Genomic DNA, 113222 nt, shown 5'->3' with positions numbered 1-113222 from the left:
CCATGGGGCGCGGCCGGGCAAAGGCCAAGCAGACGAAGGTCGCCCGCCAGCTGAAGTACAGCAGCGGCGGGACTGACCTGTCGCGTCTGGCCAATGAGCTGGGCGCATCGACGTCGAATCCAGTATCGAATCAGCCGCCGAACGGCGAGCCTTTCGATGACGACGACGAGGAAGACGACCCGTACGCCCGCTATGCGGATATGTACGACGACGGCGAGGACGACGACTCCGACGAGTCGGGTCCGTCGTCGCAGCGCCGCGGCGCTTGACCTCGTAGCACTTCCAGCACGTAACTGATTTCTACTGCCTGATTTCTGCTTACTGCTGCACTTCACCCGGTCCGGGGTGGTCACCACGCCGGACCGGGTTTTGTGCTGCCTTGCAGGGACTACTTGGCGTAGTCGCCCGTGAGCTCGGCGCCCGTCGCGTGGTCGCCGCGGTCGGTGATCTCGCCGGCCACCCAGGAGTCCACGCCACGGTCGGCGAGGGTCGCGAGGGCGACGTCCACCGAGTCCTGCGGGACGATCGCCATCATGCCGACGCCCATGTTCAGCGTCTTCTCGAGCTCCAGGCGCTCGACCTGACCCGCCTTGCCGACGAGGTCGAAGATCGGGTCCGGGGTCCACGTGCCGCGGTCCACGGTGGCGTGCAGGCCGTCCGGGATGACCCGCGCCAGGTTCGCCGCGAGGCCGCCGCCGGTGATGTGGCTGTAGGCGTGGACCGGGGTGGTGCTGGTGAGCGAGAGGCAGTCCAGGGAGTAGATCTTCGTCGGCTCCAGGAGCTCCTCGCCCAGCGTGCGGCCGAGCTCGTCGACCTGCTGGTCGAGCGTCATGCCCGCGCGGTCGAAGAGGACGTGACGCACCAGCGAGTACCCGTTCGAGTGAAGACCGGAGGACGCCATGGCGATCACCGCGTCACCCGTACGGATACGGTCCGGGCCCAGGAGGTTGTCGTACTCCACGACGCCCGTGCCGGCACCCGCGACGTCGAAGTCGTCCGGACCGAGCAGGCCCGGGTGCTCCGCCGTCTCGCCGCCGACGAGGGCGCAGCCGGCGAGGACGCAGCCCTCGGCGATGCCCTTCACGATGGCGGCGACGCGCTCCGGGTGGACCTTGCCCACGCAGATGTAGTCGGTCATGAACAGCGGCTCGGCACCGCACACGACGATGTCGTCCATGACCATCGCGACGAGGTCGTGGCCGATGGTGTCGTAGACGCCCAGCTGGCGGGCGATGTCCACCTTCGTGCCGACGCCGTCGGTGGCGGAGGCGAGCAGCGGGCGCTCGTACTTCTTGAGGGCGGAGGCGTCGAAGAGGCCGGCGAAGCCGCCGAGGCCGCCGAGGACCTCGGGGCGCTGCGTCTTCTTCACCCACTCCTTCATCAGCTCGACGGCGCGGTCACCGGCTTCGATGTCGACGCCGGCGGACGCGTAGGAGGCACCACTGGTGGTCTCAGACATTGCCTGGGATCTTTCGGGTTGGTGAATACGAGAACTAGGACGCCTACGGGCGACGGATCGCGTCGGACGCAGCCGTGGACGCAGGACCTGCGGCCAGTTCCGTCTCAAGGAGCTGCTTGCCGAGGAGCTCCGGGTCGGGGAGGTCCATCGGGTACTCGCCGTCGAAGCAGGCGCGGCACAGGTTCGGCTTGTCGATGGTGGTGGCCTCGATCATGCCGTCGATGGAGATGTAGGAGAGGGAGTCCGCTCCCAGCGAGGTGCCGATCTCCTCGACCGTCATGCCGTTGGCGATGAGCTCGGCGCGGGTCGCGAAGTCGATGCCGAAGAAGCAGGGCCACTTCACGGGCGGGGACGAGATCCGGATGTGGATCTCGGCGGCGCCGGCCTCGCGGAGCATGCGGACCAGGGCCCGCTGGGTGTTGCCGCGCACGATCGAGTCGTCGACGACGACCAGGCGCTTGCCCTTGATGACTTCCTTGAGGGGGTTCAGCTTCAGACGGATGCCGAGCTGGCGGATCGTCTGGGAGGGCTGGATGAAGGTGCGGCCCACATAGGCGTTCTTCACCAGGCCGTTGCCGAACGGGATGCCGGAGGCCTCCGCGTAACCGATCGCGGCGGGCGTGCCGGACTCCGGCGTCGCTATGACCAGATCGGCCTCGACAGGGGCTTCCTTGGCGAGGCGGCGACCCATTTCCACGCGGGAGAGGTACACGTTCCGGCCGGCGATGTCGGTGTCCGGGCGGGCCAGGTACACGTACTCGAAGACACAGCCCTTGGGCTTTGCTTCGGCGAAGCGGGAGGTTCGCAGGCCGTTCTCGTCGATGGCGACGAACTCGCCCGGCTCGATCTCGCGCACGAAGCTGGCGCCGCAGATGTCGAGCGCGGCGGACTCGGAGGCGACGACCCAGCCGCGCTCCAGGCGGCCGAGGACCAGCGGGCGGATGCCCTGCGGGTCACGGGCGGCGTAGAGGGTCCCCTCGTCCATGAAGACGAGGGAGAACGCGCCCTGGACCTGAGGCAGCACCTTGGCGGCCGCCTCTTCTATGGTCAGCGGCTTGCCGTCGTCGTCGACCTGGCCCGCGAGAAGCGCGGTGACGAGGTCGGTGTCGTTCGTGGCGGCGACCTGCGTCGACCGCCCGTTCTCCTTCGGGAGGGCGGCGACCATCTCGGCGAGCTGCGCCGTGTTGACCAGGTTGCCGTTGTGACCGAGCGCGATCGAGCCGTGCGCGGTGGCACGGAACGTCGGCTGGGCGTTCTCCCACACGGAGGCCCCGGTGGTCGAGTAGCGGGCGTGACCGACCGCGATATGACCTTGCAGGGAGCCCAGGGAAGTCTCGTCGAAGACCTGGGACACGAGGCCCATGTCCTTGAAGACGAGGATCTGAGAGCCATTGCTGACCGCGATTCCCGCGGATTCCTGGCCTCGGTGTTGGAGGGCGTAGAGCCCGAAGTAAGTGAGCTTGGCGACCTCTTCACCGGGAGCCCAGACACCGAAGACGCCGCAAGCGTCCTGGGGGCCTTTCTCGCCGGGGAGCAGATCATGATTGAGTCGACCGTCACCACGTGGCACGGCACCGAGTGTAGACGGGATCGACCACTGGTCCGAATTGGGGATACGGGGTCTTTGCGTTGACGGGCTCCGGCCGCCCCGCGGCGGGACGGCCGGACGCGCGTCACATCGGGGTGTGCACGGGGGTCACTTCAGGCCCAGCAGGCCGTTGAGAATGACGCCCAGGTCGAGGCTGGTGCTCGCGTTGACGTTGGCGTTCAGGCCCAGCGCCAGGTCCAGGTTCACGTCGTTGACCAGGGACAACTGGCTGTCGACGGCGAGCAGCGGGTTGCCCGCGACGAACAGGTCCACGCCGAGGTCGGCGTTGAGCTTCGCGGCGAGGGCGGCGTCCAGTTCGACGGCCGCGTCGAGTGTGACGGAATTCGCTGCCGCGTCGACCGTCTTCTTGTCGAGGGCGGGCCGCTTGAAGCTGCCGAGCTTGACCTCGGACAGGCCCTTCTCGTCCTGCAGGGTGCCGACGATGGCGCCGGTCGACAGGTCCGCGGAGAGGTTCTTGATGACGACCCCGGACTCGGCCTTCACGTTGACCAGGCCGAGGCAGGTGGCGGCGAGCTCGACCTTGCCGGAGAGCCGGGCGTCGACGGCGGCGATGTCGCCGGCCTTCACACCGAGGCTGAGCGAGGCGACCGGCGGCAGGTAGGGCTTGCCCTTGGCGTCCTTGGGGACCTTGCAGTCGGTGGTGAGCTGGGCCAGGGCGATGCCCTTCGCCTTGAGGCGGGCGAGGAGCTGGGCGTCGAGGGTGAGCTTCACGAAGCCGCCGTCGACGGGGACGGGCTTGGTGGTCACCGGGGCGGGGGGCGTGGTGGGCGGAGTCGGATCGGCCCAGGCCGTGCCGGCCACGACCGGGACGGCGAGGGCGGCGGCGGTCAGGGTGGCGGCTATGCGCTTGTGCTGCATGGTGGGGCTCGCTCCTGTGCGGGAGTAGGGGGTGTCGTCTCTCCAGCCAAGGCCACGTGCGGTGACCGCGCGATTTCGGAGCGTGCGTACGGAGTACGTGGGTGCGGAGTACGTGGGTGCGGAGTACGTGGGTGCGGAGTACGTGGGTGCGGATGGGTCGGCTCGAGGGGCCGAGGCGCGCGCGTCCGGCGTCCGGGGTGCGCGTCCGGGGTGCGCTCCTCGAGTGCGTGTCCGGAGTACGTGTCCCGCAGTGCGCGTCCCGGAGTGCGCGTCCCGGAGTGCGGACCGCCGTTGACAGAGGCATGCCGTGATCGGCATCGTCCTGGTCCATGCAGCCCGTCAGTGACCGTGCGGTCACCTTGGTGGAGCGCCGCCACGTCGACCTGGTCCGTGTCGCGAGCGCGATCTGTTGCTGCGTGTGAATCCACTGGCCGTGTTGATCGGCTGAGGGCTGTTTCGGCGGGTTCGCGTCTGTCTGACCCCGTTTCGCTGCGGGCTGCGGGCCGTCGTCCTCGGTTGCTCCTGACGGCTGCCCGTCTGCCGGGCTGATCCTTCGTCGCCGACCAGCGTCCGTCTCTGGTTGCCCGCGCAGTTCCCCGCGCCCCTGAAGGGGCGCTCTTTCCTCCCTCCCGGAGTTCCCATGCCCTCGCATGCCTCGAACCTGTCCCGTCGTGCTGCCCTCGGCGGGGCCGCCGTCGCCGCCACCCTGGGCGTCACGGCCGCGCCCGCTCAGGCGGCCGCGCCCCGCGAGACCGCCTTCCGCGCCGCCTCGCACCGCAGGTCCCGGCGGCCCAACATCCTGTTCGTCCTGGGCGACGACCTGGGCTGGGCCGACCTGTCGTCGTACGGCGCACCGCACATCAAGACCCCGAACCTGGACCGGCTCGCACGGCAGGGCGTGCGGTTCACGGACGCGTACAGCGGGTCGGCGACCTGCTCGCCGACCCGGTTCAGCCTCTACACGGGCCGTTATCCGGGGCGTACGAAGGGCGGGCTCGCGGAGCCGATCGCCGACCGGAGCGTCGGGCTCGACCCGGACCACCCCACGCTCGCCTCGCTGCTGCGCGACGCGGGGTACGCGACCGCGCTGATCGGCAAGTGGCACTGCGGCTACCTGCCGGACTACTCGCCGACGAAGTCCGGCTGGGACGAGTTCTTCGGGAACTTCGGCGGGGCCCTGGAGTACTACTCGAAGCTGGGGCTCGGCGGTGAGTACGACCTGTACGAGGGCGACGTACGGGAGGGCGACGCCGCGTACAAGGACCTGCGGTACTACACGCGGATCCTCACCGAGCGGGCGAGCGAGTACGTGCGACGGGACCACGGGGACCGGCCGTGGCTGCTCAACCTCAACTTCACCACCCCGCACTGGCCGTGGATCGCCGACGGGGACGAGGAGGAGAGCGCGGAGGTCGTACGGCGGATCAAGGCCGGGGACGGGCGGGCGCTCTTCCACAACGACGGCGGGTCTGTGGAGAAGTACACGCAGATGGTCGAGGACCTGGACCGGTCCGTCGGAAAGGTGCTGACGGCGCTGCGCGAGTCGGGACAGGAAAAGGACACGCTCGTCTTCTTCGCCTCGGACAACGGCGGGGAGCGCTTCTCCTACAACTGGCCGCTGTCCGGGAACAAGGCGTCCCTGCAGGAGGGCGGCATCCGTGTCCCTACGATCGTGCGCTGGCCCGCGCGGCTCGACGGCGGGCAGGTCAGCCACGAGCCCGTCTTCACGCCCGACTGGACGGCGACCCTGCTGGAGATCGGCGGCGCCCGGCCGTCCCCCGCGTATCCGCTCGACGGGACGTCGCTCGCCGGATATCTGCTGCGTGGCGAGGAACTCCCCGCCGAGCGCGCGCTGTTCTGGCGGGTGCGCGGGGAGCGGGCCGTGCGGCGCGGTGACTGGAAGTACTACCGCGGCAAGGGCGGCACCGACCAGCTCTTCAACCTGGCCGCCGACCGCCGCGAGCAGGCGGACCGGGCCGCCGACGAGCCCGCGCTCCTCGCCGAGCTGAGGGCGGTGTGGGAGAAGACGGACAAGTCGCTTCTCCCGTACGCCTCTTGAGTCACCGTCACTTCGTGCCGGTCGCCGCCATTTCGTTCTCGGACGCCGCTGCTTCGTTCTCGGACGCCGCTGTTTCGTTCTCGGTCGCCGTCATTTCGCGTCGGTCGCCGTCAGGCCGATGCCGGCGCCGTCCGCTGTCTTGAGGGTGAGGCCGTCACCCTGGATGTCGTAGCTCGTCCTGCCTTCGAGGACGGTGCGCATCGCCTTCTCCACGTCCGCGGCCGGGCCGACGCAGCCCATCTTGGTGCTGGTCAGCGGGCCGAAGGTGATGTGCCCCTCCTTGACGGTGGCCGTGGCGCTGCCGCTGTTGCAGCCGAGGCGGGCGGTGACCCGGCCGTCCTTGCCGAAGACGAGGCGGGCCCGGTGCTGCGCCGCCTTCGGCAGGGACTGGGCGGTCTCGCCCGCGTAGAGGGTCGTGAGCTCCCACTTCGTGCCGGCGAGCGGGGTGTCGCGCAGTTTGGTGAGGGCGATCGTGTCGCCGTTGGCGCCGGTGAGGGTGAGGCGGTCGCCGCCGTGGGCCTTGATGGTGTTCTTGTCGGCGAGGGCGCGGGCGAGCGTGGCGTCGAAGGCGCGCTGCGCCTTGTCGGCGCAGTACTCGTCGGTGACCGCGGACTGCCCCAAGTCGACCGTGCCGTCGGTGACTTGGGCGTCGGCGTCGAAGCTGTGGCAGCCGTAGTTGCCGCGGACGCGCTCGTCCGAGACGAACTCCAGGTACGCGCCGCCCGGCGCCTTCGTCGTCTTCCCCTGCACCGTCACGCTCTGCACGGTCCAGTGGGCGCCGGTGAGCGGGGCGCCGCCGGCCTTCACCGTGCCGGGCGCCTTCTCGTTCCCGCAGGCCGCGACGGTGGTGAGTGCGGCCAGCGGCAGAGCGGCGGCGGTGAGCAGGGCGCGGGTGCTGCGTTGCGTGAACATGGCGATGGGACGGGGCGGACCCCCTGCCCGGTTCCGTCCCACCGCGCATTTCACGCCATGATCGGCAACAGCCCTGCCAGATCGGCCCGTTCACCGCTGGCGCTGACGAGCGCGTCGTCGAGCGCGGCCGCCCAGCTCGTACGCCCTGTCGCCAGGCGGAGCCAGGTGAGCGGGTCCGTCTCCACGACGTTCGGCGGGGTGCCGCGGGTGTGGCGGGGGCCTTCGACGCACTGCACCACGGCGAACGGCGGGATGCGCACCTCGGTCGAGCCGCCCGGCGCCCTGGCCGCGAGCGCATCGGCGAGGAACCTGGTCGCCGCGGCCAGCAACTGCCGCTCCACGGGCAGCTCGAGCCCGGGCACCGCGTCGTTCAAGTCGTCGGTGTGGACGGCCAGTTCGACGGCGCGGGTGACGAGGACATCGGTGAGGGTCAGCACCCCGATCCGGTGGGCGACGGGCCGCGCGCCGTCGAGCCCGGCAGGCAGATACCGGTCGAGCCCTTCGGTGACCTTCGCGTACAGCTCGCTCAACGGTGCGCTGTCCGCCAGCTCCTTCACCCCGACGGCAACGGCGGGGGCGGCGGGCGCGGTCAGGTACGGGTAGTCGAGGAGCGCCAGGTCCGCGCGGGGCGGCGCGGGCTCGGCCAGCCCCCGCGGCAACATGCCCACGGCCATGGTGAAGTGCGCCGCGAGATCCCGCACGGTCCAGTCACCGAGCCGGGTCGGCGCGGCCAGCTGCTCGGGCGTGAGAGCCTCGACGGCCCCCCGCACGGCAGCGAACTGGGCCAGCACCGCGATCCTGAGCTTCTCGTGATCGTACGAACGCAGCCGCTTCTTGGGCGGCTTGGAGGTACCGGGGGTACCGGGGGAACTGGGGGAACTGGGGGAACTGGGGGAACTGGGCGGGGCCATGTCCGTGACCCTACGCCCGGACCGCGAAGCCGCTCAGGCCCTTTTCGACCAGCGCGAAGGCCCGCTCGGCACGCTCGGGGGCGTCCGCCGCGACATCGGCCACGGCCTCACCCGCGAGCACCCGCCGATGGTGCTCGCTCATCAGCGCACTGACCACCCCGGACAACTGAGCCGCGGCCACCGAGGCGAGCAGCGCGTCACCTGTCTCCTCGGTGAGCGCCTCGGCGGCCAGCCGCTCGGCGCGGATCGACCACACCAGCGCCCGACGGGCCAACACCGGCGTGTTGTTGACCAGTTGGATCAGCGCCAGCTCGTTGCCCGTCTCGCTGAGCCCGATCGACGGATCCCGCTCGGCGACCTTGCGCAGGAACATCTCCCGGGTCGCGTCCACCGCGGACTGCCCCGCCTCCCGCTCCCGCAGGGCCCGCGCCAGGTCCCCTACGTGCTCCTCCATGGGGCCCATGAGGAGGTCTTCCTTGGTCTTGAAGTAGTTGAAGACCGTCATCTTCGAGACCTCGGCGGCCTCGGCGATCTGCGCGACGGAGACCTGGTCGTAGCCGTGCTCCAGGAACAGGTCCACAGCCGTGCGCCACACCTTGATCGCCGTCTGCTTCTTCTTGCGCTCGCGCAGCCCGAGTCCGGTTCCCTCATCAGCCATGACATGACTGTACCAAGCCGATATTTAAGCCAGGATCAAAGTTAATCCGAGCCGAAAGATTGACCCAGTACATTTTCTTCGGGCATGGTGAGTCCCATGCCTCCTCTCATGAGCAAGCCCCAGCGCACGATCGGGATGTTCGTCTGCCTCTTCACGATCATCCTGGCCGTGCTCGATCTGCAGATCGTCTCTGCGGCGACCGTGCCGATAGTCCGCGACCTCGACCCGCTCCACGGCATCGACCAATTCCCTTGGCTGGTCAGCGCGTTCGCCCTCGCCTCGGCCGCGATGCTCCCGCTGTACGGCAAGCTCTGCGACACCCTCGGCGCCAAGCGCGTCTTCCTCGGCGCCCTCACCACCTTTCTGCTCGGCTCCGCCCTGTGCGGCCTCGCCCAGTCGATGCCCCAGCTGATCGCGGCCCGCGCCGTACAGGGCCTGGGCGGCGGCGGCCTGATGAGCATCACGATGGTGGTGATGGCCCATCTGAAGGACCCGGACGAGGAAGGCGAGGAAGGCAAGGAAGGAGAGGAAGACGAGGAAGACGAGGAAGACGAGAAGGGCGGCAAGGACAGCAAAGGGAGCAGGAGCAGCAAGGACAGCAAGGCGAACAACGGGAGCAAGGGGAGCAAGGGCGGTGGGTTGGGTGGCATCGTCGCCGGTGGCGGTATGGCCCTCGGCCCCTGGCTCGGCGGCTTCCTCACCGACCACGCGAGCTGGCGCTGGATCTTCTATGTCAATCTGCCGATCGGCCTCGCCGTGCTCGCCACGGCCGCGGTCGTCCTCAAGCTCCCCGACCACCCGGTGCGCCGGCCCCTCGACTGGGCGGGCGCGGGCCTGGCCGCCGTCTTCTCCACGACGCTGCTGCTGGCCACCGACTGGGGCGGCAAGAAGTACGCCTGGTCGTCGCCGGAGATCATCGGCCTGCTGTGCATGACCGTCCTCGCCCTCGGCCTCTTCCTGTGGCGGCAGACGCGGGCCGCCGAACCGGTCCTCCCTCTCTCGCTCTTCCGCATCCCCGAACTGCGCTGGGGTTTCGTCGTCCAGGGCATCACCGGCGCCGCGATGATGTGCGCGATCTACTACGTCCTCGTCTACCTCCAGGTCGCCCGCGGCCTGTCCAGCTCCGCCGCCGGGCTCTATCTGCTGCCGATGGCCGTCGGCATGACGGGCGTCGGGCTGGTCGCGGGACGGCTGCCCTGGTCGGCCCGGACCTTCACGATCAGCGGCACGATGACGATGGCGGCGGCCTTCGTCCTCTTCGCGACGACCATCGGCCCCGACACGCCCCTGTGGACGCTGCGCGCCGAACTCTTCCTCGCGGGCCTCGGCTTCGGTCAACTCATCGGCCAGCTCATCCAGTTGGTCCAGGACGCAGCGCCCCGCCCACTGCTCGGCGTGGCCACGACGAGCATCCGCTTCTTCCAGACCCTCGGCAACGCGCTGGGGGCCGCCCTGTTCGGCACGATCCTCTTCCGCTTCTTCGACGGCGACGTCAACGCGATCCCGACGCTGCACGGCATCCAACACACCGCCGCTGTAAGGGACTTCGTCCACGCCACCGACGTCGTCTTCTGGTGCGGGGCCGCCGTGATGCTCCTCGGAGCCGCACTGGCGACTCGGCTGCCGCGCAGAACTGGGGCTGTGGTCGAGATCGAGGTCGGCGTAGGGGCCCCGGTAACGGACCCGGTCCCGGTCAGCCGGCCGATGAAGGATCAGCCGGTATTCGATCGACCGTGAACTTCTCGCAGCCCTTGGGCACCCCTGCCCCGCGCCAGCTGAAGGGGATGCCCCGGGCGGTGTCCAGGTCCGGGCCGTCCATCAGCTGGAAGTGCAGATGCGGCTCGGTCGAGTTCCCCGAATTGCCGCAGCGGGCGATGAGTTGGCCCGGGCGCACCCGGTCGCCCGCTCGGACGGTGAGGCTGCCCCGCTGCACGTGGGCGTACACCGCGTGGACCCCGTCGCCGAGGTCGAGGACGACATGGTTGCCGACGACTCTGCGGGCTCCGGCCAGGCCCCGCGACTCCCCCTCGACGAGCATCAGATAGGCCAGTCCCAGCAGCGAGTTCCGGCTGAGGTGGTCGCGCTGGCCGTCCTCCGCGTGCACCACCGTGGCCTCGGCGACCGCGAACAGCGGGGCACCGAAAGCGGGGAAGCGGCGCGGGGCGCGGGCTACCGGCCACAGGGGAGCGAAGCCGGGGCGCTCCGCACCCTCGGGCTCGGCCACGATGTCGATGGCGTAGGTCTGGCCGTACACGTGGGTGCCGTGGCTCGGCGTGCGGTCGGCCGGGCTGTTCACCGCGGACCAGCGCCCTTCGACCGGCGGCTCCACCTCGACGGGAGCCCGGTCGACCGCGCTGATGTGCCGGGCCGAAAGCCGGCCCATGGTGATCGAGACCGCCCAGGCGAGCGGGAGCGGCAGGAAGACCTGCCAGAGCGCGAGCGCGGAGTCCTTGACGAGGTCGAAGGCGACCAGGGCCAGGAAGGCGAGTATGAGCAGCCGCTGGAGCAGCGGCAGCAACGTGCGTACAGACATGGTGAATCCCCCAATTCGTAAACGTCAGCAAGCCTCAGGTGTGTCAGGCGGGTCAGACAGGTCGGGCCGCGGTCAGCGCCACCAGGAGTGGCACGACCCGTCCCGCCGGTACCTCGTAGCGCCCCCGTCCCGCGGAGCGCAGCCACCCGGCGGCGGTCAACTGCCGCAGGTGGTGGTAGATCTGGCCGCTGGTGCCCACGTCGTCGAGCTCGGCGAGCTCGGTGGCCGAGGTGCGGCCGCCGATGATCTCCCTCAGGAGCCGCAGTCGCAGCCCGTGCCCGAGCGCGGCGAACGCGTCGGCCACATCGGTCCAGTCGGACGCGAGCAACTCATCGGTGACGGCGCCGTACTGCCACTCGTACTCCCTCTCGTCCGGCAGGCGCACCGCGCCGGTGAACAGCACACCGCCGCCCGCCACTTCGGCGAGCTGCTGCTTCAGCCCCTCGAGCGCCCAGAAGTTCCCCACGGCGTCGGTCGGCACCGAGGGTCTGCTCTCCAGGGCGTCGAGACGCCGCTCCAGCTCGGCGACCCGCTGCTCCAGATCCGTCATGCATCGAGATTACGTAATTACGTAGAACTAAATCAATCCCTCGTTCGAGCTAACCGAACATGCCGGACCCCGTCGGACCCCGTCGGACCCCGTCGGACCACGCCCGGACCACGCCCGGACACGACGAAGCCCCTTGCCCGGTCCGGGCAAGGGGCTTCGAAAGACGTCGGAAGGACGCCGGAAAGACGTCGGGAGGACGTCGGGAGGACGACGAGACTCAGGCCAGCAGCGCCGGGATCGTGTTCTCGTGCGCCTCGCGCAGCTCCGCCAGCGACAGTGCGAACTCGCCCTGCACGTCCACCGAGGCGTCCTCGCCGGCGCCGTCCACGACACCGATGCGGGTCACGGGAAGCCCACGGGCCCCGCACATGTCGTTGAAGCGCAGCTCCTCGCTCCGCGGGACGGCCACGACCGCACGGCCCGCCGACTCCGAGAACAGGAACGTGAACGCGTCGAGCCCGTCCGGAACGACCAGGCGCGCACCCTTGCCGCCGAGCAGCGCCGACTCGACCACGGCCTGGATCAGACCGCCGTCGGACAGGTCGTGCGCGGCGTCGATCATGCCGTCGCGGGACGCCGAGATGAGGATCTCGCCGAGCAGCCGCTCGCGCTCCAGGTCCACGGCCGGCGGAAGACCGCCGAGGTGGTCGTGCACGACCTGCGACCAGGCCGAACCGCCGAACTCCTCGCGCGTGTCACCGAGGAGGTACAGCAGCTGCCCCTCCTCCGCGAACGCGACCGGCGTGCGCCGGGCCACGTCGTCGATGACGCCGAGGACGGCCACGACCGGCGTCGGGTGGATCGCCGCCTCGCCCGTCTGGTTGTAGAGCGAGACGTTGCCACCGGTGACCGGCGTGCCCAACTGCAGGCAGCCGTCCGCGAGTCCACGGATCGCCTCGGCGAACTGCCACATGACGGCCGGGTCCTCGGGCGAACCGAAGTTCAGGCAGTCGGAGACCGCGAGGGGCTTGGCGCCGGTGGTGGCGACGTTGCGGTACGCCTCCGCGAGCGCCAGCTGCGCGCCCGTGTACGGGTCGAGCTTCGCGTACCGGCCGTTGCCGTCGGTCGCGATGGCGACACCGAGGCCGGTCTCCTCGTCGATGCGGATCATGCCGCTGTCCTCGGGCTGCGCAAGCACCGTGTTGCCCTGGACGAAGTGGTCGTACTGCGAGGTGATCCACTTCTTCGACGCCTGGTTGGGCGACGAGACCAGGGCGAGGACCTGCTGCTTCAGCTCGTCCGAAGTCGTCGGCCTGGGCAGCTTGTTCGCGTCGTCGGCCTGCAGCGCGTCCTGCCACTCGGGGCGCGCGTAGGGGCGCTCGTAGACGGGGCCGTCGTGGGCCACCGTCCGCGGGTCGACGTCGACGATCTTCTCGCCGTGCCAGAAGATCTCGAGGCGGTCGCCGTCGGTCACCTCACCGATGACGGTGGCGATGACGTCCCACTTCTCGCAGATCTCCAGGAAGCGCTCGACCTTCGCAGGCTCCACGACCGCGCACATGCGCTCCTGCGACTCGCTCATGAGGATCTCCTCAGGAGAGAGCGTGGAGTCGCGCAGCGGTACGTCGTCGAGCTCGACGCGCATGCCGCCCGAGCCGTTCGACGCCAGCTCGCTGGTGGCGCAGGAGATGCCGGCGGCGCCGAGGTCCTGGATGCCGACGACGAGCTTCTCGGCGAAGGCCTCCAGGGTGCACTCGATGAGGAGCTTCTCCTGGAAGGGGTCGCCCACCTGGACGGCCGGGCGCTTCGAGGGCTTGGCGTCGTCGAAGGTCTCGGAGGCCAGGATCGAGGCGCCGCCGATGCCGTCGCCGCCCGTGCGGGCGCCGTACATGATGACCTTGTTGCCCGCGCCGGACGCCTTCGCGAGGTGGATGTCCTCGTGCCGCATGACGCCGATCGCACCGGCGTTGACCAGCGGGTTGCCCTGGTAGCAGGCGTCGAAGACGACCTCGCCGCCGATGTTCGGCAGGCCCAGGCAGTTGCCGTAGCCGCCGATGCCGGCGACGACGCCGGGCAGCACGCGCTTGGTGTCGGGGTGGTCGGCGGCGCCGAAGCGCAGCGGGTCCACGACCGCGACCGGGCGCGCACCCATGGCGATGATGTCGCGCACGATGCCGCCCACTCCGGTAGCCGCACCCTGATAGGGCTCTACGTAGGAGGGGTGGTTGTGGGACTCCACCTTGAAGGTGACGGCATAACCCTGGCCGACGTCCACCACACCGGCGTTCTCACCGATGCCGACGAGCATGGCGTCGGACTGCGGTGCCTTCTCGCCGAACTGGCGCAGGTGCACCTTGGACGACTTGTAGGAGCAGTGCTCGGACCACATGACCGAGTACATGGCGAGCTCGGCGCCGGTGGGGCGGCGGCCGAGAATCTCGACCACGCGCGCGTACTCGTCCTTCTTCAGGCCGAGTTCGGCCCAGGGGAGCTCGACGTCGGGGGTCTTGCTTGCGTTCTCTACGGTGTCGAGGCTCATGAGGCGGCGACCAGCTTCTTGAGGATCGAGGTGAAGAAGGGGAGGCCGTCGGTGCGGCCGGACCCGATGAGGGGCTCCACGGCGTGCTCCGGGTGCGGCATCAGACCGACGACGTTGCCCGCCTCGTTCGTGATGCCGGCGATGTCACGCAGCGAGCCGTTCGGGTTCATGTCGAGGTAGCGGAAGACGACGCGGCCCTCCGCCTCCAGCATGTCGAGCGTGTGCTCGTCCGCGACGTAGCGCCCGTCCATGTTCTTCAGCGGGATGTGGATCTCCTGGCCCGCCTCGTAGTCGGACGTCCAGGCCGTGCCCGCGTTCTCCACGCGCAGCTTCTGGTCGCGGCAGATGAAGTGCAGGTGGTCGTTGCCGAGCATCGCGCCGGGGAGCAGGTGGGCCTCGGTGAGGACCTGGAACCCGTTGCAGATCCCCAGGACCGGCAGGCCCGCCTTCGCCTGGTCGATCAGGGTCTCCATGACCGGCGAGAAGCGCGAAATGGCGCCCGCCCGAAGGTAATCGCCGTAGGAGAAACCGCCGGGCAAGACGACCGCGTCGACCTGCTTCAGATCCTTGTCCTTGTGCCACAGGGCCACCGGTTCGGCGCCGGCGAGACGGATCGCGCGCTGGGTGTCCCGGTCGTCGAGGGAACCCGGAAAGGTGACGACGCCAATACGAGCGGTCACTTTTCGGCCCCCACCGCGGGCTCCGCAGCTTCTTCGACCTTCACGGTGAAGTTCTCGATCACGGTGTTGGCGAGGAAGCTTTCCGCAAGATCGCGGATACGGGCGAGGGCGGCGTCATCCACCGGCCCGTCCACTTCGAGCTCGAATCGCTTTCCCTGACGAACGTCGGAGATGCCGTCGAAACCGAGGCGCGGCAGCGCACGCTGCACCGCCTGGCCCTGGGGGTCGAGGATCTCCGGCTTGAGCATGACGTCGACTACGACGCGTGCCACTGGCACTCCCGGTGTGTGGTGCTGAGCAGGTCCGTTCAGCGTACCTGCCCAAATCTTCTACTCGCGTAGACGGTAGGAAGCTACAAGAGCCGGATCACGTTACGGCAACGACATGAGATGCGCACGAAAAATTAAGGGAAAACCCGGGAGCGGTGCACCGATAACCGTGACACCGGACACGCGGAGGTTGATAAATAGCCTTCCCAGCGCAATGCCCGTCAGGGTAAAAAGGAATTACGAACTGCAGGGCAACTGCAGGGACAACTGCTGGACAACTGCTGGACTGTCGACATCACCGCACGTCAAAGCGGGGGTGCCGGACGAAGGGACCGATATTCGTGGCGCAGCGTGTCGTGGTCACCCTCTTTGACGACATCGACGGCAAAGAAGCGGCGGAAACGGTCGCCTTCGGTCTCGACGGCAGGTCGTACGAGATCGACCTCACTCAGGCCAATGCCAAGAAACTCCGCAAGGCCCTGGCGCCGTACCTGCAGGCAGGACGCAAGCAGTCCAGCCGGACCGGCAAGGTGTTCAAGCACACGGCAGTGAGCCCGGACCCGGCCGCGGTCCGCGCCTGGGCCCGGTCGAACGACTTCGACGTCCCGCCGCGCGGCCGGATCCCGAAGCGCGTCTACGAGGCGTTCGCCGAGGCCAACTGAGCCCGGCGCCCCCGGAGGTCAGGAGCCCCTCGGCACAACCGACTTGCGCTGCACCCCCGCCGGTCAGCTAGAGTCTGGAGCACGCCGAGGGGCAAGGCCGAAAGGCCGCACCTCACGGAGTACATGCGGGTGTAGTTCAGTAGCAGAACATCCCCCTTCCAGGGGGAAGGCGCAGTGTGCAATTCCTGTCACCCGCTCTGCATCGCGTACCGATCACTCTTGTGGGTGCGGTAGGCTGGTGCTCGCGCCGCCCAGTGAGAGCTGGTCGGAGGCAATGCGAACGTAGCTCAGTTGGTAGAGCGCAACCTTGCCAAGGTTGAGGTCGCGAGTTCGAACCTCGTCGTTCGCTCCAGTTCGGGAAGCCCCGGATCCACCAGGATCCGGGGCTTTTCGCATGCCTCCGCCTGATTCCTGAGACTTCATGCCGAGTGTCGAGTGCCGAGCGCCGAGTGCCGAGCGCCGAGTGTCGAGTGCCGAGGCTCCATGGGAACTGACATATGTCATGTACGTCGATGACAGCGCGCACTGCCGAGCCGCCCGCCCCGCCGGGAGGCTTGAGGCATGACCACAAACGAGCGCGTGATCGACGTCACTGATCTGCGCCGGGTGTACGGGGACGGCACACGGGGTTCGTTCGAGGCGGTGCGCGGAGTCAGTTTCTCCGTGGGCCGCGGCGAACTCTTCGCGCTCCTCGGCACGAACGGCGCGGGCAAGACCTCCACCGTCGAACTCATCGAGGGACTCGCCGCCCCGGCCGGCGGACAGGTGCGGGTGCTCGGGCACGACCCGTACCGCGAGCGGGACCAAGTGCGGCCGCGGATCGGCGTGATGCTCCAGGACGGCGGATTCCCCTCCGAGCTGACCGTCGCCGAGACCGTACGGATGTGGGCCGGGTGCACCAGCGGGGCCCGCCCGGCCGGTGAGGCGCTGGAGGCCGTCGGGCTCTCCGGCCGGCACAAGGTGCGGGTCAAGCAGCTGTCCGGCGGCGAGAAGCGGCGGCTCGATCTCGCGCTCGCGCTGCTCGGACGGCCCGAGGTGCTCTTCCTCGACGAACCGACCACCGGCCTTGATGCCGAAGGGCGCCGTGACACCTGGGAGTTGGTGCGTCGGCTGCGCGCCGAGGGCACGACCGTGCTGCTGACCACGCACTACCTCGAAGAGGCCGAGGAGCTCGCCGACCGGCTCGCGATCCTGCACGAGGGGCGGATCGCCGCCGAGGGCCGGGTCGACGAGGTCGTCGCCGCACAGCCCTCGCACATCTCCTTCGAACTGCCCGACGGGTACTTCGTCGGCGATCTGCCGCCGCTCGGCTCCCTCGGCGTGGACACCCACGAGGTCGACGGGCGTCTGGTCCGGCTGCGTACCGACGAACTGCAGCGGGCCGCGACCGGCCTCCTCGTGTGGGCCAGGGACGCGGGCGTCGAGCTGCGGCGGCTCGACGTGCGGGGCGCGTCACTGGAAGAGGCGTTCCTGCGGATCGCGCAGGACGCGAAGGGCACCGGCGCGGAGCGCGCGAAGGAGATGGCGGCATGAGTACGGCAACAGCGGCGACAGCAGCAACAGCGGTGACAGCGGTGACAGCGGTGACGACGACCTCCGCGGGGCGGCTGCGGGCGCTCGCGCGGGCCGAGTTGACGCTGATCGGGCGGAGCAAGGGGGTGCTGTTCACCGCCATGTTCGTGCCCCTGGTGCTGCCGTTCAGCGTCAGCGCGTCCGCGACCGAGGAGCGGCTGAAGGGGACGGGGCTGAGCACCGGCACCGTGGTGCTGTCCTCCGCGATCGGCTTCTCGCTCCTGTTCGCGGTCTACAGCTCGCTGGTCAGCGTGTACGCGTCCCGGCGCGAGGAGCTCGTCCTCAAGCGGCTGCGCACCGGGGAGCTGCGGGACACCGAGATCCTCGCGGGAGCGGCGCTGCCCGCCGTCGTCCTCGGCCTGACGCAGGTCGTCGTCCTGGCGGTGGCGTGCACGGTGCTGCTCGACACGGGCGCACCGAAGGCGCCCCAACTCGCCCTGCTCGGGATCGTGTTGGCGATCCCGCTCTGTGTCGCGCTGGCCGCGCTCACCACCGTCTTCAGCCGCAGCGTGGAGAGCGCGCAGGTCGCCGCGATGCCGCTGCTGCTGGTCACGATGCTGGGTTCCGGCACCGTCGTACCGCTGGAAGTCATGCCGGACACGCTGGCGTCCGTGTGCGAGCTGCTGCCGCTGACGCCCGTGTTGTCGCTGGTCCGGGGCGGCTGGAGCGGCGAGATGTCGGGCGGTGACGCGCTGCAGGCGCTCGTCACGGCGGTGGCCTGGCTGGTCTTCGCGGTGTTTGCTGTACGACGGTGGTTCCGCTGGGAGCCGCGGCGCTGAAGGGGTCTGACGTGCGGGTTCGATGGCAGGACCGGAGCAAGGTCGAACGGGTCGAGTGGCAGAGCCGGTTCATGCTGCGTGCGGTCAACTGGCTGTTCTTCGGGGCCTGGTCGGGCCTCGGCCTGGCCGCGAGTCTGCGGAGCGACCGGGTCGCGTACACCCTCGGGATCGCGCTGTGCGTGGTGAACGTGGCGCAGTGCCTGGTCGCCGACCGGCACATGCGGGCCGCCCTCGACCAGTACCTGGGACGGCGGCCGGTGCCGCGGGCCCTCACCGTCGCGGCCGCGGTCCTCGGACTGGCCGCGCTCGGCCTGATCGCCGCGCTGACGGCCAGCGGCAGCGTGCAGGACGGCATGGTCGCGATGCCGTTGATGTTCGCGCCGATGCCGTTCGTGGGGGCGTACGCGCTGATGGTGCCGGTACGGCAGTTCGTGCGGCGGGCGGCCGTCGGCGTCGTGGTCGGTGTCGCCCTCGCGGCGCTCCTGCGGCCCTCGCCCATGGGGCTCGTGATCGTGGGCTCCCTGCTGGCGCTGGGCGCCGCGATCGGCCTCGGCTGCTACCGGTGCAGCGGCTGGACCCTCTCCGTCATGTGGGAGTCCGAGCGCGCCCGCGAGGTCGAGGCGCGGCTGGCCGTCGCCGAGGAGCGGCTGCGGTTCGGGCGCGACCTGCACGACGTCATGGGCCGCAATCTGGCCGTCGTCGCCCTCAAGAGCGAGCTGGCAGTACAGCTGGCGCGACGCGGCCGGGCCGAGGACGCGGTGGCGCAGATGATCGAGGTGCAGCGCATCGCGCAGGAGTCGCAGAAGGAGGTACGTGATGTCGTACGGGGATATCGCGAGGCCGATCTCGGGGCCGAACTGGCGGGCGCGCAGGGCGTGTTGAGTGCCGCAGGGATCGCCTGCACGGTGACGGGCTCCGCGGCCGGGCTGCCGGGCGAGGCGCAGTCGGCACTCGGCTGGGTGGTCCGCGAGGCCACGACGAACGTACTGCGGCACGGCGATGCGAAGTCCTGCCGGGTGGAGCTGGTGGGCGGGGCGGACGACGTGGTGCTGACGGTGGAGAACGACGGGGTCGGGGCCGGGGTCGGGGTCGACGGTTCCGGGACCGGGACCGGAACCGGAACCGACGGCCGGGGTTCGGGGCTCGCGGGGCTGCGGGAGCGGCTGGCCGTGGTGGACGGAAGGCTGGAGGCGGGTGTGGTGCGCGACGGGGTGTTCCGCGTGACGGCGACCGTGCCGGTCGCCTCACGGCCGACGCGACGCGAGCCGGCGAGCGTGGAGGCCGGCCGGTGAATCTGCGGGTCCACGACAGGCCGGAGCGAGGGCCGGGGGCTGCATCGGCGGGGCGGGCGCGGGCCGGGGACCGGGCGGACGGGTGCATCGGCGGCGCGGACACAGGCCAGAGCCAGGCAGACGAGCCCATCTGCGGCGCGGACACAAGCCAGAGCCGAGCGGACGGGTGCATCGACGGCCCGGACACAAGCCGCAGCCAGGCACACGAGCCCATCGGCGGCGCGGACACAGGCAGAGCCGAGCGGACGGGTGCATCGACGGCGCAGACGCAGGCCAGAGCCGAGCAGACGAGCCCATCTGCGGCCCGGACACAAGCCGCAGCCAGGCACACGAGCCCATCGACGGCCCGGACACAAGCCGCAGCCAGGCACACGAGCCCATCGACGGCCCGGACACAAGCCGCAGCCGGGCACACGAGCCCATCGACGGCCCGGACACAAGCCGCAGCCGGGCACACGAGCCCATCGACGGCGCGGACGGTGTTGGCTGCGCCGCGCAGGAGCAGGCGCGTGAAGACCCGGCCGACGAATCCGGCGGGGAGCACGCGTACGGAGGGCCGGCCGATGACCTCGCCGGAGCACCGGCCGATCTACCGGCCGACAGCCGCACCGGCGGCGACGCGCAACACCACACGCGCGAACACCCGGCCGACAGCCCCACCAGCGGCCCGGCCCACGAACCCGCAGGAGATCACATGCACGGAGGCCGGTCGGTGACGTTGGTGGGGATGTTCGTTGCTACGAGGGAGGGAGGGCGATGACAGTGTCGGTGTCGGTGTCGTTGCGTGTGTTGCTTGCTGATGATGAGCACCTCATCCGTGGTGCCCTCGCTGCCCTGCTCGCGCTCGAGGAGGATCTGGTCGTCGTCGCCGAGGCCGCCACCGGGCCCGAGGCGCTTGCCATGGCGCGGGCCCATCGGCCCGATGTCGCCGTGCTCGATCTGCAGATGCCGGGCGCGGACGGTGTGAGCGTGGCCACAAGCCTGCGCGCCGAGCTGCCCGAGTGCCGGACCATGATCGTGACCAGTCATGGCCGCCCGGGTCATCTGAAGCGGGCGCTCGCCGCGGGCGTACGCGGGTTCGTGCCGAAGACCGTGAGTGCGCAGCGCCTCGCCGAGATCATCCGGACCGTGCACGCCGGAAACCGTTATGTGGACCCCGAGTTGGCGGCCGACGCGATCTCCGCCGGGGACTCGCCGCTGACCGCGCGCGAGGCCGAGGTGCTGGAGCTCGCCGCCGACGGGGCGCCCGTCACGGAGATCGCCGAGCGGGCCGCGCTGTCCCAGGGGACGGTGCGCAACTATCTGTCGTCGGCCGTCTCGAAGCTCGGTGCGGAGAACCGTCACGCGGCGGTGCGGATCGCGCGTGAGCGAGGTTGGGTATAGTAGGCGTCGCGCTTCGGCGCACAGAGTGCCGCGCAAGCGGTGCTTGCGAACGTAGCTCAGTTGGTAGAGCGCAACCTTGCCAAGGTTGAGGTCGCGAGTTCGAACCTCGTCGTTCGCTCCGGAAAAAGAACCCCGGTCCCCACGGACCGGGGTTCTTTTGTTCTACGACCCGTTCTACGACCCGTCTACGACCAGCTCTGGCCGGTCAGCACCTCGTACGCCTCGATGTACTTGGCGCGCGTGGCCGCCACGACCTCGTCGGGCAGGGCCGGCGGCGGCTGCTCGCTCTTGCGGTCCCAGCCGGACGCGCCGGTCAGCCAGTCGCGCACGAACTGCTTGTCGTACGAGGGCTGCGCGCGGCCCGGCTGCCACTGGTCGGCCGGCCAGAAGCGCGAGGAGTCCGGGGTGAGCACCTCGTCGGCGAGGACCAGCGTCCCGGCCCCGTCCCGGTCCTTGGTGAAACCGAATTCGAACTTGGTGTCAGCCAGGATGATGCCGCGCTCGCGCGCGATGTCCCGGGCCCGGCCGTAGACGGCGAGCGTCGCCTGGCGCAGCTGCGCGGCGGTGTCCGCGCCGACCTGGCGGGCCACCTCCTCGTAACTCACGTTCTCGTCGTGCTCGCCGACCTCGGCCTTCGTGGCGGGCGTGAAGATCGGGGCGGGCAGCTCCGAGCCGTTGACCAGGCCCTCGGGCAGGGCGAGGCCGCAGACGGTGCGCGACTCGTCGTACTCGACGAGGCCGGAGCCGGTGAGGTAGCCGCGGGCCACGCACTCGACCGGGACCATCTCCAGGGACTTGCAGACCGTGGTGCGGCCCGCCCAGTCGGCGGGAGCGCCCGCCGGCAGCTCCGTGGAGACGACGTGGTTCGGGATGAGGTCGGCGAGCTGGTCGAACCACCACAGCGAGAGCTGCGTGAGGACGCGGCCCTTGTCGGGGATGGGCGTGGGCAGCACCCAGTCATAGGCCGACATGCGGTCGCTGGCGACCATGATCAGATCGCCCGCCTCGTTCTGGTACAGCTCCCGCACCTTGCCGGTGTGGAGGTGGACCAGGCCCGGGACCTGCACTGGCTCGGGCTTTTCGACGAATCCGGACACGGTTCCTCCCCGTGGTTCTGTACGAGTACCCCTGATTCTCCCGTACGGAGGGACGAGTTCTGGCCACGGGTCCGGTGCGGGCCCGTTCGCTCAGTCCCGTTTGCAGATGCGGTCGAGGAGATTGGCCGTCGCCCGCTGGATCCTGGGGTCGACGTGCCCGGGCCGGTCCAGGGCCGGGGACCATGCGAACGTCCCGGACGCGAAGACCAGCGCGCCCGACGGCGCCCGGTACAGCGAGGTCTCCTGGTGGCGGCGGGCCCGGTCGCTGTCGCGGTACGGGGAGTGGGCCAGCAGGATGCGGTCCTGGTGCTCGGGCAGGGCCGTGCGCGGGAAGTAGCGGTCGGCCTCGCCGGCGACCAGGCCCTCGATCTCGTCGCCCTCGTGGGCGCCGGTCGCCTCCCACAGCCAGTGCTCCGCGTTCCGTACGACCATCGGGTACGGCTCCGGGACGCGTCCCGCGTACTGGATGCCGAGGAGCTGCTGCTCGGGCCGGTCGATCTCCCGCCACAGGGACGCCTTGCCGGGGCCTCTGCGCTTGCGGCAGGTGAGGAGCCGGTCGGGGACGCCGGACGGGGACGGGCCCAACTCCACTTGCCAGTACATGGTGTTGGCCGAGAGGAAGACCAGGGACGTGCCGTGCTCGCGGGCCAGCTCGGCGGTGCGCCGCATGTTCGCCGACCAGTACTCGTCGTGGCCGGGGAAGACCAGGCCCCGGTAGCGGGTCGGGTCGATGCGGCCCGCGTGCAGGTCGCGGGTGTCGGCGTACGCCAGGTCGTAGCCGTAGCGCTCGGCCCAGCGGATGAAGTCGTAGGCGTGGCCGACGTGGAGGGGGAGGCCCGCGCCCGCGTACGGGCGGTCGAAGGAGACCGTGATCGCGGCCTCGCTCTCCCCGAGCAGGCGGCCCTCGTCGTCCCACGCGTGGTAGAGGCTGGCGCCGGTGCGGCCGTCCTCCGGGTAGAGGTTGTACGCCTGCCACGTGATGTCGGGCAGGAGGAGGAGCAGGTCGGCCGGGTTGCTGTCGCGGACCGTGAAGGGGACGTGCGAGCGGTAGCCGTCGAGGGTGGTGAGGACCGCGACGTACGCCCCCACGCTCCAGTACGACGGGATCTGCAGGCGCCAGGACAGCCACCAGTGGTGGCAGGAGACCGTGCGGTCCGCGGTCAGCGGGGCGGGCTGGACGATGCCGGACAGACGCGGGCTCGTGATGATCTTGCTGGCGCCGTCGCCCCCGTAGTGCCCGATGCGGTAGACGTCCACGGTGAACTGCTGGGGCGGATCGACCGTGATGTGGAAGTCGATCGCCTCGCCCGGCGCGGCCGCGCCGGTCGAGGTGAAGCCCTTGATCTGCCGGTGCACGTCGTCGGCGGTGCGGGGGCCGCCGGTGCGGGGTGCCGGAATGTTCGTGGCGCCGGGCTGCGGGGCGTGGTCCACGTACCAGGGGACGACCTGACCGGTGTCGCCCGTGTCGTCGAAGTAGTGCTCGCTGCCGCGCAGCCAGGGCAGCGGGCCCTGCCCGAACGGGTCCGAGACGGCGTGCGCCATCGCTCCGGACTCCCAGCGGGGGGTACGCGCGCGAGGTGGCGGTGCGGCGTCCTGCCGTGCCGCTTCCTCCGGGTGCCCCGCCCTGTCCGGCCCCATGGCTGCTCCCCTCCCTCGCTCCCCCGAGCCCGCGGTGCGCGGTGTTGTGTCCGCGACCGGTCCCAGCACATCACATTACGCACGCACTCCGTCACCGTTCGTCGTGAATTGGCGAGAGCGGAACCAACCCCTCCGGCCGCGGCGGGGAACGGCGGCCGGTCACACCAGGCGTACGGGCTTTTCCGGGCGGATGCCGAGGCGGGTCAGCCAGCCCTTGAGCGGCTCCGGATCGCCGTCCTCCACGAGACTCAGGACGCGTGGTCCGAGATCGGCGGCGCGCTCCCCGCCGACGAGCAGCGCGGGCCCGTCCAGCCAGTCGAGGCCCGGGGTCGCGCCGGCGGTGTCCACGGCCGCGCAGCACACCATCGCGGTGACGTGGTCGGCCAGCAACTCCCGGCCGCTGCGCGGTGGTTGGAGCGGGAACAGGGGCAGCGCACCCTCGTCCCAGAGCGCACCGTCGGGCCCCGCGGGCGCGGGGGTCGCGGGGCGGGTGCTCTCCTCGCGGGCCAACTCGGCGCTGAGCCCCGCGGAGAGGGTGTCGACCTCGGGGCGGGCGGCGGGGTCGAGCAGCGCGTCCAGCTCGGCGTCCGTGTAGGACTCCAGGGAGGCGGGCTCGGCGGGGGCGACGGGCGCGGCCGGGGTCCCGTCGGCCGGGGCCGCGTCCACCGGGGTCCCGATGGCGGGGTCCGCGGCATGCGCGAGGGTGGGGTCCGCGGGGCTCTCGACGGCCGGGTCCGCCGCGAGGTGGTCGAGGACCCGCGCCAGGGTCGGGCCCTCGGTGGCGGTGGCGGAGGCGGGGGCGCTGTGCACGCCCAGGGTGTCGAGGACGCGGTGCAGGCGGGCGGCGTCCATGCGCCATTTGCGGTCCACGACCTCGTCCGGGTACTCCTGCCAGTCGACCGGCGCCCAGTCGGGGCCCGACTCGGCGGGGCCGCCGTGGAAGAGGCGGGCGGCGAGCAGGGAGGCCGCTTCGTCGACCGTGCCGGGCTCTTCGAGGAGGTCACAGGCGGGGCGCTCGCCGAGCCGGGACGCGAACACCCCGTTCTGCGCGGCCAGGCGGTCGCGGCGGGACAGCTCGGTCAGCGCGGCGACGACGCCCGCGTCCAGGCGGGAGGGCCAGCGGCCCATGCGCCAGGCGGGCAGCGCGACCCGGGTGAGGAGCCGGTCCCAGCCCGCGTAGGCGAGGCCGACCTGCTCCTGCGCGACGATCCGCAGGCCGTAGTCCACAGCCTGTGCGCGCTCGGCGGCGGCCGCGGCGACCGCGCGCTCCATCTCGGCCGCGTGGGTGCGGCAGCCGCTCAGCATCATCCGGGCGACCCGGCCGACTCCGCCGAGCACGGTCCGGGCGAGGGGGCCGCGGCCGGGCGCGGCGGCGACCGCGACGGCCGCGTCGAGCCCGCGCACGAAGCGGCGGGCGGCGGCTATGTCGGGGTGCGCCGAGGGTCCCGTACCGGCGACGACCGGGGCGAGCACGGCCCGCAGCTCGGCCACCCGCATCCACCACAGGAACGGGGAGCCGATGACGAGAACCGGGGCGACGGGGGCGGCGGGGGCGGCGGGCGCCTTCGCGTCCGCCGCGTCCGCTTTCGCGGTGGACGGGCGGCGCGGGGGGCCGTGCGCCGGATGCGTACGGTCCTCGAGCCAGCTGTCGCAGTCCGGGGTGAGCGCTATCGCCGACGGCGCCGGGACGTCCAGGCGGTCGGCCAGGTCGCGCACGAGCCGGTACAGATCGGGGGCGGTCTCCTCGGCGATCGGGACGGTCGGGCTGACGGCGGGCCTGGCCCGCGCCACGACCAGCGCGACGGCGGCCGCGCCGAGCAGCACGGCCACGGCGAGCGCGGACACGACGATCCGCGCGACGTCCCAACTCCCGCCCGTCAGATGGCCGGTGGCACCGCCTGCGAGCAGGATCACCGACGCGGCGGCGGGCAGCAGGGCAAGCGCCGTCGCCCTGCCGCGGATGCGCAGCACGGCGAGGGCCCGGGACCGCGCTGCCAGCGCACCCGCTTCCGCACCCATACCGGACACGACCGATGTCACCCCCTGCTGCCTTTGCCTTCTGCCCACCCGCGGTCTGGTGACCACGGCAGGGCACTGGTGGCGTTGCTCACTCCCCCACTGTGGCACCCGCCACTGACATCGCAATGCCGGTGGTCCGTCTGGTTCTGTCCCCTACTGAGACGGTCCCCGACGGGCGGAGGTTCGGCTTCGCGGGTGCCGGAACTCCGTGCGCCGCACCCTAGTTGGGCTCCGGGGCATCGTCAGCCGGATGGGCCAGCGGTCACTCGATGGAATGGCTTTGGGTAAAGGTGGCTGACATGCGAGGGCCGGGCGGGAGAAGGTGACTCCCGCCCGGCGCCTTGTCGCGAACCGGTTCCGTCAGCGCCGTCAGCGCCGTCAGCGCCCGGCGGCCGCCTTCGCGGCGATGTCCGTGCGGTGCTGGGACCCGTCGAGGCCGATGCGGGCCACGGCGGTGTACGCGCGCTCGCGGGCCCGGGCGAGATCGGTGCCGGTCGCCGTGACGGACAGGACGCGGCCGCCCGCGCTCAGGACCGGTCCGCCCTCGCCTTCGCGCTTCGTCCCGGCGTGCAGGACGTACGCGTACGGGGCATCCTGTGCGGCCACGTCGTCGAGCCCGGTGATCGGGTCGCCGGTGCGCGGGGTGTCCGGGTAGTTGTGCGAGGCGACGACCACGGTGACGGCGGCGTCCTCGCTCCAGCGCAGCGGCTCCAGGTCGGCGAGCGTGCCGGTCGCGGAGGCGAACAGGACGCCGGCCAGCGGGGTCTGCAGCCGGGCCAGGACGACCTGGGTCTCGGGGTCGCCGAAGCGGGCGTTGAACTCGATGACGCGGACACCGCGGCTGGTGATCGCGAGCCCCGCGTACAGCAGCCCGGAGAACGGGGTGCCGCGGCGGGCCATCTCGTCGACCGTCGGCTGCAGGACCGTGGCCAGGACCTCGTCGACCAGCTTCGGGTCCGCCCAGGGCAGCGGCGAGTAGGCGCCCATGCCGCCGGTGTTGGGGCCCGCGTCGCCGTCGAGCGCACGCTTGAAGTCCTGGGCGGGCTGGAGCGGGACGACCGTCTTGCCGTCGGTGATCGCGAAGAGCGAGACCTCGGGGCCGTCGAGGAACTCCTCGATGACGACGCGGTCGCAGGCGTTCGCGTGGGCGCGGGCCGCCTCGATGTCGTCGGTGACGACGACGCCCTTGCCGGCGGCGAGCCCGTCGTCCTTCACGACGTACGGGGCGCCGAACGCGTCGAGCGCCTCGTCGATCTCGGCCGCGGTGGTGCACACGTAGGAGCGGGCCGTGGGGACGGCGGCGCCCGCCATGACGTCCTTCGCGAACGCCTTCGAGCCCTCCAGCTGCGCGGCCTCGCCGGACGGGCCGAAGACCGGGATGCCCGCGGCGCGGACGGCGTCGGCGACACCGGCGACGAGGGGGGCCTCGGGGCCCACGACGACGAGGTCCGCCTCCAGCTTCCGGGCGAGGGCGGTCACCGCGGCGCCGTCGAGGGCGTCGACCGGGTGCAGCTCGGCGACCTCGGCGATGCCTGCGTTGCCGGGGGCGCAGTGCAGGGCCGTGACGGCAGGGTCGAGGGACAGGGAGCGGCACAGGGCGTGTTCGCGGGCGCCGGCCCCGATGACGAGGAGCTTCACGCGCTCAGCCTATCCGGCTGGGGCGGGGGGTCTTGTGCGGGCCTCCCAGCCGGGGGCGAGCCAGGGTTCGTGTGATTCTCCAGCGGGGTGGACCACGCCTACGCGCCGCTGGTGGTGCGGATGACGCTTGCGACCGCCGGTTCGTCGTGGCTGCTCGCGCAGTTCCCCGCGCCCCTTGCGGGGCGCACCTCAGCGGGATTGCGCGGGTCGGCGGGATTGCGCGGTTCGGCTACTCGTTGGTGAACTCCTCGACCACCGTCGCGCCGAGCTCCCGGATGAACAGGTCCTGGCCCGACAGCGCGCTCTCGTCCAGGTCCGGGTCGTCGTCTTCCGGGACGTCGTCCTCGGCCGAGACCGGGGGGCGGGCCGGGGCGGGGGCCGGGGGCGGGGTGGGGGCGGCGGCCTGGGGCGCGGGGGTCGCCGCCACAGGGGGTGCCGAGGGTGCCGGGGCGGGGGCCGGCGGCGGGGTGTAACCGCCGCCTCCGTAGCCGCCGGGGGTGGGCGGGGCCGGGGCGCCGCCCGAGGCGTCGACCACGGCGTCGACCTTCCAGTTCACGCCGAACTGTTCGGTCAGGGCCGCCTTCAGTACGTCCTCGCTGCCGCTGCTCGCGAAGTTGTCCCGGGCTCCCGCGTTCACGAAACCGAGCTGCAGCGTGGTGCCGTCGAAGCCCGTCACCTGCGCGTTCTGACTGAGCAGGATCCAGGTGAAGCGGCGCTTGTTCTTCACCGCCTCCAGGATGTTCGGCCAGAGCGTGCGGGGGTCGGGGCCGCCGACGGGTGCCGCGGCCGGGGCGGGGGCCGGGGCCGCGGGCTGCTGCGGGGCGGGGGCGGCCGGAGCCTGGGCGGGAGCAGGGGCGGGGGCCGGCGCGGGTGGCTGGCCGGAACCTGCCGCCGCGGTCGTGGGCCAACCGCCGGGCCTGCGCGCGCCACCCGCGGGGGCGGCGGTGGGCCAGGCGCCGGGGGCGGCGGCCGGGGGCTGGGCCTGCGGGGCCTCGGCCACCGGGGCGGGAGCCGGGGCCTGAGCGGCGGGCATCGGGGCGGGAGCCGGGGTCTCGGCGACCGGCGCGGGGGCCGGGGCCGGGGCAGCGATCGGCGCGGGGGCCTGAGCAGCGACGGGCGCGGGGGCCGGGGCTCCGCCGCGGACCGCCGCCCTGGCCGCCGCCGGGCCGCTGCCCGGGGCCACCGGCGCATGGGCGTCGGGCCCGGGAACGTAGGCCATGGAAGGTGCGGGGCCCTGGCCGCCCGGGGTGAAGACTCCGCCGCGCTCGATGCGGTCGAGCCGCGCCATGACGGAGCGCTCGTCGTCGTACGCGGCGGGCAGCAGGACGCGGGCGCAGATCAACTCGAGCTGGAGTCGCGGCGCGTTGGCCCCGCGCATCTCCGTCAGGCCCTCGTTGACGAGGTCGGCGGCGCGGCTGAGCTCGGCGGCGCCGAACGTGCTCGCCTGTGCCTGCATCCGCTCGACGACATCGGCCGGGGCGTCGATCAGCCCCTTCTCCGCGGCGTCCGGCACGGCGGCGAGGATGACGAGGTCGCGCAGCCGCTCGAGGAGGTCGGCGACGAACCGACGCGGGTCGTTGCCCCCCTCGATGACGCGGTCGACGACCTCGAAGGCAGCGGCCCCGTCCCCGGTGGCGAAGGCCTCGACGACGGAGTCGAGCAGCGAACCGTCCGTGTAGCCGAGCAGACTCGTCGCCATGGCATACGTCACACCGTCCTCGCCGGCGCCGGCGAGGAGCTGGTCCATGACGGACATCGAGTCACGCACGGACCCGGCACCGGCACGCACGACGAGCGGCAGCACGCCGTCCTCGACCCGGCTGTCCTCCTTGCCGCACACCTCGCCCAGGTACTCGCGCAGGGTGCCCGGCGGCACGAGCCGGAACGGATAGTGGTGCGTACGCGAACGAATGGTCCCGATGACCTTCTCGGGCTCGGTCGTCGCGAAGATGAACTTGAGGTGCTCCGGCGGCTCTTCGACGACCTTCAGCAGTGCGTTGAACCCCGCCGACGTGACCATGTGGGCCTCGTCGATGATGTAGATCTTGTACCGGCTGCTCGCCGGGCCGAAGAACGCCTTCTCGCGCAGGTCACGCGCATCGTCGACACCACCGTGCGAAGCCGCGTCGATCTCGATGACGTCGATCGAACCCGGCCCGTTCCTCGCCAGGTCCTGGCAGGACTGGCACTCCCCGCAGGGCGTCGGGGTGGGACCTTGCTCACAGTTCAGACAGCGGGCCAGGATGCGCGCGCTGGTCGTCTTGCCGCAGCCGCGCGGACCACTGAACAGGTACGCGTGATTGACCCGGTTGTTCCGCAGCGCCTGCTGCAGCGGGTCGGTTACATGCTCCTGCCCGATGACCTCGGCGAACGACTCCGGGCGATAGCGGCGGTACAGCGCGAGAGACGACACGCATACGAGGTTATAGGCGCCCACTGACAACGCGGGCCCGCCGTCGGCGAGACCACCGCTCCGGGAACGCGAACGCCCCCCACGCACCCGCCAGAGCCAACCTACCCTTGCTGCCTTCCGGCCCTGGGGGAGTTCAGTCAGATAGCGCCACGTGAGGGGCTGCGCCAAGAGTACATGCTCCGAGCGGGTGGGAACGAGTCCCCACCGAGCGGGCGGGAACGCGTTCGCGAGCACCCTTCAACGTCTTGTATTGTTTGCCGCGGAGGATTCGCCTAGTGGCCTAGGGCGCACGCTTGGAAAGCGTGTTGGGGGCAACCCCTCACGAGTTCGAATCTCGTATCCTCCGCCAGTGCCTCACCGGGCACTACGTCGAAGGGCCCCACTGTTCGCAGTGGGGCCCTTCGACGTTGTCTGGCCGCGTCAGCCACGTTCGGTGGGAGCCTCCTTGTCCGGGCCGCCCGTCCGTTGCTCGTCGGCATCACGGCCCTCCGGCAGGCCCACGTCCGTGAGCTGCACCCGCGCCACCCCCTTCCCACCCTTGATGGTGACAAAGGGAGCAGGGAGGTCATCGAGGCCAGCATCGAAGAAATGGGACAGGAGTGAACGAGCGACCGTGTCCCGCTCAGGCTCGCTACGTCTGGGCGGCATCAAGAGGCTGACCCGCCCAGCCCTGCTCTTGATCACAGCTCCATAGAAGTGGGCGTCCGTGATGCTGGATTCATCGAGCACGACGTTCAGCTCCCCGAGGAGTTTCGTCAGCGGGGTATCGAGGATCCGCACAGCAAGCTGGCGACGATCGTCGGGCGTCCGACAAGATGCCGCCGCCTCGTCCAGTTGACCCATTGCACATCCCTTCGGTGGTACACGTGCAAGACCCCACGGCAGCCGACCTTGCTGTGGCCGGGTCCCGCTGACTCCTACTACGCGGCAACGAAGCGGGGTGGTTCGTCAGCTGCGCCTCCACCACCCGTTCGTGGCATGCGGCCGGCCGTGCAGGCGAGTCAGGCACGTGGCCGATACGTCGTTGCAGTTCTGACGCACTCAACACCGGGGGAGCAGGGCTAAGGCAGTAGTTCGTAGCCCGGCGACGTCGAGTGGTCCTTCAAGGTCAACCGATGTCGAAGTGGCGGGAGACCTCTTCGATCGTGAAGCGGGCCCGCAGCTTGCAGGCGGAGTTCTGGTTCGCGAAGAGGCCCGTCCGCCAGAACGCGCTTCCTCTCGGCACCGACTGCTCCCAGGCGACGGGGACGACCCACTCGCGGCGATCCCCGGTCTCGCTCTCCGCCGCCGCCCTGCTCTCAGGCCGGTAACTCCCTTGGAGCGGGAGGTCGGACAACTGTCGGCTCTCGCCGTCCACGGTGAAGGCAGCGTCGTCGAAGGGGCGCGGCTCACCGGACACCGTGCCCACGCCCACGTATCCCATCTTGGGGATATGAGTGAACACCCGAGCCCCCACGGGCAGGGAGCGGATCGTCCGGGAGAACCACTCCCCGCCACCGGCCGACACGAAGCCGTACTGACGAGCGTCGTCCCAGCTCCGGCCTCCGGGCTCGTCTCCGAAAGAGACGTACCAATCGGTGCCGTTCCACGGTTCCTGCTTGGCTCGCCTCTTGGTTCCCGTGGGCGCCACGGCCGCGTCGGCATCGTCGATCAGCCAGGTGCGGGCCAGGTAGGAGCGGCCTTCGTCCTCGAAGTAGCGGAAGAACAGGACGTTGAGGGGGACTTGGTAGCCGGATGCCAGGTAGGTGACGATCCGCTCGGTCGCCGCGTCGACCTCGCTCGCGACGACAGTGAGGGTGTGGGTGCTGTTCAGCTCCTCCGGCGGGCTGCCACCGAAGCGCTGCGCGAACGCCTCGTCCAGTTCCTCCGCCAACCCGCGGCTTCGTGCGTAGGCTCCGTAGATCTCACGCACCTGCTCATTGCTGAGGTCCTGCACCCAGGAGCCGTAGTCGAGCAGCTGAGCGACGACCTCGCGGGGCGTGCGGTCCCGTTTGAGCTCCAGGACGTGCAGTGCGCCCTCGGCGTCGACGCCGAGCAGATCGATGACCTTGCCGTGATCGGTCTGCACCTGCCGGCCGATGAGAAGCAGCGGCTTCCCCAAGATCTCCGGGTCCGCCTCTATGAGCTCTTCCAGCCGAGCCTCCAACTGCATCGGCCGCGTGGCGACCCGGACTGGCTTGTCGTCCACCCGCCACAACCCGAATTCCAACGGCATCGTGCGCTCCTTCCCCATCCCTCCGCAGCGAAGCCCATGCCGGGCAGTTCCCGCGGCGGGGAGTCGTACGTTGACATGCACTGCGACTGCTTTGCGAGAGGGTGCTGAGGACGACGTCGGCTGAATCCCTGACGTCGCCGCCCCCAGCGCGCTCACCGCGTCACCGCCGGCATCGGAAGCAGACACGCAGCTGTGCCATCGCATCGACGAAACCAGGCCAGCAAATACAGGCCACACGGCCCTCACCCTTTGCCCACCTTGAACGGAACTTTGCCGCCCTTTTATTGGGATCGCGACAGCAAACCGATTCGGTGAACTACCGTCTTCGGGCCAGTCAGCCGACTCAGGGGGAAGCAGACGACGCCATGGGTGACCACAGCGACGGCAAGATACTCGACATCAAGATCGCCGATCTGAAGGCGACAGCACCGCACTTCCACACGCACAGCACCGATCTGGCGAAAGCACTGACCAAGCTCAAGACCGGGCTGGCGGCGGCCGGTTCGCCTTGGGGCGACGACGAGCAAGGTCAGAAGTTCCACGAGCACTACGGCCCGCACGTGAAGAAGATGGAGACCGCCGCCGAGATCCTGGCGCTGGGCCTGGCCAGCATCCACGACGCGATGTCCGACATGGCGGACGGCCATATCGACAACGAGCTGCTCGTCCGGTCGATGTTCAGCAAGATCCAGCCCGCCCCGCACGACGGCAACGGGACCGCGCAGTGAGCGCAGCCGACAAGGCCAAAGAGATCGTCAAGGACATGACCGGCATGTGGTGGCCGGATGCCGACGAAGGCGGTCTGCGGGATGCGGCCAAGGTATGGAGGGATTTCGCCGACGACCTGGAGAAGGTCACGGCCGCCGCGAACAAGTCGGCGCGCGGCATCATCGAGCACAACAAGGGCGAGGCGATATCCGCCTTCGACGACCCGTTCTGGCGCCGCTACTACTACGACGGCCACGGCTGGCTCCAGGACATGATCGACAGCGCCCGCGACATGGCCAAGGCTCTCGACCAGTACGCCGACGTCGTTCACAAAGCCGTCAAGCACCTGGAACACGAACTGGAGATCGTCGGCGCGACGATCGTTGCGGGCACCGCCCTCGCGGTTTTCACCCTCGGCATATCCGAAGGCGCCGCGGCAGCCGCAACCGCCACCGTCGTCGAGCTGTCGGCCACCCTGGGCGTGACCGTCTCCACCGAGATCGCCACCATCGCCGGCACAACCCTGGCCACCGCCGCCATCGGCGGCCTCGAATCGATGACCGTCGACCTCGCGGTCGCCCAGCCCATGGCCATCGGCCTGGGCGAGAGCAAGGGCCTGAGCCTCGACGAAGTCCAGAACGCCGGTCTGACGGGCGCGCTCACCGGCGGCCTGCTCGGCGGCGGAGGGGCCACCTACAAAGCCATCAACGACGCGGGCGGCCTGAGTGAGCTCCTCGGCGGCGTACGCATCCCCGGGTTCGAACCCAACTTCGCGCTGCCGGGTGGCGGAAGTACGAGCCTCGATGATCTCGGCGCACTGATGCGCACAGGGCAGGGCGGCGGAGGCGCGATGCGGCCGCCACCGCCGTACGCGGAGCCCCTCGATGCGCTGGGCAGGGCTCAGGGCGTCGACACCACGATCACGCCGTCCATGCTCAACACAGGGCAGAAGGCCAGCAGGCGCATCAAACCGCCGGGCTGGCTAGGAGATACGGCCGAGCACACCCGCGGGCATCTGCTCGCGAGATCTCTGGGCGGAGACGGGCGTGCACCGGAGAACATCGTGATCATGTACGCGAAGGCCAACAACGAGGTCATGGAAAAGCTGGAAGAGCGGATCTACAACGTGGTGGATGCTGGCCATCCCGTGAAGTACACCGCACGCCCGGTCTATGCGAACGCGAATGACCTGATCCCCTCCGGCGTGCGTGTCACCGCCAAGGGCGGGGGGCTCGACATCGACCAGACCATCATCAACAAGAAGTAGGCGCCCCCGTGACAGACCTGGAACTCCTGGCGGCACTCCCTTCGACGGGCGAGCCCGGCATGGTGATCAACGACTGGGAGCGGACCGAAGCGGCACTCGGCGTCGCGTTCCCCTCCACCTTCATGCGCTTCCTCGATGTCTTCGGAGGCGCGAAGTTCGACGACTTCCTGCGCGTCTACCGTGCAGGAGCCGACAACGAGAACATCGACCTCGTGGCGAAGACGAAGCAGGGCCGCGCCGCGCTGGCCGAGACGCGCCCGCACATCAAGACCCTGCTTGCTGAACGCGGCCTGACGACGGACGAGCTGATCTGCTGGGGTGGCACCGAGAACGCGGACATGTGCTTCCTCGTCCCCGCAGCAGACCCACGCGCATGGGCCGTCCTCACGGTCATCGGCCGCGGGCGGGAGTACGACCTGTTCGAGGGACCCGTGGAGTCCTACCTTCTACGCGTTCTCCGCGGCGACCTGGTCAGTGAGGTCTTCCCCGAAGACTTCCCCGACGAGGAGCCCTCCTACGAGCGGCACCCGATGATCTGACGTGGCCGCGCTGGAACGTCCAGGGCAGACAGAGCAGTTCAGGGCTCTCCGTCGGACCAACTTCTGGTTGCAGTTCCGGTTGCATTCACCGTCGTACAGCACCGTTCACGAGGCTCACTGGTCACAGCTGCACCGCAGGTCAGAACACCCCCGCACACCCCAGAACCCCCGGACGAACATTTGGAAAGCGTGTTGGGGGCAACCCCTCACGAGTTCGAATCTCGTATCCTCCGCCAGTGCCTCACCGGGCACTAACGTCGAAGGGCCCCACTGTTCGCAGTGGGGCCCTTCGACGTTGTCCGCCTCAGTTGTCCGTCTCGGTTGTCCGTCTCAGCCGCGCCCGCCCGGAGACAGCAGGGCGTCGGCCACGGTGGTCCGGGCGTAGAGCACCGAGCGGCCCGCGCGGTGGGCGCTGACCAGGCCTGCGTCGCGCAGGGCCGTGAGGTGTTGGGAGGCGCCGGGGGCGGACAGGCCGCAGCGGTGGGCGAGTTCGGTGGTGGAGGCGGGGGTGTCCAGTTCGGCCAGGAGCAGGGTGCGGGAGCGGCCGAGGACGGCTGCGACGGCCTCGGTGGAACCCGTCGTACGGGGTTCCCAGAGCGCGCCGATGCCGCGGGCCGGGTAGGCCAGCTGCGGCGGGTCCGGCGGCACCGAGCGGGTGAGCACCCGTGGCCAGGCGAAGGCGGAGGGGACCAGGAGCAGGCCGGAGCCGGTCTCGGCGCGGGTCAGCGCGCAGTGGCGGCGCACCAGGTGCAGGGACCCGGCGTCCCAGCTGACCGATTCGTGCAGGTCGCCCAGGACGTGTCCGGCGCCGTGCTCGGCCACCTGCCGGGCCCGGTGGAAGACGTCGGCCTCGAGGAGGCGGCGGATGCGGTCCCAGTAGGGGGCGAGGGCGAACTCCCAGTAGAGCTCGATCTCTTCGGTGATCTTCTCCAGCGCCGCCCGCGGATCCTGGCGCAGCAGCCGGAACCGGGCGGAGCGGGTCGGGTCGCGCTCCGCGGTCAGCATGTCCAGTTCGACGTGCACCCGGTCCACCGGCGTGTGCCGGATCGCGGCCAGTTCGTCGGCGAGGGTGGGGAAGGGGTCGGTGGGCGTCGGGTTCAGGAAGTCCGCGAGGTAGCCGTCGGCCGGGATCAGTGCGGCCAGCCAGCCGCGGTCGAGGCCGGACTCCGCCAGGCGCCGGCGGACCTGTGCGGTCCAGCGGCGGTGCAGCGGGCGTTCCTGGTCCGCGCGCAGCAGGCGGTAGCTCGTGACCACCTCCCACATCGGCGACACCGCGAACCGGGTCTGGGCCATGTCGGCCGCGGAGAAGCTGAGTTCGGACTTCATGGGAGGCCCCCGGGCGAGTACTACGCGTTGGATTAAGCCTGATCTTAATCAATGGTCGGCCGGGTGAGGCGGGTCGCAGGCTGTGCGCATGTTCACCACCTTCCGCGATCTGCCCTCCGTCGTCTGGACCCTCTTCGCCGGCACCGTCGTCAACCGGCTCGGGTACCTGATCTCCCCGTTCCTGGTGTTCTTCCTCGCCGACCGCGGCGTGACCGGCGCGGAGACCACGTACGTGCTCGGCGCCCTGGGCGCGGGCAACCTCATCGGCCCCGCGATCGGCGGCCTCCTCGCCGACCGGCTCGGCCGCCGCACCACCATGCTGATCGGGCTGATCGGCGCCGCGATCGCCCAGGGCGCGCTCTTCGTCGCACCCGGCGTGGCCACGATGGCCGCCGCCGCGCTGATGCTCAGTGCCGCGGGCGCGGCGGTCTCGCCGGCCACGTACGCGCTGCTCGCGGACTCCGTCGACGCGGACCGCAGACAGCGCGCGTACGCCCTCTTCGGCTGGGGCGTGAACGTCGGCACCGCCGCCGCGGGCGTGCTCGGCGGTGTGCTGGCGGCGCAGGGCTACTGGCTGCTGTTCGCGGTCGACGCCGCCACTATGCTCCTCTTCGCGGTGATCGTCGCCGTCCGGCTCCCGGAGACCAAGCCCGCCGCCGCGGCCGCGACGGACGCAGCGTCCGGTACGGGGTACGGCGTGGTCCTGCGCGACCGGCTGCTGATCACGCTGCTCCCGCTCTTCGGCATCCAGCTGTTCGTCTACTCCCTCACCGAGGTCGCCCTGCCGCTGGCCGTGCACGACTCCGGTCTGTCGCCCGCCGTCTACGGGGCCATGGCCGCGGTCAACGCCGTGCTCGTCGTGCTGCTCCAGCCGCTGGCCACCTCGCTGCTCGCCCGGCTGCCGCAGCTGCCGGTCCAGGCGGCGGGCAGCGTGCTGATCGCCGTGGGCGTGGCGCTCACCGGGGTCGCCGACAGCGTCACCGGCTACACCGTGTCCGTCGTGGTCTGGTCGCTGGGCGAGGTGATGGTGGCCGGGATCGCCGCGACCGTGGTCGCCAACCTGGCCCCGGCCCACGCCCGCGGCCGCTACCAGGGCGCCTTCCAGTGGACCTGGGGCGTGGCCCGCTTCGCGGCCCTGACGGGCGGCGTCGCCCTCTACTCCACGCTCGGTCCGGCCGTCCTGTGGTGGTCCGCGCTGGTCGGCGGCCTCGCGTCGGCGCTGGCCACGCTCGGCCTGCGGCGCCGGGTGGAGATCCGGACCGCGCTGGGCCTGGCGGCCTGACCCGGGCCGGGTCTGCCCCGGCCTGGCCCGGCCCGGCCCGGTTCAGACCCGTTCAAGAGCGCCGCGGCAGCGGCGGGTAGTCCGTGTATCCCTCCGAACCGCCCACGTACATCAGGTACTTGTCCCGTACGGGATTCAGGTCCGCGCCCGATGCGAGGCGCGTCGTCAGATCGGGGTTGGCCAGGAACGGGCGGCCGAGGGCGATCAGGTCGGCGCCCGCCGCGAGGAGGCGGTCGGCGGCGGTGCGGACGTCGGTGGTGGTGAACTCGCCCTGCGGCAGGCGCGGGTTGGCGACGAGCGTGCCCGGCCAGGCGGCTCGGATGTGCCGGAAGACGGGGTCGGACGGGTCCGCGTACACGACGTGCAGGTAGGCGAGGGGGCCGACGGCCCGGAGTTCCTCGACAAGCGCCGGGTAGAGCGCGGCCGTGTCGCCCTCCTCGATGCCGTTGACGGTCAGGCCCGGGGAGAGGCGGACGCCGACGCGTTCGGGGCCGATCGCCTCGGCGACGGCGCGGACGACCTCGGCGGTGAAGCGGATGCGGTGCGCGACCGGGCCGCCGTACGCGTCGGTGCGGCGGTTGGTGTTGCCGGCCAGGAACTGGTGGAGCAGATAACCGTTCGCCGAGTGGATCTCCACGCCCTCGAATCCGGCCGCCACGGCCCGACGTGCGGACTGCGCGAAGTCGGCGATCGTCGACTCGATCTCGGGGAGCGTCAATTCCCTTGGTGTGACGGCCGGTTCGTGGCCGCGCCGGGTATGGATGCCGTCCGGGAGGGGGATCGGGGACGGGGCCAGTGGCGTGTGTCCGCTCGTCTCCGGGTGGCCCACGCGGCCGCCGTGCTGGAGCTGCAGGAACATCCGGCCGCCCGCGGCGCGCACCGCCTCCGTGACCTGCCGCCAGCCCTCCTGGTGGGCGTCCGTGTGCAGGGCCGTGATGTTGGGGTACGTCCGGCCCGTCTCGTTCGGCGTCGAGGCCTCCGCGATGATCAGGCCCGCGGTGGCGCGCTGGGCGTAGTACGTGGCCATGAGGGGGGTCGGGGTGCCGTCGGGCAGGGCCCTGTTGCGGGTCATGGGGGCCATGACGAGGTGGTTGGCGAGGGTGAGGCGACCCAGGCGGGCGGGGGCGAGGAGCTGGTTCGTGGTGGTGGCGGTGGAGGAGGTGGTGGTGGTCATGGTGTTGCTCCTTGAGTGAGTTGGGTGAGTTGGGTGAGTTGGGCAGGTTGGGTCAGTTGGGAGTTCGGGGTGGGACGTGAGGGTGTTCACGAGGTGGGGAAGCCGTGCCTGCGGGCGGTCAGGACCAGGGCCAGGACCGGCGCCAGAAGCAGCAGCACCGCCCACGGGAACGAGCCCGAACCCGCCAGGTCGAGCAGCACGCCGCCGGCCACGCCGCCGCCGGCCATCGCCACGTTCCACAAGGTCACGAGCATCGCCTGGGCGGCATCGGCCCGCCCGTCACCCGACCCCCGCCCCTCATCGAGCCGCTCCGCGGCACCCCTGTCGATTCCGCCGGCCCGGCCCGCGGCCGTCTGCAGCAGCGTCGGGACGCCGCCCCAGCCGAGGCCCCACAGGGCGGCGGCGACGTACACCAGCGGGGTGCTGTCCGCGGCCAGGGCGAGGACGGCGGCGGCCGCGGCGACCAGGACGGTGGCGGTGAGCGTGAGGGCGCGCAGCCGGTGGTGGATCTGGGCCCCGACGGCCCAGATGCTCAGCAGGGAGGCCGCGCCGAAGACGAGCAGGAACACGTCCGTGGAGTCGCCGAGGCCGAGGTCGTCGAGGAACGTGGCGATGTACGCGTAGAGGATCGTGTGCGCGAGGACGAAGACGAGCGTGACCGTGAGGACGGAGCCCACGCCCGGTACGCGCAGGGCGTGCCGCATCGGGGTGCGGGCCGAACGTTCCTGACCCGGGTGGTCGGGGACCGTCAGGCGGATCCACAGGAGCAGGACCGCGGTGAGCGCCGTCATCGCGAGGAACGCGGTGCGCCAGCCGAGCGCCGAGCCGAGGAAGGTGCCCGCGGGGACGCCGAGCGAGAGCGCGACCGGGATGCCCGCCATGGCGATCGCCAGGGCGCGGCCCTCCAGGTGGGGCGGGGCGAGACGGCGGGCGTAGCCGGCGAGGAGGGCCCAGGCCAGACCGGCCGCGACACCGGCGACGAAGCGGGCGGTCATCGTCAGGGCGTACGAGGAGGAGAGCGCCGTCACCGTGTTCGCGACGGCGAAACCGGTCATCGCGGTGAGGAGCAGGCGGCCGCGGCGCCAGCCCGCGGTGGCGGCGGTCAGCGGGAGCGCGGTGAGGAAGGTGCCGGCCGCGTACACGGTCACGGTCTGGCCCGCGGCCGACTCGCTCACGCCGAGCGCACCACTCATGTCCGGGAGCAGGCCCGCCGGGAGGGTCTCGGTGAGGCTGGTGACGAAGACGGCGGTGGCCAGGGCGAGCAGGGCGGACATCGGGAGCCGCCCACCGCCCGCGGGGGCTCCGGTGGCGGCGGGGGCCGGGGTTTGGCCTGTGGTGGTGGTCATGGGTGGACTTTGGCCGGGGGTGCTTCGGGTCGGCTGAGGGTTTGCTGATGGTGGGGTGGGGTGGGGTGGGGTGGGGTGCGGGTTGGGGGGTGGAGGCTGTGCTGCGGTGGTTGGGGCCGCCGGGGCCGGGGACGTGGGGCGGTGCCGGTGCCGGTGCCGCGTTAGTCGGGTCCGCTGCCGGGGGCGTTGCCGTCGGGGACTGGGCGTTGCCGTCGGAGACTGGGCGCAGTCGCCGAGGCCTGGGGGCGGTGCCGGTGGTCAGGCGCGTCTCCGGTGGCTGGGCGCTGACGGTGGCCGGGGCGATGCCGGGGACTTGGCGCAGTCGCCGGGGACAGGGGGCGGGGTCGGTAGTTGGGTCCATCGCCGGTGGCCGGGGCGATGCGGCCGGAGCTGGGCTCAGTCACCGAGGCCCGGGCTCGGGGCGGTGGTTGGGTCCGTCGGCCGGGGCGGGAGGAGGGGACAGTGGTGGGGCCAATCGCCGGTGGCCGGGGCGATGCCGGTGACTGGGCGAAGTCGCCGAGGGCGTCGGATGCGGTGCCGATGGTTGGGTCCATCGCCCGGGAGAGGGCGCACTGCCGGTGGTTGGGCCCGTCGCCAGCGGCCGGGGGCGATGCCGGTGGCCCAGCGCGGTGTCGGTGATCGGGCCCGTCGCCATTGACCGCGCGTGTGACCGCGCGTGCTGCTGGTGGCTGGTGCAGGTCCCTGGTTGCCGGAGGGCTGTCTGCGTTGGTCGGGGGCCGGACGCGGTTCAGCGGGTGCCGGTGTCTGGTGGCCGGGTGCCACCGCCCGGGAACGCGCGCCCGCCCCTGTGAGCGGGTGCGCGTCGCCGGGTCGCCGGGTCGCCGGGTCGCCGGGTCGCCGGGTCGCCGGGTCGCCGGGTCGCCGGGTCGCCGGGTGACCGTCCCTGATGGCCGGGCGGCGGCCGGGTTCCCGGGGTGGGTGGGTACCGTCTGGGCATGTGGTTCGGGGTGTTGGGGGGACTCGTCGTGCGGGGGCGCGACGGGGAGAGCGTTGTCGTGCCCGAGGTGAAGGTGCGCACGCTGCTTGCCGTGCTGCTCGCGCACGAGGGGCGGGGCGTGTCCGTGGACGGGCTCGTCGAGGAGTTGTGGGGTGCGCGGCCTCCGGGCAATCCGGCGAACTCCCTGCAGGCCAAGGTCTCCCAACTGCGCCGGGCCGTCGGCCGTGAACGCGTCGTGCGGCAGGGCCCCGGGTACCGCCTCGTGCTCGACGGCGCCGAGGTGGACGCCGTCGTCTTCCGCGAGCTGGTGGAGCAGGCGCGTGCCGTGCCGGATGCGCGGGAGCGCGTACGACTCCTCGGGCAGGCCCTGGAGTTGTGGCGGGGGCCCGCGTTCGCCGACTTCGCCGACGCCGCGTTCGTCCGGGGGCCGGTGCGGCTCCTGGAGGAGTTGCGGCTCGTGGCCGTGGAGGAGCGGGCCGAGGCGCGGCTCGCACTCGGTCACCATGACGTGGTCGCGGGCGAGTTGGGGCCGCTCGTCGAGGCCGAACCGCTGCGTGAGCGGCTGCGCGGGCTGCACCTGCGCGCCCTGTACCGGGCGGGACGCCAGAGCGAGGCGCTCACGTCGTACGAGCGACTGCGCAAGGTCCTCGCGGACGAGCTGGGCGTGGACCCGTCGCCGGAACTCTCTGCGCTGCACACGGCGATCCTGCGGCAGGACGAGCGGGTGCTGTCGGCGGGGGAGGATGCGGGGCGGACCTCCGACCGTACGAACGGACCGACGTCCGGCGGTACGAACCCTGAGTTCACGACCCACGGCCGTACGAACCCCGGGTTCACGAACCCCGAGCCCACGAACCCCGAGCTCACGAACCCCGAGCCCACGAACCCCGGCCGTACGAACCCCGGGGTCATGAACTCCGGCCGTACGAACCCAGGGTTCACGAACCCCGGCCGTACGAACCCAGGGTTCACGAACCCCGGCCGTACGAACCCAGGGTTCACGAACCCCGGCCGTACGAACCCCGAGCCCCCTGGCCCCGCCCTCCGCGACCTCCCCGCCCCCACCACCCCCCTCGTCGGCCGCGCCGCGGCCCTCCGTCTGATCGGCCGGCTCCTCGCCGAACACCGCCTGGTGACGCTCACCGGCCCCGGCGGCGTCGGCAAGACGCGGCTCGCCGTGGCCGCCGCGGGGGAGGTCGCGGCGCCCGACGGGGTGCACCTCGTGGAGTTCGCCGGGCTCGGTGGTCCCGGCCGTCCCGGCGGCGGGGATGCGCACGACCTCGCCGGGGCCGTCGCCGCCGCCCTCGGCCTGCGGGACGAACCCGCCCGGGGCGCGGGCCCCACCGAGCGGCTCGCCGACGCGCTGCGCGGGCGGGACGCCCTGCTCGTGCTCGACAACTGCGAGCACGTCATCGACGCCGCCGCCGATCTCACGTACGCCCTGCTGCGCGCCGCGCCCCGCCTGCGCATCCTCGCGACCAGCCAGGAACCCCTCGGTCTCGCCGCCGCGGGCGAGCAGGTGCATGCCGTGGAGCCGCTCGAACCGGCCGACGCCGCCGCCCTGTTCACGGCCCGCGCCATCGCCTCCGCACCGGGCTTCGACCCGGCCCTCGACCCGGATGCGATCGCCGAGATCTGCCGCCGCCTCGACGGTGTCCCGCTCGCCCTGGAACTCGCCGCGACCCGCGTACGGGCCCTGGGCGTAAGGGAGTTGGCGGCCCGCATCGACGACCGGTTCCGGCTGCTCGGCGCCGGGCCGCGCGGACTGCCCGCCCGGCAGCAGACACTGCGCGCGATGATCGACTGGAGCTGGGAGCTGCTGAGCCCGCCGGAGCGGACCGTGCTCGCCCGGCTCGCCGTGCACCGCGACGGCTGCACGCTGGCGGCCGCGGAGGCCGTCTGCGCGAGGGACGCGAGGGGTGCGAGGGGCGCGGGAGACGCGAGGGACGCGGGAGACGCGGTGGACCGCGCCGACGTCCTCGGCCTGCTGACGCGCCTCGTGGACCGCTCGCTCGTGACCGTCACACCCGGTCCACCCCATCATCCCGCCGGCCCGCGCTACCGGCTCCTGGAGTCCGTGTCCGCGTACGCCCTGGAGCGCCTCGCCGAGAGCGGCGAACAGGACGTCGTACGCGACCTGCACCTGCGCCACCACCTCGACCTGGCCGAGCGGGCCGCGCCCCGGTTGCGTGACGGTGGGCAACAGGCCTGGCTGGAACGGCTCGACGCCGAGTCCGGCAATCTGCGCGCCGCCCTCGACACGGCCACGCGGCGCGAGCCGGACGCGGCCGTCCGGCTCGGCTCGGCACTGGCCTGGTGGTGGCTGCTGCGCGGCCGGCTCACGGAGGCGTACCGAGCCCTGTCCGGGATCCCGAGAGAGGTCTGGAACGGTGAACTCGCTGTACTGCACGCCGCGTTCGGCCTGCTGACCGGCGTCCCGGGCGAACCCCTCCCCCCGTACGCCGCGTCCGCGCCCCCGTCCGCACCCGCCCAATGGCTGTACGCCTACGGCCTGTTCAGCAGCGGTGACCCCGACGGCTGCGGCCGCCATCTCGACGCGCATCCGCCGCACCCCGACGACCCGTGGTCGACCGCGGCCACCCTCGCCCTGCGGGCCCTGCACGCCCTCGTCCGCGGTGACCTCGACGCCCTGGAACGCGACGGGCTGCGCTCGGCCGCACTCTTCCGTCAACTGGGCGACCGCTGGGGCGAGTTGCAGACCGTGCAGCCGCTGACCGCGCTCGCCGACATCAAGGGTGCGTACGCGGATGCCGAACGGCTCGGCACGGAAGGGCTGCGGATCGCGCGCGACCTCGGTCTCGCCGCCGAGGTGTCCGCCCGCCTCTCCGGACTCGGCCGCACCGCCCTGCTGAACCACTCCTGGGAACGCGCCCGCGACCTGCACGAACAAGCCCGGCGGCGGGCCATCGAACAGGGCTACAAGTACGGGGAGATCCACGCCGAGATGGGCCTCGCGCTCGGCGCCAGGCGCTCCGGCGACCTCGACGCCGCCGAGCGTCACCTCGTACGCCTGCGGGACGGTCTCGGCGCGCTGTCCTCACCTGCCGGGGATCATCTGGTCGCCGCGGAGTTCGGTTTCGCGGCGGAGCTGCGCGGCGATGCGGAGGCCGCGCGGGCCCATCACCTGCGGGGCCTCGACGCGGCGCGGGTGCTCGCCGAGCCACGGGCGTTCGCGCTGAGCCTGGAGGGGCTGGCGGGGGCGGTGTCGCTGGCGGGGGCGGCGGGCGACGCGGCGTTGCTGCTGGGCGCGGCGGACGCGGCCCGGGCATCGTCCGGAGCGCCGTTGCCCCCGGCGGAACGGGGGGACGTGGACCGGATCACCGCTCGGGCCTCCGCCGCGCTCGGGGCGTCTGGGTTCGCCGGGTTCTTCGAGGCGGGGACGGGCTTGTCCCCGGAGGAGGCGCTGGGGCGGGCCGGTCTTGTCTGACGGTCCGCGGGCGGGACCGTTTCGAGCTGGGCCGGGGGTTTTCCCCACCCCCAAGACACCAAGTCCCCCCATGTCCCGGCGGGCGTCGGAACGGGACGCTTGAAGCATGACCACGACGCCGCTCCTCCCCTACGCGGACACCCACCGCGACCACCGCGACATCCAGCACCTCGATATCCGCGACCACCGCAACATCCACGAGCACCGCACGGTCCCGGCCACCGGCTTCTGGCGCGCCCCCTTCGCCGGTGCCACGTACCGCGAGATCGGGCACACGATCACCTCGCTGCCCGTCGCCGTCGCGTCCTTCACCTTCGCGGTGACCATGTTCGCCGTGGGAGTGGGCTCGTTCGTCGCCTGGGTCGGGCTTCCGGTGCTCGTCGCCGCGCTGGGCGGGGCCCGGGCCCTGGGGGCCGCCGAGCGCGGGCGGGCCAAGGCGCTGCTCGGGCTGGACGTCGCGGCTCCGGCAGCGCCCGCCCCCGGTCTGCGCGCCCGGCTCACGGACGCGGCCGGCTGGAAGGCGCTGCTCTTCCACACGGTGATGTTCCCGTGGAGGGTGCTGTCGTTCTCGCTGTCCGTCACGTGCCTGGTCACGGGCTGGGCAGTCGCGCTCTTCCCCACGTACTCCTGGGTCTTCCACCGCTACCTGGACTGGCCCGGCTACCGCCTCTACGACTTCACGACCGACGCGGGCGTGCACCACGCGTACTACGTCGAGTCGCCCGCCCAGATCGCCGCGGTCTCCGCGATCGGCCTGGTCCTCGTCTTCCTCACGCCGAAGCTGGTCCGCGCCCTGACGAACGTCGACCGCGCCGCGATCCGCACCCTGCTCGGCACCCGCTGACCGGCCCGGGTCAGGCCGTCACCGCGGTCAGCAGCACCACCGCGTCCGTCAGCGCCACCAGCCCGTGCCTCTCCTGCGGAATCACGCGGAGCTCGCCCGTCGCGAGCTCCGCGTCGCCGCTTGCGGCGGTGAGGCGGACGCGGCCGCGGAGGACCTGGAGGCTGGCGGCGTGCGGGGCGTTGTGTTCCTCCAGGGCGCTGCCCTCCGTCAGGGCGATGACGCTCTGCCGGAGCAGGGGGTCCTCGCGGACGAGGAGTTCGGCGGCGCGGCCGTGCGGGGAGCGGTGGGCGGCGGCCAGTTGGTCGGCGGCCAGGGACGTGAGGTCGTACGTCGTGGTCATGGGGCCAGCGTCACACGGCCGTGGCCGGGACGCCCGGGCAGTTGCGGCCCACCGTGTCCGCGAACGCCCGGGCCAGCGGTGTCAGGGCCGACCAGCGGCGTACCGCCCAGCCGACCTGGAGCGGGGGCAGGCAGGGGACCGGGAGCAGGGTGAGGCCCGGGTGGCCGGGGCCGCGCAGGCCCGGGAGGTCGGGGACGACCGCGTGGCCGAGGCCCAGTTCGGCCAGGTGTACGGCGGTGTCCCAGTCGGCGATGCCGGTGCCGGACGCGGGCCCGTTCGCTATGCCGAGTTCCGCGAACCGTTCATCGAGGTGGCCGCGGGACGTGGAGTGCTCGGGCGGCAGGATCAGCTGGGCCGATTCCCTCAAGTCACCTGGTTCTGCAGTGGAGTTGGCAGCCAGGGCGTCGTCGTCGCGGACCGCGAGGACCCAGGGCAGTTGGACCACCGGGCGCAGTTCTATCCCGCGCTCCGCCGCCCCCATCGTGATCCAGGCCAGGTCGAGGTCGTGCGCGGCGAGCGCCTCGAAGCAGCTGCGGCTCGAGCTGACCGTCTGGAACTCGAGACTGACCTGCGGATGACTGCGCCGGAACTCGACGATCGCCTCCGCCATGAAGTGCCGCACGGACGTGGCACCGGTCGTCACCCGCACCGAGCCGCTCTCGCCGCGCGCCAGGTCGCCGAGGCGGCGCAGCGCACTGTCGATGCCGCCGATCCCGTCGGCCGCGGCGGCGCGCAGGATGCGGCCCGCGGGGGTGGGCACGACCCCGCGCGGATGCCGTTCGAGCAGGCCGATGCCCACTTCCTTCTCCAGCCTCTTGACGTGCTGGCTCACCGCGGACTGCGTACAGGAAAGGTCGCGTGCGACGGCGCTGAGGCTGCCCGCGCGGCAGACGGCGACGAAGACGCGGAGGTCGTCGAGGGTCACCGTGCCCAAGCTATAGCTTGGGGTTCTCCAACAAAACCCTAGGATTGACTTGGATCCCCGGCGCGCGCACGATCATCCATGGGACGGCCCAGGGCGGCAACCCGTCGAGGAGGTCGCGAACTCCCGGCGGGTGCCGACCCGTTGAGAGAACGGTGGACATGACGGTGGATCTGCTGGAAGCGGTGGCGATCGGTGCCGCCGGAGTCGCGGCCGGCGGCATGAACGCGGTGGTCGGCTCCGGCACCCTGATCACCTTCCCGACCCTGCTCGCCCTCGGCTACCCGCCGGTCCTCGCGAACGTCTCCAACAACATCGGCCTGGTGCCGGGCACGCTCAGCGCCGCGTACGGCTACCGGCGCGAACTGCGCGGCCAGCGCGCCCGGTTGCTGCGGTTCGGCACGGCGTCCCTGCTCGGCGGGCTGGCGGGCGCCCTGCTCCTGCTGAACCTGCCCGGCTCCGCGTTCCGCCGCATCGTGCCCGTCCTGATCCTCACCGCCTGCCTCCTCGTCCTGCTCCAGCCGCGCCTGAACCGCTGGACGAAGTCACGCCAGGGCGCGGGTTCCCGCACCGACGGCGGCGTCCCCGTCTGGCTCGGCGTCCTCGGCACCGGCGTGTACGGCGGCTACTTCGGCGCGGCCCAGGGCGTCCTGCTCATGGGCATGTTCGGCGCGGTGCTCCGCGACGACCTGCAGCGTCTGAACGCCGCCAAGAACGTCCTCGCGTCCCTGGTCAACGGCATCGCCGCGGTCGTCTTCATCGCCGTCGCCGACGTCGACTGGGCGGTCGCGGCACTGATCGCGGCGGGCTCCACGGCAGGCGGCCTGATCGGCGCGCGCGTCGGCCGCAGGCTGCCGCCCGCCGTCCTGCGCGGCGTCATCGTGACGGTCGGCGTGACGGCCTCCGTCTTCCTGATCGCCCGCTCGTGAGCCACCAGCTGCTTCTCCTTGACTACCGGCTGTAAAAGGCCAGTTGAGCGCGCTTCTCCGGCAAGTGCACCTCGGGCAGGTCGATCTCCGGCAGCACGATCTCCCCGGCGAGCTCGAACCCGATGCGGGCGAACAGCGCGATCGCCTTCTCGTTGCGCGCGTCCGGCTCCGCGACCAGCCGCTTCCTGCCGAGTCCGTCGAGCGCGTAGGAGGTCAGCACGCCGACCAGCGCCCCGGTGAACCCGCGCACGGCCCCCGCCCCGCCCGCGGGCCCGACGAGCAGGTGCACCCCGATGTCCCCGTCCTCGACCTCGTAGCACTCGCTGACCCGGTCGGCCTCCGGCTCGTACGTCTGGAAGAGCGCGACCGGGGTGCCGTCGAGCCGGACGAGGTACGCGTGGTGCGTGTCGAGGGAGTCTAGGTGGGCGTAGATCTCGCGGACGTCGTCCCGGCCGATGCCGTTCATCCCCCAGAACCGGGCCCGCTCCTCGCTCACCCACCCGTGCAGTACGTCGATGTCGGCGCCGGAGGGGTCGAGGCGCGTGAGACGGAAGGTGCCGAAGCCGTCGACGTGCTGCTCGTACTCGTGCTCGTGCTCGTTCTCGTACCCGTGCTCGTTCTCGTACCCGCGCTCGTACTCGTGCTCGTACTCGTGCTCGTGCTCGTTCTCGTTCTCGTTCTCGTTCTCGTACGCGTCGGTCACGAGGGGGTTCTCCTTGGTCAAAAGGGTGAAGTCGGTGACGACGGGGGCGAGTTCGCCGCGCAGCCACAGCGGCAGCTGGTCCCGGTGGTGCGCGCTGCCGGGCACCCCGGACGCGCCGAGCGGGACGACCCAGCGGCTGTCGTCGCGCCGCGCGAGGTCCCAGGCGTAGCGGGCGGAAGGGCCGCGTGCGCTGAGGTCGGTGAGTCCGGGCACGCTCGACGTGGCGAGGACGCAGTCGTGGTCCCCGTCGAGCCCCGGCCACGCGGCGTCCGGATCGGGCAGCGCCTGCCAGGGCGCGAGCCGGTGCAGCTCGCCCCAGGTGGTCCCGGGCGGCAGACCGGCAACCTCCTCGACCGCCTCCCGTACGACCGCGAGCCTTTCCTCGTACGGGAATTGAGTCCCTGTCAGCAGGTTCTCCAGGCCGAACGCGACGCGCGGCAGGAGCGCCAGCCACGGCCGGAAGACCTCCGGGTAGGCGGGGGCCAGGTCCGCGAGCGGCGCCAGGGAGGGGTGCGCGGCGAGGCGTCGTACGACACCGGCCCGCACCCGCGCGAACGCGGCCGCCCGCACACTGCCCGCCGCCATCCGCCGGTCCCAGTTCAGCAGCGCCTCCCGCAGCGCCGCGGCGTCACCCGCGAGCCCCTCGACCTCCTCCACCAGTGCCAACAGGGGCTCTGCTGAAGCGAGTTGCGTGTCCATGTGGACCGCGCTCATGTCCTCGGCCCGCCACTTCGGCCGCCCGTCGAGCAGCTCGGCGATGCGCCGGGCCCGGTGCGGCGGTGCGAACTCGACGCCGAGCGGGGCGGCGAGGGAGCGTTCGTTGGCCATGACGGCGATCCCGCCCTCGACCTCGGCGCGCGGCATGGGGGCGTAGGTGCCCCGCCACGCGTACCGCTCCTCCCAGGCGGGCACCACGCGCACCATGTTCTCCGGGTCGCGCACGGGGACGGTGCCCGCGACGCGGTGCAGGGTGCCGCCCTCGGTGTCGGCGGCGAGGACGACGTTCACCGGCTCGGCCCAGCGGTCGAAGGCGCGGTCGACGTCGGCGACGGTACGGGCGCGCAGCAGCGCGGGCAGCGCGGCGAAGCCCAAGTCCCCGTATACGCGGGCGGGTTGACGCAGGCTGATGCCTTCACCCTCGCCTATGCCTATGCCTATACATTCACCTCCGCCCTCGCCCTCGCCCCCGCTCCCGACTTCGTCCGGCCCGCCGATGATGACGACTCCGCGCTCCGTCTCGACGACTTCCACACCGTCCTCGACGTGGACGTGCGCGACCTCCCATCCGTCCGGCCCCAGAGCCTCCACCCCGCCCCCTCCGGTCCGCCGCAGCCGCTCCCGGTACAGGTCCTGGTAGTCGGACATGGCGTTGGTGATGGCCCAGGCGACCTTGCCGGTGTGCCCGAAGTGCCCGATGCCGGGGACGCCCGGCACGGCGAGCCCGACGACGTCGAACTCCGGGCAGGACAAGTGCACTTGCTGGTACACGCCCGGGTCCTCGATGAACCGGTGCGGGTCCCCGGCGACGACCGCGCCGCCACCAGCGCCGCGCGCCCCGGCCGCACCCTCGACGAGCCACCCGTTGCTGCCCGACGTGCCGGGCCCGTCGGTGGCGAACAGGCCGACCGCGTCCGCCCCGAGCCGCCGCACGACCTCGTCCCGCCACAGCTTCGCCGGGAACCCCGCGAACAACACGTGCGCACCCAGCCACACCCCGAGCGGTGTCCACGCCTCCCACCGGCCGAGCGCGACCCCGGCCCGCGCGAACTCCGGTGCCGTGTCGCCGAGTTGGCTCAGCCCGTGGTTGACGCCGTCGACATAGGCGCCGACCCAGGCACGGGTCTCGTCGTCGAGGGCCTCGTAACAGCGCCGCGCGGTGTCCGCCAGCCGCGCCCGCCGCGCGAACCGGTCCCACGCGAGCGCCTGCTCCCCGAGCGGCCCGGCCGACGTGCCCAGCATCCGGTGCCGTTCGACCTCGAGCTGCCAGCCGCGGTCCACGGCGGTCACACAACCCTGGGCGTACGCGAGCGAGACCGCGTCGCCGGCCCGCAGGTGCGGTATCCCCCAGTCGTCGCGGAAGACGTCGAAGTCCACGCTGTCGCCGCTCACAAGACCCCCACTTCCGTGCACCTCTGTGCAGACGTTGTTAGGTGAGCCTAACCTTGGTTGCCTCTGGGTTGGCATGCAGCCCCCGTCTCCCGGCGAGATCATCGACGTATGAGCTCTGAGTCTGAGAAGGACGCCGTCACACTCCACCTCGCCCAGGACCCCGCGGCGGACGAACTGCTCGGCCGCAGCCCGCTCGCCGCGCTCGTGGGCATGCTGCTCGACCAGCAGGTGCCCATGGAGTGGGCGTTCGCAGGGCCTCGCACGATCGCCGACCGGCTCGGCACGGACGACCTGGACGCGCACGAGATCGCCGCCCACGACCCCGAGGCCTTCGCCACCCTGCTCTCCACGAAGCCTGCCGTGCACCGCTACCCCGGGTCCATGGCCAAGCGCATCCAGCAGCTGTGCGCGTACCTCGTCGAGCACTACGACGGTGACGCCGCGGCCGTCTGGGAGGGCGTCGCGACGGGCAAGGAGTTGCTCACCCGCCTCAACGACCTGCCCGGCTTCGGCAAGCAGAAGGCCCAGATCTTCCTCGCCCTGCTCGGCAAACAACTCGGCGTACGCCCCAAGGGCTGGCGCGAGGCCGCGGGCCCGTACGGCGAGGCCAAGTCCTACCGGTCCGTCGCCGACATCACCGGACCCGAGTCGCTCACCAAGGTCCGCGCGTACAAGCAGGAAATGAAGGCGGCGGCGAAAGCCGCGAAGACGTGACCGTGGCCGTGCCGTGATCGTGGCCGCGATCGTCAGCTCAGCGATCTCCCCGTAGCCCAAGAGAGCGGTTCTGGCCGCTCGGAGATCACGTCACGGGCGTGTCCGGGGGACAAGACCTTTCATGAGCGCCGCCACGTCCCCCACGCCCCCGGGCCACCGTGCCCGGGCGGCCTGGGCGCGTGCGCTCGTCCTGGCGCTGACCGTGCTGACCGTGCTGACCCTGCTGGTCGCGCCCCTCGCGGCAGCCCCGTCCGAGGCCGCCGCCCCGCCCCCGGCCGCCGCGTCCTCCTGCGAACCCGGCGAGCTCCAGCAGGACGCGCCCGAGGCCGCCCTGCGCCTGCCGACCGGCCATCCGACGCGGCTGCCGACGACGACGACGCTGCCGCCCTCTCTCCCCGACGCGGCGACGCACCTCCCGTCCCTCACGGACGGCACCCACCCGACCCACCGCGCACTGCGCACGGTCGTCCTGCGCTGCTGACAGGGCCCGCCCCGGCCAGGTCACAGCTCACCAGAGGACAAGGACGACCATCCCATGCCCAAGGACCCGTACGCCCTCCTGCGCGCCCTCCTGCGCGCGGAAGCGGCCCGCGACGCACGCCCGGAGAAGACGCCGGAGCCCCCGACACCGGACAACCACCGCACGCCGCAGCCCCCTCGGGAGGACAGCGGCCGCTGAACGAAACGGGCGGGCGACCCGCAAGGGCCGCCCGCCCGGTCAGTCAGCAGTCAGTCGGCAGACCGTCAGCAGTCCGTCAGCAGGTCCGTCAGTCGGCAGTCAGTAGTCAGCCATTCGACGAACAACCCCTCAACGCCGCCGCGTACCGAAGATCGACCGCGAGATCTCCCGCCCCAACTGCGTCCCCATCGACCGGGCCAGCGACTTGAAGATCCCGCTGCCCACGACCTGGTCCACCACGGACGCGTCGGCCGGCGGCCGCCCCCGCGCCGCGGCCTTCGCCTCCTTCTCCGCGGCCAGCGCCTCCGCCTCGGCCTGCTTGCGCGCCGCGGTCTCCGCCTCCTGCGCCGTCAGCCGCTCGAAGGCCGACTCCCGGTCCACGGCATCGGCGTACCGCGAATACAGCAGCGACCCCTTCACGGCGGCGTCGAGCGCCGTCGCCTCCACCGGACCCATCAACGACTCCGGCGCCCGCAGCCGCGTCGCCGCCACCGGCGTCGGCGCGCCCTTCTCGCTGAGCACGGTGATGACGGCCTCGCCGGTACCGAGCGAGGTCAGCACCTCTTCGAGGTCGTACGCCGAATTCGGGAAGGTCTTCACGGTCGCCTTGAGCGCCTTCTGGTCCTCGGGGGTGAAGGCGCGCAGCGCGTGCTGCACCCGGTTGCCCAGCTGCGCGAGCACGTCCGCGGGCACGTCCTTCGGGGTCTGCGTCACGAAGAAGACGCCGACGCCCTTGGACCGGATCAGCCGCACGGTCTGCGTGATGGCTTCCAGGAACGCCTTCGACGCCCCGTTGAACAGCAGGTGCGCCTCGTCGAAGAAGAAGACGAGCTTCGGCTTCTCGACGTCACCGACCTCCGGCAGCCGCTGGAACATGTCCGCGAGCAGCCACATCAGGAACGTCGAGAACAACTGCGGCTTGTCCTGCACGGACGGCAGTTCCAGTACGGAGACCAGGCCCCGCCCGTCGGGCGCCGTGCGCAGCAGCTCGCTCGTGTCGAACTCGGGCTCCCCGAAGAAGTCGCTCATGCCCTGCGCCTCGAACGCGGTCAGGGCCCGCAGGATCACGCCGGCCGTGACGCTGGAGAGCCCGCCGATCTCCTTGAGCTCGGGCTTGCCCTCGTCGGAGGTGAGGAAGGTGACGACGGACCGCAGGTCCTTCAGGTCGACGAGCTCGAGGCCCTTCTGGTCCGCGTAGTGGAAGATCAGGCCGAGCGACTGCTCCTGCGTCTGGTTCAGCTGCAGCACCTTCGAGAGCAGGATCGGGCCGAAGCTGGTGATCGTGGCCCGCAGCGGGATGCCGTGGCCGATGCCGCCGAGCGCGTAGAACTCGCAGGGGAAGCCGGTCGCCGTCCACGTCTGCCCCACCTGCCCGGCCCGCTCGCGCACCTTCTCGCCGTCCTCGCCGGGCGCGGAGATGCCGGACACGTCGCCCTTGATGTCGGCGAGGAAGACGGGCACGCCCTGCGCGGCCAGCTGCTCCGCGATGAGCTGCAGCGTCTTGGTCTTGCCGGTACCGGTGGCGCCGGCGACCAGGCCGTGCCGGTTCAGCATCGGCAGCGGGATCCGGATCTGGGCGTCGGCATGGCACTCCCCGTCCCAGAGCAGCGCACCCAGGTCGAGCGCGGGCCCGCTGAACGCGTACCCGGCGGCGATCTCCAGCGCCTCGGCGGGCAGCGCGGCGGCGCTCGTGACGGTCTCGGGGTGTGCCTGCTCCGCGGCGGGCTGCGCGACCTCGTCAGCGGTCGCGTCAGCGGCCTCCGTGGCGGCCTCCGTGGCGGGCTCCGCAGAAGCCTCGGCGTCGGCTGCCGGAACGACCGGCGGAACGACCGGCGGAACGACCGGCGGAACGAAGCGACTGCGCGCACCCGCACCCGCACCGGCCGCGGCGCCCGTCAACGCGGCGCCCTTCTGTACCCCGGACGAGGCCTCTCGACTCTCAGCTCCGCCCTCGATCGGCTCGCTGTCACTCATTTCAGGCCCCTGTCCCCGGCTTGAGTGTTCCCATTTCGCCCCACTTCAGGGCGGTATTTCCCAGGGTCGCACTCCGTCTCCATGGCTGCGCCCGGAGAGCCTTGCCCGGTAGGCTTTCCGTGTGATCTTCAAGCGCATCGGAAACGGCCGGCCGTACCCCGACCACGGCCGGGAAAGCACCCGGCAGTGGGCGGACGTCGCGCCGCGCCCGGTCCGCCTCGATCAGCTGGTGACGACCAAGGGCCAGCTCGATCTGGAGACCCTGCTCGCCGAGGACTCCACGTTCTACGGCGACCTCTTCGCGCACGTCGTGAAGTGGCAGGGCGATCTGTACCTCGAGGACGGACTGCACCGCGCCGTGCGCGCCGCGCTCCAGCAGCGCCAGGTGCTGCACGCCCGCGTCCTCGAACTCGGCTGACCCGTACGACAGCCCTGACCCGTACGACAGCCCTGACCCCGCCCGACAGCCCTGACGGGCCCTCAAGTCCGCATTGGCCCTTTTGGGTTGGAGTGGGCGCCCGGCCGTGATCATTTAATAGGCATCGCCGTCGCGCGGCACTACGCTGCGCCCATGAGCATGCTCACTCCCCCCGGCATGGGCGGCAAGTACCGCATCACGGGGGACAAATATCCCCGTATGAGGCGGGGTCGGTCGCGGGGCAGGATCGTGCTCGCGGTCGTCGCGTCCGTCGCCGCGATCGGCCTGATCGGCTGGGGGACGCTCCAGCTCGTCGACGTCTTCACGGGCGGCGGCAAGGCCACGGCGGCGGGCCCCGGCGCCACGGACTGCAAGAAGCGGCCGAGCGCGTCCCCGTCCCCCACCAAGTCCGCGGCCGCGACGAAGCTCCCGGCCCCCGCCCAGATCAAGGTGAACGTCCTGAACGCCACGACCCACGGCGGTCTGGCCAAGGGCGCCGCCGACGAGCTGAAGAAGCGCGGCTTCGCGATCGGCACCGTGGGCAACGCGACGAAGGCGTACGACAAGAAGGTCAAGGGCGTCGGGATACTGCTGGGCGCCAGGTCGGCGACCTCCGCGGCGCTCCCGGTCCTCGGCACGCAGCTGGCGGGCGCCGAGCAGAAGACCGACGGCCGCGCCAAGCCCACCGAGGTCGACCTGATCCTGGGCGCGGGCTTCAAGACCCTGACGGCGAAGCCGGACGCGGACAAGGCGCTCCGCGCGCTGACCCACCCGCAGCCCGCCGCGTCTCCTTCAGCGCCGGGTTGCTGATCAGGGGCGCGGGGACTGCGCGCTCAGCCACAGACAAAGCCGCAGACGCACCTGCTCGGTGAACGAGCAGGTGCGTCTGCGGCTTGTCGTGGGTTGCTCGCGCAGTTCCCCGCGCCCCTGACGGGGCGACGGGGCTCTATTCACGACGGGGCTCTATTCAGCAGCCCCGTACATACGGTCACCGGCGTCACCCAGACCCGGCACGATGTACCCGTTCTCGTTCAAGCGCTCGTCGACCGACGCGGTCACCACGGTCACCGGCGTCCCCGCCAGCTCCCGCTCCATGATCTCGACGCCCTCGGGGGCGGCGAGGAGCACCACGGCGGTGACGTCGTCCGCGCCGCGCTTGATGAGCTCCTGGATCGCCGCGACGAGCGTGCCGCCCGTGGCGAGCATGGGGTCCAGGACGTAGACCTGGCGGCCGGAGAGGTCGTCCGGCATGCGGGTCGCGTACGTGGACGCCTGGAGCGTCTCCTCGTCGCGCACCATGCCCAGGAAGCCCACCTCGGCGGTCGGCAGCAGGCGCACCATGCCGTCGAGCATGCCGAGACCGGCCCGCAGGATCGGCACCACCAGCGGCCGCGGGTACGACAGCTTCACGCCGGTCGTCGCCGAGACGGGGGTGTCGATGTCGACCTGCTCGGTGCGCACGTCCCTGGTCGCCTCGTACGCGAGCAGGGTGACCAGCTCGTCGGCCAGGCGCCGGAAGGTCGGGGAGTCGGTGCGCTTGTCGCGCAGCGTGGTGAGTTTGTGCGCCACCAGCGGGTGGTCGACGACGTGGATCCGCATGTCCTCAACAGTAACCGGGCCCCACGGCCACGGCGCCCCCGTGCACCGTCATCGCACTGGCACTGCACTGGCGCTGCACTGGCATCAAAGGCCCGCCCGGAGGGAAAGTGGAGAGAACTCGTCTACTGCGGGGGACCGGGGTGGTGGTGTGGCGATGCCGGACCAGGAGCGCCAGAGGCGGCCGGGCCGTGAAGAGCCGGAGCCCGCGGATCGGGCCGATCAGGCCGATCAGGCCGAGTCGGACGCCGAGCGCAGGCGCCGCCGCGCCGTGTTCCTGCGCGAACTGACCGAGGCGCGCGAGCTGCGCGCCCGCGTCCAGCCGCGCCGCGCACGGGCCGCGCGCATGCGCCAGCAGATGCGGATGCGCACCTTCCGCTGGTGATCAGCCGGTCACACGGCCGGGCACACAGCGGGGCACGCAGCGGGTCACACAGCAGGTTGCTCCCGGGTGACCCAGGGCTGCCTTGCAGGTGACGCGCCTCACATCGGCCACCCCTGTGCAGGGCCCGAGCGACACGCGCCGCGAACACAGCACGCGGAAGACCTCTCTTGACGGCGTACTTTCTGCCACGATTCCGAGAGGGCGGGGCTTGAACTGCATTCCCGCCTCCAAGACTCCGCCGGGGGGACCCCTTACCGGCACACCTGAGACCAGTGGGAGAGTCACGGTGTACTTCGCCGCACTGCTCGCGCGCACCGAAGACGGGTGGGAAGCGAGCGATACAGAGCTGGACGACGTGGAGACCCTGTCGGACCTGTCCGACCTGGCCCGCGAGGCGGCGGCCGAGGCCGGCGCAGAGGACGACACCGTCCTCGTCTTCATCGAACAGGAGGACGCGTGGTTCGGCGTCGTCCGCATGGACGGCGAGGACGACCCTCGCATCTACATCTCGGACGCCGCGGCCGCAGCACGCAGCAGCTACGGCGAGATCCTGCTCACCGACGAACTCCTCGGCAAGGATCCGGACGCCGAGGACGACGTCCTGGACGCCCTCGACCTGGACGGCACCGAGGACGGTGAACCGGAGGCGGCGGACGACGCCGACGACGCCGACGACAGCGGCGGCATCGGCGCGGAGGCCGTGCCCGCCGGGCCGATCGGGGACACCCGGATCCTCGCCGACCTCGGCGTCTCCGAGAAGGAGCTGCTCGCTCTGGACGGGACGGAGGCGCTGAGCGAGATCGCGGATGCGCTGGGCGCCGCGGAGGTGCTCGAGACGGTGCGCTGACTCCCCCGGGGGCTCCCGGGTTAGATTCCTGGCCGTGACACCCCCTGATCCCGATCCCGTACAGACAGATCCCGTACAAACCGATCCCGTACGAGACCCCTGGAAGCCGTCCATGCGGCAGGCCCTGGCCGAGGCCGGGGTCGCCGCGGTGGGCGGCGACGTACCCGTCGGTGCCGTGCTCCTGGCGCCGGACGGGACCACCGTGCTCGCCACCGCGCACAACGAACGCGAGCTGACCGGCGACCCCACCGCCCACGCCGAGGTCCTGGCGATCCGCCGGGCGGCGGAGGCGGTCGGGGAGTGGCGGCTGACCGGCTGCACACTCGTGGTGACCCTGGAGCCGTGCACCATGTGCGCGGGCGCCATCGTCCAGTCCCGCCTCGACCGCGTCGTCTACGGAGCCCGTGACGACAAGGCCGGGGCGGCCGGTTCCCTGTGGGACGTGATCCGCGACCGGCGGCTCAACCACCGGCCCGAGGTGATCTCCGGAGTGCTCGCCGAGGAGTGTGCGACCCAGCTCACGCGCTTCTTCAGAGATACGGATTTCAGACCACGGCCCACCTTGGGCTAGGATCTCTCTCGGTAGCGTGTCCGAGCGGCCGAAGGAGCTCGCCTCGAAAGCGAGTGTGGGGAAACTCACCGAGGGTTCAAATCCCTCCGCTACCGCTGACAACGCCCCTCTTCCTCGGGTTCACCGAGGAAGAGGGGCGTTCTGCATGCCAGTTGGGCTTCTCGCTGCCCTGTGCGTGCCTGCGTAGTCCTGTGCGTGCGTGCGTACGTACGCGAAGAGCCCCGGCGCCTGACCAGGGGCGCCGGGGCTCTTGTCCCGCTTGGGGCGGGGGAAGCGGCATCGGGGGGACAAGCCGCTTCCCCCACACGAGGACGGACTCCCGTAAGTTCGCGCCGCGTCAGGGGGGAAGCGAGCGGCGCGAACCCCGCAGTCGGGGGCCGTCCCTGCCCTTCGGATTCCTGCCAGACCCTCCGGGCTCACCACCCATCCTGCGCCACTTCTTCACCACCCGGTCGCGGCAAAAGGCCTGTGGCCATGGGTCGTTGGTCCTTAAAGGTCAGGTGAACGCATGGCCGATATAGACTCGCGCCCGGCAACAGGGGCCACATGGGGAACAGGCGCGGGGAGGCCGAGCGTGGTGCAGACGAAAAAGGTTGCTCTGTACGTCGCGGTCGTCTTCGTGCTGTACGTGATCATCACGGACCCCGCCAAGGCCGCCGACTACGTCCAGATAGGGTTCGAGGGCGTCTCGACCGCCGCACAGTCCGTCGGCGACTTCATGACCTGGGTCGTCAACGGCGGCAAGTAGCCCCAGCAGCCTCCAGGGAGAGCACAGCCGTGATCCGCCATCTGGTCCTCTTCAAGCTCAACGACGGCGTCAGCCGCGACGATGCACGCGTCGTCGAGGGCGTCGCCGCGTTCCGCGCGCTGGGCGGGCAGATCCCCGAGCTGAAGTTCTGGGAGTGCGACTGGAACATCACCGACCGCCCCATCGCGTACGACTTCGCGATCAACTCGGCGGTCGAGGACACCGATGCGCTCAAGCGGTACCTCGAACACCCCGCGCACCAGGCGGGCGTCGCGCTGTGGCGCGAGTTCGCCACGTGGGTGATCGCCGACTACGCGTTCTGAGGACCGGTCCTCAGCACCGGTCCTCCGTACGACCGAACGGCCCCCCGCCGGGAACGGCGAGGGGGCTTTTTTGCGTCTCCCCGCCCAACTGCCCCAACTTGCCCGTCAACACGTAGTTATACGGTGCTTGCACACAGTGCACATGTCTTGTGATGCTATGACCGCTTTTGACCGATGAGTTGACGGAAACAGAGGTGGGGTTGACCGTGCCGGCCAGTACTGCGCCTCAAGAAGCACCGCCCGAGGCACCGCCCGAGGTGCCGCCCGCAGCACCGCCCGCGGCACCGCCCGCGAAGAGCACCCGGGGCGCCGACACCCGGGCCCTCACCCAGGTCCTCTTCGGGCAGCTGAAGAACCTCCTGCCGGGCAGCCCCGAACACTCGCGGGTGCGCGGCGCGCTCATCGAGGCGAACCTGCCGCTCGTGCGGTACGCGGCGGCCCGCTTCCGCTCGCGCAACGAGCCGATGGAGGACGTCGTCCAGGTCGGGACCATCGGGCTGATCAACGCGATCGACCGGTTCGACCCGGACCGCGGCGTGCAGTTCCCGACCTTCGCCATGCCCACCGTGGTCGGCGAGATCAAGCGGTACTTCCGGGACAACGTGCGGACCGTGCACGTGCCGCGCCGGCTCCACGAGTTGTGGGTCCAGGTCAACAGCGCCACCGAGGACCTGACGACCGCCTTCGGGCGCTCCCCGACCACGGCCGAGATCGCCGAGCGGCTGCGCATCGGCGAGGACGAGGTGCTCGCCTGCATCGAGGCCGGGCGCTCATACCACGCGACCTCGCTCGAGGCCGCCCAGGAGGGCGACGGGATGCCCGGCCTTCTCGACCGGCTCGGCTACGAGGACCCGGAGCTGGACGGGGTCGAACACCGTGACCTCGTACGGCATCTGCTCGTACAGCTGCCCGAGCGGGAGCAGCGGATCCTGCTGCTCCGCTACTACTCGAACCTGACGCAGTCGCAGATCAGCGCCGAACTGGGCGTCTCACAGATGCACGTGTCAAGGCTCCTCGCCCGTAGCTTCGCGCGACTTCGATCCGCAAACAGGATCGATGCGTAGCTGAATCGGGTAGACCGGTCCTGCGGGCAATTTCCCGACAGGAATGCTGTCCCCTTCGGCCACACCCCTTGCTATCTGCGCGGATTCGCCCCATCCATGTCGACATGTCACTACAGCGTGTTGCCGACATGTGACATTCTGCGGGAACCGCGTTTGGCGCAGCCTCACGTCCGGTATTCAGGTGGAGGCTGCGCTCCTACCTGACGGGAGCGTCGCCGCGACCGTCCGCGACCTCAAGGGGGTGGCATGTCCGCAGACCAGGGCAGCTCGAAGGTGCTCACGCTCACGCCCGGCCCGTCCGGTGACGCGAGTGCGTCCGCGACCGCCGCGCTGATCGACTCTCCCGTTCCGGCCACCGCTGCGGCCGTTCCGGCGCAGGTGTCCACCGCGCCCACCGCGCCCACCGCGTCCTCGGGATCCATCGACACCCGCACCCTGTCCCGCTCCCTGTTCCTGCGGCTCGCGACGCTCGACGCGGACAGCCCCGAGCGGGGTTACGTCCGCGACACCCTCATCGAGCTGAACCTCCCCCTCGTGCGGTACGCGGCCGCACGCTTCCGCTCGCGCAACGAGCCGATGGAGGACATCGTCCAGGTCGGCACGATCGGCCTGATCAAGGCGATCGACCGGTTCGACTGCGAGCGCGGCGTCGAGTTCCCGACCTTCGCGATGCCGACCGTGGTCGGCGAGATCAAGCGCTTCTTCCGCGACACGTCGTGGTCGGTGCGCGTGCCGCGGCGGCTCCAGGAGCTGCGCCTGGCCCTGACGAAGGCGAGCGACGAGCTCGCGCAGAAGCTGGACCGGTCGCCGACCGTGCCCGAGCTCGCGGCCGTGCTCGGCGTCTCCGAAGAGGACGTGGTCGACGGCCTCGCGGTGGGGAACGCGTACACGGCGTCCTCCCTCGACTCCCCGGCCCCCGAGGACGACGGCGGCGAGGGCTCCCTCGCGGACCGCTTGGGGTACGAGGACACGGCCCTGGAGGGCGTCGAGTACCGGGAGTCGCTCAAGCCCCTGCTGGCGAAGCTGCCGCCGCGCGAGCGCCGGATCATCATGCTGCGCTTCTTCGCGAACATGACGCAGTCGCAGATCGGCGAGGAGGTCGGCATCTCCCAGATGCACGTCTCCCGGCTGCTGACCCGCACCCTGGCCCAGCTCCGCGAGGGCCTGATCGGGGACTGAGCCGCACCGGCCGGACAACCACGGTCGCGGGGTTCCTAATTGACGGAGCGTCAGACACACTGGCGCGATGTTGCGGACGTGGTTGCGTGAGCGTCGCGGGGTCACCGTCGGGGCCTCGGTGGCGGTGGTGTGTCTGAGCGCGGGCGCCGTCGCCGGGTTCGGTGGGAGCGGCGGTCCCGCCGCGTACGTCGCCGTGGGCGCGGCCGGTGGCTCCCCGGGCGAACCGGGGTCCAGCGTGGCGCCCACCGGCAAGGTGCAGCTCGTCCCGCTGGACTCGGACCCCGGATCGGACGCGGGCAGCACACCGGGCAAGGGCAAGAGCGGCGGGAAGAGCAGCGGAAAGGGCGCAGGGAAAGGCGCGTCAACGGGGAGCGGGGCCGGAAGCGCGGAGCCAGGGGCCTCCGGGTCGGCGGGCTCCCCGTCTGGCTCCTCGTCGGGTTCCCCCTCCGCCTCGTCGTCGCCGGGCGGCGGCCACGTGTCCCGGCCGAGCGGCAGCGCCGGTGCGGGCGGCTCGAGCGGTGCGGGCGGCTCCGGCAACTCCGGTGCGCCGAGCGGCGGTTCGACGTCCGGCGGGCCCGCCTCTCTGACGGTGAGCGAGCCCGCGTACAAGGACACCGACAAGCGCTGGTGTCAGGACGTGACGCTGGTGCTGCGCAACTCCGGTGGCAGCGCGGTGCGTTCGGGCACGGTCACGTTCGGGACGCACATCATCGGGGGTCTCGGGATCGACTGGGCGACCATCGAGTCGACCGAGAAGCTCCCCGCACCCATCGAGGCGGGCGCGGAGAAGAAGAAGACGTGGACCGTGTGCGTCGAGTCGTGGCGCGTGCCCCTCGGCATGCACATCGAGACCCGCGACATCTCCGTGGAGTGGAAGTAGTGGAAGTAGAGGTACCGAAGACAGCGGGTGGTGGGTCGGTCGCGACCAACCACCCGTCCGTGCAAGCTACTTGAGCGCCAGCCACGCCACCGCGGCGATCACCACGACCGCGACCACGATGCCGATGATCAGGCCGGCACCCGGTCCTGACTTCGCCGCCGCCGCAGGCTGGCGGGCCGCCGGCTGCTCGTCGACGAATGCGCGGAACATCTGGGTGCTGCCCGCGGGGTCGTAGTTGCCTTCGGGGCCCGGGCCCTGGGGGTTGTGTGCCATGGGGCAGGACCCTAGCGAATCCCCGCCACAGACGCCACAGGTCGCTCATCTCCCCCATGAGCTGCGCCTTTACCGATTCACACCTTGCCTTTGCCGCGATTTTAGGGTCGAACGTCCCTTTTCGTTTGCCTGCGGCAACCAACTGCTCCTATGGTTGCCGCAAGCAACAAATAAGGTTTCGGTCAGGGAGGTGCTGTGGCCGCACAGCGTCATTACGACGAGCTGGCCCGACAGCTGAGCGCCTTCGGCGCGGTCAAGCGGGACCTGGCACGCACCCTGCCCCACGACTGCCCGGCCGGCTCGGCCGCCGTGCTGACGATCCTCAGCCGCTACGGCGACATGCGGATGAGCAAGCTCGCCGAGCTGCTCGCCGTCGACATGTCCGTGGCCAGCCGTCATGTGGCGCACGCCGCCGACCGCGGCTGGATCGAGCGGCTGACCGACCCCGCCGACAAGCGCTCGCGCATCCTCACCCTCACCGCGCGGGGGCACGAGCAGCTGGACGAACTCAACCTGCGGACCACGCAGTTGCTCGCCGACCGGCTGAGCGACTGGTCCGACGACGAGGTCGGCCAGCTGATCGCCCTGATGACGCGGCTGCGCGACAGCTTCGGGGACTGCCGGACGACGGCGTCCCGTGCACAGTTCCCCGTCGCGGCGCAGGCACATTCCCCGATCCAGACCACCCGTACACCCGCGTAGACGTAAGAAAAGGAATCCCATGGCAACATCCACACCGTCCGGTGTGCGGGGCAGCCATGCCGCCAAGCACGGAGGCGCCGCCCCCGACGCCGGCGCACCGATGTCGCACCGCCAGATCATGGAGGCGCTGTCCGGGCTGCTGCTCGGCATGTTCGCCGCCATCCTCTCCTCCACGGTCGTCACCAACGCCCTCCCGGAGATCATCAGCGACCTGGGCGGCGGCCAGTCCGCCTACACCTGGGTCGTCACCGCCTCGCTGCTCGCCATGACGGCCACCACGCCGCTGTGGGGCAAGATGGCCGACCTCTTCAGCAAGAAGGCGCTCGTCCAGATAGCCCTGATCGTCTACGTCGCGGGCTCCGTGATCGCCGGTCTCGCGCAGAACCCGGCGATGCTGATCTCCGCGCGTGCCGTCCAGGGCATCGGCGCCGGTGGCCTCTCCGCCCTGGCGCAGATCGTCATGGCCGCGATGATCGCCCCGCGTGAGCGCGGCCGTTACTCCGGCTACCTGGGCGCGACGTTCGCCGTCGCCACCGTCGGCGGCCCGCTCATCGGCGGCGTCATCACCGACACGAGCTTCCTCGGCTGGCGCTACTGCCTCTACGTCGGTGTCCCGTTCGCGCTCATCGCGCTGGTCGTGCTGCAGAAGACCCTGCACCTGCCGGTCGTGAAGCGGAAGGTCAAGGTCGACTGGGCCGGCGCCTTCTTCATCACCGCCGCGGCCTGCCTGCTCCTGCTCTGGGTCACCTTCGCCGACGACAAGTACGACTGGCTGTCCTGGCAGACGTACGCGATGGTCGGCGGCGCGATCGTGCTCGCACTGCTCTTCGTGTTCGCCGAGTCCAGGGCGAGCGAGCCGATCATCCCGCTGCGGCTGTTCAAGAACCGCACCATCACGCTGGCGTCGATCGCCTCGCTGTTCGTCGGTGTCGCGATGTTCGCGGGCACCGTCTACTTCTCGCAGTACTTCCAGCTGGCCCGCGACAAGTCGCCGACCATGTCGGGCGTCATGACGATCCCGATGATCGGTGGCCTGTTCATCTCGTCCACCGTCTCGGGCCAGGTCATCACCCGTACCGGCAAGTGGAAGGCGTGGCTGGTCGCCGGCGGCGCGTTCCTGACCGCGGGTCTCGGGCTGCTCGGCACCATGCGCTACGACACCCCGTACTGGCGCATCGCGATCTTCATGGCGCTGCTCGGTCTCGGCGTCGGCATGATGATGCAGAACCTCGTGCTGAGCACGCAGAACCAGGTCGCGCCGAAGGACCTCGGTTCGGCCTCGTCCACCGTGACGTTCTTCCGGTCCCTCGGTGGTGCGATGGGCGTCTCGGCGCTCGGCTCCATCATGACCACCCGCATCACCCACTACGCCACGGACTCCATCGGCTCCCTCGACCCGAAGGAGCAGCTGGCGGCCGGCAAGGCGATGGGCGGCAGCTCGATCCCCGACATGGATCTGCTGCCCGAGCACATCCGTACCTGGCTGGAGAGCGCGTACGGGCACGGCATCGCGGACATCTTCCTGTACGCCGCCCCGGTCGCCTTCCTGGCCTTCATCGTCACGATGTTCATCAAGGAGGTTCCGCTGCGTACGTCCGGAGCTCTCGAGCAGGCCGCGCAGGCCGAGGCCGCCCCCGCGCCTCCTGCGGCCCCCGCCGCTGCCGTCGCGCCCGTCGAGGAGAAGGTGCCGAGCCTGGTGGGTGCGGGTGCCGTGCAGACCGAGCAGCAGCCGGCCGCGGTCGCGTCCGTCGCGGGTGACATCCCGGCGCAGACGACCGGTGGCGGTGTCCCGGTCCGCGGTTACGTCCGCGGCGCCGAGTCCCTTCCGGTCTCCCGGGCCGCGGTCACGCTGATCTCCCTCGGGGGACGGCAGCTCGGCCGGGCGGTGGCGCAGGGCGACGGCTCGTACGCGGTCGACGCCCCCGGCGCCGGTTCGTACGTGCTGATCGCCTCGGCGGACGGCTACCAGCCGCAGGCCTCCACCGTCGTCGTCGGCGAGGAGCCGGTCGGTTACGACATCCTGCTGAGCGGCACGAGCGGGCTGAGCGGTGTCGTGAGGGCCGCCGAGACCAAGGCCCCGGTGATCGGCGCCATGGTGATCGTGACGGACGTGCGCGGGGACGTGCTGGCCACCGGACTCTCCGGCCAGGACGGCGAGTTCACCTTCGCCGAGCTGGTGCCGGGCGCCGTGACCGTCGCGGTGAACGCCGCCGGGCACCGGCCCCTCGCGCTGCCCGTCGAGGTCGGCGGCACGGGTGTCACCCGCGTCGAGCTCGAGCTGAACTCCGGCTCCCAGGTGCAGGGCACCGTGCGCGCCGCGGGCCGTTCGCTGAACGACGCGCGGGTCACGCTGATCGACGCCGCGGGCAACGTGGTCGCGACGTCCACCACCGGTGACGACGGCGCGTACGCCTTCACCGACCTGGACGGCGGCGAGTACACGGTCATCGCGACCGGCTACCCGCCGATGGCCACGCACCTGACGGTCAACGGCAGCGGCGTCGACGGTCACGACATCGAACTCGCCCACCCGGGCGAGTAGTTGGGACCCGGGCTCCTTGAGCGGAGGCCCGGTGGTGGGAAATGGGCCCCGGACCCGGTGGCGTCGTTAACGGCAGGGGACGGCCGTGACGTCATCGGCCCGGGGCCCTTCGTAAGACACGGACGATTCGGACCTCAGCCATCAATTGAGGAACCCCGACGGCGGATGACCACGTCCGCGAGAGCGGCGCCGGTTCAGGCGCAAAAAAGGGAGATGTGGACGCATGGGACTGAGCGCGCGGATCCGTACGCGGGACGGGTGGGCTCTGCCGCACGCCGTCGTCACGGTGACCGACATGACGGGCGCGCAGGTGCTGCGGGCCGAGGCCGACGACGAGGGGGCCGTGCACGACGCGACCGCGCTCACCCCCGGCCCGTACACCGTGATCGTGACCGCCGTCGGGTACTCCCCCGCGGCCTCCACCGCGCTGGTGACAGCGACGGGGCGGGCCGAGGTGGGCACCGTCGTCCTCGCCCGGCAGGGCGGCGCCGAGCTGCCGCCGCCCGGGCCGTGGACCGTCGACCCGGCGCACTCCACGGTCGCGGCGACCGCGCAGCACCTGGGGATCACCAGCGTGCACGGCCGGTTCACCGACTTCTCGGCCCGCGTCGACATCGCGCAGGACGTCGACAAGTCGCGGGTGGAGGCGGTCATCAGGGCCGCGTCCATCGACACCGGCAACGGGATGCGCGACGGCCACCTGAAGTCGCCGGACTTCCTGGACGTCGAGAGGTACCCGGAGCTCACGTACAGGTCCACCGCCCTGACCCCGGCGGGGCCCGACCGCTGGACGGTGCACGGTGAGCTCACCATGCGCGGCGTCGTCCGCCAGGTCGACCTGCAGCTGAGCTACCTGGGCACGGGCGCGGACCCGTGGGGCGGCACCCGCGCCGCGTTCAAGGCGACGGCCGAGCTGAAGCGCGAGGACTTCGCCATGAACTACAACCAGGTCGTCCAGGCCGGCATCGCGGCGATCGGCGCGACGCTCAAGGTCGAGCTCGACATCCAGGCGGTCCAGGGGGACGCGCTGCCGCAGGTCTAGGGCCTGTCTTTACACTCCTGTCGTCGCCCGCGGGGCGGCCCGGCGGGGTTCCGCCCACCTCGGTCAGCAGCTGCACGCACAGGTCGCGGAGCTTGACGTTCTCGTCCTGGGAGCGGCGGCGCAGCACGGCGAGCGCGGTGCCCGCGTCGCAGCGGCGCCGCGCCATGACGACGCCGACGGCCTGGTCGATGACACCGCGCGAGAGCATCGCGGTGCGCAGCCCGAGGCCGGTCTCGCGCTCGTGCTCGATGCGCAGCGCCACGGCCACCGCACCGGAGGCCTGGGCGGCGAGACTGCGGGCCCGCTCGCGGTGGTCGTGGAAGGCGTCGGGTTCGCGCGCGTAGAAGTTGAGCGCGCCGTACGCGCCGTGGTCGAGGGTGAGCGGCACGGCCAGCATGGACCGCACCCCGCGCTCGCGGGCCTCGGCGGGGAACGCGCCCCAGCGGTGCTCCGCCGCCAGGTCCGGTGCGTGCTGCTCCACGCATTCGCGGGCCGCGGTCACACAGGGGCCGGTGCCGGCCTCGTACTGGAGCTGGTCGAGCCCGGTGACCAGGCCCTCGCTGACCGCGACGGTGTCGAGCCGGTCGGCGCGGCGCAGGGTGACGCTGCACACGCCGGGCCGCACGACGTGTGCGGCCCGCTCGGTGAGGTCCTGCAGGAAGCCGTCGAGGCCGTCGCTCTCGGCCAGGGACCGGTACAGGGCGGCGGTGTCCAAGGGGTTCCGGCTGTCGGCATGGTCGGTTCGGGCCGGGTGCCCGGCGGGGATCTCGGCTGGACTGCTCATGTCCTACGGGTGTCCCGCCTGCGCTTCCTCAAGCGTGCCGACCGGGTGCGGCCGCCTCCACGTACCGCTGCGCCAGGTCCCTGAGCTTGATGTTCTCCTGCTGCGAGGTGCGGACGAGATGGGCGAACGCCTGGGCCGCGTCGACCTGTTGGTGCGCCATGAGCAGCCCGGTGGCCTGGCCGATGAGGTCGCGGGTGCGCATCGCCTCGGTGAGCTGTTCCTGCACGGTGGCCGATTCGTGCGCGAGGGACACGTGGGTGGCGAGCATCCGGCCCACGCGGACGCTCGGCCCGTCGTCGTCGCCCGGCATCCGGCCGTACAGGACGAGCGCCGTCACCCGGCGCCGCTCGGCACGCAGCCGCAGGGCGAGCACGGAGCGCACGCCGAGCAGGGCGAGGCCCTGGCCGGGGCCCTGGACGGCCGAGGTGTCGGGCAGCGTCGCGGCGGGCGCGGTCCACAGCTTCTCCCACGGCAGATGGCTGTTGGTGAGGGCCAGGGCGCTGCGGGCCACGTCGTCGCTCCAGCTCACCGTTTCGGGTTCGAGGTCGTGGTCGACCTTGACGATGCCGGCGTGGTCGGCGCCGGGCACGAGGTGGACGGCGAGGCGTACGGCGGTGCGCAGGGTGGCGCGGGAGCCGCCGGGTTCGTGCAGCTGACGCGCGGCGACGGTGAACGCCTCGGCCAGCCGGAAATCGGCAGCAGAAAAGGGAATTTCGGGAAAACTGGGCGCAACCACCACGAACCTCTTCAGCGAGCATGACCGTATGGCCATGCGCGGGGAGAGCTCCGCAGCACATTCCCGACTGCGAGCGCAGGACGGGGAGGATTCTATCTGTTTCCTTAAAGAGGAGTGGAGTTGGCGAGGAGACGGGCAAAAGGCCTCCCGCCAGTGGTGAAATGGGGCCCGGGTCAGGAAGCGGCTCATCGTCCACCGACCGCATCACCAGCACCGGTTCGGCAGGTGAGTCCTGTGCCCGCATCCGCCCGTCCCCTCCGTCCCCTTCTTCTGGCCCCCTTCGACCTCGCGGACTGCACGCTGTTCACGTTTCCCGCGGAGATCGACCTGAGCAACGCGTCGGACCTGCTCGACGAGGCGCTCGCCCTCGCGGCCGACCGCGCGGGCCGGTCGCGGACGTTCGTCCTCGATCTGACCCGGACCCGGTTCCTCGACTCGCAGGGCGTACGGCTGCTGCTCGAGCTGCGCCGCGAGCTGCGCCGGCGCCACGACGCCGAGGCACGGGTCGTCGCCCTCGACGACGGTCCGGTCCACCGGGTGCTGGCCCTGACCCAGGCCCGGCGGGACATCCCCGTCCACGACCGGCTCGTGGACGCGCTCGAGGCCGGGTGATCGACGGCGGCGGCCCGGGAGCGCGGGCTTAGGCTGGGCCGCATGGCTCCGAACATCGCGACCAACACCCGTGTGTCCCTCGCCGAGTTGCTCGACTTCGTACGCCCGCGCCACCGCGCCCTGCTGATCACCGCCCGCGCCGACGGCACCCCGCAGGCCTCCCCGCTGACCTGCGGTGTCGACGACTCGGGCCGCATCGTGGTCTCCACCTACCCCGAGCGCGCCAAGACCCGTAACGCCAAGCGGAACCCGCGCGTGAGCGTCCTCGTCCTCAGCGACGAGTGGAACGGCCCGTGGGTGCAGATCGACGGCACCGCCGAGGTCATCGACTCCCCCGACTCGGTGGAGCCGCTGGTCGAGTACTTCCGCAACATCTCGGGCGAGCACCCGGACTGGGACGAGTACCGGGAGGCGATGGTCAAGCAGGGCAAGTCGATCATCCGCGTCACCCCGGACAAGTGGGGCCCGATCGCGACCGGCGGGTTCCCGGCGCGGCTCGGTCAGAGCCCGGACGTGCTTTAAGCGCCCCGCGCCACCAAGGCCTCGATGCCCGCGATCTGCAGATCGAGCGCGACCTGGAAGTCCAGGTCGCGCATCTGCTCCACCGTGTTGCCCGAGTCCAGGGCCGACATCATCTCCTCGGCCTGCTTGAAGTCCTCGGTCATCTCCGGCGGCACGCTGAACGCGCCCATCGCCTCGTGGACGTACTCGTCCTGCGTCATCCCCGCCTCGGCGCACCGCTGCACGAAGTGGCCCTCGATGGTGCCGTACCCGTACACGAACTGGAAGACGGACGCGATGGCGCCGCGCTGCGCCGGCAGCGACAGGCCCGTGCCCGCGATGATGCGCTGCACCGCGCGCGAGAACAGCAGGGCGTTCGGCCCGACGTTGAGGAAGTTGCCGGTCAGCGTCGACGTCCACGGGTGGCGGACGATGAGCGCGCGGTACTCGGTGGCCAGGTCCCTCAGCTGGCTGCGCCACTCCGCGGCCACCTCGGTGTCCGGCAGCCGGGGTTCGCCGAAGACGCGGTCCAGGGCGAGTTCGAGCAGGTCGTCCTTGGTGTCGACGTACCAGTACACGGACATCGCGGTGACGCCGAGCTCGCTCGCGAGGCGCCGCATCGAGAACTTGGCGAGCCCCTCGGCGTCCAGGAGCCGCACCGTGACCTCGGTGATCCGGTTCCGGTCGAGGCCGCTGGGCTGCTCACTGCGACGGCTGCGCGGTGTCTTCGCCCCGGGGCTCTCCAGCCAGACGCTCATCCGCGCTGCCTTCACCATGGCGCACCTTCCAAGGGGGTTGTCGTACGCGGGCGGACGGCCGGTTCCCTGCGGAATCCGGGCGTCCGCCCGCCACCGATGCTATGCGGAAGCCACCACGGCTGAGTCTGCCCGCTCCGCCCTGCGCAGCAACGCCGCCGCAAGGAGGCCTCCGACGAGGACGGCCACGGCCCCGACCAGCTGGCTGGTCTCGAGCCCGGAGGAGAACGCGTCCGCGATCCGGGCCTTCTCGTCCGCCGAGTCGGCCGACGCGAGCGCCGCGGGCAGGGAGGCCGCGGAGGCAACGGACACCGACACCAGGGTGGCGAAGCGGGCGTTGAGGACCGCGCCGAGGACGGCGACGCCGAGCCCGTTGCCGAACTCCGCGAGCGTGCCGTTGACGCCCGCGCCCACGCCCGCCTTCGCCGGCGGGATCGCGCTCATGATGGCGTTGGCCATGGCCGGCATGGCGAGGGCGATGCCCGCACCCATGACGATCAGGCCCGCCAGCATGCCCCCGTACCCGTCCCCGCCGAGCAGCGCGATCGCCGCGAGCCCCACCGACATGCACGTCATGCCGATGGCGATGGTCAGCGGCGTGCCCAGCTTGGGCACGAGACGGGCGCCGAGCCCGGTCAGGTTGAGCGCGACGACGGTCAGGGCGAGCGGAGCGGTGCGCAGGCCCGCCTCCAACGGCTCGTAACCGAGCACGAATTGGAGGTGCTGCGTGAGCAGGAAGAGCGAACCGCCCATCCCGAAGGCGACGAGGATCGCGCCGGACACCGCACCCGTGAACTTCTGGTTGCGGAAGAAGTGCATGTCCAGCATCGGGTACGGGACGCGCAGCTCCCACGTCACGAACGCGGCCATGACGAGGAGGCCGATCGCCGCCGAGGTGAGCGTGGTCGCGGAGGTCCAGCCCTTGTCGGGCCCGCTGATGATCGCGTAGACGATGCCGGTCATGGCGATCGTCGAGAGCAGCGCGCCGAGCATGTCGGGCCGGTCGCCCTGCGGGTTCTTCGACTCCGGTACGAGGGCGAGGACGGCGACGAGGCCGATCACCGCGACCGGGATGTTGACGAGGAAGATCGCGCCCCACCAGAAGTGGTCGAGCATGACGCCGCCGAGCAGCGGGCCGACGGCGAACCCGAGCGAGCTGACGGTCGCCCACAGGCCGATCGCCTTCACGCGCTCGGCGTCGTCGAAGATCTGCATGACGACGGCGAGCGTGGTGGTCATCAGCAGCGCACCGCCGACGCCCATGCCCGCGCGGGCGGCGATCAACTGCCCTGTGGTGGACGCGAGTCCGGCCACCAGCGAGCCCACGCCGAAGAGCGCGAGGCCCGTCGCGAGCATCTTCTTGCGGCCGTAGCGGTCGGCGGAGCTGCCCGCCGTGAGCAGCAGGCCCGACTGCACGAGCGAGTACGCGCTGATGACCCACTGGATGTCGGAGGTCGACGCGTGCAGCTCCCGGGTGAGGGAGGGGATCGCGACGTTCAGGACGGTGTTGTCGAGCAGCACGGTCAGCTGCGCGAGGCAGATGACACCGAGGATCAGCCACCGCTGCGGATGACCTCCGGCCGGTGCGGATTGCGTGGTGTTCTCGGCGCTTGTCGCCGTCATGCGTGCGTCCCCCAAGGTCGGTGTACGTCCGTTCGTCGTACACCGTAAGGGATAAGACATACGCTGTACAAGAAGGTTTTCCGCATACGGTTCCGGCATGCCGATACGCACCCGCACACTGCCCCAACTGACCTTGTCCGCGGCGCTGTTGACCCTGGTGGCGGGTGCGGTGGCGCCACCGGCTTCCGCCGCCACGACCGTCCCGCTGCGCATCGCCACGTACAACATCCACGCCGGGTCCGGCATGGACAACGTCTTCGACCTCGACCGGCAGGCGGCCGCGCTGCGCGCCCTGCACGCCGATGTGATCGGCCTCCAGGAGGTCGACGTGCACTGGGGCGTGCGCAGCCAGAACCTTGACGTGGCACGGGAGTTGGCGGCACGGCTCGGCATGCACGTCTCCTTCGCGCCGATCTACAGCCTCGACCCGGTGCAGGCCGGGGGACCGCGGCGCGAGTACGGGGTCGCCGTGCTGTCCCGCCATCCCGTCCGCTCCGCCGTGAACCACGAGATCACGCGCCTGTCGACGCAGGACCCGAACCCGGTACCGGCGCCCGCGCCCGGCTTCGGCGAGGTGACCCTGAAGGTGCGGGGCGTCCCGCTGCAGGTGTTCGTGACGCACCTCGACTACCGGGCGGACCCCGCGGTCCGTATCGCCCAGGTCGCGGACACGCGGCGGATCATGTCGGCGGAGCGTGCCGCGTCACCGCGGGCCAGGCAGGTGCTGCTCGGCGATTTCAACGCGGCTCGCTCCGCACCCGAACTGGGCCCGCTGTGGCGGGAGTTGACGGACGCGGGTCCGGCCGACGGCGGCACGTACCCGGCCGACGCGCCCGTGCAGCGGATCGATTACGTGGCGGTGGGGGAGGGGGTCTCGGTGCGGGACGCGGTGATCCCGGCCGAGGCGGCGGCGTCCGACCATCGGCCTGTGGTGGCGGAGTTGGCGGTATGCCGGTAGGAGCACGCCGATAGGAGCACGCCGGTAGGCCCCCCACCCACGTACCTAGCTGGGCTGGGTCAAGTCGTAGAACGTGGCGGAGCCGACCGTCACCTTCTTGAAGTTGTCCTCGACCCAGGACGTGATCTCGGCCGACGAGCCGGAGCTCGACCCGCCCATGCCGCCACCGCCGCCACGGGAGCCACTGGAACCGCTGGCGATGAAGTAGTGGATCCTGCCGTCCTCGACGTACTGCTTGAACTGGGCCGGCGTCGGGGACGGGTCCGTCCCGTTGAAGCCGCCGATCGCCATCACCGGGTCGCCGGTGGCGAGTTGGTAGCTCGCCTGGTTCTGCGAACCGACCGTGGCCGCGACCCAGGTGTAGTCCCCGGCGTCCTGCTCCAGCAGCGACTTGGCCTTGGCGCTGACCTCGGCCCCGTTGAGCAGACCGCCCATGCCGCCGCCGGGGAAGCCGCCGCCCTGCTGATTGCCCTTGCCGTTGGCGTTGCCGTTGCCCATCGGGGGCCGGCCCATCTGACCACCCTGCTGCGGTCCGCCCTGGCCTCCCTGCTGCGGTCCGCCCTGGCCGCCCTGGCCGCCTTGGCCACCGGGCATACCGCCACCCCGGCCTCCCCCGCCGCCGCCGGGCCCCCCGCCGCCCATCATGCTCGCCCCGGAAGGCCCGGCCGTGACGATCGACCCGGTGTGCCCGGTGTTCAGCGTGCTGAGGGTGTACGCGGTCGGTGCGGCCAGTGCGGCGACGAGGCCCAACCCGGCCGCGCTCAGCGCGAGTTGGCGGTTCAGGCGGCCCGCGAAGGCGAGTCCGGGACCGGCGACGAGGCCGCCGATCAGCACGGCCCACCGCAGCCACGGCAGATAGTCGGGCGTCCGGCCCAGGAGCACGTACCCCCACACGGCCGTGACGGCGACGCAGACGCCGAGCGTGGCCGAGGCCGTGATCCGGGCGCGTTCCTCCCAGAGCACCGTGGCGCCCATCCCGACGAGCGCCGCGAGGTAGGGGGCCAGGGCGACCGTGTAGTACTGGTGGAAGATGCCGGCCATGAAGCTGAAGACCAGGCCGGTCATCAGCAGCGAGCCGCCCCAGGCGAGGAACGCGGCGCGGGCCGTGTCGGTCCGCTTCGCCCTCCAGGTCAGCACGACACCGGCGACGAACAGGATCAGCGCGGCCGGGATCAGCCAGGAGATCTGGCTGCCGATCTCGGAGTTGAACATCCGGGTCAGGCCGGTCTCGCCCCACTGCCCGGTGCCACCGCCTCCGCCGCCCCCGCCCCCTCCCACGCTGCCGGTCTCGTCGCCGTTGATGCGGCCGAGTCCGTTGTAGCCGAAGGTCAGTTCAAGGAAGGAGTTGTTCTGGGAGCCGCCGATGTACGGCCGCGAGGACGCGGGCCACAGTTCGACGATCGCCACCCACCAGCCGCCCGCGACGACCATCGCGAGCCCGGAGAGCGCCAGTTGACCGAGCCGCCTGCGCAGCCGCGTCGGTGCGAAGACCGCGTAGAGGACGGCCAGCGGCGGCAGGATCAGGAAGGCCTGCAGGGTCTTGGTGAGGAACGCGAAGCCGACGGCGACGCCCGCCCAGATCAGCCACTTGGTGCGGCCCCGCTCCATGGCGCGCAGCACGCAGGAGACCGTGACGGTCATGAGGAGGGCGAGCAGCGCGTCCGGGTTGTTGAAGCGGAACATCAGCGCGGCGACCGGCGTCGTCGCGAACACGGCCATGGTGATCAGGCCCGCCGCCGCACTGAACCGGCGGCGCACGGCCGCGTAGAGCACACCCGCGGTGGCCATGCCCATGAGCACCTCGGGGACGAGGATCGCCCACGAGCCGAGGCCGAAGAGGCGTACGGACAGGGCCATCGGCCACAGTGCGGCCGGGGGCTTGTCGACGGTGATGGCGTTGGCCGCGTCGGACGAGCCGAAGAAGAACGCCTTCCAGCTCTCGCTGCCCGCCTGAACCGCCGCCGAGTAGAAGGAGTTGGCGTATCCGGAGGCGGACAGGTCCCACAGGTACGCGAGGCCGATGACGAGCAGCAGGCCGAGGAAGGCGGGGCGCACCCAGGGCGCGTCCTCGGGCCGCCCGCGCCAAACCCGGACGAGGAAGGGCTGCTCGGGGCGGCCGTGGCCGCCGCCGCTGTCGGCGAGGGGCGGCGGGCCTAGCGCCGTACTCGTGGCCGTCGTCCCGGTGGTCGTCGTCTCGGTGCTCGTCATCGGGGATCCCTGGGGTCGAGGTACGGGTCGTGTGCGCGCACCGGCGCCATCTGCGCGGTGGCGTCGTCCCAGGCCTGCGGAACCTGAGGAGTCGTGACGGAGGCGGCTGGAGCGGGGGCGGCCGGGGTGTCCGTCCGCTCGGCGGGGAACACCCAGGCCCGGAAGAGCAGGAACCGCAGGACGGTCGCCGCGAGGTTCGCCGCGATCAGGACGGCCAGCTCGGTGGAGTGCGCGGGGTCGCCGGACGCCGCGTTCAGGGCGGCAAGCGAGCCGCTGGTCAGGGCCCATCCGATGCCGAAGACGACGATGCCCTGGGCCTGGTGGCGCATCGCCTTGTCGCGGCCGCGCACGCCGAAGGTGAGGCGCCGGTTGGCGGCCGTGTTGGCGAGGGCCGAGACGAACAGGGCGAGCCCGTTGGCGACCTGCGCCCCCGAGAACGTACGGAAGCCGGAGTACAGCAGGAGGTAGAGCAGGGTCGACAGGCCGCCGACGACGCAGAAGCCGACGAGCTGGCGGGCCAACCCCTTGGGCACGCCCGGGAGTTGGCGGTCGCGCGGGTCGTCGCCGAAGGGGCGGGCGAGCCGGTCGAGCGGCAGCGAACCGGTGGCGAGGGCCTTGCCCACCCGCCACACGCCCTTCAGGTCGTCGGTCGCCGTCTTCACGATGTGCACGGTCGAGTTCGGGTCGTCGACCCAGTCGACGGGCACCTCGTGGATGCGCAGGCCCGCACGCTCGGCGAGCACCAGCATCTCGGTGTCGAAGAACCAGCCGGTGTCCTCGACCAGCGGCAGCAGCACCTGCGCGACATCGCGCCGGATCGCCTTGAAGCCGCACTGGGCGTCGGAGAAACGGGCCTGCAGCGAACCGCGCAGGATGAGGTTGTAGGCGCGGCTGATGAACTCCCGCTTCGGGCCGCGCACGACCCGAGAGGAGCGCGCGAGCCGCGAGCCGATGGCGAGGTCGGAGTGCCCGGAGATCAGCGGGGCGACGAGCGGCAGCAGCGCGTTCAGATCGGTGGACAGGTCCACGTCCATGTACGCGAGGATCGGCGCGTCGGACGCCGACCACACGGTCCGCAGGGCGCGCCCGCGGCCCTTCTGCTCGAGCCGGAAGTACGTGACCTCGGGCAGCTCGGCGGTCAGCCGCCGTGCCACCTGCGGGGTCGTGTCGGTGGAGGCGTTGTCCGCGACGGTGATGCGGAAGCGGTACGGGAAGGTGCGCACCAGGTGCTGGTGGAGTCTGCGCACGCACGCGCCGAGGTCCTTCTCCTCGTTGTACACGGGGATGACGACGTCCAGGACCGGCACGAGGCCGCTGCCCACGGGAAGGTGCTCCCGCGCCGGCAGCGCCCCGAACCTCGCGGCGGTGGGGCCGAGGCCCGCAGAAGAGTCGGTTCGCATGCCGCCGACGTTCGTCAACTGCCCTGTCAGCGCTGTGTGGTGAGGCTTTGCCCTGCCTGTGAGTACGTGACGGGCTCGTTGTACACGGGCAGATGCACGGTGAACACGGTCCTGCCGGGCACGCTGTCCGCGGTCACCGCGCCCCCGTGCGCGGCCGCGACCGCCTGCACGATGGCGAGTCCGAGCCCGGTGGACCCCGCCTTCCGCGACCGCGACGAGTCCCCGCGAGCGAACCGCTCGAAGACGTGCGGCAGCAGCTCGCCGGGAATCCCCGGCCCGTCGTCCTGCACGTCCAGACAGACCCAGGGGCCGTGCCGGTGCACGCGGGCGGTGACGGTGGTGCCGGGCGGGGTGTGCGTACGGGCGTTGGCCAGCAGGTTCACCAGGACCTGGTGCAGGCGGGCGGAGTCGGCGAGCACGGTGGCCGGCTCGTCGGGCAGTTCGAGCCGCCACTTGTGGTCCTGCCCGGCGGCGCGGGCGTCGCCCAGCGCGTCAATGACCAAGGGGGACACGTCGGTTGGCTCGTACGACAACGGTCTCCCGGAGTCGAGCCGCGCCAGCAGCAGCAGGTCCTCGACGAGTCCGGTCATCCGGTGCGCCTCGGACTCGATGCGGCCGAGCGCGTGCCGGGTGTCGGGCCCGGTCTCCTCGCGCCCGCGCCGGGTCAGTTCGGCGTACCCGCGGATGGAGGCGAGCGGTGTGCGCAGCTCGTGACTGGCGTCCGCGACGAACTGCCGCACCCGCGTCTCGCTCTGCTGGCGCGACTGGAGGGCGCCGTGCACGTGGTCGAGCATCCGATTGAGCGCGGCACCGACCTGCCCGACCTCGGTCCGCGGATCGGCCTCGGCGTCGGGGACGCGTTCGTAGAGGGTGACTTCGCCGCTGTGCAGGGGGAGTTCGGAGACGCGGGTCGCTGTCGCTGCGACTCGGCGGAGGGGGCGCATGGCCACGCCGACCATGACGACGCCGGTGACCCCGGCGGCCAGCAGCCCGGCGGCACTGACCAACGCCTCTATGAGGACAAGGGTGTTGACGGTGGAATCGACCTCGTCGGTCGGCAGACCCACCAGGAGGTTGCCGCCCTTGGACAGCTGCACCCGGTAGCTGCCGAGGCCCGGCAGGTCGACGTTGTGGGGCTTGCCGTCACGGGCGACGGAGGCGAGGGTGGCCTGCTGGTCGGCGGTCAGGCCGAGGGTGCCCGTGCTGGTCTTCCGGTCGGGGTCCGAGCGCTTGGCGTCGACGATGGTGCCGTTCGCGTCGAGCCGCGCGCCGACGGTCTTCCCGCCCCCGGGACCCGGCATGGCCAGGAAGGCCAGCGCGTCCCCGCCCTGCTGCTGGATCGGGCCTCGCCTGCCGGGATCGTCGGCCATCTGCGCGACCTGCCCGACCTTGCCGTCCAGCTGCTTGTACAGGTACGAGTGCAGCGCCATCGTCGTCACCGCCCCGATGACCACGGCCACCAGGGCGATCAGCCCCACCGCCGTGACGACGAGCCGGGTCCGCAGGGTGCGGGCCCGCCTCACGACGCGGGCGTCGTCGCCACGGCCGGCTTGATGAGATATCCCGCCCCGCGCCGCGTGTGGATCATCGGCTCACGCCCGGCGTCGATCTTGCGCCGCAGGTACGAGATGTACAGCTCGACGACGTTCGCCTGCCCGCCGAAGTCATAGCTCCAGACCCGGTCGAGGATCTGGGCCTTGCTGAGCACGCGCCGCGGATTGCGCATGAGGAACCGCAGCAGCTCGAACTCGGTCGCGGTCAGATGGATCCCGGTCCCGCCCCGCGACACCTCGTGGGAGTCCTCGTCGAGCATCAGGTCACCGACCACGAGCACGGACTCGCTGCGCCGGTCGGACGCCCCGGTCCGCCGGATCAGCCCGCGCAGCCGCGCGACGACCTCCTCCAGGCTGAACGGCTTGGTGACGTAGTCGTCGCCACCGGCCGTCAGGCCCGCGATCCGGTCCTCGACGGCGTCCTTGGCGGTCAGGAACAGCACGGGCACGTCCGGCAGCTCCCGGCGCAGGCGCCCGAGGACGCTCAGCCCGTCCATGTCGGGCAGCATCATGTCGAGCACGACGGCGTCGGGCCGGAACTCACGTGCGGTCTGCACGGCTCCGGCCCCGTCACCGGCGGCCCGGATCTGCCAGCCTTCGTAACGCAGGGCCATGGACAACAGCTCGGTGATGGACTGCTCGTCGTCCACGACAAGCACCCGGACGGGGCTCCCGTCCGGCCTCAGCAGTTCGGTACGCCCCTGGGGCGAGGTCGCGGTCATGGTGCAACCCTGCGACGCGCCTCTGAGAACACTCTTTCCCGAACCTGTGAATCCCCTGAGAAACTCACAGGAGTTTCTCAGGCGTCCGCCCTGCCCTTCAGGCCGCGCCGAGAAAGAGCCGCGCCCCGTTCCCATGACACACGGCCCGCACCCACTCGCTGCCGAGCCCGAGCCGCTCGATCGACTCCAGCTGGTGCACGTACGGATACGGAATGTTGGGAAAGTCGCTCCCGAGCAGCACGCGATCCCCGAGATCCCGCAACCGCCCCAACTCGCTCTCCGGGAAAGGCACTTGCCGCTCGCTGAAGTCGGTGAAGGCCATCGTCGTGTCGAGCCGCACCTCCGGGTACCGCTCGGCCAGGTCCATGAACTCCGCGTACTCCGGCATCCCCAGGTGCGCCACGACGAGCGGCAGCCGCGGATGCCGGGCCAGCACCCGCGCCATCGGTTCGGGCCCGGTGTGCTTGCCGGGCGCGGGCCCGGAGCCGCAGTGCGTCACGACCGGCACCCGGGCCTCGGCGAGCAGCCCCCACACGGGGTCGAGCAGCTGGTCGGTCGGGTCGTACGCGCCCACCTGCACATGCGCCTTGAACACGCGGGCCCCGTCCTCGACCGCCCGCCGCACGTACGCCTCCACGCCCGGCTCGGGAAAGAACGTGGCGGTGTGCAGACAGTCGGGGGTCCGCGCGGCGAAACCGGCGGCCCATCCGTTCAGCCACTCGGCCATCCCGGCCTTGTGCGGATAGACCATCGACGTGAAGGCGACGACCCCGAACTCCCGCAGCCGTGCGAGCCGTTGACCCTCTTCCTCCCGGTACGTGATCGGCCACTCGCTCCCCACGAGCGGCCCGGCCGCGTCGAAGTACGCCCACACCTTGCGCAGCACCCGGTCCGGCATGAAGTGCGTGTGCACGTCGACGAGCCCGGGCAGCCCGTGCCGCGCGCGGAACGCCGCGACGAGCTCGGCCTCGCCCGCACCGGGGGCCGCCCCGCTAGTCACGCGCGAACCCGTGGCTGCGCTCGACCCTGGCGACGTGCACGGTGTACCGCTCGTACCACTCGGCGCGCCCCTGCTTCTGCGCGTCCCGGTGCGTGCCGACGGACCGCCACTCCTCGATGGCGGCGACGTCCCGGAAGTACGACACGGTGATCCCGAGCCCACCGGGCCCGGGCGTCCGCGCGGACTCGTGCCCGAGGTACCCGGGCACCTCCTTCACCAACTCGTCCAACCGGTCACTCGTCTCCCCGTAGCCACCGTCCCCCTCGGTCCTTATGGAGCTGAACACCACGGCGTAGTAAGGCGGTTCGAAGGCGGGCAGGGGGCAAGCCTGTGCGACGTCGGGCGATGGGCGAGGCGGTTCAACAGGCGCATGACTGTGATCACTCATGTCCCCCACGGTCACCCGCACTCCGCCCGCTGTCCACCCTGTCCGACCCCTCCTTGCCGTACGGGATCCGAGACTTGACCCTCCGGTCAGCAAACCCACCCCGGGCGGCCAGACGCTTCGAGCCCGCGCCTAGAACAACCCTCCCTGCACCACCGGCACCTCCCGCACCTCGAAGCCCGCCCCACTCACCCCGCGCTGAGCCCCCTCCGCCCCCTCGGCCCGTTCGGCCCGCTCGGCCCGCTCCAGTGGCCACCCGGCCAGCACCCGCGTGTCCACCACGAGCCGCCGCCCGCCCGGCTCGACGAGATGCAGATCGGGCCCGGCGGCGGCGCTCACCGTCCCCTCGACGACCGCCCCCTCGGCGAGCCCGCTCACCACGGCGTCCACCCCGTCCACCGCGCCCAGCCCGAACACCTCCCCGTGGTCGACCACGTCGCACGGCAGCCGCTCCAAGGACTCCGGCCACCCCACGAGCCCCACGGCAACGGCATGCGCATCCACCAACTCCCCACCCCGCACGGCCCTTTGCCCGAGCCCGGCCCGCACCAGCCGCTTCTTCTCGTACGGGATCCGGTCCGGCACGCCGAGCGCCACCCGCAACAACTCCTCGGCCCGCCGCGCCGCCATCAGCGGTCCCACCCCCAGCCACGTGAAGGCGACGGCCCCCTGCTCCAGCAACCGCGCACTGCCCCTCCCCGCCCCCGTGATGCCCACCTTCACGAGCCCGTCCCCGAACCACGCCAGGTACACCCGGTACGGCCGCGGATCGTCCGCGACGGTGTCCGCGGCCACGGAATGCGCCCGGTCGATCCCGGCGCACTCCGCGCACTGCGCCCGCGTCCCCCGCACCGGCACCGCGTCCCGCCCCGGACACGGGGTGTGCCGCCCGCCCCGCCACACCCCGAGACACCGCCGGGCTCCCCCGACCCGGAACGCCAGCGGCTCCCCGAACCGCACCGCACTGTCCCGCTCGCCCCCTTCCCCCGTGGTCCACCCGAACACCGGCCCGCCGTCCCGCCACCGCATCCCGGTGCACCACCACGTCATACGCCCAGGATGGCGCACCCCACTGACAACGCCCGCGACGCCCGACAGCTGACGCCCACCAGCCGCCGCCCGACCGGGACTTGGCCGCGGGCTAGGATCCGGGCCATGCCTCTGCACGCTGTCGACGTGGACCGGTTCCAGGCCTTCAGGCCCCGCCTGGAGGCCCTCGCCTATCGCCTCCTCGGCTCGGCGAGCGAGGCGGAGGACGCCGTGCAGGACACGTACCTGCGCTGGCAGGCCGCCGACACGGAGCGCATCGAGGTCCCCGAGGCCTGGCTGACGAAGGTCCTCACCAACCTGTGCCTCAACCAGCTCACCTCGGCCCGCGCCCGACGCGAGACCTACGTGGGCCAGTGGCTCCCCGAACCGCTGCTCGCCGGCGACCCGATGCTCGGCCCCGCGCCCGGCGGCCCCGCCGATACCGCAGAGCGCCACGAGTCGGTCACGTACGCGGTCCTCACCGTCCTGGAGCGGCTCTCGCCCAACGAGCGTGCGGTCTACGTCCTGCGCGAGGCGTTCGACTACCCGCACCGGGAGATCGCCGAGATCCTCGACCTCACCGAGGCCGCCAGCCAGCAGATCCTGCACCGCGCCAAGAAGCGCGTCGCCGACGGCAAGGCCCGCACCGAGATCGACGAGGCGACGGCCCGCAGGATCGTCGAGGAATTCCTCGCCGCGGCCACGAGCGGCCGCACGGAACCGCTCATCCGGCTGCTCACCGAGGACGCGATCGCGATCGGCGACGGCGGCGGCAAGGTCCCGGCCCGCGCGAAGGCGTTCGAGGGCGCCGTCGCGGTGGCGACGTTCCTGCGGGGCCTGTTCAAGCCCGCCGAGGCCAAGCGCAAGCTGATCGGCGGCGCACCCGACATCCACCTCACCACGGCGAACGGCGCCCCCGCGGTCGTCGCGGTCGTCGACGGCCGGGTCGTCGGCGTCATGTGCCTGGAGATCACCGCCGAGGGCATCACCGCGGTCCGCAGCCAGGTCAACCCCGACAAGCTGGAGCGCGCGACCCGTCAGTGGGCGGCCACGGACCACGGAGACCCGCTCTTCCGCGCCCTGCAACCCTGACTGTGACCTGCTTCACACCACATCCCTGTCAGGAATCGTCGGGCTGCCCGGTTCAAGGGTCGACACCGCGTGAGACACGTCCGACAGGAGCCCGGAAATGCAGCACCGCATCATCGTCCTCGGAGCCGGCTACACCGGTGCGATCGCCGCCGGCCGCCTCGCCAAGCGACTGCGCCCCGAGGACGTCACCATCACCCTCGTCAACGCCGAGCCCGACTTCGTCGAGCGCGTCCGGATGCACCAGCTGGCGGTCGGCCAGGACCTGCGGCCCCGCCCCTTCCGCGAGATGTTCGCGGGCACCGGCGTCGAACTGAAGCAGGCAACGGTCACGTCGGTCGACCCCGACAACAAGACGGTCACGGTACAAAGCCCGGCCACCGCCCCGAAGGAACTCACGGACGGAACCACGAAGGGAATCACGAAGGGAGTCACGGAGGAACTCCCGTACGACACCCTCGTCTACGCCCTCGGCAGCGGCTGGAACCCCCAGGCCGTCCCCGGCACGACCGCGTACGCCCACGAGATCGCGAGCCGCCCCGGAGCGCTCCGGCTGCGCGACCGCCTGGCCCGCCTGGCGGCCGGCCGCCCCGTGGTCGTCGTCGGCGGCGGGCTCACCGGCCTGGAGGCCGCGACCGAGATCGCCGAGGCCCGCCCCGACCTCGACGTCGCCCTGGCCGCCCGCGGCGAACTCGGCGACTGGCTCGCCCCCAAGGCCCGCGAACACCTCCGCAAGGTCTGCGCCCGCCTGGGCATCACGGTGCACGAGCACACCGCGGTCACCGAGGTCACGCCCGACCGCATCACGACCTCCGCCAGCACGACGATCCCGGCCGAGGTCACGATCTGGACGACCGGCTTCGCCGTCCACCCCCTCGCCCGGGCCACCACCCTGCAGACCACGGACACCGGCCGGATCGAGGTCGACGCCACCATGCGCTCGCTCTCGCACCCCGACGTGTACGCCGTCGGGGACGCGGCCCTGGCCATCGGCCCGGGCGACAAGCCCCTGCGGATGTCGTGCGCCTCGGGCACCCCCATGGCCTGGCAGGCCGCCGACGCCATCGCGGCCCGCCTCACGGCCACCAAGCTCCCCGAGATCACGCCGCGCTACTTCAACCAGTGCATCTCCCTGGGCCGCAAGGAAGGCGTCATCCAGTACGTCACCGCCGACGACCGCGCGGTCCGGGCAGCGCTGACGGGCCGATTCGCCGCGCTCTACAAGGAACTGATCTGCAAGGGCGCGGCCTGGGGCGTGGCCAACCCGACCCTCGGCCTCCCGACCCGCCGCCGCCCCCTCGTACGGCAGCCGCAGCCGATGCCCGAAACGGCGACGCGCCAGGAATCAACGCTCTGAAGAATGTCGAGAACGTGTCGACGGCTTCGTCCCAGGAACATCAAAGGCGCATCGGAAGCGCACCAGAGGCGAAGAAGAAGGAGAAGCCACCATGGCGATTCAGCGGATGGACAACGTCGGCATCGTCGTCGAGGACATGGACGCCGCCATCGAGTTCTTCGTGGAGCTCGGCATGGAGCTGGAGGGCAGGGCAGAGGTCAAGGGCCCGGTCGCCGACCAGTGCACCGGACTCGACGGCGTCCACTGCGACATCGCGATGGTCCGCACCCCCGACGGCCACAGCCGCCTCGAACTCTCGAGGTACCGCACCCCCGCGGCGACCACCATCGCCCCGCGCGACAAGCCCCACAACATCCTGGGCACGCACCGCGTCATGTTCGCCGTCGACGACCTCGAGGCCACGGTCACCCGCCTGCGCCCCCACGGCGCCGAACTCCTCGGCGAGATCGCCCGCTACGAGGACAGCTACCTGCTCTGCTACGTCCGCGGCCCGGAGGGCATCATCGTCGGCCTGGCCCAGCAACTGCACTGACCGCGAACGGTCGGTCGGTCATGTGGTGCGGCTCACCACGTAGGCGGTGCCCACCTCTTGTTCGTCGGGCGAATCCGCCTGGATCGCAAGACTGGACCCGGCCGTGGTGAAGTCGAACCCGTTCGTCATCGGCTGCGTACAGTCGACGCGCTGTGCGGTCTTGGCGGTGCCTGAAACGACCGTGAAGGTGACCGTGCCTTCGCCCGCACATGCCACCTCCACCCGCAGAGCGGTACCGGGCTCGACGGTCTCGTCCAGATTCTCTCCGGGCAGCGCGAGGGAACCGGACGAGACCAAGCCCTTCTCGTCCGCCTCCCAGCGATCCGGGATGCCGAGCAACCTGCGGGCTTCCTCGTCCAGTTCCTCCCGGCCTGACCGAGAGGCCGGCTGCGCTGCGGACGAGGCGCTGGAACTCGCCGTCTTCCGCTGCTGGGGAGCCTTCGACTCCGCGGACGAGCCCGAACAGGCGGAGGTCACGCCAGTCATCAGCGCGACGGCAGCCAGAGCCATGCCGGTGTTGCGGGTGAAGCAGCGCATGAGATCCCCCCGAAGCAGAAACGCCAAAGGCCCCGGATCGCTCCGGGGCCTTTGACCTGTGTGCACTCGGCAGGATTCGAACCTGCAACCTTCTGATCCGTAGTCAGATGCTCTATCCGTTAAGCTACGAGTGCTTGTCTTTAGTTTTTGTCTTCGTTTCCCGGCCTCTCGGCCCGTTCCCGGCGACAGACAGAACATTACATGACTGCCGCCGCCATGTGAAATCCGTTTGCCGCACCCGTTGTGACCTGCGGAAACGTGCCCACGGTCGAAGGAAACACCGAAGCCCCGGTCCAGCAGGACCGGGGCTTCGGATCTTGGGGCGGAGGCGGAGGGATTTGAACCCTCGATGGGCTTTAAGGCCCAAACCGCATTAGCAGTGCGGCGCCATAGACCGGACTAGGCGACGCCTCCAGCACAGCCGCCCGCGCGAGCGCGAGTCGGTGCGTGCAGATGATGACACAGCTGAGCGCCGTGTCACCAATCGCCCCCTACGGTACTAGGCACGCGGGCCGCAGGGCAAAGCCCATTGCCGAGGCGCAACGTCGCGGCGGGGCCGCACGTTAGGCACGGCATGTTCTCGACCCGAATCCCGTCCCGCGCGTCCCGGCTGCTGCTCGGCGCCGCCGCCTCGGTCGCCGCCGTCGTGGCCCTGCCGGTCGCCGCCCACGCCGACACCGGCCCCTACCTGCTGCCGCCGCCCCCGTTCGGCTCGCCCGACGCCCCGCTCGGCGGCGACCGGCTGACCGTCGCCGTCGCCGACTCGGGCAACGGCACCGACGGCACGTACGAACTGGACTGCGGTCCCGCCGGCGGGACCCACCCCGACCCGGCGGGCGCCTGCGGCCGGCTCGACGAGCTGGCGGCGGGCGGGCAGGATCCGTTCGCGCCGGTGCCCAGTGGCACGTACTGCACGATGCAGTACGGCGGCGCCGCCACCGCGCACATCACGGGGACCTGGCACGGGCGCTCCGTCGACGCCTCGTACAAGCTCACCGACGGCTGCGAGATCTCGCGGTGGAACGGGCTGATCCCCGTGCTGCCTGCAACAGCTCCGTGACCGTGGGTCCACCGGTCACGCCTTCGCGACGTGGCCCTCTCGGGATCCGCACATCCTCTACGTGGGCTCCCTCTCATCCGGCGTCGCGACCGCAACCTCTGCCCGTAGACTCCCTCCCGTGACACGTTGCGCGCCGCGAGGCAAGATGGCCTGCGCGGCCGACACGTCGCGGTAAAGCGGTACATCAGGGAGGAAGCGTCGTCGTGAGCAGCAGGCCATCCCGAGGCGCTGCTCGCCTCGCAGCCATACTCGATGCGCTCCCCGATGCATTGGTGCTGGTCAACACCAACGGGACCGTCGTCAACGCCAATTCGATCGCCCTCGAGGCCTTCGAGGCGCCGGGCACCGCCCTCGTGGGGCGCGGACTGCTCGATCTGCTGCCGGAGTTCGACTCCCGGCTGATCCCCGGATCGATGCGGCGGCCCGACACCGCGACCGACGAGCGCGGGCGGACGAAGCCGACGCGGATGGTCGCGCGGCGCACCGACGGCAGCGAGTTCCCGGTCGAGGTCACGAGCGCGAATCTCGCCGACGGCGCGCGCGACGCCGTGGACCCGTACGGCAGCGGTGGCCTCGGCGGCGGCAGCTACAGCGGCTCCGAGCTGCTGATGCTCGTCGTACGTGATCTTTCGGGGACCCTCGACACCGAGGCCGAACTGGCCCGTTCGCAGCGGCAGACCGAGATGATCCTGCGCGCCGCAGCGGAGGGTGTGGTCGGGACCGACACGGACGGGCGGATCGTCCTCGTCAATCCCGCCGCCGCGCAGATCCTCGGGTTCCGCGCGAGCGACCTGGGCGGGCAGGAGCTGCACGCGCTCGTCCTGCACTCGCGGGCCGACGGCGAGCCCTTCCCGTACGAGGAGTCGCCGCTCGCCGACACCCTGCGCTCCGGGCGCAAGCACCGGGTGCGCGGGCAGGTCCTGTGGGACCGCAAGGGCGAGAAGGTGCCCGTCGACATGACGACGGCGCCGGTGCGCGACGGGGACCAACTGGTGGGCGCCGTCATGACGTTCACCGACCGCCGCCCCTACGACAAGCTGGTCGACGAGCACGCCGCGGAGCTCGCCCGGCGCGACGAGGCCGCCGAGCAGGAGCGCGAGGAGCGCGCCGCCGAGCTCGAGCGGGTGCGCGGCGAGCTGGTCGCCGAGCTCGCCGAGACGCGTGAGCAGCACGCCGAGGAACTCTCCGCGGAGCGGGAGCGGGGCGCCGCCTTCGCCGAGCGCGAGAAGGACCGGTTCGAGGAGCTGGCCGCGCGCCACGCGCAGTTGCTCGCCGTCCTCGACCAGTCGCTGCGCGGACCGCTCGACGAACTCCGGCGCGAACTGGGCCAGCTGGCCGCGGACGACGCGGGCCAGCTGTGGCCCGAGGCGAACCAGGTGCTGCACCATCTGTCCGCGGGCTACGCGCGCATGACGACCCTGGTCGACAACGTGCTGGCCTATCAGCTCCTCGACGCGGGCAACGCCCGGTTGTCGCGTACGCCGGTGATGCTGGACGCCGTCGTCGCGGCCGGTGTCGACGGGGCCGTGGAGCTCGTCGGGCCCGGGCGCCTGCAGTTCGCCGTGCACGCGCCGCCGATCGAGGCCGAGGTCGACGCGGGCCGCCTGGCCACCGCGCTCGCCCATCTGATCGCCGACGTGGCCGGGATCGACGCCACCGGCAACGCGCGCGTCCCGGCCGGCGCCGGATACGTCGACTCGACCGTCGTCGTGGCCGCCGCGCAGCGCGGCGACAGCGTACGCATCGAGGTACGCGGCCCGTACGCGGGCGGCGACCCGGTGCACGAGCCGATCGTGCGGGGCATCGTGCGGGCGCACGGCGGTGTGCTGCAGACGCACGAGATGCCGGGCATGAGCGGCAGTGCGTACGTCCTTGAGGTGCCGATCGGTACCGGTGCGGGCGTCGTTCCCGCCGTTCCCGCCGTTCCCGTCGAGCCGGTGGCCGAGACGGCTCCCGCGCACCTTCCCGATCATCCCGATCACCCTGGCCTTCCCGATCACCCTGGCCTTCCCGATCTTCCCGAGCAGGCCACCGCGACCAGCGGGGGCGGGCGGCGCCGGGCGCGGCGGACCGCCGGGCCCTCGGTGGACTCGTTCCTGGACAGCAGCGTGCAGGGCGCCGGGCCCAGCGGCGGTACCGGCCGGCGGCGCGGGCGACGGGCGGCCGAGGAGCCCGGCGTGGCCGACGCTCCTGTGGACAGCGAGACGCAGCCCGAGCTGCCCACCGCGTCCGAGGGCGGCGAGGGCTCCGGCCGACGCCGCGCGCGGCCCGCGCTGGACGGTCCGGCCGCCGAGGGCTCCGTGCGCACCGCGGCCGAACACGCGGCTGGTTCCCCGGCGTTGGGCGAGACCGTGCCGCCGCAGGGCGTGCCCGCGCCGACCGGGCGTCGGGCCCGGCGCGCGACCGGTTCGGAGCAGGCGGCGCTGCCCGCACTGCCTTCGGGCCCCGCGCAGGGTGCGCAGGGCGGTGAACCGGCCCACGGTGAGCTGGAGTTGGCCGGAGCGGGAACCGGTGCGGGATCCGGGCAGCCTTCGGGACGGCGGGCGCGGCGTGCGCTCGGCACCGCTCAGGCCGCCGCGGCGCCCGAGGAGACGGCCGGGCCGCGCGAGGCCTTCGCGCTGCCGCCCGCCCAGGCCGACCGCGCTCCGGAGCCCCAGCCCACCGCGGCACCGCAGGCCGCCTCCAACGACGTAGAAGCTGTCGAAGGGTTCGAGGGGGCCGAAGGGACCGAAGGGTTCGAAGGGGCCGAGGAGGTCCACGTACAGCGGGACGTGCCGCAGCAGGGCCGTGCTCCGCAGTCCGCGTCGACGGCGCAGGCCGCGTCGACGCCGCAGGCCGCTCAGCCGCTGCCCCTGCCGGACGAGGCGCAGCAGCACCAGGCCGCGGGGCACCCGGCCGAGGACCACACGCCGCCGCAGCCGCACCCGGCGCAGAGCACGCCCGCGCAGGGCACACCGAAGCCCTCCGCGCTGCCGCCGGAGAACACGCCGCGGCCGCGTGCCGCCCAGCCGCTGCCCGCCGAGGCACCGCAGCAGCCGACCGACGACACCAACTCGACGCAGGGCCGCGCCTTCAGCGTGCGCACCCTGGGACAGGGCGTGCCGTTCGGCCGACAGGTGGCCGAGCAGCAGCGACGGCCGCAGGGGCCCGTGCCGCCGCAGACGCCCGCCCGTCCCGGGGCCACGCCGCCGCCGGTACAGGCAGCGGCTTCGGCTGCTGAGGGGCAGACGCAGGGCGGTTCGCCCAGTGGTTCCGGGCGGCGTCGCAAGCTGTCCACTCGGCAGGAGCAGTCCGAGTCCGGCGCCACAGGGGCAGGGACCGGGACGGGGACGGGGACCGCCGCGGCCACGGGGACGGGGACGCCGCCGCGGGGAACCGCCGCGGCCACGGGGACGGGGACGCCGCCGCGGGGGACCGCCGCGGCCCGGCCGCATCCGCAGCCTCAGTCGCCCCTCCTGTCGCAGGACTCCGCGAACTCCTCGGAGGGCCGCGGCCGTTCCTACGCGATCGGCGCCCCCGACCACGACGCCGACGAGGGGCCCGAGCCGCTGGACGGTCCGGGCGGCGCGGTCGAGATCGCCACCAAGCCGCAGCCCCAGCCGATGGACGACGAGCTCCCGCCGGAGCCGCTCGACAATCCGCGCCGGCTCCTGGTCTGGCCCGCCCCGGATGTCACGACGCAGCAGGCGCTGAGCGACCGCGGCTACCGCCCCGTGACCGTGCACTCGCGCGAGGAGGTCGACGCGCAGATCGCGGCGTTCCCCGCCGCACTGTTCGTGGACCCGCTGACCGGGCCCATCACGCGGACCGCGCTCCAGTCGCTGCGCACGGCCGCCGTCGCGGCCGAGGTGCCGGTCCTGGTGACCGCGGGCCTGGGGCAGGCGACGCGAGAGGCCGCGTACGGTGCGGACCCGGCGGTGCTGCTCAAGGCGCTGGCCCCGCGTGACAGCGAGCAGCACCCGCCGAGGGTCCTGCTCATCGAGGAGCACGAGGAGATCGCGCTCGCGCTGACCGCCACGCTGGAGCGGCGCGGGATGCAGGTGGCGCGGGCCGCGAGCGACGCGGACGCGGTGACGCTGGCGGCGCAGATGCGGCCGAACCTGGTGGTCATGGATCTGCTTCAGGTACGCCGTCGGCGTGCGGGCATCGTCGACTGGCTGCGTGCGAACGGCCAGTTGAACCGCACGCCGCTCGTCGTCTACACCGCCGCCGTCGAGGGCGCCGATCTGCCGCGGCTCGCGGCGGGGGAGACGGTGCTGTTCCTGGCGGAGCGCTCCACGAGCACCGAGGTGCAGAGCCGGATCGTGGATCTGCTGGCGCGGATCGGCACGAACTGAGGCAGTTCCTCAGCTCAGGTTCCTCAGCTGAGGCAGTTCCTCAACTGAGGTGATCCTCAACTGAGGTGGTCCTCAACTGACAAACAGGGGCGGCCCGTTCGGACCGCCCCTGTTTCACGTGAAACCGCCACACCGCCAAACCGCCCCGGGAGAGCGGAATGCTCAGAGCTTGGTGACGTCCAGCTCCCCGTCCGCGTACTGCCTGCGCAGCACCTTCTTGTCGAACTTGCCGACGCTCGTCTTCGGAACGGCGGGGATGATCGTCCAGCGCTCGGGCAGCTGCCACTTGGCGACCTTCTCGGCGAGGAACCCGCGCAGCGTCTCGAAGTCGGCGGTGGCGCCTTCCTTCAACACGACGGTGGCGAGCGGCCGTTCGCCCCACTTGTCGTCGGGTACGGCGACGACGGCGGCCTCGGCGACGTCCGGGTGCGACATCAGCGCGTTCTCGAGGTCGACGCTCGAGATCCACTCGCCGCCGGACTTGATGACGTCCTTGGCGCGGTCGGTGAGGGTGAGGAAGCCGTCGGGGCTGATCGTGCCGACGTCGCCGGTCTTCAGCCAGCCGTCCTCGCTGAACTTGTCGGCGGGGCGCAGCAGTTCGGCATCCGGGGCGGCGCCTCCGTAGTACGCGCCCGCGATCCAGTTGCCGCGCACCTCCAGCTCGCCCGCGGACTCGCCGTCCCAGGGCAGGATCTCGCCGCCGGGGCCGCTGAGGCGTCCCTCGACGCCTGCCGGGAAACGGCCCTGCGTGAGCCGGTACGCGAACTCCTCGTCGCTGCCCGGCTCGACCCCGGCCGGGGGCCGCGAGACAGTGCCGAGCGGGGACGTCTCGGTCATGCCCCAGGCGTGGCAGACGCGCATGCCGAGCTCGTCGAACGCCTTCATGAGCGAGGGCGGGCAGGCGGCGCCGCCGATGGTGACCTGGCCGAGGGAGGAGACGTCGCGCGGCTTGGCGGTGAGCTCGGCGAGCAGGCCCTGCCAGATGGTGGGGACGGCGGCGGCGTGCGTGGGTCGCTCGGACTCGATCATCTCGGCGAGCGGCGCGGGCTGCAGGAAGCGGTCCGGCATCAGCATGTTCACGCCGGTCATGAAGGTGGCGTGCGGCAGGCCCCAGGCGTTCACGTGGAACTGCGGGACGACGACGAGCGAGGTGTCGGAGTCGGTGAGCCCCATGGACTGGGTCATGTTGACCTGCATGGAGTGCAGGTAGATGGAACGGTGCGAGTAGACGACACCCTTGGGGTCGCCGGTGGTGCCGGAGGTGTAGCACATGGCCGCGGCCTGGCGTTCGTCCAGCTCCGGCCAGTCGTACGCGGTCGGCTTCCCGGCGATGAGTTCCTCGTACTCGTGGACCTGGGCCCGCGCACCTTCGAGTACGGAACGGTCGCCGGGCCCCGACACAACGACGTGCTCGACCGTCGCCAGACCGGGCAGCAACGGCGCGAGGAGCGGCAGCAGCGAACCGTTGACGATGATCACGCGGTCGGCGGCGTGGTTCACGATCCACGTCAACTGCTCCGCCGGGAGGCGGAGGTTGAGCGTGTGCAGGACGGCGCCCATGGCGGGCGCGGCGAAGTAGGCCTCGACGTGCTCCGCGTTGTTCCACATGAGCGTTGCCACACGGTCGTCGCCGCGGATGCCCAGGTCGTCGTGGAGCGCGTGCGCGAGCTGCGCGGTGCGGGCCCCCACCTCGGCGAACGTACGGCGGTGCGGCTCGCCCTCGCCCGTCCACGTGGTGATCAGCGAGGTGCCGTGCACCCGCACCCCGTGATTCAGGAGGCGGGTCACGGTCAGCGGTACGTCCTGCATCGTGCTCAGCACGGCGTCCTCCCGGTGGGCGCTACGGAGCAGTAGGGTTCCGCCGATTCTCACCGCATACCACTCGGTATGTCACTACTCCCGAGAATGATCGATCACCGGGTCGCCCGATCGACCAGGCACCGACCAGGCACCGACCGGGCACCAGACAGGCACCGGACACCCCACCGGCACCCGCTCAGCCACGCGCCGGAACGAGCTCCGGGTCCTCCCGCAGCTTCCCCAGCGCCCGCGACACCGCACTCTTCACGGTGCCGATGGAGACGCCGAGCACCTCGGCCGTCTGGGCCTCGCTCAGGTCCTCGTAGTACCGCAGCACGACCATCGCCCGCTGCCGCGCGGGCAGCTTCATGATGGCGCGCCACATCGCGTCGTGCAGCGCCTGCTGCTCGGCCTGGTCCGTGGCGGCAGGACCCGACGCCTGCGCCGGCTCCGGCAGTTCGTCACAGACGAACTCGTCGACCTTGCGCTTGCGCCACTGCGAGGTCCGCGTGTTCAGCAGAGCCCTGCGCACATACCCGTCGAGCGCCCGGTGGTCCTCGATCCGGTCCCACGCCACGTACGTCTTCGTGAGCGCGGTCTGCAACAGGTCCTCGGCATCGCACGGGTTCGCGGTCAACGACCGGGCAGTGCGCAGCAGCACGGGCTGGCGCGCCCGGACGTACGACGCGAACGACGGGTACGTCCCCGCGACGGTGCGCGACGCGGCGGTGCGCGACGCGGCAGTGCGCGACACGGCGGTGCGCGTCGCGGCCTCGGATGCGCTGGAGCAGACAGGCGCCAGGGTTGCGGTCATGGCTCCACGCTATGAGCGCCCCCTACTCCTACGGATCGGCCGGAGGTCCCGAAGCGGCGTCCGCCTCAGGTTGTACGTCGGGTGGTAGCCCCACCTCCTGAAGGTGGAGGAGGGGGTGAGATCCCCTGAGGGTTCGCCCCTGAGAGCGGGGACAGGACCCGGCCCGGCCTGGCCCCGGCCTGGCCCCGACACGGCCCCGACGCGGCCGCCCTCAGCGGATCCGCGCCACCGGGGCATGCACCAGATTCCGGTCGATCACGAGGGTGCGGCCGCCGTGCCGCTCCTTCACATTGCCCGCGTACTGGTGGATCCGGCGCTGCGGATGCCAGGCGTGCCTCCTGAGCGCGGGCTCCCGGTAGAGATGGGGCCTGGTGTGCCAGCGTGCGAACCACATCACCGACGGCAGATCCCGCACCCCCGCCCGCCGGGCCGCCTCCATGTGCCGCACCCCGGAGTCGGCGCTGCTGTAGAACCCGGGAACATACCCCTTCCTGCGTACCTCCTTGCTCCATGCCCGTACGTACGACAGCGTCGTGCGCGCACATCCCCGCTTCCGATAGTTGTAGGCCTCCATGTCGAGATAGAGGGGGCTGCGCCGCTGGATGCCCAGCGCCCCGGCCCGGCGCACCGCGTCCCGCGCCTCCCGCGCCCCCTGTGCCCAGGGGTGCCGCCCGATGCGCACCCCCTTCTTGTGCCGCGCGGTGACACAGGGCGCCTGCGAGCCCACGTACACCGGCAGCACCCGCCACCCCATGCCGGTCACCGCCCGCGCCCAGCTCCGGTTCAGCGCGGGCTGGTGGCGGCAGGCCCGGCCACGCCCCGCGTAGTAGACGCCCACCGCCCGGTACGCCGACTTCCGCCAGCGGCGCATGGTGTCCCGGGACGGCGTCGTGCAGACGTCGAACGCCCAGCCGTGGAAGGTGCGCACCTTGGCACTCCAGGGTGCGGAACCCGCCCGCTTCCCGCCGCCGTCACCCGGAGCCTGCCGGTCGGCCGCATCGGTCGGCACGGCTCCGAGCCCCAGCACGAGGACCACAAGTCCAATGATCATCTTTTGCCGATACATGGACCGAGTGAAGGTCCCACCGGTGGCCGGGGTCTCGGGACACGCGCCCCGTTCAGCCGTCCGACCCCAGAATCAGACCCGATGTGGGGACCCCGGTGCCCGCGGTGACCAGGGCGGTGGACGCGCCCGGTATCTGGTTCACCGCCGTGCCCCGCAGCTGGCGCACGGCCTCCGCTATCCCGTTCATCCCGTGCAGATACGCCTCCCCCAGTTGTCCGCCGTGCGTGTTCAGCGGCAGCCGCTCCTCCGCGACGAAGTCGGCTGCCTCGCCGGGCCCGCAGAACCCGAACTCCTCCAGCTGCATCAGCACGAACGGCGTGAAGTGGTCGTAGAGGATCCCGACGTCTATCCCCTCGGGCCCGATCCCGGCCGTCCGCCACAACTGCCGTGCCACCACGCTCATTTCGGGCAGCCCCGTCAGATCGTCCCGGTAGTAGCTCGTCATCTGCTCCTGCGCCCGGCCCGCGCCCTGCGCCGCGGCGGCGATCACCGCGGGCGGATACCGCAGATCGCGGGCCCGCTCGACGCTGGTGACGACGATCGCCTGCCCCCCGTCCGTCTCCTGGCAGCAGTCGAGCAACCGCAGCGGTTCGACGATCCAGCGCGACGCGGCGTGGTCGGCCAGCGTGATCGGCTTGCCGTGGAAGTACGCGGCCGGGTTCGTCGCCGCGTACTTGCGGTCCATCACCGCGACATGTCCGAAGGCCTCGGGGGTCAGCCCGTACGCGTGCAGATAGCGCTGCGCCGCCATCGCCACCCAGGACGCCGGGGTGAGCAGCCCGAACGGCAGGTTCCAGCCGAGTGCCGCGCCCTCTGCCGAAGGCTCACGGTGCTGCACCCCCGAGCCGAAACGTCTGCCGGAGCGCTCGTTGAACGCCCGGTAGCAGACGACCACTTCGGCCACCCCGCTCGCCACCGCGAGGGCCGCCTGCTGCACGGTGCCGCAGGCCGCGCCGCCGCCGTAGTGCACCCGCGAGAAGAAGGAGAGCTCGCCCACCCCCGCGGCCTGCGCCACGGTGATCTCCGGGTTCGTGTCCATCGTGAACGTGACCATGCCGTCGACATCGGCGGGCGTCAGACCCGCGTCGTCGAGCGCCGCCTGCACCGCCTCCACCGCGAGCTTCAGCTCACTGCGCCCGGAGTCCTTGGAGAACTCGGTGGCGCCGATGCCGGCGATCGCCGCCCGTCCGCCGAGCAGGTCCTTGCTGCGCACGCTCATGACCGGCTCCCCTCGGCCCCTGCCACAGCGTCCGGGTGGGGCACGGTGACCGTCACGGTGCCGGTGACATGGCTGCCCATCCCGTTCTTCCCCACGACCCGGACCCGGGCCGTATCCTCCTCGGCGACGCTCTCGACGTCGATGACCTCGCCGGTCAACACCATCGTGTCCCCGGGGTAGTTGGGAGCACCGAGCCGTATCGCCACCTTGCGCAGCACCGACGTCGGGCCGAAGTGGTCGGTGATGTAGCGGCCGACCAGGCCGTTCGTCGTCAGGATGTTCATGAAGATGTCGGGGGAGCCCTTCTGCCGGGCGAGCTCCGCGTCGTGGTGCACGTCCTGGTAGTCCCGGGACGCGATCGCCCCCGCGACGATCAGGGTCCGGGTGACCGGGATCTCCAACGGTGCCAGTTCCTCACCCACCTTCATGCCGACTCGCCTCCCCCGACGGTCCCGCTCGCGATCAACTCACCCAGCTCTTCCAGCACTTGACTGCCCCCGCCCAGATATCCGTCCAGCTGCCGCCCCCACAGGAAGTGCCGGTGCACCGGATGATCGAGGTCGGCCCCCATCCCTCCGTGCAGATGCTGGCCCGTGTGCACGACGCGCCGCCCGCCCTCGGACGCCCACCACGCCGCGGTCAGCGCATGGCTCCGGTACGCGAGGCCCTCGTCCCGCCGCCAGGCCGCCTCGTACGCCGTGACTCTGATGGCCTCGACGTCCATATGGGCCTCCGCGGCCCGGAGTTGAACCCCCTGCTTGGCGGCGAGCGGTCTGCCGAACTGCTCCCGCTCGTTCGTGTACTCCACCGCCCGGGCCAGGGAGCCCGCGGCCACCCCGGCCTGCAGCCCCGCGAACGCCGTCCGCGCCGTCGCCAGCACGTCCTCGTACGCCTCCGGGCCCGGGCCGCCGATCCGCTCCGCCGCCGCCCCGTCGAGCACGAGCCGCCCGGCCGACCAGGGTGCGGTGAGCTCGACCGGCTCGCAGCGGGCTTCGGACGCCGACAGGGATTCGGGCACCGACACCATCCACAGGCTGTGGGTAACATTCGCGGCCTCACCCACCGGGGCCGGCACCGCCACCAGGATGTGCGTCGCCTCCCGCAGCCAGGGCACCCACGGCACCGATCCGGTCAGCCGCGCCCGACCGTCATCGGTGTGGGCACCGGCACGGTCCACCACGATCGCACCGCGCCCCGCGAACGCCCCGGTCGCCACGGCCGATCCGTCCCGCAGCCCCGGAAGAATCCGCTCCCGCTGCCCGTCGCTGCCGTGGGCGCCCACCGCCAGCAGCCCGTACACACAGCTCGTCGCGAACGGCACCTGCGCCGTCGTCCTGCCCTGCTCCTCCAGCATCAGCACGAGCCCGAGCAGCCCGGCCTCCTCCACGGCACCGGTCAGTCCCGCGTCGCCCAGTGCCTTCCACAGCTCGCTGTCCTGGGCGCCGCCGAGGCCCGCGAGCCGCTCCGGTGTGGAGAGGTCACCGAAGATCTGCGCGGCCAGCTCCCGCGCCGCCGCCTGCTCCGCAGTGGGGGTGAAGTCCATGTCACGCCTCGCCGTCCTCGAGAGCGCGGAACACCGGCAGCTCCAACTCCTCGTCCACTCGCAGGAATTCGAGCCGCACCGGCATTCCGATCCGCACCTTGTCGCAGGGCACCCCCACGACATTGCTGACGATGCGCACACCTTCCGCCAGCTCGACCAGGCCCACCGCGTACGGCGGGTCGAAGGCCGGGAAGGGCGGATGGTGCATCACGACAAAGCTGAAGACCGTGCCCTCGCCGCTCGCCTCGACCGTGTCCCACTCCTGCCCGCCGCAGGCATTGCACCCCGGCAGCCAGGGAAAGCGCAGCGTCTCGCAGCCGCGGCAGCGCTGGATGAGCAGCCGGTGGTCCGTGACGCCTTCCCAGAACCCGGCGTTGTCCCGGTTCACCACGGGACGCGGCCTGACCTTCTTCGCCGCTGCCGCCCCCTTCGAGGCCTTCCCTGGATCGGAACTCCGGGCAGCGGGCGCGTACTTCAGGATCCGGAAGCGGTGCGTACCGGCGACCTCCTCGCCCACCCGGACGTCCATCCGCGTCGTGACGAAGTGGCCCGTGCCCAGCTTGGTCGTCTTCAGCGGTGACACCGACTCGATGACGGCGTCGTACGTGATCGCGTCCCCGGGTCGCAGCGGCCGCAGATACTCCTGCTCGCAGTCGGTGGCGACGACGGAGGTGTACCCGGCGCCGTCAAGGAGCCTCAGCAAGTCGTCGTAGGGCCCCGTGCGGTCCGCGTATCCGGACAGGCCCGGCATCGTCCACGCCTGCAGCATGGTCGGCGGCGCTATCGCGTCGGGCCCTTCATACGCCGCGCTCGCGTCGCCCATGGCCTCGCACCAGTGGCGGATCATCGGCCCGTTGACCAAGTCCTTGCCCTCGCCGCCCTGCGCCGCGGCCAGACCCTCGAAGGCTTTCAACCCCTCGTACGACAAGGCCTCATGGCCGCTCGTCCCCTGGCTCACCGCGCCGGCCGCCCTCACCCCGTCACTCACCGCTTCCCCCTCTTCATCCCGAGCCGCATCGTCGCCACGATCTCGCGCTGCACCTCGCTCACCCCGCCGCCGAACGTGTTGATCTGCGCCGCCCGGTTCATCCGCTCCAACTCCCCGTCCCCCGCCGCGAGCTCACCGCCGCCCGCGCCGAACGCCCCGGGTGAGCCGCCCCGCACCCATCCCGTCTCGCCCGCGATCTGCTGACATATCTGGTACACCTCGACCGCCGATTCGGTTCCCACGAACTTCACGCCGCTGGCGTCGCCCGGGGCCAGTCGGCCCGCCCCGACATCCCCCACCAAACGCCAGTTGAGCAGGCGCGTTGCCGCCAATCGCGCATGCGCCTCGGCCAGTTGGGACCGGACCCACGGGGCGTCAATCCTGCGCTCTCCCGTCACCGGATCGGGTGTACGAGCGGCCGCGAGAACCCGCTCGTAGAAGTCCTCGGCCTGCATGCCGATCGCGGCGAGCGCGACCCGCTCGTGATTGAGCTGGTTGGTGATGAGGCCCCAGCCGCCGTTCTCCTCCCCGACCAGGTTCGAGCCGGGGACGCGGATCCCGTCGTAGTACGTGGCCGTCGTGGTGAGCCCGCCGACCGTGTGGATCGGCGTCCAGGAGAAGCCGGGCGCGTCGGTGGGCACCAGCACGATCGAGATGCCCTGGTGCTTGGGGGCCTCGGGAGCGGTGCGGCAGGCGAGCCAGATCCAGTCCGCGTTCTGCGCGTTCGACGTGAACACCTTCTGGCCGTCGATCAGCCAGTCACCACCGGCCCCGTCCCGCACGGCCCGCGTACGCAGCGAGGCGAGATCGGTCCCCGCGGACGGCTCGCTGTAGCCGATCGCGAACACCACGTCGCCGCTGAGGATCCGGGGCAGGAAGTACGCCTTCTGCTCCTCGGTGCCGTACTTCATCAACGTGGGACCGACGGTGTTGAGCGTGACCATGGAGACCGGCGCGCCCGCGCGGTACGCCTCGTCGAAGAAGACGAACTGCTCGTCGGGGCCGCGCCCCTGCCCGCCGTACTCGACGGGCCAGCCGAGCCCGAGCAAGCCCTCGGCCCCCATCCGGCGCAGCACCTGCCGCTGCCCGGCGAGGTCGTCGGGGGCGGGCGGGCCGTCCGGCATCAACGTACGGAAATGTGCGCGCAGTTGAACGCGCAGCTCGCGCTGGCGCTCGGTGGGAGCGAGGTGCACGGCGGCGGCCCTCCCGGACCTCGTACGAACAAGGGTTTCTGACTGTCCGTCAGATACTGGAGGGTGTCAAGAGAGGGGTGCCAGGAGAGGGGCCTCAAGAGGTCCGGAGCCACCGGAAAACGCGAAAACGCCTGCGCGGCGGCGCCGAAGCACCGCCGCGCAGACTGTCACGCACCCCACGGAAGACCCCCGCCGAGCGGGAGCGCGCGGGCTACCAGAGCTCGGAGAAGTTCACCTGGACGTTCGAGTTCCCCTGCTCGATGGCCGTGAACGCCGATCCGTTCACCTGGGCCGTGTTGCTCTGGTTCGACGCGCCGTTGCCGACCGCCTGCTGCTGCGTGGTGGACGAGTTGCCGCTGTTGTTGTGCCCGACGCCGCTGCCGCTGACCGTCGCCACACCCGCGTTCGATCCGTTGTCCGCGAACGAACCGTTGTCGGCCATCGCCACCCCGGAGAACAGGGCCGCAGCGAGGGGCAGGGCGGCAACAGCGGCGAAAACGCGGGCAGTACGGATGGAAGCCATGTCTATTCCTCCAGAACAGGACCGGAGCTCGGACGGGGGTCCGGCACCCGGGGAAGTACGGGTTGCTCCAAGACGGTTGGCCGACCGCCTCGGCGATGTTCACGACGTCGCGAGACCAGAGTTGCCCACCGAATCCCCGGCGAACCAGCCCGGAAGGGTCTATTCGCTCGCAAGCGTGAGGACATGTCGATAAACCTGCTTCACACCCTCAAAACCCCAGCTCAACCCCGAATACGCCACCTTCGGGGCATCACGGCCCAGTGATCCCATACGCGGAAGCGTTTCGGCACATTTTTGGTAAATAGGCGCCACGTCCGGCCCACCCCTCTTCCCTCTTTCGAACACTCGTACGAAAATGAAGCCATGGCCACCATCGACCGGCACACGCCCCCACCCGCCTCCTCCCGCCCTTCGACCCCTTCGACCCCTTCGCCCCCTTCCGCCGCCCTGGGGACCCTGGCCCTCGCCCACGCCCTGTCCGCCGCGGGCCGCGGATTCGCCGTCTTCCCGCTCTCCCGCACCAAGCTCCCGGCCCTGCCCTCGCCGCACCGAGACGATCCCCCGACGGCCCCGCGCTGCCACGGCGAGTGCGGGCTTCCTGGCCATGGGGTGTACGACGCCACGACCGATCCGCGCCGCATCCGCGCCCTGTTCGGTGCCGCGCCCAGGGCGACCGGATACGGCATCGCGTGCGGTCTGTCGCCGCACCACCTCATCGGCGTCGACCTGGACACCAAGTCCGGTACGGACTCCTCCGCTTCCCTGCGTGAGCTGGCTTTACGGCATCTGTTCACCATCCCCGACACCGTGGTCGTGGCCACCCCGAGCGGTGGCAGGCACCTGTGGCTCTCCGGCCCGCCGGACGTCGTGGTGCCCAACTCAGCGGGCCGCCTCGCCCCCGGCATCGACATCCGCGGCGCCGGCGGCTATCTGGTCGGGCCCGGCTCCCGTACGGAACACGGCGTCTACAGCACGGTGCCCGGTACGGCCCACCTCCGGCCCGCGCCCTGCCCACCGGCGCTCCTACGGCTGCTCACGCCCCCTCCGCGCACGCACCACCCCGCCTCCGACCACACCGGCCAACACGGCGCCGGCCTGGTGCAGTTCGTCCTCGGCGCTCATGAAGGGCAGCGCAACACGCGCCTGTTCTGGGCCGCCTGCCGCGCGTACGAGAACGGCATCGGCGGCACGCTCGCCGACGCCTTGACGGATGCCGCGGTGCGCACGGGCCTGACAGAGCGGGAGGCACGGGCGACGATCGCGTCGGCGGCACGGGTGGCCACGCGCGCGTAGAGCGGCAGAAGGGAAAGTGACGGCGGCCGGACGGGCCCCGGGCCGGGCCGGGCCTGTCAGTGCGCGGTATCCGGCTCGTCGGCCCGCGGCCGCCCGACCGGCGTCGCCGTCCGCTGCTCGCGCGCGATCTCGGGCAGGCGGGCGACCTGCGTGTGCGGAAGGCGGGACACGGGCGCTTCGACGGCGTCGATCATGTACGCGGGGCTCTCGTCGTCGGAGCCGTCGGAGCCGTCGGAGCCGTCGGAGCCGTCGGCATCGTCGGAGGCCAGGAGGCGTGCTCGAGTGACAGTGCCGTCGTCCGCCGCGAGCCAGTAGGCGCTGGGCAGGACCTCTTCGGCGGGGTAGAGGACCACGACCTTTGCGGCACGCGCGAATGCGGCGGCGAGGTCGGCTTCGTCCGGCTGTCGATGGACGCTGTCCTGGACGTAGATGTCCAGTGACACGGTCAGGTCGCCCTGGACCGTTGCCTTCTCGCAGAGCACGAGCGCGTCCCAGTTCCGCAGGTCCTGATCGGTGCGCTCGTCAGCAACGTCGATGTCGTGGACGCGAAGACCCAAGCAGTGGGCGAGTGCCTCGGCGATGTCTGCCTTGCTGAGCGGCTCAACGGTGAGCAGGTTGTACGTCATGGAAAGATCCCGAAGGGGAGCCGAAGGGGAGACACCCACCAACACAAGAGGCGCTCCGCTCCCGGAACGCCTCTTCTGGCCTGCACCTACTGAACTACCGCGGTGGGTGTGGGATTTGAACCCACGGTGACTCGCGCCACGACGGTTTTCAAGACCGTTCCCTTAGGCCGCTCGGGCAACCCACCCCGCGCCCCGCGACAGTCGCAGGACCGTCGAGGCGCGGAACCAGGGTAGCGGGTTCGCGGACGGGGTCCTCAGCTGCTGTCGCCCTTGCGCTCGCCCAGGGTCACGGAGACGGTGTGCTCCTTGCCGTCGCGCGTGTAGGTGAGCTGCACGGAGTCGCCCGGCTTGTGCGTCCAGATCTGGCCGATCAGCGTCGGGCCGGAGTCGACCACGGTGTCGTCGAGCTTCGTGATGACGTCGCCGGGCTTGAGGCCCGCCTTGTCCGCAGGACCGTTCGCCGTGACCGCCGCGGAGCCGCCGGCGCCCTGCTCGGTGATCTTCGCGCCGCCGGTGCCCTCTTCCATGGAGACCGTCGCGCCGATCACCGGGTAGACCGGCTGGCCGGTCTTGATGAGCTGCTGGGCGACCATGTTGGCCTGGTTGATCGGGATGGCGAAGCCGAGGCCGATGGAACCGGCCTGGCCCGAGCCGCCGAGGCCGCCGCTGGAGGCGGACTGGATGGCGGAGTTGATGCCGATCACGTTCCCGTTGCCGTCGAGCAGCGGGCCGCCGGAGTTGCCCGGGTTGATCGACGCGTCGGTCTGCAGGGCGCTCATGTACGAGGCCTTGCTGCCGCTCGAACCGTCGCTGGAGGCCACCGGGCGGTCCTTGGCCGAGATGATGCCCGTGGTCACCGTGTTCGACAGGCCGAAGGGCGCGCCGATCGCGATGGTCGAGTCGCCCACGGCGACCTTGTCGGAGTTGCCGAGGGTGAGGGGCTTGAGGTTGTTCGGCGCGTTCTTCAGCTTGATGACCGCAACGTCGTAGCCCTGTGCGTGGCCGATCACCTCGGCGTCGTATTTCTTGCCGTTCGAGAACGTCGCCGACAGCTTGCCGCCGTCGACGGCCTCCGCCACCACGTGGTTGTTGGTGAGGATGTGGCCTTCCTTGTCGTACACGAAGCCGGTGCCGGTGCCACCCTCCCCGTTGCTCCCCTCGGCCTCGATGGTGACCGTGCTGGGCAGCGCCTTGGCGGCCACCGCCGCGACGGTGCCCGGGTCGCGCTTGAGGTCGGCCGGGTTGGAGGCGGAGACGGTCGTCGAGCCGGTGCCCGAGTCGTCGTTCCGGTCCGCGGCCCAGTAGCCGACGCCACCGCCGACGGCGCCCGCGATCAGGGCGGCCGCGATGACTCCGGCGACGAGACCGCCACGCCCGCTCGGCTTCGGCTGCGGAGGCTGGTACGAGGCACCCCACGAGGAGCCGCCGCCCCCGCCCGAGGCGTACGACGGAACGGCCGGCGGCGGAGGCGGCCACTCGCCGGCAGGCGCGGAGCCGGAAGGAACGGGGTGATCTGAAGGAGCAGGGTGGCCCGAAGGCGCAGGGCCCGAAGGAGCGGCGGCACCCGGAGTGCCGGCGACGCCCGCGTCACCGCCCGTACCGGCACCGGCAGCCGCCGGCGCGCCGTGGTCGACGGCCACCGGTGCCTGGCTCACCGTGTCGTACCCGGTGCCTTCGGGCGCCGACGGCGCGGCCCCGGCCGGGGTCTGCTCGGGAGCAGCAGGAGCGTCCACCGGCACGGGAGGTGCGGACGGGGCCGGGGGAACCGCAGTGCCCTCGTTCTCGGTGCTCACAGCTTTCTCTCCTCGATCCACGGCTTGATGTCGCCGGTCCGGCTCATCAGGGTGCCCAATCATCCTCGAGCACTCCTCAATCATTTTCTGTCTCTACAGCGGCGCTTGGCCGACCACTGTCACTCGCCGGTCCGGCATGGTCCTGTCACGGTCCAGTCGTGCTGTCGTACGGGTTCAGCTTTTCCCATGCGGTGTCAGAGCACCGTAAGGCGATCCTGTGCGTCCGTGGCCATCCTTTATGCCGGGTGAAACGGACGCATCCGCTGGGCCGAACTTTCTCCCCGGCCCGCTCCGCGGTGGCACCATGACGCGGTGACCCTCGCACGACAGCAACGCATCCAGGTCGTCGCCCACCGCGGTGCCTCGGAGGACGCCCCCGAGCACACGCTGGCCGCTTACAAGAAGGCGATCGAGGACGGCGCCGACGCCCTCGAGTGCGACGTACGGCTCACGGCGGACGGCCATCTCGTCTGCGTGCACGACCGTCGCGTCAACCGTACGTCGAACGGCCGTGGGGCAGTCTCGGCCCTGGAACTCGCGGATCTGGCCGCCCTCGACTTCGGCTCCTGGAAGGACCGCGAGGAGGGCCCCGACTGGGCGACCGGCGCGGCCGACACCTCCGTGCTCACTCTGGAACGGCTCCTGGAGCTGGTCTCCGACGCGGGCCGCCGGGTCGAGCTCGCCATCGAGACGAAACACCCCACCCGTTGGGCGGGCCAGGTCGAGGAGCGGCTGCTGCTCCTGCTCAAGCGATTCGGCTTGGACGCGCCCCCTCCGGACGAGCCCTCACCGGTACGGGTGATGAGTTTTTCGGCCCGTTCCCTGTCGCGCGTACACGAGGCGTCGCCGACTCTGCCGACCGTCTATTTGATGCAGTTCGTCTCGCCCCGCCACCGTGAGGGCCGCCTCCCCAAAGGGGTGGGCATCGCAGGTCCCGGCATCCGGATCGTGCGCAACCATCCCGCGTACATCGAGAAGCTCACGCGCGCGGGCCACCAGGTTCACGTGTGGACGGTGAACGAACCCGCGGACGTCGACCTCTGCGTGCGCCTCGGTGTCGACGCGATCATCACCAACCGTCCCGCCGCGGTGCTCCGCCAGCTCGGCAAGGGCTGATTCCGGCCACCTTTGCCCCGAGCCGTCACAGGGAGTGCTCCGGCGCGTTCGGTCCGTATTCGATCGTTACGAGTGCGTCACCAGGCATGGATTGGCCGGTTTCCGGTCCAGTCCATTGGGGCATTCACACCGTGGCGTGGGGCAAAGGAGGTCTCGGGGGTGGCGTTGGTGGTGGCACAGGAGGTGCCCGCGTCGTCGAGCATGGCCGTACCCCATGGCCCTGCGGGCGTGGGCAAGGCAAGACACCGGATGCGTGATCAGCTGCGCAGCAGCGGGGTCGCGGAATCGGTCGTCGACGACGCGGTCCTGATCCTTTCCGAACTGCTCAGCAATGCCTGCCGGCACGGCAGGCCGCTCGGCGACGACCTGGCGGGCGACGGGGACGTACGAGCCGCATGGCGCGTGGACGACCGGGGCTGTCTCACGGTCGAGGTGACGGACGGCGGCGGTCCGACCCGCCCGGTTCCGGCCACGCCGTCGGTCACCGCGCACGGCGGCCGCGGGCTCAACATCATCACGGCGCTCGCCGACGACTGGGGCGTGCGGGACGACGCGCGCGGCGAGGTGACCGTCTGGGTCGTCGTGCACAAGGACGTGCACGCCGACGGACGTGCGGACGGGCACGCGGATGGGCAGGCCCGGGCGGCGGCGCACCGCCGCGAGGACTTCGCCACCCGCATCGTGGCACCACCGGTCTCGGACCTCGCGGCCCTCGACTTCGCGGACGCCTACGACGACCTGGGCTGAACGCCGTTTCGCACAGGGCACTTGGACCGAATCCCACCCTTGTCGGTACGAGCGGCTAGGCTCGCGCCCGTACGTACGAGAGCCGTATCCGGGAGACACCCAAGATGGCCAAGAAGCGCCCCCAGACCAAGGGCAAGCCGCAAGTCACCAGTGGAGAGATCCCGGTTGTGGGTGCGCGGGAGCCCTGCCCCTGCGGCAGCGGCCGCCGCTACAAGGCGTGCCACGGCCGGGAGGCCGCGCACGCGGTGACCGAGCTGGTGCAGCGTCCCTTCGAGGGCCTCGCCGGCGAGGGCGACTGGGTCGCGCTGCGCGAGCTGGTGCCCGCGGCGACCGTCGAGCTGCCCCTGAAGGACGCGCTGCCCGAGGGCGTCCCTTCGGTCACCCTCGCCACCGTGCTGCCGATGGCCTGGCCCGCGCTGCGCCGCGACGACGGCTCGGTCCTGCTCGGCCTGCAGAACGACACGTCGTCGGGCGACATCAGCCGCGACCTGGCCGACACCCTGCTGCGCGCCCTGGAGGCCGAGCCGGGCAGCCCGGTGCAGTCGCGCCGCGCCCCCGCCGACGGCCCGCGCCTGCAGGACGTCCTCGACCCGAAGGGCGCTTTCGAGCCGGTCGTGCACACGGGCTTCGAATTCTGGGTCCCCGACTCGGAGAACGCGTCGACGGAGGTCACCGCCTCCCTGGAGCGGGCGAACGCCGCGGCGATCCCGACCGTGAAGCTCTCCGGCGTGGACAGCGCCTACTGGTGCGAGACGCCGGACAAGAATCACCTCCGGTGGGTCATGCCGCACGCGGAGGAGAAGCTCCTCGACGCGCTCGCGCGCCTGCACGCCGCGGGCACGTCCTCGCTCGGCGAGGGCACGCGCCTCGTGGGCTCGTTCCGGGCGCACGGCCTGACGGTTCCGGTGTGGGACCTGCCCAGCTCGGTGCGGGCCGAGGACGTCGAGAAGCCCGCCGCCGAGTTCGCCGAGCGGCTCGCCGCCGCGCTGGCCGCGGACGCTCCGCTGACCGCGGACGAGCGTCGCGCGCGCGGTGGACTCACCAACCGACAGGTGACGCTCAGCTGACGCACAGGGAAGGCGCTCCCACTGACCGACCGGTCAGCCCCCTGAGCTCCGGAAACCCCTCTCGGAATGGGTGACTCCGGTCACAACTCCCAGTAGTTGCAGGTAAATCCATGTCCGAATAGAAGAGATCGAATTTGCTAACTGCCGATCTCTTGTTACCGTTCAAGTAGCCCGGTTGCTGGTGCATCCCCCGTCGCCAGCAACCGGGCGTTTTCATGCCCGAAACCGCCGGGCGCCCCTCAACGCCCGTACGTGGGCGCGGAGTTGCTCCCCGAGCGCAGCAGCAGGGGCCCGGCGTCGCCGGCCGCGAACTCCGCCACCGCGGCGTACTGCGCGAGCTCTCCCCGGCTCGCTCCCCGCGGCGTCTCGCACAGCTCCGGCTCGTCCTCGGCCCCCACCACGCAATTGATCTGCACCGTGCGTCCGCCGGGCGCCATGAGCGTCAGTACGGCGCTCAACTCCTCGCCCGTCGTGTTCCGGTAGTACGTGCGCGCCCAGGTGTCCCGCCCCTGCCGCAGCACACAGGTCTGCGCCTCGATGCCTTCGGGAGAGGCTAGTTGGGGACCGCAGTGGGCGGCGGTGGCAAGGCCCAGGTCGGCGAGGAGGGTGGACGACGGACGGCCCGACGAGGCGCCGGTACTGGCACCAGCACCAGCCGCCTTGTCGTCGACCTTGTCGGCCGCACCCGCCGACCCGGCCCGCTGCGTCTTCTGTGTCCCCTGCAGCTTCTCCGCGGTCTCCGCCTTCTCGGCGGAGGGCCTCGCGGGCCCGTCGTCCACGGGCCCCGCGGACGCGCCCGCCAGGGGCAGCGCGGCGGTCAGCACCACCACGGCGAGGAGTCCGAACAGACGGAGGCGCGAAGGGGACCTCCCCCGCTCGGTTCCGTTCGAGAACTCGGGGGAGGGTGGTGCGGGAGGCATGCGCCGAAGATATCGGCGCACACCTCTCGGGGCGGCTCGCAGCGCGCCCGATTCCGCTACATCTCGGGTGCGCTCACACCCGTACGAGTGAGAGCGTCCACGACCGCGTCCACCACGGCCTCCACATCGGGCGCCCAGGGCGCCGCCGAACCGGGCAGCGGCGCGCGCTCCCAGCGGACCTGGCCCGCGCCCGTGGCGGACGGCGGCAGCGCGATGTAGCCGCCCTCGCCGTGGAAGCGGAGCGAGCCGGGCACGAAGTCCTTGGCGTACAGCAGCTCGCCGAGCTGCTCCAAGGAGTACGGCGCCACGAGGAGGAACAGCCGCTCCGGCGTCGCGATCACCGGACCGAGCCGGACGTCGGCGCGGTCGAGCGCCGCGAGTGCCCGGGCGCCCGCGACGGCGGGCAGGCTCACGGCGCAGGGCGCACGCCCCCCGGAGGCCCCGGACGAGGCGCCCGTCGCGAGCACGATCGGAGCTCCGGGCCTGTTGGTCCACCACCAGCGGACCATCCGCTCGTCGGTCGTCGCGGTGAGCAGTCCCGGGTCGAAGGGGTGCGCACCGGGCACCGTGCACTCCGGGTCCGGGCAGGCGCAGCGGACACCGTCGCGGCGGCCCGCCGCCGCGAGCCCTATGCCCGGCAGAACCGGCCACTGCCACGCTGTCGCGAACGTGAGGGCCGCGCTGATCAGGTCAGACTTCCCGTTGTCACGCCTGGACAGGAGCCTGCGTCGCCTTCCGAGGATCTCGCGCATGAGCGCTCGTTCCTTTCCGTTGAACGCCGAGGGCCACATCACACCATGTGTCGATCAGTCACTGCGCGTACGTGCTGGAGCGCCCGACCTCAGCCAGAGCTGCCGGCCTGAGGCAAGGGGAACCCCTATAGTCCGAGCGCCTGCTGTGTCCTTTAAAAGCCTGGCGTGGGGTGGCGGCGCCTGGCGTTTGCCGTCCCGCGTATTTCTCGCCGCCTCCCCCACGGGAGGATGGGGCACGGTCGTCGATGGTTATGACGCCCGGGTCCGTCGCCAGGTTCCGGGTGGATCCCAACTGCCCCTGGTCTTCTCCGAGTACGTACCCACCGCGACCGCTATGACGCTCTGTCGACCACAGCTGAACAATGCCAGTCGACCCCAATATGCCGTTCCCTGAGTCAGTTTTTGGCCAACTTAGAACGGTGTGGAACGGCCTAGAACAGAGGGGGAACAGAGATCGCATTACCTCAGAAGCCACTTGAGCACCATGGACACCAGGAATCCCAGCAGGACAATGCTGGACATCCCCTCTCCAGTGCGTGTAGATGTGGAGACATTGCTGGCGACGCAGAATGACATGGGGGTTTGCGATGCTATTGAGCAATATGCGCCGACCGGAAAGCCGGCAGTCATGACAACCCCGCACTTGCCGAAAGTGGCCGGAATCGATTCCCCTCCTGGACAGGTTCCCCCACCCGCACACACCGTCTCGCCCGCGCCCGCGGTGTCACCGGTCGCGCCCGCACCAGCGGCCCCCACCGCCGTGATCCAGGACAGGCTCGCCGGCTGGGTCTCCGACCTCACGACCCTGCACGAACTCACGGAACGACTGGCCCGCACGGCAGCACTCGAGGACGCACTGCACGAACTGCTGCGCGCCGGAGCCGCCTTGGTGGGCGCCCGGCGCGGTCTTGTCGTCCTGGAGCCCGCCGACGGACTCGGCCCCGACACCACGGTCGGCCTCGGCCTGTCCCGCCCCGACCTCGGCCACATCGAGACGGTGCCGCGCGGCGCGACGTCGTACGGGCGGATCCTCGACGGTTTCAGCACCGAGGACGAGGCCCGCGCCGACCTGCTCGCCGAGGACGGCCTCGACCCGCGCCACCGCGAGGTCGCCGCGCGCCTGGGCTACGCCGCGAGCTACGCACTGCCGCTGGCCACCGACGAGGCGGGCCGCCTCGGTGCCGCGGTCTGGCTCTACGACGAGCCCGCCGAACCCGTGGAGCGCCAGCGCCACCTCATCGGCCTGTACGCGCGCTACGCCACCGAGCACCTGGCCCGCCTCCTCGAACTGGAGCGCACGCGCGCGTGGTCGCGCACGATGGCCGACGAACTGCTGCCCGCCCGGCTGCCCCGCGTCGCGGGCGTCCAGCTCGCCGTCCGCCACCGCACCGGACCGCGCGGCGGTGGCGACTGGTACGACGCCCTGCCGCTGCCCGAGGGCGCGCTCGGCCTCGCCGTCGGCTCGGTCACCGGGTCCGGCGCGAGCGCGGTCGCCGCGATGGGCCGCCTTCGCGCGTCCCTGCGGGCGTACGCGGTGATGGAGGGCGAGGACCCGGTCGCGGTGCTGTCCGACCTGGAACTACTCCTTCGGCTGACCGAGCCGGCCCGCAGCGCGACCGCCCTGTTCGCGTACTGCGAGCCCGCCCAGCGCAAGATCGTCCTCGCCGGTGCCGGGCACAGCCCGCCGCTGGTGATCGGCGAGCGGCGCACGGAGTTCGCGGAGACCACCCTGTCCGCGCCGCTCGGGATGCTCGCCTGCTGGGAGGCGCCGAGCGTGGAGATCACGCCGGAGCCGGGCGAGACCGTGCTGCTGTACACGGACGGCCTGCTGCACCGCACCGGCGACCCCATGGACCGCGCCTTCGCCCGGCTGCACGCGGCCGCCTCCAGCGTCCCGAAGGCGATTCGCGACGACCCGGGCTCGATCGCCGACCACGTGCTGCGCGCGGTGCTGCCGGACGGGCTCGACGCGGTCGACAGCGACGAGGACGTCGTCCTCCTCGCCGCGCGTTTCGAGTGACCTCCTGGAGCTGTGCGTAACAGGCCCTCCGCCCCTGGACCCCCTTCCGTACGCTCGTACGATGGAGGGGGTCCACTGCCATATCAGGCCATACCCAGGTCATTCCAAACGGGCCCGCGTCGAGGAGGAACCGTGTCGGAGGAGCTCACCCCGGAGACCCCGGAGAACGAGACCGAAGAGCCCATCAAGCAGCGCAAGAACGGGCTCTACCCGGGTGTGTCCGACGAGCTCGCCGAGAACATGAAGTCCGGCTGGGCCGACACCGAGCTGCACGACCTGCAGCCGATCGCGCAGGCCGCCGAGACCGCCGCCCGCCGCGCCGCGCTGTCCGCCCGCTTCCCGGGCGAGCGCCTCGTCGTGCCCGCGGGCAACCTCAAGACGCGCTCGAACGACACGGAGTACGCCTTCCGCGCCTCCGTCGAATACGCGTACCTGACCGGCAACCAGACCGAGGACGGCGTCCTCGTCATGGAGCCGACCGCCGACGGCCACAAGGCGACGATCTACCTCCTGCCGCGCTCGAACCGGGAGAACGGCGAGTTCTGGCTCGGCGGCGACGGCGAGCTGTGGGTCGGGCGCCGGCACTCCCTGACCGAGGCCGAGAAGCTGTACGGCATCCCCGCCTCCGACGTGCGCGAGCTCGCCGCCGCGCTGCGCGAGGCCACCGGCCCGGTGCGCGTGGTGCGCGGCTACGACGCCGGCATCGAGTCCGCCCTGACCGACAAGGTCACCGCGGAGCGCGACGAGGAGCTGCGGGTCTTCCTCTCCGAGGCGCGGATCGTGAAGGACGCGTTTGAGATCGGCGAGCTGCAGAAGGCCGTCGACTCGACGGTGCGCGGCTTCGAGGACGTCGTGAAGGTCCTCGACAAGGCCGAGGCGACCAGCGAGCGCTACATCGAGGGCACGTTCTTCCTCCGCGCGCGCGTGGAGGGCAACGACATCGGCTACGGCTCGATCTGCGCCGCGGGCCCGCACGCCTGCACGCTGCACTGGGTGCGCAACGACGGCCCGGTCCGCTCCGGCGACCTGCTCCTCCTGGACGCGGGCGTGGAGACGCACACGTACTACACCGCGGACGTCACGCGCACGCTGCCGATCAACGGCACGTACAGCGAGATCCAGCGCAAGATCTACGACGCGGTGTACGAGGCCCAGGAGGCCGGCATCGCGGCCGTCAAGCCCGGCGGCAAGTACCGCGACTTCCACGACGCCGCGCAGCGCGTGCTCGCCGAGAAGCTCGTCGAGTGGGGCCTGGTCGAGGGTCCGGTCGAGCGCGTCCTGGAGCTGGGTCTGCAGCGCCGCTGGACCCTGCACGGCACCGGCCACATGCTCGGCATGGACGTCCACGACTGCGCGGCCGCGCGGACCGAGGCGTACGTGGACGGCACGCTGGAGCCCGGCATGTGCCTCACCGTCGAGCCGGGCCTGTACTTCCAGGCCGACGACCTGACGGTTCCCGAGGAGTACCGCGGCATCGGCGTCCGCATCGAGGACGACATCCTGGTCACCGAGGACGGCAATAAGAACCTGTCGGCGGGCCTGCCGCGGCAGGCTGACGAGGTCGAGGCGTGGATGGCCCGTTTGAAGGGCTGATCGACGACATGGTGAAGAGGGCCGCGACCTATGGGTGCGGCCCTCTTCTGCTGCGCACAGGTGTGTACAAGGAGCTCAAGGAGCACAGGGAGACCCGTATGACGTCCGTGGAGCTGAGCGGCGTACCCGAAACGCTGCTGTGGAACCTGTACCACCGCGCCTTCGAAGCGGCGCAGCCCAGGCCGGTACTCGAGGACCCGAAGGCCGTCGAGCTCGTCGAGCGGATCGGCTACCCCTTCGGGGAGACGTTCGGCCCGGTGAACCCGCTGCTCGCACATGGGCAGGCGCTGCGCGTGCGCACCTTCGACGACGCGGTACGGGACTTCCTGGCCACCCACCCGGACGGCACCGTCGTCTCGCTCGCCGAGGGCCTGGAGACGCAGTTCTGGCGCGTGGACAACGGCCGGGCACGGTGGCTGTGCGTCGAACTGCCGGAGACCGCCGCGGTGCGGGAGAAGCTGCTGCCGCGCGGCGACCGGCAGCGCCTGCTCGCACAGTCGGCCCTCGACCTGTCGTGGCGCGACGAGGTGGACGCGTCGAAGGGCGTGCTGATCACCGCGCAGGGGCTGCTGATGTATCTGCGTCCTACGGAGGTACGGGAGTTGATCGCGGGCTGCGCCGAGCGGTTCGGCGGCGGGGCGCTGGTCTTCGACGCGGTGCCGCGCTGGTTCGGCGAGCGCACGCTGCGCGGGGAGATGCGTACGAAGCAGGGGTACGTCACGCCCGCGATGCCGTGGAGCCTGAACGCGGGGGAGCTGCAGAAGGTGCGTACGGCCCATCCGGCGATCAGCGAGGTGCGGGAACTGCCACTGCCGCGCGGCCGGGGCTCCTACTACGGGACGCTCGCGCCGGTCATCGGGAAGGTGCCCGCACTGCGGAACATGCGGCCCACTATGACGGCTATTGCGCGCTTTAAGTAAACGTGCGTCCTACGTCCTACGTCCTACGTAGGCGTGCGCATGAGGTCACACCGCCAGCAGCGGCATGTCCTTCTTCCACTTGAGGATCTTGTCGAAGCTGACCACCGCGCCGCCCCTGCCGGGCTTGTTCACGACGCGTACGTGGTCGGCGAGTTCATGGATGAGGCACAGGCCACGGCCGCTCTCGGCGTCGTCCGGCGCCGGGCGCAGTGTCGGGTGGACGCTCACTGAGGCGAAACCCGGGCCGGAATCGGCGACTTCGATGCGGCACGTCTCGCCGTCCAGGTAGGCGGTGACCCGGTAGGCGCTGGATCGCTCGCTCGGTGCCGTGCCGCCGCCGTGCTCGACCGCGTTCGCACAGGCCTCGCTGAGGGCGACCGACAGGTCGTAGGAGATGTCCGGGTCGACGCCCGCGGTCTCCATGGTGCCGATGAGGAGGCGCCGGGCGAGCGGCACGCTCGCAGCCTCGCGCCGCAGATGGAGGGACCACCAGATGCTCATGCTCCAGCCTCCTGGCCACGGCTCGACATACCGATACGTATTGCCGCCATCGACCCTGTGCAATCCAGGAGTTGACGTGATACCGCCCATACGGCCGACGCGGACGGGCCGCCCGAGGCTGTAAAGGAGATTCCAGACCTTGCGGACCTGCCGTATGGGACGGGTAAGGCCAGTGGGATGATGAGCCCGCCATGTCTGCCCCCCACACGCGCAAGGCGCACAGCTCGGCCGATCTGAGGCTGCTGAGGGCCGCGGTGTTCGCCGCGGTCTGCGTCGTGCTGTCCGCGGCGGGGCACGTCCTCGGTTCGACCGCCACCGTCCCGCTGTGGACGCTGGGGCTCGGCTTCCTGGTCGTCTTCTGCGTGGCCGCTCCGCTGGCCGGCCGCGAGCGGTCGCTGCTCGGCATCGCCGCCACTCTGGGGCTCGGGCAGATCGGCCTGCACTGCCTCTTCGGGCTCGGGCAGCACGGCGCCATGACGATGGACACCGGGGATTCCGTCGTCCAGCGGGCGGCGCGGCTGATGTGCGGGGCGGGTGCCTCGACGCTCAGCCCGGCACAGGCGCAGCGCATCCTCGACGACTCGGGCCTGCCCTCCGGGGGCGCTCACCAGGACATGGCGGGCATGACCGGCGCCCCGATGCCGATGCTGCCGTCCCTGCCGATGCTCATCGGGCACCTGTTGGCCGCGGTCTGCGCAGGGTGGCTGCTGCGCCACGGCGATCTGGCCCTCGGCCGGATCGCGCGGCTGTCGAGGGTCTCAGCACGCGGGGTCGCGGAAGGGGCGCTCGTCCGTTCCCTGCGCGCGGCGTTCGCTCTCGTACGAGCCCTGCGAGCGGGCCTTCCCGGCGCGCCCGAGGCACTCGCGTGTGCGCCCCGCGCCGGGTTCCCCGCGCCACCCGTACTGCGGGCGGCGGCGCTTCAGCACTCCGTGAACCGGCGCGGGCCGCCCGCCGCCGACGCGTTCCGTCTCGCTGCCTGACACAGCATCCGTACTCCACCGCGACCGTGTGGTCCCGCGTGGGTGAGGCGTGCTGTGCGGCACGCGCGCGTAGCCGCTTTTTCTCCGCATACGTAGGCGTGGGTTCTGCCTGCGCGCATCAGTGCGGTGTTCTCGCGGACGCGCCTCTCACCCTTCGCTGAATCCCGCTGAACGTGGAGTTCTTTCTGCCATGAAGAAGATGTCCCGCGCCGCTCTCGTCGGTGCCGCCGCTGTCTCCTCCGTCGTCCTCGTCTCCGCTCCCGCCTTCGCGCACGTGAGCGTGCAGCCGGAGGGCGCTGCCGCCAAGGGCGGGTACGCCGTCGTGGACTTCAAGGTCCCGAACGAGCGCGACGACGCCGCGACCACCAAGCTCGAGGTCACCTTCCCGACCGACCACCCGCTCGCCTCCGTGATGCCGCAGCCCATCCCGGGCTGGAAGGCCGAGGTCACCAAGTCCAAGCTGGACAAGCCGCTGGAGATGCACGGCGAGAAGATCACCGAGGCCGTCTCCAAGGTGACCTGGACCGCGACCGGTTCGGGCGCCGACAAGGGCGTCCGGCCGGGCTTCTTCCAGAAGTTCCCGGTGTCCATCGGCCAGCTGCCGACCGACGCCGACGAGCTCGTCTTCAAGGCGATCCAGACGTACGACAACAAGGAGGTCGTGCGCTGGATCGAGCCGCAGCAGAAGGGCCAGGAGGAGCCGGAGAACCCGGCGCCCACGCTCGAGCTGACGGCCGCCACCGACGACGAGCACGGCGCGTCCGGCGCCTCCTCCGACGACAAGAAGGAGGCCGCGGCGGCCTCCTCGGACACGTCTTCCGACAGCTCCGACAGTGACACCACCGCCCGCGTCCTCGGCATCGTCGGCATCGTCGTCGGCATCGCCGGTGTGGCGTTCGGCGTCATGGCGGGCCGTCGGCGTACCAACAGCTGAGCCACCCTCGGCCGGGGGCCGGGGGGGGGGGGGGGGCCCCCCCCCCCGCCCGCCCCCCCCCCCCCGGGGCAAATTTTTATGCCCCACAACAACCAGATTGGGCAGAACAACCCGCCACC

102 protein-coding genes, 8 tRNA genes and 1 other RNA gene are annotated in these 113222 nt (G+C 71.4%); 54 read left to right on the top strand and 57 right to left on the bottom strand.

All coding sequences use genetic code 11. From position 1 onward, the window contains the following. The first annotated feature begins 2 nt into the window (after positions 1-2). Positions 3-269 (top strand): DUF3073 domain-containing protein, encoded by a 267-nt coding sequence (locus ACIBUY_RS15890; protein ID WP_365560718.1) that lies wholly within the window; start codon positions 3-5, stop codon positions 267-269. A 119-nt stretch (positions 270-388) separates the two neighbouring features. On the opposite strand, the gene purM is transcribed toward ACIBUY_RS15890, so the two are convergent. The 3 genes from purM to ACIBUY_RS15875 all read right to left on the bottom strand — a co-directional run bounded on the left by purM (position 389) and on the right by ACIBUY_RS15875 (position 3926). Then, the gene (purM, locus tag ACIBUY_RS15885; RefSeq protein ID WP_365560716.1) at positions 389-1459 is read right to left on the bottom strand and encodes a phosphoribosylformylglycinamidine cyclo-ligase; all 1071 of its coding nucleotides are present in this window, start codon (positions 1457-1459) and stop codon (positions 389-391) included. Between the two features lie 43 nt (positions 1460-1502). Then, on the bottom strand, positions 1503-3029 hold the full coding sequence (gene purF, locus ACIBUY_RS15880) for an amidophosphoribosyltransferase (RefSeq protein WP_365560713.1): 1527 nt from the start codon (positions 3027-3029) through the stop codon (positions 1503-1505). A gap of 126 nt (positions 3030-3155) precedes the next feature. Further along, positions 3156-3926: a hypothetical protein gene (locus ACIBUY_RS15875; protein ID WP_365560710.1), complete on the bottom strand. Its 771-nt coding sequence runs from the start codon at positions 3924-3926 to the stop codon at positions 3156-3158. 329 nt (positions 3927-4255) lie between these two features. Here ACIBUY_RS15875 and ACIBUY_RS15870 point away from each other — a divergent pair, with 329 nt between their 5' ends. Continuing rightward, positions 4256-4348: a putative leader peptide gene (locus ACIBUY_RS15870; protein ID WP_365560707.1), complete on the top strand. Its 93-nt coding sequence runs from the start codon at positions 4256-4258 to the stop codon at positions 4346-4348. Positions 4349-4566: 218 nt separating this feature from the next. Continuing rightward, entirely contained in the window at positions 4567-5985 is a 1419-nt protein-coding gene (locus tag ACIBUY_RS15865) for a sulfatase-like hydrolase/transferase (protein ID WP_399152849.1), read from the top strand. 90 nt (positions 5986-6075) lie between these two features. Here ACIBUY_RS15865 and ACIBUY_RS15860 read toward each other — a convergent pair whose 3' ends face one another. From ACIBUY_RS15860 to ACIBUY_RS15850, 3 genes are read right to left on the bottom strand one after another with little or no spacing between them, the layout of a single operon-like run. Beyond that, positions 6076-6897 carry an META domain-containing protein gene (locus tag ACIBUY_RS15860; protein ID WP_365560702.1) on the bottom strand — a complete coding sequence of 274 codons (822 nt, stop codon included), beginning with the start codon at positions 6895-6897 and terminating at the stop codon, positions 6076-6078. 50 nt (positions 6898-6947) lie between these two features. Then, a complete protein-coding gene (locus tag ACIBUY_RS15855) occupies positions 6948-7808 on the bottom strand; it encodes a sterol carrier family protein (RefSeq protein WP_399152848.1) in 861 nt (286 codons plus the stop codon). A gap of 10 nt (positions 7809-7818) precedes the next feature. Beyond that, positions 7819-8466, bottom strand: coding sequence for a helix-turn-helix domain-containing protein (locus ACIBUY_RS15850; protein ID WP_365560697.1), 648 nt, complete (start codon positions 8464-8466; stop codon positions 7819-7821). A gap of 108 nt (positions 8467-8574) precedes the next feature. On the opposite strand from ACIBUY_RS15850, the gene ACIBUY_RS15845 reads away from it, so the two are divergent. Beyond that, entirely contained in the window at positions 8575-10203 is a 1629-nt protein-coding gene (locus ACIBUY_RS15845) for an MFS transporter (RefSeq protein ID WP_399152847.1), read from the top strand. On the opposite strand, the gene ACIBUY_RS15840 is transcribed toward ACIBUY_RS15845, so the two are convergent. The 5 genes from ACIBUY_RS15840 to purS form a co-directional block, all read right to left on the bottom strand. After that, positions 10160-10999 (bottom strand): M23 family metallopeptidase, encoded by an 840-nt coding sequence (locus ACIBUY_RS15840; RefSeq protein WP_365560692.1) that lies wholly within the window; start codon positions 10997-10999, stop codon positions 10160-10162. The two genes, ACIBUY_RS15845 and ACIBUY_RS15840, sit on opposite strands and share 44 nt — an antisense overlap. A gap of 52 nt (positions 11000-11051) precedes the next feature. Continuing rightward, positions 11052-11549, bottom strand: a complete 498-nt coding sequence (locus ACIBUY_RS15835) for a helix-turn-helix domain-containing protein (RefSeq protein ID WP_365560689.1) — start codon at positions 11547-11549, stop codon at positions 11052-11054. Positions 11550-11766: 217 nt separating this feature from the next. Beyond that, positions 11767-14028: a phosphoribosylformylglycinamidine synthase subunit PurL gene (gene purL / locus ACIBUY_RS15830; protein ID WP_365560686.1), complete on the bottom strand. Its 2262-nt coding sequence runs from the start codon at positions 14026-14028 to the stop codon at positions 11767-11769. Beyond that, positions 14025-14708: a phosphoribosylformylglycinamidine synthase subunit PurQ gene (gene purQ / locus ACIBUY_RS15825; RefSeq protein WP_365560684.1), complete on the bottom strand. Its 684-nt coding sequence runs from the start codon at positions 14706-14708 to the stop codon at positions 14025-14027. The genes purL and purQ overlap by 4 nt, the downstream gene beginning before the upstream one ends. Continuing rightward, complete coding sequence (purS, locus tag ACIBUY_RS15820) at positions 14705-14980, bottom strand: phosphoribosylformylglycinamidine synthase subunit PurS (RefSeq protein ID WP_365560682.1); 276 nt, start codon at positions 14978-14980, stop codon at positions 14705-14707. The genes purQ and purS overlap by 4 nt, the downstream gene beginning before the upstream one ends. Before the next feature lie 338 nt (positions 14981-15318). Between purS and ACIBUY_RS15815 the strand changes: the two genes are divergently transcribed. The 8 genes from ACIBUY_RS15815 (at position 15319) to ACIBUY_RS15780 (ending at position 20783) form a co-directional block, all read left to right on the top strand. Further along, the gene (locus tag ACIBUY_RS15815; protein ID WP_365560679.1) at positions 15319-15639 is read left to right on the top strand and encodes an Lsr2 family protein; all 321 of its coding nucleotides are present in this window, start codon (positions 15319-15321) and stop codon (positions 15637-15639) included. A 125-nt stretch (positions 15640-15764) separates the two neighbouring features. Next, positions 15765-15836, top strand: a tRNA-Gly gene (locus tag ACIBUY_RS15810). Positions 15837-15915: 79 nt separating this feature from the next. Continuing rightward, positions 15916-15991 (top strand) — tRNA-Gly (locus tag ACIBUY_RS15805). A 209-nt stretch (positions 15992-16200) separates the two neighbouring features. Beyond that, on the top strand, positions 16201-17172 hold the full coding sequence (locus ACIBUY_RS15800; RefSeq protein WP_399152846.1) for an ABC transporter ATP-binding protein: 972 nt from the start codon (positions 16201-16203) through the stop codon (positions 17170-17172). Then, a complete protein-coding gene (locus ACIBUY_RS15795; protein WP_399152845.1) occupies positions 17169-17990 on the top strand; it encodes an ABC transporter permease in 822 nt (273 codons plus the stop codon). The genes ACIBUY_RS15800 and ACIBUY_RS15795 overlap by 4 nt, the downstream gene beginning before the upstream one ends. Positions 17991-18001: 11 nt before the next feature. After that, on the top strand, positions 18002-19282 hold the full coding sequence (locus tag ACIBUY_RS15790; RefSeq protein WP_399152844.1) for a sensor histidine kinase: 1281 nt from the start codon (positions 18002-18004) through the stop codon (positions 19280-19282). Between the two features lie 756 nt (positions 19283-20038). Then, positions 20039-20665 carry a DNA-binding response regulator gene (locus ACIBUY_RS15785; protein WP_399152843.1) on the top strand — a complete coding sequence of 209 codons (627 nt, stop codon included), beginning with the start codon at positions 20039-20041 and terminating at the stop codon, positions 20663-20665. A gap of 45 nt (positions 20666-20710) precedes the next feature. Next, positions 20711-20783 (top strand) — tRNA-Gly (locus tag ACIBUY_RS15780). A gap of 67 nt (positions 20784-20850) precedes the next feature. Here the strand turns inward: ACIBUY_RS15780 and ACIBUY_RS15775 are convergent. The 6 genes from ACIBUY_RS15775 to ffs form a co-directional block, all read right to left on the bottom strand. Continuing rightward, complete coding sequence (locus ACIBUY_RS15775; RefSeq protein ID WP_365560665.1) at positions 20851-21762, bottom strand: phosphoribosylaminoimidazolesuccinocarboxamide synthase; 912 nt, start codon at positions 21760-21762, stop codon at positions 20851-20853. Between the two features lie 90 nt (positions 21763-21852). Beyond that, positions 21853-23304, bottom strand: a complete 1452-nt coding sequence (locus ACIBUY_RS15770) for a N,N-dimethylformamidase beta subunit family domain-containing protein (RefSeq protein WP_365561232.1) — start codon at positions 23302-23304, stop codon at positions 21853-21855. Between the two features lie 255 nt (positions 23305-23559). Beyond that, positions 23560-25419, bottom strand: coding sequence for a hypothetical protein (locus ACIBUY_RS15765; protein ID WP_365561230.1), 1860 nt, complete (start codon positions 25417-25419; stop codon positions 23560-23562). Between the two features lie 378 nt (positions 25420-25797). After that, the gene (gene purD, locus ACIBUY_RS15760) at positions 25798-27057 is read right to left on the bottom strand and encodes a phosphoribosylamine--glycine ligase (protein WP_399152842.1); all 1260 of its coding nucleotides are present in this window, start codon (positions 27055-27057) and stop codon (positions 25798-25800) included. 229 nt (positions 27058-27286) lie between these two features. Continuing rightward, positions 27287-29470, bottom strand: coding sequence for a DNA polymerase III subunit gamma and tau (locus ACIBUY_RS15755; protein ID WP_399152841.1), 2184 nt, complete (start codon positions 29468-29470; stop codon positions 27287-27289). 65 nt (positions 29471-29535) lie between these two features. Continuing rightward, an RNA gene (ffs, locus tag ACIBUY_RS15750) (signal recognition particle sRNA small type) lies at positions 29536-29634 on the bottom strand. 97 nt (positions 29635-29731) lie between these two features. Here ffs and ACIBUY_RS15745 point away from each other — a divergent pair. Further along, positions 29732-29819 (top strand) — tRNA-Ser (locus tag ACIBUY_RS15745). Between the two features lie 71 nt (positions 29820-29890). On the opposite strand, the gene ACIBUY_RS15740 is transcribed toward ACIBUY_RS15745, so the two are convergent. Then, positions 29891-30313: a hypothetical protein gene (locus ACIBUY_RS15740; protein ID WP_399152840.1), complete on the bottom strand. Its 423-nt coding sequence runs from the start codon at positions 30311-30313 to the stop codon at positions 29891-29893. 265 nt (positions 30314-30578) lie between these two features. Beyond that, positions 30579-31685 carry an endonuclease NucS domain-containing protein gene (locus tag ACIBUY_RS15735; RefSeq protein WP_399152839.1) on the bottom strand — a complete coding sequence of 369 codons (1107 nt, stop codon included), beginning with the start codon at positions 31683-31685 and terminating at the stop codon, positions 30579-30581. A 365-nt stretch (positions 31686-32050) separates the two neighbouring features. Between ACIBUY_RS15735 and ACIBUY_RS15730 the strand changes: the two genes are divergently transcribed. From ACIBUY_RS15730 to ACIBUY_RS15720, 3 genes are read left to right on the top strand one after another with little or no spacing between them, the layout of a single operon-like run. Further along, positions 32051-32413 (top strand): hypothetical protein, encoded by a 363-nt coding sequence (locus tag ACIBUY_RS15730; protein WP_399152838.1) that lies wholly within the window; start codon positions 32051-32053, stop codon positions 32411-32413. Next, entirely contained in the window at positions 32410-33660 is a 1251-nt protein-coding gene (locus ACIBUY_RS15725; RefSeq protein ID WP_399152837.1) for a DNA/RNA non-specific endonuclease, read from the top strand. Before ACIBUY_RS15730 ends, ACIBUY_RS15725 begins: the two co-directional genes overlap by 4 nt. Before the next feature lie 8 nt (positions 33661-33668). Further along, positions 33669-34199, top strand: a complete 531-nt coding sequence (locus tag ACIBUY_RS15720) for a hypothetical protein (RefSeq protein WP_399152836.1) — start codon at positions 33669-33671, stop codon at positions 34197-34199. A gap of 330 nt (positions 34200-34529) precedes the next feature. On the opposite strand, the gene ACIBUY_RS15715 is transcribed toward ACIBUY_RS15720, so the two are convergent. Then, complete coding sequence (locus tag ACIBUY_RS15715; RefSeq protein ID WP_365560655.1) at positions 34530-35525, bottom strand: DUF5937 family protein; 996 nt, start codon at positions 35523-35525, stop codon at positions 34530-34532. 88 nt (positions 35526-35613) lie between these two features. Here ACIBUY_RS15715 and ACIBUY_RS15710 point away from each other — a divergent pair, with 88 nt between their 5' ends. After that, complete coding sequence (locus ACIBUY_RS15710; RefSeq protein ID WP_365560653.1) at positions 35614-36807, top strand: MFS transporter; 1194 nt, start codon at positions 35614-35616, stop codon at positions 36805-36807. Between the two features lie 52 nt (positions 36808-36859). On the opposite strand, the gene ACIBUY_RS15705 is transcribed toward ACIBUY_RS15710, so the two are convergent. Together ACIBUY_RS15705 and ACIBUY_RS15700 are read right to left on the bottom strand one after the other, a co-directional pair. After that, entirely contained in the window at positions 36860-37981 is a 1122-nt protein-coding gene (locus ACIBUY_RS15705; protein WP_399152835.1) for an alkene reductase, read from the bottom strand. 86 nt (positions 37982-38067) lie between these two features. Further along, positions 38068-39327 carry an MFS transporter gene (locus tag ACIBUY_RS15700; RefSeq protein WP_399152834.1) on the bottom strand — a complete coding sequence of 420 codons (1260 nt, stop codon included), beginning with the start codon at positions 39325-39327 and terminating at the stop codon, positions 38068-38070. Positions 39328-40283: 956 nt separating this feature from the next. Between ACIBUY_RS15700 and ACIBUY_RS15695 the strand changes: the two genes are divergently transcribed. Beyond that, complete coding sequence (locus ACIBUY_RS15695; RefSeq protein ID WP_399152833.1) at positions 40284-43733, top strand: BTAD domain-containing putative transcriptional regulator; 3450 nt, start codon at positions 40284-40286, stop codon at positions 43731-43733. 106 nt (positions 43734-43839) lie between these two features. Then, a complete protein-coding gene (locus tag ACIBUY_RS15690) occupies positions 43840-44577 on the top strand; it encodes a sensor domain-containing protein (RefSeq protein WP_365560643.1) in 738 nt (245 codons plus the stop codon). 10 nt (positions 44578-44587) lie between these two features. On the opposite strand, the gene ACIBUY_RS15685 is transcribed toward ACIBUY_RS15690, so the two are convergent. Both ACIBUY_RS15685 and ACIBUY_RS15680 read right to left on the bottom strand, forming a co-directional pair. Beyond that, positions 44588-44917 (bottom strand): cupin, encoded by a 330-nt coding sequence (locus ACIBUY_RS15685; protein ID WP_399152832.1) that lies wholly within the window; start codon positions 44915-44917, stop codon positions 44588-44590. 10 nt (positions 44918-44927) lie between these two features. Beyond that, the gene (locus tag ACIBUY_RS15680; protein ID WP_365560638.1) at positions 44928-45842 is read right to left on the bottom strand and encodes a LysR family transcriptional regulator; all 915 of its coding nucleotides are present in this window, start codon (positions 45840-45842) and stop codon (positions 44928-44930) included. Positions 45843-46006: 164 nt separating this feature from the next. Here ACIBUY_RS15680 and ACIBUY_RS15675 point away from each other — a divergent pair, with 164 nt between their 5' ends. After that, on the top strand, positions 46007-46768 hold the full coding sequence (locus ACIBUY_RS15675) for a sulfite exporter TauE/SafE family protein (protein ID WP_399152880.1): 762 nt from the start codon (positions 46007-46009) through the stop codon (positions 46766-46768). Positions 46769-46790: 22 nt separating this feature from the next. Here ACIBUY_RS15675 and ACIBUY_RS15670 read toward each other — a convergent pair whose 3' ends face one another. Next, positions 46791-49580 (bottom strand): GNAT family N-acetyltransferase, encoded by a 2790-nt coding sequence (locus ACIBUY_RS15670; RefSeq protein ID WP_399152831.1) that lies wholly within the window; start codon positions 49578-49580, stop codon positions 46791-46793. Between the two features lie 108 nt (positions 49581-49688). Between ACIBUY_RS15670 and ACIBUY_RS15665 the strand changes: the two genes are divergently transcribed. The 3 genes from ACIBUY_RS15665 to ACIBUY_RS15655 all read left to right on the top strand — a co-directional run bounded on the left by ACIBUY_RS15665 (position 49689) and on the right by ACIBUY_RS15655 (position 50973). After that, complete coding sequence (locus ACIBUY_RS15665; RefSeq protein ID WP_399152830.1) at positions 49689-50294, top strand: HhH-GPD-type base excision DNA repair protein; 606 nt, start codon at positions 49689-49691, stop codon at positions 50292-50294. A 121-nt stretch (positions 50295-50415) separates the two neighbouring features. Further along, positions 50416-50775: a hypothetical protein gene (locus ACIBUY_RS15660; protein ID WP_399152829.1), complete on the top strand. Its 360-nt coding sequence runs from the start codon at positions 50416-50418 to the stop codon at positions 50773-50775. Positions 50776-50829: 54 nt separating this feature from the next. Next, a complete protein-coding gene (locus ACIBUY_RS15655) occupies positions 50830-50973 on the top strand; it encodes a hypothetical protein (RefSeq protein WP_365560628.1) in 144 nt (47 codons plus the stop codon). 129 nt (positions 50974-51102) lie between these two features. Here ACIBUY_RS15655 and ACIBUY_RS15650 read toward each other — a convergent pair whose 3' ends face one another. Then, complete coding sequence (locus tag ACIBUY_RS15650; RefSeq protein WP_399152828.1) at positions 51103-52947, bottom strand: helicase HerA-like domain-containing protein; 1845 nt, start codon at positions 52945-52947, stop codon at positions 51103-51105. Positions 52948-53068: 121 nt separating this feature from the next. On the opposite strand from ACIBUY_RS15650, the gene ACIBUY_RS15645 reads away from it, so the two are divergent. Continuing rightward, the gene (locus ACIBUY_RS15645; RefSeq protein WP_003955420.1) at positions 53069-53365 is read left to right on the top strand and encodes a type II toxin-antitoxin system VapB family antitoxin; all 297 of its coding nucleotides are present in this window, start codon (positions 53069-53071) and stop codon (positions 53363-53365) included. A 153-nt stretch (positions 53366-53518) separates the two neighbouring features. After that, the gene (locus ACIBUY_RS15640) at positions 53519-54175 is read left to right on the top strand and encodes a LytR C-terminal domain-containing protein (RefSeq protein WP_365560623.1); all 657 of its coding nucleotides are present in this window, start codon (positions 53519-53521) and stop codon (positions 54173-54175) included. 153 nt (positions 54176-54328) lie between these two features. On the opposite strand, the gene upp is transcribed toward ACIBUY_RS15640, so the two are convergent. Next, the gene (gene upp, locus ACIBUY_RS15635; RefSeq protein ID WP_365560620.1) at positions 54329-54964 is read right to left on the bottom strand and encodes a uracil phosphoribosyltransferase; all 636 of its coding nucleotides are present in this window, start codon (positions 54962-54964) and stop codon (positions 54329-54331) included. A gap of 154 nt (positions 54965-55118) precedes the next feature. Here upp and ACIBUY_RS15630 point away from each other — a divergent pair, with 154 nt between their 5' ends. The 9 genes from ACIBUY_RS15630 (at position 55119) to ACIBUY_RS15590 (ending at position 60958) form a co-directional block, all read left to right on the top strand. Next, a complete protein-coding gene (locus tag ACIBUY_RS15630) occupies positions 55119-55346 on the top strand; it encodes a hypothetical protein (protein WP_365560617.1) in 228 nt (75 codons plus the stop codon). Between the two features lie 286 nt (positions 55347-55632). Continuing rightward, entirely contained in the window at positions 55633-56193 is a 561-nt protein-coding gene (locus ACIBUY_RS15625) for a hypothetical protein (RefSeq protein ID WP_365560615.1), read from the top strand. Positions 56194-56305: 112 nt separating this feature from the next. Continuing rightward, positions 56306-56764 (top strand): tRNA adenosine(34) deaminase TadA, encoded by a 459-nt coding sequence (gene tadA, locus ACIBUY_RS15620; RefSeq protein WP_365561225.1) that lies wholly within the window; start codon positions 56306-56308, stop codon positions 56762-56764. A gap of 10 nt (positions 56765-56774) precedes the next feature. Then, positions 56775-56859 (top strand) — tRNA-Ser (locus tag ACIBUY_RS15615). A 479-nt stretch (positions 56860-57338) separates the two neighbouring features. Beyond that, on the top strand, positions 57339-57512 hold the full coding sequence (locus tag ACIBUY_RS15610; RefSeq protein ID WP_365560612.1) for a hypothetical protein: 174 nt from the start codon (positions 57339-57341) through the stop codon (positions 57510-57512). 29 nt (positions 57513-57541) lie between these two features. Beyond that, positions 57542-57835: a Dabb family protein gene (locus tag ACIBUY_RS15605; protein ID WP_365560609.1), complete on the top strand. Its 294-nt coding sequence runs from the start codon at positions 57542-57544 to the stop codon at positions 57833-57835. Positions 57836-58002: 167 nt separating this feature from the next. After that, complete coding sequence (locus ACIBUY_RS15600) at positions 58003-58899, top strand: RNA polymerase sigma factor SigF (RefSeq protein WP_365560606.1); 897 nt, start codon at positions 58003-58005, stop codon at positions 58897-58899. A 246-nt stretch (positions 58900-59145) separates the two neighbouring features. Beyond that, a complete protein-coding gene (locus tag ACIBUY_RS15595) occupies positions 59146-60078 on the top strand; it encodes an RNA polymerase sigma factor SigF (RefSeq protein WP_365560604.1) in 933 nt (310 codons plus the stop codon). 67 nt (positions 60079-60145) lie between these two features. Beyond that, positions 60146-60958 (top strand): hypothetical protein, encoded by an 813-nt coding sequence (locus ACIBUY_RS15590; protein WP_365560601.1) that lies wholly within the window; start codon positions 60146-60148, stop codon positions 60956-60958. A gap of 66 nt (positions 60959-61024) precedes the next feature. On the opposite strand, the gene ACIBUY_RS15585 is transcribed toward ACIBUY_RS15590, so the two are convergent. Next, the gene (locus tag ACIBUY_RS15585) at positions 61025-61231 is read right to left on the bottom strand and encodes a hypothetical protein (RefSeq protein ID WP_365560599.1); all 207 of its coding nucleotides are present in this window, start codon (positions 61229-61231) and stop codon (positions 61025-61027) included. A 195-nt stretch (positions 61232-61426) separates the two neighbouring features. Here ACIBUY_RS15585 and ACIBUY_RS15580 point away from each other — a divergent pair, with 195 nt between their 5' ends. The 3 genes from ACIBUY_RS15580 (at position 61427) to ACIBUY_RS15570 (ending at position 65517) form a co-directional block, all read left to right on the top strand. Continuing rightward, positions 61427-61933, top strand: a complete 507-nt coding sequence (locus ACIBUY_RS15580) for a MarR family transcriptional regulator (RefSeq protein ID WP_365560596.1) — start codon at positions 61427-61429, stop codon at positions 61931-61933. A 19-nt stretch (positions 61934-61952) separates the two neighbouring features. Further along, positions 61953-64475, top strand: a complete 2523-nt coding sequence (locus ACIBUY_RS15575) for an MFS transporter (RefSeq protein WP_399152827.1) — start codon at positions 61953-61955, stop codon at positions 64473-64475. A 223-nt stretch (positions 64476-64698) separates the two neighbouring features. Further along, positions 64699-65517 carry a YceI family protein gene (locus ACIBUY_RS15570; protein ID WP_399152826.1) on the top strand — a complete coding sequence of 273 codons (819 nt, stop codon included), beginning with the start codon at positions 64699-64701 and terminating at the stop codon, positions 65515-65517. On the opposite strand, the gene ACIBUY_RS15565 is transcribed toward ACIBUY_RS15570, so the two are convergent. Continuing rightward, complete coding sequence (locus ACIBUY_RS15565) at positions 65462-66301, bottom strand: GAF and ANTAR domain-containing protein (RefSeq protein ID WP_365560590.1); 840 nt, start codon at positions 66299-66301, stop codon at positions 65462-65464. The genes ACIBUY_RS15570 and ACIBUY_RS15565 overlap by 56 nt on opposite strands. A 28-nt stretch (positions 66302-66329) precedes the next feature. Continuing rightward, positions 66330-67037 (bottom strand): ANTAR domain-containing protein, encoded by a 708-nt coding sequence (locus tag ACIBUY_RS15560; protein WP_399152825.1) that lies wholly within the window; start codon positions 67035-67037, stop codon positions 66330-66332. Positions 67038-67271: 234 nt separating this feature from the next. Between ACIBUY_RS15560 and ACIBUY_RS15555 the strand changes: the two genes are divergently transcribed. Further along, entirely contained in the window at positions 67272-67649 is a 378-nt protein-coding gene (locus tag ACIBUY_RS15555; RefSeq protein WP_399152824.1) for an STAS domain-containing protein, read from the top strand. 42 nt (positions 67650-67691) lie between these two features. Beyond that, positions 67692-68171 carry a PPOX class F420-dependent oxidoreductase gene (locus tag ACIBUY_RS15550; protein ID WP_399152823.1) on the top strand — a complete coding sequence of 160 codons (480 nt, stop codon included), beginning with the start codon at positions 67692-67694 and terminating at the stop codon, positions 68169-68171. Here the strand turns inward: ACIBUY_RS15550 and ACIBUY_RS15545 are convergent. Continuing rightward, the gene (locus tag ACIBUY_RS15545; RefSeq protein ID WP_399152822.1) at positions 68168-68926 is read right to left on the bottom strand and encodes a TetR/AcrR family transcriptional regulator; all 759 of its coding nucleotides are present in this window, start codon (positions 68924-68926) and stop codon (positions 68168-68170) included. The two genes, ACIBUY_RS15550 and ACIBUY_RS15545, sit on opposite strands and share 4 nt — an antisense overlap. An 81-nt stretch (positions 68927-69007) precedes the next feature. Beyond that, positions 69008-70528, bottom strand: a complete 1521-nt coding sequence (locus ACIBUY_RS15540) for an MFS transporter (protein WP_399152821.1) — start codon at positions 70526-70528, stop codon at positions 69008-69010. Positions 70529-70625: 97 nt separating this feature from the next. On the opposite strand from ACIBUY_RS15540, the gene ACIBUY_RS15535 reads away from it, so the two are divergent. Next, entirely contained in the window at positions 70626-71486 is an 861-nt protein-coding gene (locus ACIBUY_RS15535; RefSeq protein WP_399152820.1) for an endonuclease/exonuclease/phosphatase family protein, read from the top strand. 45 nt (positions 71487-71531) lie between these two features. Here ACIBUY_RS15535 and ACIBUY_RS15530 read toward each other — a convergent pair whose 3' ends face one another. The 7 genes from ACIBUY_RS15530 to ACIBUY_RS15500 form a co-directional block, all read right to left on the bottom strand. Then, a complete protein-coding gene (locus tag ACIBUY_RS15530; protein ID WP_399152819.1) occupies positions 71532-73694 on the bottom strand; it encodes a glycosyltransferase family 39 protein in 2163 nt (720 codons plus the stop codon). Further along, on the bottom strand, positions 73691-75094 hold the full coding sequence (locus ACIBUY_RS15525; protein ID WP_399152818.1) for a glycosyltransferase: 1404 nt from the start codon (positions 75092-75094) through the stop codon (positions 73691-73693). Before ACIBUY_RS15525 ends, ACIBUY_RS15530 begins: the two co-directional genes overlap by 4 nt. Before the next feature lie 26 nt (positions 75095-75120). Continuing rightward, a complete protein-coding gene (locus ACIBUY_RS15520; protein WP_399152817.1) occupies positions 75121-76617 on the bottom strand; it encodes a sensor histidine kinase in 1497 nt (498 codons plus the stop codon). Continuing rightward, entirely contained in the window at positions 76614-77369 is a 756-nt protein-coding gene (locus ACIBUY_RS15515; RefSeq protein WP_365560565.1) for a response regulator transcription factor, read from the bottom strand. Before ACIBUY_RS15515 ends, ACIBUY_RS15520 begins: the two co-directional genes overlap by 4 nt. Before the next feature lie 97 nt (positions 77370-77466). Then, positions 77467-78369 carry an amidohydrolase family protein gene (locus ACIBUY_RS15510; protein WP_399152816.1) on the bottom strand — a complete coding sequence of 301 codons (903 nt, stop codon included), beginning with the start codon at positions 78367-78369 and terminating at the stop codon, positions 77467-77469. Next, complete coding sequence (locus ACIBUY_RS15505) at positions 78362-78655, bottom strand: antibiotic biosynthesis monooxygenase (protein ID WP_365560562.1); 294 nt, start codon at positions 78653-78655, stop codon at positions 78362-78364. Before ACIBUY_RS15505 ends, ACIBUY_RS15510 begins: the two co-directional genes overlap by 8 nt. A 231-nt stretch (positions 78656-78886) precedes the next feature. Beyond that, entirely contained in the window at positions 78887-79804 is a 918-nt protein-coding gene (locus ACIBUY_RS15500) for a DUF2797 domain-containing protein (protein ID WP_399152815.1), read from the bottom strand. A 105-nt stretch (positions 79805-79909) separates the two neighbouring features. Here ACIBUY_RS15500 and sigJ point away from each other — a divergent pair, with 105 nt between their 5' ends. The 3 genes from sigJ to ACIBUY_RS15485 all read left to right on the top strand — a co-directional run bounded on the left by sigJ (position 79910) and on the right by ACIBUY_RS15485 (position 82761). Continuing rightward, positions 79910-80875, top strand: a complete 966-nt coding sequence (gene sigJ / locus ACIBUY_RS15495; protein WP_399152814.1) for an RNA polymerase sigma factor SigJ — start codon at positions 79910-79912, stop codon at positions 80873-80875. A 97-nt stretch (positions 80876-80972) separates the two neighbouring features. Beyond that, on the top strand, positions 80973-82229 hold the full coding sequence (locus ACIBUY_RS15490; RefSeq protein WP_399152813.1) for an NAD(P)/FAD-dependent oxidoreductase: 1257 nt from the start codon (positions 80973-80975) through the stop codon (positions 82227-82229). Positions 82230-82320: 91 nt separating this feature from the next. Next, on the top strand, positions 82321-82761 hold the full coding sequence (locus ACIBUY_RS15485; RefSeq protein WP_365560555.1) for a VOC family protein: 441 nt from the start codon (positions 82321-82323) through the stop codon (positions 82759-82761). Positions 82762-82779: 18 nt separating this feature from the next. Here ACIBUY_RS15485 and ACIBUY_RS15480 read toward each other — a convergent pair whose 3' ends face one another. From ACIBUY_RS15480 to ACIBUY_RS15470, 3 genes are all read right to left on the bottom strand, one after another. Next, the gene (locus tag ACIBUY_RS15480) at positions 82780-83247 is read right to left on the bottom strand and encodes a hypothetical protein (RefSeq protein ID WP_399152812.1); all 468 of its coding nucleotides are present in this window, start codon (positions 83245-83247) and stop codon (positions 82780-82782) included. A gap of 112 nt (positions 83248-83359) precedes the next feature. After that, positions 83360-83432: transfer RNA gene (locus tag ACIBUY_RS15475), tRNA-Arg, on the bottom strand. 189 nt (positions 83433-83621) lie between these two features. Next, positions 83622-83712, bottom strand: a tRNA-Ser gene (locus tag ACIBUY_RS15470). A gap of 160 nt (positions 83713-83872) precedes the next feature. Here ACIBUY_RS15470 and ACIBUY_RS15465 point away from each other — a divergent pair. Further along, positions 83873-84358 carry an SSI family serine proteinase inhibitor gene (locus ACIBUY_RS15465; RefSeq protein WP_365560550.1) on the top strand — a complete coding sequence of 162 codons (486 nt, stop codon included), beginning with the start codon at positions 83873-83875 and terminating at the stop codon, positions 84356-84358. 203 nt (positions 84359-84561) lie between these two features. After that, positions 84562-88695: a PAS domain-containing protein gene (locus ACIBUY_RS15460; RefSeq protein WP_399152811.1), complete on the top strand. Its 4134-nt coding sequence runs from the start codon at positions 84562-84564 to the stop codon at positions 88693-88695. 162 nt (positions 88696-88857) lie between these two features. Here the strand turns inward: ACIBUY_RS15460 and ACIBUY_RS15455 are convergent, their stop codons facing one another. From ACIBUY_RS15455 to ACIBUY_RS15415, 9 genes are all read right to left on the bottom strand, one after another. Further along, entirely contained in the window at positions 88858-90516 is a 1659-nt protein-coding gene (locus ACIBUY_RS15455) for a long-chain fatty acid--CoA ligase (RefSeq protein ID WP_399152810.1), read from the bottom strand. A 175-nt stretch (positions 90517-90691) separates the two neighbouring features. Next, positions 90692-91309, bottom strand: coding sequence for a SigE family RNA polymerase sigma factor (locus ACIBUY_RS15450; RefSeq protein WP_399152809.1), 618 nt, complete (start codon positions 91307-91309; stop codon positions 90692-90694). A gap of 211 nt (positions 91310-91520) precedes the next feature. After that, entirely contained in the window at positions 91521-92360 is an 840-nt protein-coding gene (locus ACIBUY_RS15445) for a DUF1906 domain-containing protein (protein WP_365560541.1), read from the bottom strand. Between the two features lie 67 nt (positions 92361-92427). Next, complete coding sequence (locus tag ACIBUY_RS15440; RefSeq protein WP_399152808.1) at positions 92428-93594, bottom strand: lipid-transfer protein; 1167 nt, start codon at positions 93592-93594, stop codon at positions 92428-92430. After that, positions 93591-94022 carry a MaoC family dehydratase gene (locus ACIBUY_RS15435; RefSeq protein WP_399152807.1) on the bottom strand — a complete coding sequence of 144 codons (432 nt, stop codon included), beginning with the start codon at positions 94020-94022 and terminating at the stop codon, positions 93591-93593. The genes ACIBUY_RS15440 and ACIBUY_RS15435 overlap by 4 nt, the downstream gene beginning before the upstream one ends. Then, positions 94019-95137 (bottom strand): acyl-CoA dehydrogenase family protein, encoded by a 1119-nt coding sequence (locus ACIBUY_RS15430; RefSeq protein ID WP_399152806.1) that lies wholly within the window; start codon positions 95135-95137, stop codon positions 94019-94021. Before ACIBUY_RS15430 ends, ACIBUY_RS15435 begins: the two co-directional genes overlap by 4 nt. A gap of 1 nt (position 95138) precedes the next feature. After that, positions 95139-96113, bottom strand: coding sequence for a bifunctional MaoC family dehydratase N-terminal/OB-fold nucleic acid binding domain-containing protein (locus ACIBUY_RS15425; RefSeq protein WP_399152879.1), 975 nt, complete (start codon positions 96111-96113; stop codon positions 95139-95141). An 8-nt stretch (positions 96114-96121) separates the two neighbouring features. Then, positions 96122-97318: an acyl-CoA dehydrogenase family protein gene (locus ACIBUY_RS15420; protein ID WP_399152805.1), complete on the bottom strand. Its 1197-nt coding sequence runs from the start codon at positions 97316-97318 to the stop codon at positions 96122-96124. A 211-nt stretch (positions 97319-97529) separates the two neighbouring features. After that, complete coding sequence (locus ACIBUY_RS15415) at positions 97530-97841, bottom strand: hypothetical protein (protein ID WP_365560529.1); 312 nt, start codon at positions 97839-97841, stop codon at positions 97530-97532. Between the two features lie 363 nt (positions 97842-98204). On the opposite strand from ACIBUY_RS15415, the gene ACIBUY_RS15410 reads away from it, so the two are divergent. Continuing rightward, positions 98205-99134, top strand: a complete 930-nt coding sequence (locus ACIBUY_RS15410; RefSeq protein ID WP_399152804.1) for a bifunctional DNA primase/polymerase — start codon at positions 98205-98207, stop codon at positions 99132-99134. A gap of 56 nt (positions 99135-99190) precedes the next feature. On the opposite strand, the gene ACIBUY_RS15405 is transcribed toward ACIBUY_RS15410, so the two are convergent. From ACIBUY_RS15405 to ACIBUY_RS15395, 3 genes are all read right to left on the bottom strand, one after another. After that, a complete protein-coding gene (locus tag ACIBUY_RS15405) occupies positions 99191-99760 on the bottom strand; it encodes a hypothetical protein (protein WP_399152803.1) in 570 nt (189 codons plus the stop codon). A gap of 100 nt (positions 99761-99860) precedes the next feature. Next, a tRNA-Ser gene (locus ACIBUY_RS15400) sits at positions 99861-99945 on the bottom strand. A 69-nt stretch (positions 99946-100014) separates the two neighbouring features. Next, positions 100015-101553 (bottom strand): trypsin-like peptidase domain-containing protein, encoded by a 1539-nt coding sequence (locus ACIBUY_RS15395; protein WP_399152802.1) that lies wholly within the window; start codon positions 101551-101553, stop codon positions 100015-100017. A gap of 312 nt (positions 101554-101865) precedes the next feature. On the opposite strand from ACIBUY_RS15395, the gene ACIBUY_RS15390 reads away from it, so the two are divergent. From ACIBUY_RS15390 to ACIBUY_RS15380, 3 genes are all read left to right on the top strand, one after another. Then, positions 101866-102669 (top strand): glycerophosphodiester phosphodiesterase, encoded by an 804-nt coding sequence (locus ACIBUY_RS15390; protein ID WP_365560512.1) that lies wholly within the window; start codon positions 101866-101868, stop codon positions 102667-102669. Between the two features lie 72 nt (positions 102670-102741). Beyond that, positions 102742-103416: an ATP-binding protein gene (locus ACIBUY_RS15385; protein WP_399152801.1), complete on the top strand. Its 675-nt coding sequence runs from the start codon at positions 102742-102744 to the stop codon at positions 103414-103416. A gap of 104 nt (positions 103417-103520) precedes the next feature. Then, a complete protein-coding gene (locus ACIBUY_RS15380; RefSeq protein ID WP_399152800.1) occupies positions 103521-104483 on the top strand; it encodes a DUF5926 family protein in 963 nt (320 codons plus the stop codon). 239 nt (positions 104484-104722) lie between these two features. Here the strand turns inward: ACIBUY_RS15380 and ACIBUY_RS15375 are convergent, their stop codons facing one another. Together ACIBUY_RS15375 and ACIBUY_RS15370 are read right to left on the bottom strand one after the other, a co-directional pair. Next, a complete protein-coding gene (locus ACIBUY_RS15375; RefSeq protein WP_399152799.1) occupies positions 104723-105403 on the bottom strand; it encodes a hypothetical protein in 681 nt (226 codons plus the stop codon). Between the two features lie 56 nt (positions 105404-105459). Next, a complete protein-coding gene (locus ACIBUY_RS15370) occupies positions 105460-106155 on the bottom strand; it encodes a bifunctional DNA primase/polymerase (RefSeq protein ID WP_365560503.1) in 696 nt (231 codons plus the stop codon). 511 nt (positions 106156-106666) lie between these two features. Between ACIBUY_RS15370 and ACIBUY_RS15365 the strand changes: the two genes are divergently transcribed. The 3 genes from ACIBUY_RS15365 (at position 106667) to ACIBUY_RS15355 (ending at position 110688) form a co-directional block, all read left to right on the top strand. Beyond that, positions 106667-108175: a PP2C family protein-serine/threonine phosphatase gene (locus ACIBUY_RS15365; protein ID WP_399152878.1), complete on the top strand. Its 1509-nt coding sequence runs from the start codon at positions 106667-106669 to the stop codon at positions 108173-108175. A 132-nt stretch (positions 108176-108307) separates the two neighbouring features. Beyond that, positions 108308-109768, top strand: coding sequence for an aminopeptidase P family protein (locus ACIBUY_RS15360; protein ID WP_365560502.1), 1461 nt, complete (start codon positions 108308-108310; stop codon positions 109766-109768). 98 nt (positions 109769-109866) lie between these two features. Next, a complete protein-coding gene (locus ACIBUY_RS15355) occupies positions 109867-110688 on the top strand; it encodes a class I SAM-dependent methyltransferase (RefSeq protein ID WP_399152798.1) in 822 nt (273 codons plus the stop codon). Between the two features lie 45 nt (positions 110689-110733). Here the strand turns inward: ACIBUY_RS15355 and ACIBUY_RS15350 are convergent, their stop codons facing one another. Further along, positions 110734-111189 carry an ATP-binding protein gene (locus ACIBUY_RS15350; protein WP_365560497.1) on the bottom strand — a complete coding sequence of 152 codons (456 nt, stop codon included), beginning with the start codon at positions 111187-111189 and terminating at the stop codon, positions 110734-110736. 191 nt (positions 111190-111380) lie between these two features. On the opposite strand from ACIBUY_RS15350, the gene ACIBUY_RS15345 reads away from it, so the two are divergent. Beyond that, positions 111381-112169 carry a hypothetical protein gene (locus ACIBUY_RS15345; protein WP_399152797.1) on the top strand — a complete coding sequence of 263 codons (789 nt, stop codon included), beginning with the start codon at positions 111381-111383 and terminating at the stop codon, positions 112167-112169. 190 nt (positions 112170-112359) lie between these two features. Further along, the gene (locus tag ACIBUY_RS15340; RefSeq protein WP_365560492.1) at positions 112360-113103 is read left to right on the top strand and encodes a YcnI family protein; all 744 of its coding nucleotides are present in this window, start codon (positions 112360-112362) and stop codon (positions 113101-113103) included. Positions 113104-113222 lie beyond the last annotated feature (119 nt).

The organism is Streptomyces sp. NPDC050085 (assembly GCF_044460595.1).
GTDB lineage: Bacteria > Actinomycetota > Actinomycetes > Streptomycetales > Streptomycetaceae > Streptomyces.
This window is presented reverse-complemented; position numbering and strand designations above follow the sequence as displayed.

Bases quoted from the DNA above. Each gene is read 5' to 3' on its own strand.
- ACIBUY_RS15890 (WP_365560718.1), top strand. From the start codon at position 3: ATGGGGCGCGGCCGGGCAAAGGCCAAGCAGACGAAGGTCGCCCGCCAG.
- purM (WP_365560716.1), bottom strand. From the start codon at position 1,459: ATGTCTGAGACCACCAGTGGTGCCTCCTACGCGTCCGCCGGCGTCGAC.
- ACIBUY_RS15875 (WP_365560710.1), bottom strand. From the start codon at position 3,926: ATGCAGCACAAGCGCATAGCCGCCACCCTGACCGCCGCCGCCCTCGCC.
- ACIBUY_RS15870 (WP_365560707.1), top strand. From the start codon at position 4,256: ATGCAGCCCGTCAGTGACCGTGCGGTCACCTTGGTGGAGCGCCGCCAC.
- ACIBUY_RS15865 (WP_399152849.1), top strand. From the start codon at position 4,567: ATGCCCTCGCATGCCTCGAACCTGTCCCGTCGTGCTGCCCTCGGCGGG.
- ACIBUY_RS15860 (WP_365560702.1), bottom strand. From the start codon at position 6,897: ATGTTCACGCAACGCAGCACCCGCGCCCTGCTCACCGCCGCCGCTCTG.
- ACIBUY_RS15855 (WP_399152848.1), bottom strand. From the start codon at position 7,808: ATGGCCCCGCCCAGTTCCCCCAGTTCCCCCAGTTCCCCCAGTTCCCCC.
- ACIBUY_RS15850 (WP_365560697.1), bottom strand. From the start codon at position 8,466: ATGGCTGATGAGGGAACCGGACTCGGGCTGCGCGAGCGCAAGAAGAAG.
- ACIBUY_RS15845 (WP_399152847.1), top strand. From the start codon at position 8,575: ATGAGCAAGCCCCAGCGCACGATCGGGATGTTCGTCTGCCTCTTCACG.
- ACIBUY_RS15840 (WP_365560692.1), bottom strand. From the start codon at position 10,999: ATGTCTGTACGCACGTTGCTGCCGCTGCTCCAGCGGCTGCTCATACTC.
- ACIBUY_RS15835 (WP_365560689.1), bottom strand. From the start codon at position 11,549: ATGACGGATCTGGAGCAGCGGGTCGCCGAGCTGGAGCGGCGTCTCGAC.
- purL (WP_365560686.1), bottom strand. From the start codon at position 14,028: ATGAGCCTCGACACCGTAGAGAACGCAAGCAAGACCCCCGACGTCGAG.
- ACIBUY_RS15800 (WP_399152846.1), top strand. From the start codon at position 16,201: ATGACCACAAACGAGCGCGTGATCGACGTCACTGATCTGCGCCGGGTG.
- ACIBUY_RS15795 (WP_399152845.1), top strand. From the start codon at position 17,169: ATGAGTACGGCAACAGCGGCGACAGCAGCAACAGCGGTGACAGCGGTG.
- ACIBUY_RS15785 (WP_399152843.1), top strand. From the start codon at position 20,039: ATGACAGTGTCGGTGTCGGTGTCGTTGCGTGTGTTGCTTGCTGATGAT.
- ACIBUY_RS15770 (WP_365561232.1), bottom strand. From the start codon at position 23,304: ATGGCGCACGCCGTCTCGGACCCGTTCGGGCAGGGCCCGCTGCCCTGG.
- ACIBUY_RS15765 (WP_365561230.1), bottom strand. From the start codon at position 25,419: ATGGGTGCGGAAGCGGGTGCGCTGGCAGCGCGGTCCCGGGCCCTCGCC.
- ACIBUY_RS15740 (WP_399152840.1), bottom strand. From the start codon at position 30,313: ATGGGTCAACTGGACGAGGCGGCGGCATCTTGTCGGACGCCCGACGAT.
- ACIBUY_RS15735 (WP_399152839.1), bottom strand. From the start codon at position 31,685: ATGCCGTTGGAATTCGGGTTGTGGCGGGTGGACGACAAGCCAGTCCGG.
- ACIBUY_RS15730 (WP_399152838.1), top strand. From the start codon at position 32,051: ATGGGTGACCACAGCGACGGCAAGATACTCGACATCAAGATCGCCGAT.
- ACIBUY_RS15715 (WP_365560655.1), bottom strand. From the start codon at position 35,525: ATGAAGTCCGAACTCAGCTTCTCCGCGGCCGACATGGCCCAGACCCGG.
- ACIBUY_RS15710 (WP_365560653.1), top strand. From the start codon at position 35,614: ATGTTCACCACCTTCCGCGATCTGCCCTCCGTCGTCTGGACCCTCTTC.
- ACIBUY_RS15705 (WP_399152835.1), bottom strand. From the start codon at position 37,981: ATGACCACCACCACCTCCTCCACCGCCACCACCACGAACCAGCTCCTC.
- ACIBUY_RS15700 (WP_399152834.1), bottom strand. From the start codon at position 39,327: ATGACCACCACCACAGGCCAAACCCCGGCCCCCGCCGCCACCGGAGCC.
- ACIBUY_RS15695 (WP_399152833.1), top strand. From the start codon at position 40,284: ATGTGGTTCGGGGTGTTGGGGGGACTCGTCGTGCGGGGGCGCGACGGG.
- ACIBUY_RS15690 (WP_365560643.1), top strand. From the start codon at position 43,840: ATGACCACGACGCCGCTCCTCCCCTACGCGGACACCCACCGCGACCAC.
- ACIBUY_RS15685 (WP_399152832.1), bottom strand. From the start codon at position 44,917: ATGACCACGACGTACGACCTCACGTCCCTGGCCGCCGACCAACTGGCC.
- ACIBUY_RS15665 (WP_399152830.1), top strand. From the start codon at position 49,689: ATGAGCTCTGAGTCTGAGAAGGACGCCGTCACACTCCACCTCGCCCAG.
- ACIBUY_RS15660 (WP_399152829.1), top strand. From the start codon at position 50,416: ATGAGCGCCGCCACGTCCCCCACGCCCCCGGGCCACCGTGCCCGGGCG.
- ACIBUY_RS15655 (WP_365560628.1), top strand. From the start codon at position 50,830: ATGCCCAAGGACCCGTACGCCCTCCTGCGCGCCCTCCTGCGCGCGGAA.
- ACIBUY_RS15650 (WP_399152828.1), bottom strand. From the start codon at position 52,947: ATGAGTGACAGCGAGCCGATCGAGGGCGGAGCTGAGAGTCGAGAGGCC.
- ACIBUY_RS15640 (WP_365560623.1), top strand. From the start codon at position 53,519: ATGAGCATGCTCACTCCCCCCGGCATGGGCGGCAAGTACCGCATCACG.
- upp (WP_365560620.1), bottom strand. From the start codon at position 54,964: ATGCGGATCCACGTCGTCGACCACCCGCTGGTGGCGCACAAACTCACC.
- ACIBUY_RS15630 (WP_365560617.1), top strand. From the start codon at position 55,119: ATGCCGGACCAGGAGCGCCAGAGGCGGCCGGGCCGTGAAGAGCCGGAG.
- tadA (WP_365561225.1), top strand. From the start codon at position 56,306: ATGCGGCAGGCCCTGGCCGAGGCCGGGGTCGCCGCGGTGGGCGGCGAC.
- ACIBUY_RS15595 (WP_365560604.1), top strand. From the start codon at position 59,146: ATGTCCGCAGACCAGGGCAGCTCGAAGGTGCTCACGCTCACGCCCGGC.
- ACIBUY_RS15590 (WP_365560601.1), top strand. From the start codon at position 60,146: ATGTTGCGGACGTGGTTGCGTGAGCGTCGCGGGGTCACCGTCGGGGCC.
- ACIBUY_RS15585 (WP_365560599.1), bottom strand. From the start codon at position 61,231: ATGGCACACAACCCCCAGGGCCCGGGCCCCGAAGGCAACTACGACCCC.
- ACIBUY_RS15575 (WP_399152827.1), top strand. From the start codon at position 61,953: ATGGCAACATCCACACCGTCCGGTGTGCGGGGCAGCCATGCCGCCAAG.
- ACIBUY_RS15570 (WP_399152826.1), top strand. From the start codon at position 64,699: ATGGGACTGAGCGCGCGGATCCGTACGCGGGACGGGTGGGCTCTGCCG.
- ACIBUY_RS15565 (WP_365560590.1), bottom strand. From the start codon at position 66,301: ATGAGCAGTCCAGCCGAGATCCCCGCCGGGCACCCGGCCCGAACCGAC.
- ACIBUY_RS15550 (WP_399152823.1), top strand. From the start codon at position 67,692: ATGGCTCCGAACATCGCGACCAACACCCGTGTGTCCCTCGCCGAGTTG.
- ACIBUY_RS15545 (WP_399152822.1), bottom strand. From the start codon at position 68,926: ATGGTGAAGGCAGCGCGGATGAGCGTCTGGCTGGAGAGCCCCGGGGCG.
- ACIBUY_RS15540 (WP_399152821.1), bottom strand. From the start codon at position 70,528: ATGACGGCGACAAGCGCCGAGAACACCACGCAATCCGCACCGGCCGGA.
- ACIBUY_RS15535 (WP_399152820.1), top strand. From the start codon at position 70,626: ATGCCGATACGCACCCGCACACTGCCCCAACTGACCTTGTCCGCGGCG.
- ACIBUY_RS15530 (WP_399152819.1), bottom strand. From the start codon at position 73,694: ATGACGAGCACCGAGACGACGACCACCGGGACGACGGCCACGAGTACG.
- ACIBUY_RS15525 (WP_399152818.1), bottom strand. From the start codon at position 75,094: ATGCGAACCGACTCTTCTGCGGGCCTCGGCCCCACCGCCGCGAGGTTC.
- ACIBUY_RS15515 (WP_365560565.1), bottom strand. From the start codon at position 77,369: ATGACCGCGACCTCGCCCCAGGGGCGTACCGAACTGCTGAGGCCGGAC.
- ACIBUY_RS15500 (WP_399152815.1), bottom strand. From the start codon at position 79,804: ATGACGTGGTGGTGCACCGGGATGCGGTGGCGGGACGGCGGGCCGGTG.
- sigJ (WP_399152814.1), top strand. From the start codon at position 79,910: ATGCCTCTGCACGCTGTCGACGTGGACCGGTTCCAGGCCTTCAGGCCC.
- ACIBUY_RS15490 (WP_399152813.1), top strand. From the start codon at position 80,973: ATGCAGCACCGCATCATCGTCCTCGGAGCCGGCTACACCGGTGCGATC.
- ACIBUY_RS15485 (WP_365560555.1), top strand. From the start codon at position 82,321: ATGGCGATTCAGCGGATGGACAACGTCGGCATCGTCGTCGAGGACATG.
- ACIBUY_RS15480 (WP_399152812.1), bottom strand. From the start codon at position 83,247: ATGACTGGCGTGACCTCCGCCTGTTCGGGCTCGTCCGCGGAGTCGAAG.
- ACIBUY_RS15465 (WP_365560550.1), top strand. From the start codon at position 83,873: ATGTTCTCGACCCGAATCCCGTCCCGCGCGTCCCGGCTGCTGCTCGGC.
- ACIBUY_RS15450 (WP_399152809.1), bottom strand. From the start codon at position 91,309: ATGACCGCAACCCTGGCGCCTGTCTGCTCCAGCGCATCCGAGGCCGCG.
- ACIBUY_RS15445 (WP_365560541.1), bottom strand. From the start codon at position 92,360: ATGATCATTGGACTTGTGGTCCTCGTGCTGGGGCTCGGAGCCGTGCCG.
- ACIBUY_RS15440 (WP_399152808.1), bottom strand. From the start codon at position 93,594: ATGAGCGTGCGCAGCAAGGACCTGCTCGGCGGACGGGCGGCGATCGCC.
- ACIBUY_RS15435 (WP_399152807.1), bottom strand. From the start codon at position 94,022: ATGAAGGTGGGTGAGGAACTGGCACCGTTGGAGATCCCGGTCACCCGG.
- ACIBUY_RS15430 (WP_399152806.1), bottom strand. From the start codon at position 95,137: ATGGACTTCACCCCCACTGCGGAGCAGGCGGCGGCGCGGGAGCTGGCC.
- ACIBUY_RS15415 (WP_365560529.1), bottom strand. From the start codon at position 97,841: ATGGCTTCCATCCGTACTGCCCGCGTTTTCGCCGCTGTTGCCGCCCTG.
- ACIBUY_RS15410 (WP_399152804.1), top strand. From the start codon at position 98,205: ATGGCCACCATCGACCGGCACACGCCCCCACCCGCCTCCTCCCGCCCT.
- ACIBUY_RS15405 (WP_399152803.1), bottom strand. From the start codon at position 99,760: ATGACGTACAACCTGCTCACCGTTGAGCCGCTCAGCAAGGCAGACATC.
- ACIBUY_RS15380 (WP_399152800.1), top strand. From the start codon at position 103,521: ATGGCCAAGAAGCGCCCCCAGACCAAGGGCAAGCCGCAAGTCACCAGT.
- ACIBUY_RS15375 (WP_399152799.1), bottom strand. From the start codon at position 105,403: ATGCCTCCCGCACCACCCTCCCCCGAGTTCTCGAACGGAACCGAGCGG.
- ACIBUY_RS15370 (WP_365560503.1), bottom strand. From the start codon at position 106,155: ATGCGCGAGATCCTCGGAAGGCGACGCAGGCTCCTGTCCAGGCGTGAC.
- ACIBUY_RS15365 (WP_399152878.1), top strand. From the start codon at position 106,667: ATGCTGGACATCCCCTCTCCAGTGCGTGTAGATGTGGAGACATTGCTG.
- ACIBUY_RS15355 (WP_399152798.1), top strand. From the start codon at position 109,867: ATGACGTCCGTGGAGCTGAGCGGCGTACCCGAAACGCTGCTGTGGAAC.
- ACIBUY_RS15350 (WP_365560497.1), bottom strand. From the start codon at position 111,189: ATGAGCATCTGGTGGTCCCTCCATCTGCGGCGCGAGGCTGCGAGCGTG.
- ACIBUY_RS15345 (WP_399152797.1), top strand. From the start codon at position 111,381: ATGTCTGCCCCCCACACGCGCAAGGCGCACAGCTCGGCCGATCTGAGG.
- ACIBUY_RS15340 (WP_365560492.1), top strand. From the start codon at position 112,360: ATGAAGAAGATGTCCCGCGCCGCTCTCGTCGGTGCCGCCGCTGTCTCC.